The organism is Rhizobium leguminosarum (assembly GCF_002953715.1).
Classification (GTDB): Bacteria; Pseudomonadota; Alphaproteobacteria; order Rhizobiales; family Rhizobiaceae; genus Rhizobium; species Rhizobium leguminosarum_V.
Genome location: NZ_CP025012.1, coordinates 3,897,443 through 4,012,785 on the forward strand (window position 1 = coordinate 3,897,443; position 115,343 = coordinate 4,012,785).

104 protein-coding genes, 1 pseudogene and 1 riboswitch (2 of these 106 running past the window's edge) are annotated in these 115,343 nt (G+C 61.3%); of the genes and pseudogenes, 45 read left to right on the forward strand and 60 right to left on the reverse strand.

All coding sequences use genetic code 11. The features are described from left to right. The 4 genes from CUJ84_RS19425 to CUJ84_RS19440 all read right to left on the reverse strand — a co-directional run. On the reverse strand, positions 1-693 hold the 5' portion of the coding sequence (locus CUJ84_RS19425) for a sugar phosphate isomerase/epimerase family protein (protein WP_012759029.1). The gene continues 360 nt to the left of window position 1, outside the view; only the first 693 of its 1,053 coding nucleotides appear in the window; the start codon lies at positions 691-693; its stop codon lies off the left edge, out of view. Between the two features lie 251 nt (positions 694-944). After that, the gene (locus tag CUJ84_RS19430; protein WP_018072728.1) at positions 945-1,892 is read right to left on the reverse strand and encodes a substrate-binding domain-containing protein; all 948 of its coding nucleotides are present in this window, start codon (positions 1,890-1,892) and stop codon (positions 945-947) included. Positions 1,893-1,993: 101 nt separating this feature from the next. After that, a complete protein-coding gene (locus CUJ84_RS19435; protein WP_003552935.1) occupies positions 1,994-2,998 on the reverse strand; it encodes an ABC transporter permease in 1,005 nt (334 codons plus the stop codon). A 78-nt stretch (positions 2,999-3,076) separates the two neighbouring features. Further along, positions 3,077-4,603 (reverse strand): sugar ABC transporter ATP-binding protein, encoded by a 1,527-nt coding sequence (locus CUJ84_RS19440; protein WP_105007408.1) that lies wholly within the window; start codon positions 4,601-4,603, stop codon positions 3,077-3,079. A 170-nt stretch (positions 4,604-4,773) separates the two neighbouring features. On the opposite strand from CUJ84_RS19440, the gene CUJ84_RS19445 reads away from it, so the two are divergent. Continuing rightward, positions 4,774-5,805 (forward strand): LacI family DNA-binding transcriptional regulator, encoded by a 1,032-nt coding sequence (locus CUJ84_RS19445; RefSeq protein ID WP_003543025.1) that lies wholly within the window; start codon positions 4,774-4,776, stop codon positions 5,803-5,805. A 77-nt stretch (positions 5,806-5,882) separates the two neighbouring features. Here CUJ84_RS19445 and xylA read toward each other — a convergent pair whose 3' ends face one another. The 5 genes from xylA to CUJ84_RS19470 form a co-directional block, all read right to left on the reverse strand. Next, the gene (gene xylA / locus CUJ84_RS19450) at positions 5,883-7,193 is read right to left on the reverse strand and encodes a xylose isomerase (RefSeq protein WP_105007409.1); all 1,311 of its coding nucleotides are present in this window, start codon (positions 7,191-7,193) and stop codon (positions 5,883-5,885) included. 89 nt (positions 7,194-7,282) lie between these two features. Continuing rightward, entirely contained in the window at positions 7,283-8,737 is a 1,455-nt protein-coding gene (gene xylB, locus CUJ84_RS19455) for a xylulokinase (RefSeq protein WP_105007410.1), read from the reverse strand. A 21-nt stretch (positions 8,738-8,758) separates the two neighbouring features. After that, positions 8,759-9,781: a LacI family DNA-binding transcriptional regulator gene (locus CUJ84_RS19460; protein WP_105007411.1), complete on the reverse strand. Its 1,023-nt coding sequence runs from the start codon at positions 9,779-9,781 to the stop codon at positions 8,759-8,761. Between the two features lie 285 nt (positions 9,782-10,066). Then, positions 10,067-11,665 (reverse strand): DHA2 family efflux MFS transporter permease subunit, encoded by a 1,599-nt coding sequence (locus CUJ84_RS19465; RefSeq protein WP_105007412.1) that lies wholly within the window; start codon positions 11,663-11,665, stop codon positions 10,067-10,069. A 129-nt stretch (positions 11,666-11,794) separates the two neighbouring features. Next, the gene (locus tag CUJ84_RS19470; protein ID WP_105007413.1) at positions 11,795-13,009 is read right to left on the reverse strand and encodes an HlyD family secretion protein; all 1,215 of its coding nucleotides are present in this window, start codon (positions 13,007-13,009) and stop codon (positions 11,795-11,797) included. A gap of 151 nt (positions 13,010-13,160) precedes the next feature. Here CUJ84_RS19470 and CUJ84_RS19475 point away from each other — a divergent pair, with 151 nt between their 5' ends. The 5 genes from CUJ84_RS19475 to lysS all read left to right on the forward strand — a co-directional run bounded on the left by CUJ84_RS19475 (position 13,161) and on the right by lysS (position 18,982). After that, entirely contained in the window at positions 13,161-13,841 is a 681-nt protein-coding gene (locus CUJ84_RS19475; protein ID WP_012759037.1) for a TetR/AcrR family transcriptional regulator, read from the forward strand. A gap of 104 nt (positions 13,842-13,945) precedes the next feature. Next, complete coding sequence (locus CUJ84_RS19480) at positions 13,946-14,785, forward strand: AraC family transcriptional regulator (RefSeq protein WP_105007414.1); 840 nt, start codon at positions 13,946-13,948, stop codon at positions 14,783-14,785. 216 nt (positions 14,786-15,001) lie between these two features. Next, complete coding sequence (locus CUJ84_RS19485; RefSeq protein ID WP_018072717.1) at positions 15,002-15,751, forward strand: TerC family protein; 750 nt, start codon at positions 15,002-15,004, stop codon at positions 15,749-15,751. Between the two features lie 245 nt (positions 15,752-15,996). Then, complete coding sequence (gene gltX, locus CUJ84_RS19490) at positions 15,997-17,463, forward strand: glutamate--tRNA ligase (RefSeq protein WP_105007415.1); 1,467 nt, start codon at positions 15,997-15,999, stop codon at positions 17,461-17,463. A 22-nt stretch (positions 17,464-17,485) separates the two neighbouring features. Beyond that, positions 17,486-18,982, forward strand: coding sequence for a lysine--tRNA ligase (gene lysS / locus CUJ84_RS19495; protein ID WP_105007416.1), 1,497 nt, complete (start codon positions 17,486-17,488; stop codon positions 18,980-18,982). Positions 18,983-19,150: 168 nt separating this feature from the next. On the opposite strand, the gene CUJ84_RS19500 is transcribed toward lysS, so the two are convergent. Beyond that, positions 19,151-19,903: an SDR family NAD(P)-dependent oxidoreductase gene (locus CUJ84_RS19500; protein WP_105007417.1), complete on the reverse strand. Its 753-nt coding sequence runs from the start codon at positions 19,901-19,903 to the stop codon at positions 19,151-19,153. 132 nt (positions 19,904-20,035) lie between these two features. Here CUJ84_RS19500 and CUJ84_RS19505 point away from each other — a divergent pair, with 132 nt between their 5' ends. Then, entirely contained in the window at positions 20,036-20,926 is an 891-nt protein-coding gene (locus CUJ84_RS19505; RefSeq protein ID WP_105007418.1) for an AraC family transcriptional regulator, read from the forward strand. Between the two features lie 12 nt (positions 20,927-20,938). Here the strand turns inward: CUJ84_RS19505 and CUJ84_RS19510 are convergent, their stop codons facing one another. Next, positions 20,939-21,652: a hypothetical protein gene (locus CUJ84_RS19510; RefSeq protein ID WP_027682822.1), complete on the reverse strand. Its 714-nt coding sequence runs from the start codon at positions 21,650-21,652 to the stop codon at positions 20,939-20,941. Between the two features lie 178 nt (positions 21,653-21,830). Between CUJ84_RS19510 and CUJ84_RS19515 the strand changes: the two genes are divergently transcribed. The 7 genes from CUJ84_RS19515 (at position 21,831) to CUJ84_RS19545 (ending at position 28,761) form a co-directional block, all read left to right on the forward strand. Continuing rightward, the gene (locus CUJ84_RS19515; RefSeq protein ID WP_105007419.1) at positions 21,831-22,739 is read left to right on the forward strand and encodes a LysR family transcriptional regulator; all 909 of its coding nucleotides are present in this window, start codon (positions 21,831-21,833) and stop codon (positions 22,737-22,739) included. A 116-nt stretch (positions 22,740-22,855) separates the two neighbouring features. Next, the gene (locus tag CUJ84_RS19520; RefSeq protein WP_105008250.1) at positions 22,856-24,016 is read left to right on the forward strand and encodes an ABC transporter substrate-binding protein; all 1,161 of its coding nucleotides are present in this window, start codon (positions 22,856-22,858) and stop codon (positions 24,014-24,016) included. A 232-nt stretch (positions 24,017-24,248) separates the two neighbouring features. Beyond that, the gene (locus tag CUJ84_RS19525; RefSeq protein WP_105007420.1) at positions 24,249-25,235 is read left to right on the forward strand and encodes an ABC transporter ATP-binding protein; all 987 of its coding nucleotides are present in this window, start codon (positions 24,249-24,251) and stop codon (positions 25,233-25,235) included. Beyond that, the gene (locus tag CUJ84_RS19530; protein ID WP_105007421.1) at positions 25,232-26,194 is read left to right on the forward strand and encodes an ABC transporter permease; all 963 of its coding nucleotides are present in this window, start codon (positions 25,232-25,234) and stop codon (positions 26,192-26,194) included. The genes CUJ84_RS19525 and CUJ84_RS19530 overlap by 4 nt, the downstream gene beginning before the upstream one ends. Next, a complete protein-coding gene (locus tag CUJ84_RS19535) occupies positions 26,184-26,996 on the forward strand; it encodes an ABC transporter permease (protein WP_105007422.1) in 813 nt (270 codons plus the stop codon). Before CUJ84_RS19530 ends, CUJ84_RS19535 begins: the two co-directional genes overlap by 11 nt. A 13-nt stretch (positions 26,997-27,009) precedes the next feature. Continuing rightward, on the forward strand, positions 27,010-28,437 hold the full coding sequence (locus tag CUJ84_RS19540) for a gamma-aminobutyraldehyde dehydrogenase (RefSeq protein WP_105008251.1): 1,428 nt from the start codon (positions 27,010-27,012) through the stop codon (positions 28,435-28,437). Between the two features lie 150 nt (positions 28,438-28,587). Next, on the forward strand, positions 28,588-28,761 hold the full coding sequence (locus CUJ84_RS19545) for a DUF1328 domain-containing protein (RefSeq protein WP_003552965.1): 174 nt from the start codon (positions 28,588-28,590) through the stop codon (positions 28,759-28,761). Between the two features lie 79 nt (positions 28,762-28,840). Here CUJ84_RS19545 and CUJ84_RS19550 read toward each other — a convergent pair whose 3' ends face one another. The 8 genes from CUJ84_RS19550 to tal form a co-directional block, all read right to left on the reverse strand. Further along, complete coding sequence (locus CUJ84_RS19550) at positions 28,841-29,500, reverse strand: DUF3313 domain-containing protein (RefSeq protein ID WP_199788733.1); 660 nt, start codon at positions 29,498-29,500, stop codon at positions 28,841-28,843. 172 nt (positions 29,501-29,672) lie between these two features. Further along, the gene (locus CUJ84_RS19555; RefSeq protein ID WP_105007424.1) at positions 29,673-31,049 is read right to left on the reverse strand and encodes a HAMP domain-containing sensor histidine kinase; all 1,377 of its coding nucleotides are present in this window, start codon (positions 31,047-31,049) and stop codon (positions 29,673-29,675) included. After that, positions 31,046-31,768, reverse strand: a complete 723-nt coding sequence (locus tag CUJ84_RS19560) for a response regulator (protein WP_105007425.1) — start codon at positions 31,766-31,768, stop codon at positions 31,046-31,048. Before CUJ84_RS19560 ends, CUJ84_RS19555 begins: the two co-directional genes overlap by 4 nt. A gap of 249 nt (positions 31,769-32,017) precedes the next feature. Beyond that, positions 32,018-32,296, reverse strand: a complete 279-nt coding sequence (locus CUJ84_RS19565; RefSeq protein WP_105007426.1) for a hypothetical protein — start codon at positions 32,294-32,296, stop codon at positions 32,018-32,020. A gap of 194 nt (positions 32,297-32,490) precedes the next feature. Beyond that, the gene (locus tag CUJ84_RS19570) at positions 32,491-32,982 is read right to left on the reverse strand and encodes a hypothetical protein (RefSeq protein ID WP_105007427.1); all 492 of its coding nucleotides are present in this window, start codon (positions 32,980-32,982) and stop codon (positions 32,491-32,493) included. Between the two features lie 121 nt (positions 32,983-33,103). Further along, positions 33,104-33,550, reverse strand: a complete 447-nt coding sequence (locus CUJ84_RS19575; RefSeq protein WP_105007428.1) for a DoxX family protein — start codon at positions 33,548-33,550, stop codon at positions 33,104-33,106. 84 nt (positions 33,551-33,634) lie between these two features. Beyond that, entirely contained in the window at positions 33,635-34,303 is a 669-nt protein-coding gene (locus CUJ84_RS19580; protein ID WP_105007429.1) for a DUF1345 domain-containing protein, read from the reverse strand. 93 nt (positions 34,304-34,396) lie between these two features. Beyond that, positions 34,397-35,362 (reverse strand): transaldolase, encoded by a 966-nt coding sequence (gene tal / locus CUJ84_RS19585; RefSeq protein WP_105007430.1) that lies wholly within the window; start codon positions 35,360-35,362, stop codon positions 34,397-34,399. Positions 35,363-35,788: 426 nt separating this feature from the next. Between tal and CUJ84_RS19590 the strand changes: the two genes are divergently transcribed. Next, a complete protein-coding gene (locus CUJ84_RS19590; RefSeq protein ID WP_105007431.1) occupies positions 35,789-36,814 on the forward strand; it encodes a sugar-binding transcriptional regulator in 1,026 nt (341 codons plus the stop codon). A gap of 37 nt (positions 36,815-36,851) precedes the next feature. On the opposite strand, the gene CUJ84_RS19595 is transcribed toward CUJ84_RS19590, so the two are convergent. Continuing rightward, positions 36,852-37,724, reverse strand: coding sequence for a methylated-DNA--[protein]-cysteine S-methyltransferase (locus CUJ84_RS19595; RefSeq protein WP_105007432.1), 873 nt, complete (start codon positions 37,722-37,724; stop codon positions 36,852-36,854). Between the two features lie 79 nt (positions 37,725-37,803). Then, positions 37,804-38,301: a DUF2244 domain-containing protein gene (locus CUJ84_RS19600; RefSeq protein WP_105007433.1), complete on the reverse strand. Its 498-nt coding sequence runs from the start codon at positions 38,299-38,301 to the stop codon at positions 37,804-37,806. On the opposite strand from CUJ84_RS19600, the gene nth reads away from it, so the two are divergent. Further along, positions 38,300-39,106, forward strand: a complete 807-nt coding sequence (gene nth, locus CUJ84_RS19605; protein ID WP_199788734.1) for an endonuclease III — start codon at positions 38,300-38,302, stop codon at positions 39,104-39,106. The genes CUJ84_RS19600 and nth overlap by 2 nt on opposite strands. Here nth and CUJ84_RS19610 read toward each other — a convergent pair. Further along, a complete protein-coding gene (locus CUJ84_RS19610; protein WP_105007435.1) occupies positions 39,071-39,649 on the reverse strand; it encodes a TetR/AcrR family transcriptional regulator in 579 nt (192 codons plus the stop codon). The two genes, nth and CUJ84_RS19610, sit on opposite strands and share 36 nt — an antisense overlap. Positions 39,650-39,729: 80 nt before the next feature. Here CUJ84_RS19610 and CUJ84_RS19615 point away from each other — a divergent pair, with 80 nt between their 5' ends. Continuing rightward, positions 39,730-40,155 carry a VOC family protein gene (locus CUJ84_RS19615; protein WP_105007436.1) on the forward strand — a complete coding sequence of 142 codons (426 nt, stop codon included), beginning with the start codon at positions 39,730-39,732 and terminating at the stop codon, positions 40,153-40,155. 3 nt (positions 40,156-40,158) lie between these two features. Here CUJ84_RS19615 and CUJ84_RS19620 read toward each other — a convergent pair whose 3' ends face one another. Continuing rightward, the gene (locus CUJ84_RS19620) at positions 40,159-40,872 is read right to left on the reverse strand and encodes a sulfate transporter family protein (protein ID WP_105007437.1); all 714 of its coding nucleotides are present in this window, start codon (positions 40,870-40,872) and stop codon (positions 40,159-40,161) included. Positions 40,873-41,107: 235 nt separating this feature from the next. On the opposite strand from CUJ84_RS19620, the gene CUJ84_RS19625 reads away from it, so the two are divergent. Continuing rightward, positions 41,108-41,962 (forward strand): MurR/RpiR family transcriptional regulator, encoded by an 855-nt coding sequence (locus CUJ84_RS19625; protein WP_018072687.1) that lies wholly within the window; start codon positions 41,108-41,110, stop codon positions 41,960-41,962. A gap of 85 nt (positions 41,963-42,047) precedes the next feature. Here CUJ84_RS19625 and CUJ84_RS19630 read toward each other — a convergent pair whose 3' ends face one another. The 9 genes from CUJ84_RS19630 to CUJ84_RS19670 form a co-directional block, all read right to left on the reverse strand. Next, positions 42,048-43,631, reverse strand: coding sequence for an FGGY-family carbohydrate kinase (locus CUJ84_RS19630; RefSeq protein ID WP_105007438.1), 1,584 nt, complete (start codon positions 43,629-43,631; stop codon positions 42,048-42,050). Then, positions 43,631-44,320, reverse strand: a complete 690-nt coding sequence (locus CUJ84_RS19635; protein ID WP_017967984.1) for an HAD family hydrolase — start codon at positions 44,318-44,320, stop codon at positions 43,631-43,633. The genes CUJ84_RS19630 and CUJ84_RS19635 overlap by 1 nt, the downstream gene beginning before the upstream one ends. A gap of 97 nt (positions 44,321-44,417) precedes the next feature. Further along, complete coding sequence (locus CUJ84_RS19640) at positions 44,418-45,899, reverse strand: mannitol dehydrogenase family protein (protein ID WP_105007439.1); 1,482 nt, start codon at positions 45,897-45,899, stop codon at positions 44,418-44,420. A gap of 84 nt (positions 45,900-45,983) precedes the next feature. Then, a complete protein-coding gene (locus CUJ84_RS19645) occupies positions 45,984-46,982 on the reverse strand; it encodes an ABC transporter ATP-binding protein (protein WP_018243660.1) in 999 nt (332 codons plus the stop codon). A gap of 18 nt (positions 46,983-47,000) precedes the next feature. Then, the gene (locus CUJ84_RS19650) at positions 47,001-47,831 is read right to left on the reverse strand and encodes a carbohydrate ABC transporter permease (protein ID WP_018072683.1); all 831 of its coding nucleotides are present in this window, start codon (positions 47,829-47,831) and stop codon (positions 47,001-47,003) included. A 1-nt stretch (position 47,832) separates the two neighbouring features. Further along, positions 47,833-48,705 (reverse strand): carbohydrate ABC transporter permease, encoded by an 873-nt coding sequence (locus CUJ84_RS19655; RefSeq protein WP_018497491.1) that lies wholly within the window; start codon positions 48,703-48,705, stop codon positions 47,833-47,835. 138 nt (positions 48,706-48,843) lie between these two features. Beyond that, a complete protein-coding gene (locus CUJ84_RS19660; protein WP_105007440.1) occupies positions 48,844-50,154 on the reverse strand; it encodes an ABC transporter substrate-binding protein in 1,311 nt (436 codons plus the stop codon). 146 nt (positions 50,155-50,300) lie between these two features. Continuing rightward, a complete protein-coding gene (locus tag CUJ84_RS19665) occupies positions 50,301-51,254 on the reverse strand; it encodes a sugar-binding transcriptional regulator (RefSeq protein ID WP_018072680.1) in 954 nt (317 codons plus the stop codon). Positions 51,255-51,403: 149 nt separating this feature from the next. Further along, positions 51,404-51,973 carry an exopolysaccharide biosynthesis protein gene (locus CUJ84_RS19670; RefSeq protein ID WP_233941643.1) on the reverse strand — a complete coding sequence of 190 codons (570 nt, stop codon included), beginning with the start codon at positions 51,971-51,973 and terminating at the stop codon, positions 51,404-51,406. A gap of 410 nt (positions 51,974-52,383) precedes the next feature. Here CUJ84_RS19670 and CUJ84_RS19675 point away from each other — a divergent pair, with 410 nt between their 5' ends. Next, positions 52,384-53,295, forward strand: coding sequence for an ROK family protein (locus CUJ84_RS19675; protein WP_105007441.1), 912 nt, complete (start codon positions 52,384-52,386; stop codon positions 53,293-53,295). A gap of 51 nt (positions 53,296-53,346) precedes the next feature. On the opposite strand, the gene CUJ84_RS19680 is transcribed toward CUJ84_RS19675, so the two are convergent. The 10 genes from CUJ84_RS19680 to CUJ84_RS19725 form a co-directional block, all read right to left on the reverse strand. After that, a complete protein-coding gene (locus CUJ84_RS19680; protein WP_105007442.1) occupies positions 53,347-55,257 on the reverse strand; it encodes a beta-N-acetylhexosaminidase in 1,911 nt (636 codons plus the stop codon). Positions 55,258-55,405: 148 nt separating this feature from the next. Then, positions 55,406-58,549 (reverse strand): efflux RND transporter permease subunit, encoded by a 3,144-nt coding sequence (locus CUJ84_RS19685; protein ID WP_105007443.1) that lies wholly within the window; start codon positions 58,547-58,549, stop codon positions 55,406-55,408. A 29-nt stretch (positions 58,550-58,578) separates the two neighbouring features. Then, positions 58,579-59,718 carry an efflux RND transporter periplasmic adaptor subunit gene (locus tag CUJ84_RS19690; RefSeq protein WP_105007444.1) on the reverse strand — a complete coding sequence of 380 codons (1,140 nt, stop codon included), beginning with the start codon at positions 59,716-59,718 and terminating at the stop codon, positions 58,579-58,581. A gap of 50 nt (positions 59,719-59,768) precedes the next feature. Further along, a complete protein-coding gene (locus CUJ84_RS19695; RefSeq protein WP_105007445.1) occupies positions 59,769-60,377 on the reverse strand; it encodes a TetR family transcriptional regulator in 609 nt (202 codons plus the stop codon). 285 nt (positions 60,378-60,662) lie between these two features. After that, positions 60,663-61,094, reverse strand: coding sequence for an OsmC family protein (locus CUJ84_RS19700; RefSeq protein ID WP_017967997.1), 432 nt, complete (start codon positions 61,092-61,094; stop codon positions 60,663-60,665). A gap of 147 nt (positions 61,095-61,241) precedes the next feature. Next, entirely contained in the window at positions 61,242-62,021 is a 780-nt protein-coding gene (locus CUJ84_RS19705; protein ID WP_105007446.1) for an SDR family oxidoreductase, read from the reverse strand. Next, positions 62,022-62,912 (reverse strand): aldose 1-epimerase, encoded by an 891-nt coding sequence (locus CUJ84_RS19710; RefSeq protein WP_105007447.1) that lies wholly within the window; start codon positions 62,910-62,912, stop codon positions 62,022-62,024. Then, entirely contained in the window at positions 62,909-63,859 is a 951-nt protein-coding gene (gene araH / locus CUJ84_RS19715; protein ID WP_105007448.1) for an L-arabinose ABC transporter permease AraH, read from the reverse strand. Before araH ends, CUJ84_RS19710 begins: the two co-directional genes overlap by 4 nt. 17 nt (positions 63,860-63,876) lie before the next feature. Then, positions 63,877-65,382: an L-arabinose ABC transporter ATP-binding protein AraG gene (gene araG / locus CUJ84_RS19720; RefSeq protein ID WP_105008252.1), complete on the reverse strand. Its 1,506-nt coding sequence runs from the start codon at positions 65,380-65,382 to the stop codon at positions 63,877-63,879. A gap of 70 nt (positions 65,383-65,452) precedes the next feature. Further along, positions 65,453-66,436: an arabinose ABC transporter substrate-binding protein gene (locus tag CUJ84_RS19725; RefSeq protein ID WP_105007449.1), complete on the reverse strand. Its 984-nt coding sequence runs from the start codon at positions 66,434-66,436 to the stop codon at positions 65,453-65,455. A 213-nt stretch (positions 66,437-66,649) separates the two neighbouring features. Between CUJ84_RS19725 and CUJ84_RS19730 the strand changes: the two genes are divergently transcribed. The 4 genes and pseudogenes from CUJ84_RS19730 to CUJ84_RS19745 all read left to right on the forward strand — a co-directional run. Continuing rightward, positions 66,650-67,405, forward strand: a complete 756-nt coding sequence (locus CUJ84_RS19730; RefSeq protein ID WP_105007450.1) for a FadR/GntR family transcriptional regulator — start codon at positions 66,650-66,652, stop codon at positions 67,403-67,405. A 66-nt stretch (positions 67,406-67,471) separates the two neighbouring features. Continuing rightward, the gene (dgoD, locus tag CUJ84_RS19735) at positions 67,472-68,620 is read left to right on the forward strand and encodes a galactonate dehydratase (protein WP_064249342.1); all 1,149 of its coding nucleotides are present in this window, start codon (positions 67,472-67,474) and stop codon (positions 68,618-68,620) included. Between the two features lie 153 nt (positions 68,621-68,773). Next, entirely contained in the window at positions 68,774-69,175 is a 402-nt protein-coding gene (locus CUJ84_RS19740; RefSeq protein ID WP_105007451.1) for a DoxX family protein, read from the forward strand. Between the two features lie 86 nt (positions 69,176-69,261). Further along, positions 69,262-69,606, forward strand: a pseudogene (locus CUJ84_RS19745) (SDR family oxidoreductase); the annotation flags it as partial. Between the two features lie 17 nt (positions 69,607-69,623). Here CUJ84_RS19745 and CUJ84_RS19750 read toward each other — a convergent pair. Both CUJ84_RS19750 and CUJ84_RS19755 read right to left on the reverse strand, forming a co-directional pair. Next, positions 69,624-70,841: an adenylate/guanylate cyclase domain-containing protein gene (locus CUJ84_RS19750; RefSeq protein WP_105007452.1), complete on the reverse strand. Its 1,218-nt coding sequence runs from the start codon at positions 70,839-70,841 to the stop codon at positions 69,624-69,626. A 64-nt stretch (positions 70,842-70,905) separates the two neighbouring features. Beyond that, the gene (locus CUJ84_RS19755; RefSeq protein ID WP_105007453.1) at positions 70,906-71,931 is read right to left on the reverse strand and encodes a LacI family DNA-binding transcriptional regulator; all 1,026 of its coding nucleotides are present in this window, start codon (positions 71,929-71,931) and stop codon (positions 70,906-70,908) included. A 95-nt stretch (positions 71,932-72,026) separates the two neighbouring features. On the opposite strand from CUJ84_RS19755, the gene CUJ84_RS19760 reads away from it, so the two are divergent. The 3 genes from CUJ84_RS19760 (at position 72,027) to CUJ84_RS19770 (ending at position 75,136) form a co-directional block, all read left to right on the forward strand. Next, positions 72,027-73,214 carry a phytanoyl-CoA dioxygenase family protein gene (locus CUJ84_RS19760; RefSeq protein ID WP_012759089.1) on the forward strand — a complete coding sequence of 396 codons (1,188 nt, stop codon included), beginning with the start codon at positions 72,027-72,029 and terminating at the stop codon, positions 73,212-73,214. Between the two features lie 93 nt (positions 73,215-73,307). Then, on the forward strand, positions 73,308-74,129 hold the full coding sequence (locus tag CUJ84_RS19765) for an SDR family oxidoreductase (RefSeq protein ID WP_017995258.1): 822 nt from the start codon (positions 73,308-73,310) through the stop codon (positions 74,127-74,129). 95 nt (positions 74,130-74,224) lie between these two features. Further along, positions 74,225-75,136, forward strand: coding sequence for an SMP-30/gluconolactonase/LRE family protein (locus CUJ84_RS19770; RefSeq protein ID WP_105007454.1), 912 nt, complete (start codon positions 74,225-74,227; stop codon positions 75,134-75,136). Position 75,137: 1 nt separating this feature from the next. Here CUJ84_RS19770 and CUJ84_RS19775 read toward each other — a convergent pair whose 3' ends face one another. The 5 genes from CUJ84_RS19775 to CUJ84_RS19795 form a co-directional block, all read right to left on the reverse strand. Beyond that, positions 75,138-75,887, reverse strand: coding sequence for a ThuA domain-containing protein (locus CUJ84_RS19775; protein ID WP_105007455.1), 750 nt, complete (start codon positions 75,885-75,887; stop codon positions 75,138-75,140). An 18-nt stretch (positions 75,888-75,905) separates the two neighbouring features. Further along, positions 75,906-76,988 carry an ABC transporter ATP-binding protein gene (locus CUJ84_RS19780; protein ID WP_012759093.1) on the reverse strand — a complete coding sequence of 361 codons (1,083 nt, stop codon included), beginning with the start codon at positions 76,986-76,988 and terminating at the stop codon, positions 75,906-75,908. Positions 76,989-77,007: 19 nt separating this feature from the next. Further along, a complete protein-coding gene (locus CUJ84_RS19785; protein WP_105007456.1) occupies positions 77,008-77,919 on the reverse strand; it encodes a carbohydrate ABC transporter permease in 912 nt (303 codons plus the stop codon). A gap of 1 nt (position 77,920) precedes the next feature. Next, positions 77,921-78,808, reverse strand: a complete 888-nt coding sequence (locus tag CUJ84_RS19790; RefSeq protein ID WP_003543165.1) for a carbohydrate ABC transporter permease — start codon at positions 78,806-78,808, stop codon at positions 77,921-77,923. A gap of 106 nt (positions 78,809-78,914) precedes the next feature. Further along, the gene (locus tag CUJ84_RS19795; protein ID WP_105007457.1) at positions 78,915-80,207 is read right to left on the reverse strand and encodes an ABC transporter substrate-binding protein; all 1,293 of its coding nucleotides are present in this window, start codon (positions 80,205-80,207) and stop codon (positions 78,915-78,917) included. A gap of 202 nt (positions 80,208-80,409) precedes the next feature. Between CUJ84_RS19795 and CUJ84_RS19800 the strand changes: the two genes are divergently transcribed. From CUJ84_RS19800 to CUJ84_RS19810, 3 genes are all read left to right on the forward strand, one after another. Then, the gene (locus CUJ84_RS19800) at positions 80,410-81,417 is read left to right on the forward strand and encodes a Gfo/Idh/MocA family protein (RefSeq protein ID WP_105007458.1); all 1,008 of its coding nucleotides are present in this window, start codon (positions 80,410-80,412) and stop codon (positions 81,415-81,417) included. 9 nt (positions 81,418-81,426) lie between these two features. Continuing rightward, a complete protein-coding gene (locus CUJ84_RS19805; RefSeq protein WP_105007459.1) occupies positions 81,427-82,425 on the forward strand; it encodes a LacI family DNA-binding transcriptional regulator in 999 nt (332 codons plus the stop codon). 203 nt (positions 82,426-82,628) lie between these two features. Then, the gene (locus CUJ84_RS19810; protein ID WP_105007460.1) at positions 82,629-84,872 is read left to right on the forward strand and encodes a glycoside hydrolase family 2 protein; all 2,244 of its coding nucleotides are present in this window, start codon (positions 82,629-82,631) and stop codon (positions 84,870-84,872) included. A gap of 108 nt (positions 84,873-84,980) precedes the next feature. Here the strand turns inward: CUJ84_RS19810 and CUJ84_RS19815 are convergent, their stop codons facing one another. The 4 genes from CUJ84_RS19815 to CUJ84_RS19830 all read right to left on the reverse strand — a co-directional run bounded on the left by CUJ84_RS19815 (position 84,981) and on the right by CUJ84_RS19830 (position 89,382). Next, positions 84,981-86,096, reverse strand: a complete 1,116-nt coding sequence (locus CUJ84_RS19815; RefSeq protein ID WP_105007461.1) for an ABC transporter ATP-binding protein — start codon at positions 86,094-86,096, stop codon at positions 84,981-84,983. Positions 86,097-86,099: 3 nt separating this feature from the next. Next, positions 86,100-87,044, reverse strand: a complete 945-nt coding sequence (locus tag CUJ84_RS19820; protein WP_105005731.1) for a carbohydrate ABC transporter permease — start codon at positions 87,042-87,044, stop codon at positions 86,100-86,102. Continuing rightward, positions 87,041-87,994 (reverse strand): carbohydrate ABC transporter permease, encoded by a 954-nt coding sequence (locus tag CUJ84_RS19825; protein ID WP_105005730.1) that lies wholly within the window; start codon positions 87,992-87,994, stop codon positions 87,041-87,043. Before CUJ84_RS19825 ends, CUJ84_RS19820 begins: the two co-directional genes overlap by 4 nt. Before the next feature lie 128 nt (positions 87,995-88,122). Further along, positions 88,123-89,382: an ABC transporter substrate-binding protein gene (locus CUJ84_RS19830; protein ID WP_105007462.1), complete on the reverse strand. Its 1,260-nt coding sequence runs from the start codon at positions 89,380-89,382 to the stop codon at positions 88,123-88,125. A 308-nt stretch (positions 89,383-89,690) separates the two neighbouring features. Here CUJ84_RS19830 and CUJ84_RS19835 point away from each other — a divergent pair, with 308 nt between their 5' ends. From CUJ84_RS19835 to queE, 4 genes are all read left to right on the forward strand, one after another. Further along, positions 89,691-90,743 carry a LacI family DNA-binding transcriptional regulator gene (locus CUJ84_RS19835; RefSeq protein WP_105007463.1) on the forward strand — a complete coding sequence of 351 codons (1,053 nt, stop codon included), beginning with the start codon at positions 89,691-89,693 and terminating at the stop codon, positions 90,741-90,743. 186 nt (positions 90,744-90,929) lie between these two features. Beyond that, positions 90,930-91,640 carry a 7-cyano-7-deazaguanine synthase QueC gene (gene queC / locus CUJ84_RS19840; protein ID WP_105007464.1) on the forward strand — a complete coding sequence of 237 codons (711 nt, stop codon included), beginning with the start codon at positions 90,930-90,932 and terminating at the stop codon, positions 91,638-91,640. Beyond that, on the forward strand, positions 91,640-91,996 hold the full coding sequence (gene queD, locus CUJ84_RS19845) for a 6-carboxytetrahydropterin synthase QueD (RefSeq protein ID WP_018446446.1): 357 nt from the start codon (positions 91,640-91,642) through the stop codon (positions 91,994-91,996). The genes queC and queD overlap by 1 nt, the downstream gene beginning before the upstream one ends. Further along, a complete protein-coding gene (gene queE / locus CUJ84_RS19850; protein WP_105007465.1) occupies positions 91,993-92,721 on the forward strand; it encodes a 7-carboxy-7-deazaguanine synthase QueE in 729 nt (242 codons plus the stop codon). Before queD ends, queE begins: the two co-directional genes overlap by 4 nt. Before the next feature lie 4 nt (positions 92,722-92,725). Here the strand turns inward: queE and CUJ84_RS19855 are convergent, their stop codons facing one another. From CUJ84_RS19855 to CUJ84_RS19880, 6 genes are all read right to left on the reverse strand, one after another. Then, entirely contained in the window at positions 92,726-93,949 is a 1,224-nt protein-coding gene (locus CUJ84_RS19855; protein ID WP_105007466.1) for an adenylate/guanylate cyclase domain-containing protein, read from the reverse strand. Positions 93,950-94,052: 103 nt separating this feature from the next. After that, a complete protein-coding gene (gene nrdF, locus CUJ84_RS19860) occupies positions 94,053-95,027 on the reverse strand; it encodes a class 1b ribonucleoside-diphosphate reductase subunit beta (RefSeq protein ID WP_105008253.1) in 975 nt (324 codons plus the stop codon). An 88-nt stretch (positions 95,028-95,115) separates the two neighbouring features. Next, positions 95,116-97,320 (reverse strand): class 1b ribonucleoside-diphosphate reductase subunit alpha, encoded by a 2,205-nt coding sequence (nrdE, locus tag CUJ84_RS19865; RefSeq protein WP_105007467.1) that lies wholly within the window; start codon positions 97,318-97,320, stop codon positions 95,116-95,118. Next, on the reverse strand, positions 97,299-97,703 hold the full coding sequence (gene nrdI / locus CUJ84_RS19870) for a class Ib ribonucleoside-diphosphate reductase assembly flavoprotein NrdI (protein ID WP_105007468.1): 405 nt from the start codon (positions 97,701-97,703) through the stop codon (positions 97,299-97,301). The genes nrdE and nrdI overlap by 22 nt, the downstream gene beginning before the upstream one ends. Before the next feature lie 14 nt (positions 97,704-97,717). Then, complete coding sequence (gene nrdH / locus CUJ84_RS19875; RefSeq protein ID WP_018243700.1) at positions 97,718-97,939, reverse strand: glutaredoxin-like protein NrdH; 222 nt, start codon at positions 97,937-97,939, stop codon at positions 97,718-97,720. Between the two features lie 280 nt (positions 97,940-98,219). Beyond that, positions 98,220-98,443: riboswitch (cobalamin riboswitch) on the reverse strand. A 163-nt stretch (positions 98,444-98,606) separates the two neighbouring features. Beyond that, positions 98,607-100,910 (reverse strand): heavy metal translocating P-type ATPase, encoded by a 2,304-nt coding sequence (locus CUJ84_RS19880; RefSeq protein ID WP_105007469.1) that lies wholly within the window; start codon positions 100,908-100,910, stop codon positions 98,607-98,609. 71 nt (positions 100,911-100,981) lie between these two features. Here CUJ84_RS19880 and CUJ84_RS19885 point away from each other — a divergent pair, with 71 nt between their 5' ends. Then, positions 100,982-101,404 carry a MerR family transcriptional regulator gene (locus tag CUJ84_RS19885; protein ID WP_027689385.1) on the forward strand — a complete coding sequence of 141 codons (423 nt, stop codon included), beginning with the start codon at positions 100,982-100,984 and terminating at the stop codon, positions 101,402-101,404. 69 nt (positions 101,405-101,473) lie between these two features. Further along, a complete protein-coding gene (locus CUJ84_RS19890; protein ID WP_105007470.1) occupies positions 101,474-102,682 on the forward strand; it encodes a TIGR03862 family flavoprotein in 1,209 nt (402 codons plus the stop codon). Between the two features lie 100 nt (positions 102,683-102,782). Here CUJ84_RS19890 and msrB read toward each other — a convergent pair whose 3' ends face one another. Next, positions 102,783-103,268 (reverse strand): peptide-methionine (R)-S-oxide reductase MsrB, encoded by a 486-nt coding sequence (msrB, locus tag CUJ84_RS19895; RefSeq protein WP_105007471.1) that lies wholly within the window; start codon positions 103,266-103,268, stop codon positions 102,783-102,785. Between the two features lie 210 nt (positions 103,269-103,478). Here msrB and CUJ84_RS19900 point away from each other — a divergent pair, with 210 nt between their 5' ends. The 10 genes from CUJ84_RS19900 to CUJ84_RS19945 all read left to right on the forward strand — a co-directional run. After that, positions 103,479-104,438: a helix-turn-helix domain-containing protein gene (locus tag CUJ84_RS19900; RefSeq protein WP_105007472.1), complete on the forward strand. Its 960-nt coding sequence runs from the start codon at positions 103,479-103,481 to the stop codon at positions 104,436-104,438. A gap of 138 nt (positions 104,439-104,576) precedes the next feature. Continuing rightward, positions 104,577-106,085, forward strand: coding sequence for an aldehyde dehydrogenase (adh, locus tag CUJ84_RS19905; protein ID WP_105007473.1), 1,509 nt, complete (start codon positions 104,577-104,579; stop codon positions 106,083-106,085). A gap of 216 nt (positions 106,086-106,301) precedes the next feature. Continuing rightward, on the forward strand, positions 106,302-106,694 hold the full coding sequence (locus CUJ84_RS19910) for a DUF779 domain-containing protein (protein WP_105007474.1): 393 nt from the start codon (positions 106,302-106,304) through the stop codon (positions 106,692-106,694). Between the two features lie 106 nt (positions 106,695-106,800). After that, entirely contained in the window at positions 106,801-107,397 is a 597-nt protein-coding gene (locus CUJ84_RS19915; RefSeq protein ID WP_028759016.1) for a DJ-1/PfpI family protein, read from the forward strand. A gap of 24 nt (positions 107,398-107,421) precedes the next feature. Then, positions 107,422-107,772 carry a ribbon-helix-helix domain-containing protein gene (locus CUJ84_RS19920; RefSeq protein WP_105007475.1) on the forward strand — a complete coding sequence of 117 codons (351 nt, stop codon included), beginning with the start codon at positions 107,422-107,424 and terminating at the stop codon, positions 107,770-107,772. 177 nt (positions 107,773-107,949) lie between these two features. Next, positions 107,950-108,657 (forward strand): SDR family NAD(P)-dependent oxidoreductase, encoded by a 708-nt coding sequence (locus tag CUJ84_RS19925; protein WP_105007476.1) that lies wholly within the window; start codon positions 107,950-107,952, stop codon positions 108,655-108,657. A gap of 235 nt (positions 108,658-108,892) precedes the next feature. Continuing rightward, on the forward strand, positions 108,893-110,026 hold the full coding sequence (locus tag CUJ84_RS19930; protein WP_105007477.1) for a calcium:proton antiporter: 1,134 nt from the start codon (positions 108,893-108,895) through the stop codon (positions 110,024-110,026). 137 nt (positions 110,027-110,163) lie between these two features. Continuing rightward, positions 110,164-110,928, forward strand: a complete 765-nt coding sequence (locus tag CUJ84_RS19935; RefSeq protein ID WP_105007478.1) for a DUF4239 domain-containing protein — start codon at positions 110,164-110,166, stop codon at positions 110,926-110,928. A 178-nt stretch (positions 110,929-111,106) separates the two neighbouring features. Continuing rightward, entirely contained in the window at positions 111,107-112,303 is a 1,197-nt protein-coding gene (locus CUJ84_RS19940) for an efflux RND transporter periplasmic adaptor subunit (protein WP_105007479.1), read from the forward strand. 41 nt (positions 112,304-112,344) lie between these two features. Continuing rightward, on the forward strand, positions 112,345-115,343 hold the 5' portion of the coding sequence (locus CUJ84_RS19945) for an efflux RND transporter permease subunit (RefSeq protein WP_105007480.1). The gene runs 172 nt beyond the window's last position; only the first 2,999 of its 3,171 coding nucleotides appear in the window; the start codon lies at positions 112,345-112,347; its stop codon lies off the right edge, out of view.

The following is a 115,343-nucleotide window of genomic DNA, read 5'->3' on the forward strand; positions in this document are numbered from 1 at the left end:
ATTGTCGAGATAATCGAGGCACTGCAGGACGTAGTGCGAGGGATCGTAGAGCATGTTGGCGCGCGGATGGTTCTTCACCCGCTCCAGGAACATCTCGAAGGTGATGCCGTCATGCAGGTCCTCGCCCGGATGGATCTCGTAGCAGACGTCGATACCGTTCTCGTCCGCATGGTTGAGGATCGGCGTCCAGCGGCGGGCGAGTTCGTCGAAGGCAGTCTCGACCAGACCGGCAGGACGCTGCGGCCAGGGATAGATGAAGGGCCAGGCAAGCGCGCCGGAAAAGGTCGCATGCGCCTTGAGACCGAGGTTTTTGGATGCCGTCAGTGCCATCTTGACCTGCTCGACCGCCCATTCCTGACGCGCCTTCGGATTGCCGCGCACCTCCGGTGCAGCAAACCCGTCGAAGGCTTCGTCATAGGCCGGGTGAACGGCGACGAGCTGTCCTTGCAGATGAGTGGAGAGTTCGGTGATCTCGATGCCGTTTTCACGCGCCTTGCCGGCGAATTCGTCGCAATAATCCTTGGACGTGGCAGCCTTCTTCAGATCGATCAGCTGGCTGGCCCAGGTCGGCACCTGGACGCCCTTGTAACCGATGTCGGCCGCCCATTTGGTAATCGCGTCCCACGAGTTGAAAGGAGCAGTATCGCCCGCGAACTGGCCAAGGAAAAGGCCGGGGCCCTTGATCGTCTTCATGTCAGATTCCTCCCTGAATATCGACCGTAAACGTTTCTGAAGTGTTGTAGCACGCAATTTGGCGGGAGCAAGGCGCCTCCTCGCCCTTGGCTCGTGATTTGGCGCGAAGCCAGATGCGATATGGCGGCGAGCTAATCATGATGGGCTTTGGCGGGCAAGAGGTACGTGCAGCATTTTCGGCCACCCGCTCTATTGGAAGCATAAAAAATGCGCCCATCCTTACGAATGGGCGCATGTCTCCAGTCAATGGATCAGAACGGAGAATCCGGGAAGTAGAAGTCCTTGGCATTGTCCTTGGTGACGAGCGTCGCGTCGAGGATGTAGCTGCCGTGAACCGGAACCTGATCATAAAGTGCCGCCGCCGTCAGTTCCATCGCTGTGCCGACCATTGCCGGCGGATAGAGGACGTCGACCGGGATCAGCTTATCGCCGTCCATGACCTTCTTGACCATGTCCTTGGAGCCGGCGCCGGCGACGACATACTTGATGTCGGTGCGCTTGGCCTGCTCGATCGCCTGCAGAACGCCGACGGCCATGTCGTCGTCCTGGCACCATACGACGTCGATCTTCTGATACTTGGTCAGGTAGTCCTGCATGACCTTGAAGGCATCGTCGCGGTTCCAGTTGCCGTACTGGCGGTCGAGAACCTTGACGTTCGAGCCGGCAATGCCCTTGTCGAAGCCGTCCTGGCGCTGCTGGTCGATCGGGATCGGCAGACCGCGGATGATGACCACTTCGGCGTCCGGCGTGGTGTCCTTGATGTACTTGCCGGCGACTTCGCCGAGAGCCGGGTTGTTGCCGGCGACATAGAGATCGCGCACGGAATTGTCGTTGTTGCTCGGCGCACGGTCGACGAGGGCGACGAACTTGCCCTTGCCCTTGACTTCCTTGATGGCGTTGACGAGCGGATCCGGATCCGACGGCAGGATGACGAGGGCGTCGATGCCCTGCGTATCGAGATCCTGCACGGCATTGGCCTGGCTTGCGGCGTCCGGCGAGGTCTTGACGATGACGTTGAGACCGGGATGTTCGGCCATCAGCAGCTTGGCGACGCGTTCGGCATGGAACACCACGCCCGACGTCCAACCGTGGTCGGCGGCCGGAATGGACACGCCGATCGTGAATTTCTTGTCCTGGGCGTGAGCGGCGCCGGCGAACGTCACCGCCGCAACCGCCAGGCCCAACATCAATTTACGCATGCTATTTCCTCCCAATAACTTCAGGGACTTTTCCATATCGGGACCGGACGCCCTGTAAGCCCGATCAATTGTAAGCCTGGCCAGTTTCAAGCCCGGTCAATTCATGATTTGCGCACAAGCGAGCGCTGGACGAACATGGCGATGATGATGATCGCACCCTGGATGGCGCCGATCAGATACTCGCTGATGAAATTCGAAAGCAGCATGATGTTGCCGACCAGTTCGAGAATGAAGGCGCCGCAGATCGTGCCCCAGACCCTGCCCGCGCCACCCTTGAGCGCCGTGCCGCCGACGACGACGGCCGTGATCGCCTGCAGCTCCCACAGGATGCCCGTCGTCGCCGACGTCGAGCCGAGCCGGGGAACATAGAGCAGCACGGCGATGGCGACGCACAATCCCTGGATGACGAAGGCGATCGTCCGCACACGGTTGACCGCGATACCGGAATAGCGGGCGACATCGCTGTTTGATCCCACAGCGACGACGTGGCGCCCGTAGCGGGTGCGATAGAGGATGAAGGCTGCAACCGCGGTCACGGCCAGGATCACCACGATCGGTACCGGTATGCCGGCGACATTGCCGAAATAAGCAGGGCGATAGAGCGTCTGGATATCGGCAGAGCGAAGCGTGATCGCGCCGCCCTGCGATAGCCATGTCGTCAGGCCGCGATAGATGCCCATCGTGCCGAGCGTGGCGATGAAGGGCTCGATCCGGCCCACCGTCGTGATCAGGCCGTTTGCCAGACCGCAGAGCGCGCCGGCGACGATCGTGAAGACAGCGGCGACCGTCAGCATCAAAGCCGGGTTTTCGATGGCACCCGAATTCATCAGCAGGATCATCAGGCTGGCGACGAAGGCCACCATGGAGCCGACGGATAGATCGAGATCCCCTGCTGATATCACGAAGGTCGCACCGACCGCGATGATGGCGATGAAAGCGCTGCGCGTCGCGACATTGGCAAGGTTGGTAATGCCGATGAAATTGGGATTGACCAGGGCTCCGACGATCAGCAGCAGCGCCAGGGCGACGAAGGGCGCGACCGCACGCAGGTCGACATCCCGCCAGGATCGGCGCCGGATTTCCCTGGTCTCCTCGTTGACACTCATTTCCAAAATCAACCTCCCGTCCCATATTTTCTGGGCATCTTATGTGTCGTCCTGATCGGCAAAGCCCTGCTTCAGCCTTCAGGCGGCCGCCTTTTTCTTGAGCCCGGCGGCGTAACGCATGATCTCCTGCTCGGAAATCTCGTCTCCTTCGAGCACGCCGACGATACGCCCTTCGCGCATCACCGCCACTCTCGTGCAGAGGCCGATGACCTCCGGCATCTCCGAGGACACGACGATGATCGACCGGCCGTCCCGGGCGAGCGCCGAGATGAAATGATAGATCTGCTGCTTGGTGCCGACATCGATGCCGCGCGTCGGCTCGTCGATGATGATGATATCAGGATCGGTCTCCATGACCTTGGCCAGCAGCAGCTTCTGCTGGTTTCCCCCCGACATCCGGCCGGCGACGATATTGCCATCACGAACCCTGATATCGAAGCGGCGCTTGGCCTTTGCCATCGCGGCCGCTTCGCTGCCCGGGCTCAGATAGCCGTGACGCGCGTGCCTTCCGAGCGATTGCAGTGTCAGATTGGTCACCATGCCGGAGCGCAGCAGCAGGCCTTTCGACTTGCGGTCCTTGGTCATGTAGGCGAGCCCGCAGCGATTGGCGGCATGCACGTCGCCGGAGGGAACCGTTTCCCCCTTGATGACCACCTCGCCCTCGAGACGGGTCCGCAACCCGGCGATCGCTTCCATCAGTTCGGTGCGGCCGGAGCCGATCATGCCTGAAAAACCGATGATCTCGCCCTTGCGCACCTCGAAGCTCGCATCCTTCACATAACCCGTCGACACCGAGGCGACGCTGAGGACGACCTCCTCGTCGACATCAGGCTCGACCTTGGCGGGATAGAGGCTGGAGAGTTCGCGGCCAACCATCAGCTGCGCGATCGATTCCCCGTCCAGAATGGACGTCGCCGAAGTCTTGATCCATTGGCCGTCGCGCAGCACCGTGACGCGGTCGGTCAATTCCATCACCTCGTCGAGCTTGTGGGACACGAAGACGAAGCTGGTACCCTGGTCGCGAAGCTTGCGAACCTGCTTGAACAGCATATTGGTCTCTTCCCGCGACAGCACCGCGGTCGGTTCGTCCATGAACACCACCCGCGCATCGCGGCTGATCGCCTTGGCGATTTCGACCATCTGCTTGTCGGCGATGGAAAGCGTGCTGATCAGCGCATTCTCATCGACATGCGAACCGAGCACGTCGAGAACCTTGCGTGTCTCCGACCGCATATATTTGCGATCGAGCATGCCGAAACGGGTGACTTCGCGCCCGAGAAAGAGGCTCTCCGTCACGGTCAGATGTTCGGCGAGGTTGAATTCCTGGTGAATGATGACGATGCCGAGCGCCTCGGCGGCGCCGTTGGGCGGCAGCACGACGGGCTTGCCGTCGAGCAGGATTTCGCCGGAACTCGGCTGTTCGAAACCGGACAAAACCTTGACAAGCGTGGATTTGCCGGCGCCATTTTCACCCATGAGCGCATGGATTTCGCCGGCGCGGAGATCGAAGTTCACGCTGAAGAGGACCTGCACTCCACTGAAGGATTTGCATATGCGCCTGGCGGACAGCACCACGGGTGCGGTGTCGGCGATCTCCACGGTCATCTGGCCCTCCCCAAAGCGGCTCCCCGTCCGCTCTGAAGCCTTATGTAAACCTTTACATACATCGTGTAAAGGTTTACATCGTTGATTTACACAAATCAGTTGAAGCCTGCCTTTGACCTCTCGACAAGTCTGTGTAGTGTCGCGGCGAAGACAGCCCAAGGCAGAGCTCAGTGTCGAATTCCACGCCCGCAACCATCGAAGACGTCGCCCGGATCGCCGAGGTCTCCATCGCGACGGTTTCCCGGGCAATCCACATGCCGGAGAAGGTCGCCAACTCCACGCGCCTCAAGGTCAACCAGGCAATCGCCATCACCGGCTACACGACCAACGCCATGGCGCGCAGCCTGAGGCTCGGCCGCTCCAACATGATCCTTGTCGTGGCGCCCGATATCGGCGATCCCAATTTCTCCAACATTCTCGTCGGGCTGGAGAACGAAGCGCGCGCGCACGGTTACGGCATCCTGATCGGCCACACGCAGAACGATGCCCAGCGCGGCCTGGAATATCTGAAATTCTTCAATTCCAACCAGGCGGCCGGATTGATCCTCTTCACCGGTATCCTGCCCTTCGGGCATCAGACGATGACCGCGCGGCTGCCGCCGAGCGTCGGTGTTTTCGAGCCCGTCTTCAACGGCGGCATTCCCTATGTCGGCGTCGACGATACCGAGGGCGCTCGCAAAGCGGTGGACCTGCTGCTGGCCGAAGGGCATCGCAAGATCGCTTTCATCGGCGATTCGCGCACCCGACTTGCCTATACCAGGCGCCGCATGGGTTACGATGCCGGTCTCGATGCCGCCGGCATCCCGCCCGACACCAGGATCGTGCTCGAAGGTGACGGCACCATCGAAAGCGGGCGGCATGCCGTCGAACAGCTTTTCATGCGTGACACGCTTCCGACCGCCTTCATGTGCGTCAACGACCAGACGGCGATCGGCGTCATGGTCGGGCTTGGCGCGCGAGGTTACGATATTCCGCGGGATTTCTCGGTGACCGGTTTCGACGACGTGCCGCAGGCGGTCTTCATATCCCCGCCGCTGACCACGATCCGCCAGCCGAGAACGGCGATCGGCAAGCAGGCGATGGCGCTGCTGCTGGAACTCCTGTCCGATGGCCGGCCGACCGAGACGGAAATCCTGCTGCGGCCGGATCTGGTGGTCCGAAACTCCGTCTCGGCACCGTCGCGCAACTGGTCGAAGCGTTGAACCAGTATCACTGAGCGCTTAAGGCGCATTTAGCCGGCAAAATTGCGCCGGCGACCAATGGCCGCCGGCGCGCTTTATCAAACGTAACGATTGACGACGTTCTCAAGCAATTCCTGCTTGCCCGACCTTGGCTGCGGGTTCACGTCGTGGCTCTCGACATAGTGGCTGATCTCATCCAGCGAATACTCGCCGCGGAAGAGCTTCTGCGCCTCGGCGGATTCCCAGCCGGCATAACGATCGGCGAGCGGCTGCGACAGAGCCTTGTCCTCGATCATCTTGGCGGCGGCCTTCAGGCCGCGGGCACAGCAATCCATGCCGCCGATATGGCCGATCAGCAGGTCCGCCGGGTCGAGAGACTGACGGCGCAGCTTCGAGTCGAAGTTGGTGCCGCCGGTCTTGAAGCCGCCGCCTGCCAGAACATGGTAGTAGGCGAGCGCCATTTCGGGAACATTGTTCGGGAACTGGTCGGTATCCCAGCCGGACTGGTAGTCGTTGCGGTTCATGTCGATCGAGCCGAAGATGCCGAGCGCATTGGCAAGCGCCAACTCGTGCTCGAAGGAGTGGCCGGCAAGGATCGCGTGGCCCTGCTCGATATTGAGCTTCACCTCGTTTTCAAGGCCGTGCTTCTTGAGGAAGCCGTAGACGGTCGCGACGTCGTAATCATACTGATGCTTGGTCGGCTCCTGCGGCTTCGGCTCGATCAGGATCGTGCCCTTGTAGCCGATCTTGTGCTTGTATTCGACGACGAGGTTGAGGAAGCGGCCGAGCTGGTCGAGCTCGCGGCCGATATCGGTGTTGAGCAGCGTCTCGTAACCTTCGCGGCCGCCCCACAGCACGTAGTTTTCGCCGCCGAGCTTCTGCGTGGCATCGATGCAGGTCTTTACCGTCGCGGCTGCGAAAGCAAAGACATCGGGATCCGGATTGGTCGCAGCGCCCGACATATAGCGGCGGTGGGAGAAGAGGTTCGCCGTGCCCCAGAGCAGCTTGGTGCCGGTTGCGGCCTGCTTCTCGGCGAAATAATCGACGATCTCGTTGAGGTTTTTGGTGTTCTCGGCGAAAGTCTTGCCTTCGGGACGCACGTCGGCGTCATGGAAGCAGTAGTAGGGCGAGCCGAGCAGCGAGAAGAATTCGAAGGCAACGTCGGCCTTGAGCTTGGCGGCCTTCATCGTGTCCTCGAACCAGGGACGCAGGAAGGTCTGGCCGCCAAAGGGATCGCCGCCCGGCCAGGTGAAGGTGTGCCAATAGGCCACCGCAAAGCGCAGATGGTCTTCCATGCGCTTGCCCATGACGATCTCGTCCGGCTGGTAATGGCGGAAGGCCAGCGGATTGGTGCTGTCGGGGCCTTCGTATTTTACTTTCTGGATATCGCCGAAAAATCCGGTGCTCATGTTGGTTCTCCTTGGGTTCGTATCTTTTCGAAGTTCTGAATTGTCGGTCTACGCCAGAGGCTCCCTCATCCGCCTGCCGGCACCAGTTCTCAATGCGCCAGCGACTTGATCGCCGGGTAGAGCGCACGGTAGCGCTTGTAAGCATCCTCATAAGCGCCGCTCAGTGCCGACACCGGCTCGATCGTGCCGGCCGTCACCGGCGGCGTGCAGACGGCAATCGGATCCGCGCCCGTTGCCGCGATCAGCCCGAGGCGGGCGGCGCCGAAGGCCGCGCCGAAATCGCCGTCAGCCGGCAGGTCGACAGGAACGCCGAGCGCGGTCGCGATCGACGCCAGCCAGTAACGCGAGCGCGAACCACCACCGATCGCCGTGACCCGGGATATGCCGGTGCCGGCCGAACGCAGCGCTTCGAGATTGTCGCGAATGGCGAAGGCGACACCTTCGAGCACCGCCTGGGTGAGAACGGCACGGCTGCTTTCATGCTCAAGGCCGATGAAGGCGCCGCGGATGACGGCATCATTGTGCGGCGTGCGCTCGCCGGAGAGATAGGGCAGGAAGGTAACGCCGGTGGGAGCCCTCAGCGTCTCGCCGAGTTCGCCGGTGAGATCGGCAGCCGACTTCCCGGTCACACCGGAATGCCAGTTCAGCGCATCGGTGGCCGACAGGATGACACCCATCTGATGCCACGTGTTCGGCAGCGCGTGGCAGAAGGCATGCACGGCGCTTTCCGGCTTCGGCAAATAGGAAGCGTTGGCAGCAAAAAGCACGCCCGAGGTGCCGAGGGAGACGAAGGCAGCACCATCGCTGACCGTACCCATGCCGCAGGCCGATGCCGCATTGTCGCCGGCGCCGCCGGCAACGACGACATCACCTGATATGCCCCATTGCGTCGCCAGTTCGGACCGCAGCTTGCCGGCCTGCTCGGTGCCTTCGACAAGCGCCGGCATCTGCTCCTCGGACAGGTTGGTGACGGCGAGCAGTTCGGAGGACCAGACGCGCTTGCCGGTGTCGAGCCAGGAGGTGCCGGCCGAATCCGACATTTCCGAAATATATTCGCCGGTCAGCCAAAGACGCAGATAATCCTTCGGCAAGAGCACCTTGGCGATCTTGCCGAAGACATCGGGCTCATGTTTTGCGACCCAGGCGAGCTTCGGTGCCGTGAAACCGGGAAAGACGATATTGCCGGTGAGCGCGCGAAAGCGCGGATCGGCATCGAGTGCCGCAGCCTCGACGTAGCTGCGGGTGTCGTTCCAGAGGATGCACGGGCGCAGGACCTTGTCGGTGGCATCGATGAGCGTTGCGCCGTGCATCTGGCCGGAAAGGCCGATGCCCTTGACCGCCGCCAACTCCTTCGGATGTTTTGCCTTGAGGCCGGCGACGGCCTCTTCCGTGGCGCGCACCCAGTGAGCCGGCTCCTGCTCCGACCAGCCGGAATGCGGACGCGAGACGTCGAGCGAACCATTGGCCGAGCCGACGATCTTCTGATCACCGTCGATCAGCATCGCCTTGACGCCGGAGGTTCCGAGATCGAGACCCAGATACATGTGGTATTTCTCCCTTTGCCGTTACGGCAGATTGTCTTTCAGGAATATGTCGAGGCGGATGCGCTCCTGCGCTTCGATGACGGCAAGCCCGTCCGCCTTGGCCTTCAGCACGCGGATCGCGCTGCGCACCTCATGGCCGGCGTCCTGGTTGAGGATCGCGTCGATCGTATTGTCGATGAGTGCTGCGCGCGTATGGACGGTCAGCTCGTGGGCAATCACGGTCAGCACGCGGTCGACGGCCTTCTCCTTCAACGCCCGGATCAGACCGCGATTGCCGGCGCCGAGGCTGTAGACGCCGATAATGCCGGCATTCCCGAGCGCGTCGGCAACGAGCCTATGGGCGACCTCGGGGTCATCGCGGCCTTCGAGAACCGGCAGGATCGCAAGATCGGGAAACTCCTCGGCCATGACAGCGGTGAATCCCTCAAGCCGCTCGCGATGGTCGCGCACGAGCATGGAACCGGCGAGCACGGCGATTTCGCCCTTTCGCGGCCCAAGGAATCGTCCGAGCAGGCGGGCGGCTGTGCGGCCGGCGGCGATATTGTCGACGCCGGCATAGTGATGGCGCAGCGACCCCGTGAGATCGGAAACCAGGGTGACGATGGGAAAACGCTCGCGCACCAGCCTGTCGACGGCGGCGCGTACTTCGGGCGCATCGGTCGCAACCAGCGCAATGCCGCAGGGCTTTTCCCGGGAAAGCCCTTCCAGCACGGCAACAAGGGCGGCCGGATCGAAGGCCGGCACCTCGATGGTGCGGATATCGGTGCGCTCGGCCGACGAACGGACGATCGCCTGCCGGATCTCGGCATTGAGCCCGTGCATGAAGGAATTGTCGCTGGCCGGAAGGATGAAGACCAGCGGATAGGTGCGCCCCTTGGCAAGATTGGCGGCGGCGACGTCTCTGACATAACCGAGCTCGCGGATCGCAGTCTCGACCTTTTCCCGCGTGACTTGGCGCACACCGGGCCGCTGGTTGAGAACCCGGTCGACAGTCGCGAGACTGACACCGGCGGCAGCGGCGATATCGTGAACGGTTGGCCTCATCATTCCTCCTGACGAGACCATTAGCGCCAATTTTGATGTACGTAAATCAAAAAATCCAACAGGCCGGTTTCCACGTCGTTTTTCCGATCCGACCGGCAACCATCCGACGGATGGCGTAGCGCATAACCCCGAAAATCGGAATCCATTTTCGGGGTTATGCGCAGATTTAAAGTGTTAGGGCCTCCTTAGCGCGTCTGAGAAGACGCGCGGCGCTCTAGAGGCCGAAAAACGGCAAACAAAAAGGCCCTCCGGAGAGGGCCTTTTCAAGGGGCGGCAGGCCGGAGGTCAGTGGCCGCCACCGCCTCCCCCGCCTTGCGGCGCGGGTTTCTTGATCATGGCGACACCGAGGATCATCGCGAGGAAAAGCGCGGTCAGGATCAGGAACACGTCGCTGAAGGAAAGGATGATCGCCTGCTTGGTGGCAAGCCCGACCATCTGCTTGATCGCGACCGAGGCGCCATCCATCCCATAGGTGTTGAAATTGGCGGCCATGTTGTTCATCTGGTCGATCGCCGCCGGATTGCCCCAGTCCATATTCTCCCGCAGCCGCTCGTAGTGCACGTCCTGCCGGTTGGTGAGCACGGTGTTGATGACGGCAAGGCCGACGGCGCCGCCGAGGTTTCTGGTCAGATTGAACAGGCCGGAAGCGCCGCGAATGCGCGAGGGCGGCATCGTGCCGAGCGCGATGTTGTTGATCGGCACCATGCACATCATCAGCCCGAAGCCGCGCAGGATCTGCGGGATGAACAGCTCGTAGAAATCCCAATCCGCCGTCAGATGCATCATGATGAAGGTGCCGGCGGCGAAGCTGACGAAGCCGATCACCATCATCAGGCGCAGGTCCATCTTGGTCGACAAACGGCCGGCGATCGGCGCGGTGAAGAACATCGCAAGCCCGGAGACGAACATCGTCTCGCCGATCATCAATGAGTCATAGCCACGGATGCGCCCGAGATAGACCGGGTAGATATAGGTGAGGCCATAGAGGCCGATGCCCATGACGAAAGAAAACACCGAGCCGAAGGAGAAATTCCGGTTCGCGAAAGCCTTCAGGTCGACGACGGGGAAATCCACCGTGAAGGCGCGATAGAAGAAGATGATGGCTGCAACGCCTGAGGCAACCGCTGCGATGGTGATGGAACTGTCGTTGAACCAGTCGTTCGAATTGCCCTCTTCGAGCACATATTCCAGCGCGCCGAGGAAGACGCCCATCGAGATCAGCCCCCACCAGTCGAATTTCTTGAAGAGCGACAGTTCCGGCTTGTCGAAATCGATGAAGTTCCAGGTGACGATCGTGACGATGATGCCGGGAACGATGTTGACGAGGAACAGCCAGTGCCAGGAAAAGGCGTGGCTGAGATAACCGCCGACGGTCGGGCCGATGGTCGGTGCCAGCGTCGCGATCAGGCCGATGATCGGCGAGACGATGCTGCGCTTCGAGGGCGGGAAGATGGTGAAGGCGGCCGCAAAGACCGACGGGATCATGCCGCCGCCGATGAAGCCCTGGATGACCCGGTAGACGATCATCTGGTCGATATTCGTCGCCGTCGCCGCAAGCGCGCTCGCCATGGTGAAGCCGGCGGCCGAGATCGCGAAGAGATAACGCGTCGAGATGATGCGCGCCAACGTGCCGGAAAGCGGGATCATGATCACTTCCGCGATCAGATAGGACGTCTGCACCCAGCCGATCTCGTCGCTGCCGGCCGAAAGGCCGGCCTGGATCTCCGCAAGCGAGGCCGAGACGATCTGGATGTCGAGGATCGACATGAACATGCCGAGCACCATCGCGAAGAAGGCGATGAGCTTCTTCGGATCCATGCGCTCGTCGGCATGGGCGGGTGCCGCCGGAATCGTCCCCGCCGTTGCTGTCGCGCTGCCGGCCATCAGATCACCTCTGCCTTTCCCAGAGCAATTCCGTTTTTCTTCGAATCACGGAATTGCTCTATCTCTTTGTTTTCACGCAATTCCGGACGCAAAACCGCTGCACACTTTTGCTGGAATTGCTCTGAAGGCTTACTTGCTCGGCGCCGTACGGGTGTCGACGTCGACGACGACGCTCAGGCCGGCGCGCAGACGGCCGCTGTCGAGCGCATCCTGCGGCAGCGCGATGCGCACCGGCACGCGCTGGATCACCTTGGTGAAGTTGCCGGTGGCGTTCTCCGGCGGCAGCATCGAAAAGACCGAGCCGGAAGCCGGTGAGATCGATTCGACGGTGCCGACGATCGGATGATCGCTATAGGCATCGACCTGGACGTTGACCTTCGAGCCCGGCACCAGATGCTGGATCTGCGTTTCCTTGAAATTGGCGTCGATGTAGAGCTGGCGCACCGGAACGAGTGCCATCAGGCGCTGGCCGGGAGAGACGAGGTCGCCTTCCTGGACGGAGCGGTTGCCGACAATGCCGTCATAAGGCGCCTTGAGCACGGTGAAGGAAAGGTCACGGAGGGCCTTGTCGCGCGAGATCTCAAGCGAACGGACCGAGCCTTCTGCTTCCTTGCGCTGTGCCCGGAGGATGGTGATGTTGGCTTGTGCAGCGGTGATGTTGGCGTCGCCGCCGGCAAGATTGGCCTTGGCCTGGTCGAGGGCGATATTGGCGTTGTCGAGATCGGCGGCGGTCCCGACCGACTTCGCCTGAAGGTCGCTCTGGCGCTTCTGAGTGATCTCGGCACCGCGAACGGCCGCTTCGAGTGCCACCTTCTGCGCCTGCGCCTGCACGAGGCTCGCATTCGCGCCTTCGATCTGCGCGTCGATACGCTGCAGCGAAAGCTGTTCGGTGACGATCTGGGCCTGGGCCAAGTCGAGGGCGTTCTGATAGTCGCCGTTATCAAGCGTGGCAAGCACGTCGCCCGCTTTGACTTCCTGGTTGGCGACAACGTTCACCTTCGCGACGTAGCCCGTGACCTTCGGCGAAATCGTTGCGATATCGCCTTCGATATAGGCGTCGTCGGTCGACACCATGAAGCGGCCGTTCGTCCACCATTCGTAACCATACCAGCCGCCGCCTGCGAGAAGGGCGAGCACGACGATCGGCAGCACCGGGCTGCGGCGCTTCTTAGCAGCCGCAGGTGCGGCGGCGACCGAAGCCGGCGCCGACTGCGCGGGAGCAGAGGGAACTTCGCGGGCTTCCGCCGTCGGAGCTTCTACGGCCGCGACCTCGGCCTTTACCTCTTCGGTCCCGGCGTTTTCGCTGACGATACGCGCGACGTTGCTCTTCTGGTTGCTCGACATAGCCACTTTACCGATCTGGAGTAAATAATCGAACTGAACGGTTCGGTTCAGTTGACTTAAACCTGTTTTATCGTCATATCAAGATGTATAGAACCAATCGGTTCGATTTCTTTTAAAGACCATACGAAACCGTCAACACGGTTAAGAGGACATGACGCTGAAACCCGACCACGCCGCCGTATTCAGTCCTCCCGCTGCCGGAGGCCGATTTGCCGCAGGCGAAGATCCGGCCAAGCGCCAGCAGATCCTCGCCGGCGCCAAGCGCGTTTTCATGAAGATGGGTTTCGACGCCGCCAGCATGAACGACGTGACGCGCGAGGCCGGTGTCTCCAAGGGAACGCTCTATGTCTATTTCACCAACAAGGAAGAACTTTTTTCGGCGATGATCGAGACCGAGCGCGCTGCCTTCGTGGCCGCCGTGCGCACGGCGCTTGCCGAACATGACGATCCCGAAGCCGGCCTGTATGAATTCGGGATAAGCTTCGTCACCCATATGACCGATGAAAAGGTCATCAGCGCGATGCGCACCGTTCTCGGCGTTCGCGACCGCATGCCGGTGCTCTGTCAACGCTTCTTCAAGGGTCCGGAAAACCTGCGCACCATCATGCGCGACTTCCTGGAACGCCACATCGCCGAAGGCAGGTTTGAGATCGACGACATCGATCTGGCCGCCGGCCAGTTCCTCGATCTCGCCAGCGGTAGTTTTTTCAAACTCCGCCTGTTCGGAAGCATGGAAGAGCCGCCGTCGCGTGACGAAATCGAGCGCGTCATCCGCGGCGCGATCCGGGTCTTCATGGCCGCCTACGGCGCGCGCCGACACGAGACCGCCTGACCGCATCCTTGACTGCCGCGCTCCATCGGCCAAAATCCCGCAATAGCGATCAAATCCGGCTGCCGGCTTTTCTTTAAGGAAGAGTCGCAACCAGGAGAATAAGGATGAGCGCCGTCGGACGGGCGATCTGGTTCATCGAGAGCCATTTCGAAAGCGATATATCGCTGGAAGAGATATCGGAAGCAGCCGGATTGTCGCGCTACCATCTGTCGCGCGTCTTCGGGCTCGTCACCGGCTACTCGATCAGCGGCTATATAAGAGGGCGGCGCCTCAGCCGCGCCGTGCCCACACTGGTCGGCGGTTCATCCACCATTCTCGAGGTTGCGCTTTGCGCGGGCTACGGCTCGCACGAGGCCTTCACCCGTGCCTTCCGCGACCAGTTCGGCATGACGCCGGATGCGGTGCGCAGACAGGGGCACGCCCGTAACCTTGTCTTGCTGGAGCCGATCAGAATGGACCCCGCCCACCTCAACGACCTCGAACCGCCCCGCTTCGAAACCCTTCAACCGATGCTGTTTGCCGGCTTGCAGGAGATCTACCCCTATGGCGGCAATGCCGCCATTCCCTCTCTCTGGCAGAAGTTCAATGCCCATTTCGGACATATCTCCGGCCAGAAAGGCAGCGTCGCCTACGGCATCTGCACGCATATCGACGGCGAAGCGGAGAAATTCCGCTATATGGCCGCGGTCGAAATTTCCGATGCCGGCGATCTGCCGGGAGATTTTGCAACGCTCAAGCTTCCAGGTCAGCGCTACGTCGTCTTTGCCCATCGCGGCCACGTCTCCGGCATTCCGGCGACGATGAACCGGATTTTTGGCGCATGGTGGCCGACCTCGGGCCTGGAGCACGGCGAGACACCCGACATGTTCGAACGCTACGACGAGCGCTTCGACCCCTACACCGGCATGGGCGTCACCGAAATCTGGTTGCCGATCAGAGCATGATGCCGAAAAGTGCGAGCGGTTTTCGGACGACATCATGCCCTAACTCTTTAATGTAGAACAGGATTCAAATTTAAGGCCGACCCGGCCTTAAATTCTGTTCTAGGGAATAAAAGTCACATCGGTTTCGTATACCCCGTTGCGGCGCTTGCTTGGCAGGCCGGCAACATTACATTGCGAGCGTCATTCACGCATGTGACGCGAAAGGGATATACGCTGATGCAGGAAATCATGACGCTCATTCAGGATCCGGCCGCCTGGGTGGCGCTCATCACGCTGGTGGTGATGGAAGTCGTTCTCGGGATCGACAACCTGATCTTCATTTCCATTCTCACCAACAAACTGCCGCCTGAGCACCGGGAGAAGGCCCGCAAGATCGGCATAGGTCTTGCGCTCGTCATGCGTCTCGCCCTGCTCGGCACCATCGCCTGGATCGTGCAGCTGACCGAACCGCTGTTTGAAGCCTTCGGCCACGGTTTCTCCTGGAAGGATCTGATCCTGATTGCCGGCGGTCTGTTCCTCGTCTGGAAGGCCACCAAGGAAATCCACCACAGCGTCGATCCGGAAGATCACGGCGAGGACTTCATCGCAAGTTCGGCCACGACAGGCTTTGCATCGGCCATCGGCCAGATCCTGCTGCTCGACCTCGTCTTCTCCGTCGACAGCATCATCACCGCCGTCGGTATGACGCCGCATCTGCCGATCATGGTGGTCGCCGTCGTTGCCGCCGTCACCGTCATGCTTGTTGCCGCGACGCCGCTTGCCAACTTCATCGAGAGGAACCCGACGATCGTCATGCTGGCGCTCGCCTTCCTGCTGATGATCGGCACGACGCTAATCGCCGAAGGCATGGGCTTCCATGTGCCGAAGGGCTACGTCTACGCCGCCATGGCCTTCTCGGCGCTGGTGGAGGTGCTGAACATGTTCGCGCGCAATGCCCGCAAACGCAAACGCGACGCCGCCCATTGAGACTTGGGCAGGAGGGCGCGGCGGAACCGCCGCGCCCTCACGCGCTGCCATCAGGCCTTTGCAGGCGTGGTTTTTCTTGACGCGCCCGGTTGAATATGGCCTAAGGCCAGCCGAACGGACGATCGGCGGATAGTGCGGGCGCATGCCCTTTTCCGGCCGGTTTGCCGATGAAGATATCTGCATCCTTCGGCCGAACGTCGCTTTCCCCATGAAAGCCGTCCGGCATTCATTGACGGGCACACACAATGACAGTTTCCGGGACAGCCACCGGCGTCCGCGTCCGCATCGCTCCCTCGCCGACCGGCGAGCCGCATGTCGGCACCGCTTACATCGCTCTCTTCAACTACCTTTTCGCCAAGAAGCATGGCGGCGAGTTCATCCTGCGCATCGAGGATACCGATGCGACGCGCTCGACCCCGGAATTCGAAACGAAGGTGTTGGACGCACTGAAATGGTGTGGGCTGGAATGGAAGGAAGGCCCTGATATCGGCGGCCCCTACGGCCCCTATCGCCAGTCCGACCGCAAGGAAATGTACCAGCCTTACGGGCAGGAATTGCTGGACAAGGGCCATGCCTTCCGCTGTTTCTGCACACCCGCGCGGCTGGAGCAGATGCGCGAAACCCAGCGCGCCGCCGGCAAGCCGCCGAAGTACGATGGTCTCTGCCTCAACCTCACGGCCGAGGAAGTCACCTCGCGCATGGCCGCCGGCGAGACGACCGTCATCCGCATGAAGATCCCGGCCGAAGGCTCCTGCGACTTCACGGACGGCGTTTACGGCGATGTCTCCATTCCGTGGGATTCGGTCGACATGCAGGTCCTCATCAAGGCCGACGGCATGCCGACCTATCATATGGCCAACGTCATCGACGACCATCTGATGAAGATCACACACGTCGCGCGCGGCGAAGAATGGCTGGCGTCCGTGCCGAAGCACATCCTTCTCTATCGCTATTTCGACTGGGACCAGCCGGTCTTCATGCATCTGTCGCTGATGCGCAATGCCGACAAGTCGAAGCTGTCGAAGCGCAAGAATCCGACCTCGATCTCCTATTATTCCGCGCTTGGCTACATTCCCGAAGCGTTGATGAACTTCCTCGGTCTGTTCTTCGTCCAGATCGCCGAGGGCGAAGAACTCCTGACGATGGACGAGCTCTCCGAGAAGTTTGACCCGGAAAACCTCTCCAAGGCCGGTGCGATCTTTGACATTCAGAAGCTCGATTGGCTGAACGGCCGCTGGATCCGCGAGAAGCTGTCCGAAGAGGAGTTCCAAGCGCGTGTGCTGAGCTGGGCGATGGAAAACGACCGTCTGAAGGAAGGTCTGCGCCTGTCGCAGACGCGCATTTCCAAGCTCGGCGAGCTGCCCGATCTCGCCGGCTTCCTGCTGAAGTCCGATCTCGGCCTGCAGCCTTCCGACTTCGCCAAGATCAAGTCACCGCCGGAGGAGATCCTCGAGATCCTCAACACCGTTCAGCCGGATCTCGAAAAGATCCTGGAATGGAACGTCGAGACGATCGAGGCGGAGCTGCGCGCGATCGCCGACCGCATGGGCAAGAAGCTGAAAGTCGTGGTCTCGCCGCTCTTCGTCGCCGTATCCGGCTCATCGCGTTCCCTGCCGCTCTTCGATTCCATGGCGATCCTCGGCCGGTCCGTCGTGCGCCAGCGCCTGAAGCTCGCCTCGCAGGCGGTCGCCGCCCTCGTCGGCTCGAAGTAAGAACAGTCAGAGGATTTCGACAGTGGCTGACAACAAGACCGAAAACACCCTTTCCTCCGACGCGACGGAAGTGCGCGCCCAGAAGCTGAAGCTGCTGCGCGAGCAGATCGGCGAGGTCTATCCGGCGCATTTCCACCGCACGATGACCAATGCCGAGCTCATCGCGAAATATGAGAACCTGGAACCTGACGTCGAGACGCAGGATGTCGTCACCGTCGCCGGCCGCGTCTACTCGTCGCGCAACTCCGGCATGTTCATGGACATCCACGATGCCGGCGGCAAGATCCAGATTTTCAGTCACAAGGACACGACCCCGGAAGAAGCCCGCGCGCTGCTGCCGATGATCGACATCGGCGACATCATCGGCGTCACCGGTATCGTCCGCCGCACCAAGCGTGGCGAGCTGACGATCAACGCGCAGACGATCACCATGCTGACGAAGTCGCTGCTGCCGATGCCCGAGAAGTGGCACGGTCTCTCCGACATCGAGCTGCGTTATCGCAAGCGCCATCTCGACATCATGACCAACGAGGATTCGAAGCTGCGCTTCCAGCAGCGCTCGAAGATCCTCTCCGGCATCCGCCGCTTCATGGAAAATGACGGCTTCATGGAAGTCGAGACGCCGATGCTGCATTCGGTCTATGGCGGCGCCACCGCCGAGCCGTTCAAGACCCATCACAACACGCTGAAGCTCGACATGTACCTGCGCATCGCGCCGGAACTGTTCCTCAAGCGCACGCTGGTCTCGGGGCTGACCGACAAGGTCTTCGAGATCAACCGGAACTTCCGCAACGAAGGCGTCTCCACCCGGCACAATCCCGAATTCACCATGATGGAGTGTTACTGGGCCTATGCCGACTACGAGGACATCATGGACCTCGTCGAGCGGCTGTTCGAGAGCTTGGCGTTCTCCATTCACGGCGCGACGGAATTCCCCTTCGGCGACAAGACCATGTCCTTCAAGGGTCCGTTCAAGCGCGTGCCGATGCCCGATGCCGTCAAGGAAGCGACCGGCATCGACTTCCTCGCCATCAAGACCGATGAAGAGGCGCGCACTGCCGCCAAGGCTGCCGGTTTCGCGGTCGAGAAGGATTGGACCTGGGGCGAATGCCTTGCCTTCATCTTCGAGGAAAGGGTCGAATCCACCCTGATCCAGCCGTCGCATGTCACGCATTTCCCGAAGGACATTTCGCCCTTCGCCAAGGAAGTGCCGGGCGAGCCGCGCCTCGTCGAGCGCTTCGAGACCTATTGCAACGCCTGGGAACTCGGCAACGCCTTCTCGGAGCTGAACGATCCCGAAGAGCAGCGCCGCCGCATGGTCGAGCAGCTCGAACAGGCGCATGCCCGCGGCGAAAAGGAAAAGCAGCTGGACGAGGAATTCCTTGACGCGATCGACCAGGGCATGCCGCCGGCAGGTGGCCTCGGCATCGGCGTCGACCGTCTCATCATGCTTCTGACCAATGCGCCGTCGATCCGCGACGTCATCCTCTTCCCGGCCCGCCGCAACAAAGCCGACTGAGAACCACATTCCTTAAAATGAAAAAACGGGGCGCCCGAAAGGACGCTCCGTTTTGTTTTAAGCAGACTGGTGAAAAACCGAGCCGATGAACCAAGACACCGTGGTTTGGTCGATCACGGAGTGACGTTATTTCGTTGGTTCTTGTTATGACCGAGTTCGTCGTCACACTCAGATCATGTAGCCGCCGGCGACCTCGATTGTCTGCGCATTGATCCATGCGCTGTCGTCGGACGCGAGTATGGCGATGACGCGGCCGACATCCTCGGCTTCGCCGATACGACCGAGAGCCGTCTGTGAGGCAAGCAACGCGGCGAACTCCGGGTTCTTGTCCAGCGCAGCGTCGGCAAGATTGGTGCGGATAGGACCGGGCGAGATAGCATTGGCGCGGATCCTGCGATCGCCGAACTCCTTCGCCTGATAGCGGGTCAACGTCTCAAGTCCGGACTTGAGGGCTGCATAGGGCGCAACACCTGCTGTTGCGACGCGAACGGAAGCGCTCGTTACATTGAGGATCACGCCGCCATCGACCATCAGCGGCAGCAAGGCCTGCGTCAGGAAGAACGGCCCTTTCAGGTGGACATTCATCAAAGCGTCGAACTGGTCCGTCGTCACCGTCTCCATGAGATTGAACATGCCGAAACCGGCATTGTTGACGAGGCAGTCAAACGTATTCCGGCCCCAATAAGTGGAAAGCAGCCGTTTCACCTCCGCCACGAAGGCCGGAAAGCTGTCGGCATCACCGACATCGAGGGCAAGCGCAACGGCTTGACCACCGTCTGCCTTGATCGCGGCGATGACTTCATCCGCACCTGGCTTGTGGCTGTTATAGGTGAGGATGACACCCATGCCGCGCCTTGCGCATTCCTGCGCTGCCGATTGACCAATGCCACGGCTGCCGCCGGTAATGATTGCGATTTTCATCTCTGTCTCCTTCGCTTCGATGGCCGGAAGCTATGGGAAACAGTCGGCCTGCACTCCGCCGGAAACTGCCTCGTTCTTGCCTATTCCTGCTTTTGCCTTGCGCCGTGTCACTTGCTGGGTCAGGATTTCGCCATGCAAACAATGCTCGAAGAGATGCGCCGCTTGACGGCCCACGCTGAAAACCACCCGACGGAAACCAGCATACCCGGCATACTGATGGTCAAGGGGGAGATCCCCGAACACAAGCTCGGCGCCGTTTATGAGCCGATGGTCAACCTGATCCTTGATGGCAGCAAGACGCTGACGATCGCCGGGCAGGATTATTATTACGATCCAGCGAGCTACTTCGTGATATCGATCGATGTGCCGGCGACGGGCATGGTGCAGCAGGCAGGTTCCGACCGGCCCTATATCGGCGTCAGCCTATCGCTTGATCCGGCAAAGGTCGCAGCGCTTCTCCTGGATCTTCCGCCGCAATCCTATCAGGAGGGACAAAGCGGTGGCTATTCCGTCTGTCGCATGACGCCGGAACTTCTGGGTGCCTGGCTGAGGATGCTGCAACTCATGGAGCGCCCGCAGGATATCCCTGCCCTTGCCCCGGCCTACGAACGCGAAATCCTCTATCGCGTGCTGCAGGGACCGCAGGGCTGGATGCTGCGGGATATCGCAGCACCCGATAGCGCCCTGTCGCGGATACGGCTCGCCATTCGCTGGGTTCGCGAGCACTATGCCGAAGCGGTCGAGGTCGAAAAACTCGCCGCCCTCACCGCCATGAGCGTCTCGGCCTTTCATCGCCATTTCAAAGCTGTGACGGCGATGAGCCCGATCCAGTTCCAGAAGCGTATCCGCCTGCTGCAGGCCCGCCAGCTTCTGATTTCCCAATCCGGAAACGCCTCCTCGGTCGCCTATTCGGTGGGCTACGAAAGCGTCTCGCAATTCACCAGGGAATATGCACGTTTCTTCGGCCAGCCGCCGGCGCGCGACGCCTCGCTGATAAGGGAAAATATCAGGCCTGCCGCCTGATGCTTTTTGGGTTTAGTGCCCGCTCTTGGCCGGCGGTTCTTCTGCGGGAGCGTCTGCATCCTTGGGAGCCTGCTCCTTAGCAGACGGTTCCTTGGTCTCCGGTGCTGCGCCGTGTCCACCGGCTGCTGCCTTGCCCTCACCCTTTGTGGAAGCAACCGCGACCGGGTCGACGCAATCCTCGGGATCCTTGAAAGCGGCGCTGATCATGGCGATCTCGTCGAACGGCATCTCTATCCGCTCGCCGAAGAATAGCCCGTTTTCGCTGGCCTTGCCGTCGTAGTAGCGCGCTGTATAAGACTTGTCGTCGAGGCCGGGAACGGTCTTGTCGGGATGCGGGATATAGACGACATCGGCGCCGATCGCCCGGCCGCGAATGTCGGCGCGCAACGTCGGTCCGTTCTCGTCGAGAACCACCACCTGGACCAGGTCCGGCTTCTGCGCGGCATAAACGGCCTGGGCGACACGAAGCGCGGTCTTGACGCGCGTCATCCCGTCGGTCGGTTCAGTCTTGATGTATTTGCGCACCCAGACGTGATCCTGCTTCCTGATCGTCACCAGGTTGACGTCGCTGCATTCGAGTCCGTAGCCACCACCAGCGGCACCGATCAGCCTGTCCTTGCCGACATAGACCGCCGCACCGCCGGAAACGCCCGCCAGAAGAGCGACTCCACCGATGATGATTGCCAATTTCCGGGAAGGCCGGAAGATGCGCAGTAAGGCCTTCACGCCAACTGCTCCGCCATCTGAAACTCCAACGCAGGACAAGTGCTAAGAACGCTAAAGAAATGACGTTTCCGAAAGTTTAAGTGGGCGTGTGAAGCCTGCGCCATTTTGAGAAAACACCAAAAAAGGTCCGCTTTCCGGGCCGCTTGCCACGGCCTATTCCGCCATGCTCTAAACGCCCATGGCCTTCACGCTTCGCCAGGTTCAATATTTCATCGCCGTCGCCGAACAGGGTTCGGTGACGCGAGCCGCACAGAACCTTTCGATCTCGCAATCCTCGGTGACGGAAGCACTAAAGGAGCTCGAAACCGACCTCGGCGTCGAACTCTTCGAGCGCCATCCGCGCGGCCTGACGATCACCCATAACGGCCACCAGTTCCTGCGTCACGCGACGAAGATCCTGGCCTCTGTCTCCGATGCACGGACCAGTTTTTCCGGCCAGCAAGGCGCCCTCTCCGGCACGCTGAACATCGGCGTCACCTCGCTTGTCGCCGGCTACGTCCTCTCCGACCTGCTGGCGCGATATCGGCGCGCCTGTCCGGGCATCGAGGTCAGCGCCATCGAGGACAATGGTGGTTACCTCGAACATCTCCTGGTCGGCGGCGAACTTGATGTCGCCGTCATGGTGATTTCCAACCTGCGCGACCGGATGGCGCTGCAGGCGGAGATCTTGGAAACCTCGCCCTATCGACTATGGCTGCCGATGGGCCATCCGCTGGTTTCGGCCGACATCATCTCGGTCGCCGACATCGCCCGCGAACCGCTGATCATGCTGACGGTCGACGAAATCGAGGAGAACACCGGCAAGCTGCTCTCAGCCCTCGGCGCCCGCCCGCATGTCGCCTTCCGCACCCGCTCGGTGGAGGCGGTGCGCAGCCTGGTTGCAACAGGAGCCGGCGTGGCCCTGCTTCCCGATCTCGTCTACCGACCATGGTCGCTGGAAGGCGACCGCATCGAGAGCCGCGACGTCTCCGGTTCGCTGCCGGTCGTCCAGGTCGGCATGGTCTGGCGCAAGGGCTCCAGCCTGCCGCAGGCGGCGCGCGACTTCGTCGGTATCGCCGAAACCTTAAGATCCGGCCGCATTCGCTGATATCGGAATTTCCGATACCGTCTTTCTGATAAATGAATTTGCGAAAGCGGCCTTTTCGCGTCACCTTTTCATCCGGGAACAAACCGCCACAGAAGTGGCAAACCGGGAGACGGATGATGACGAATCTGTTGAAATCCTGCACGGCAGCGCTCGCCTGCCTGAGCTTCGCGACGCAGGTGATCGCCGCCGAACCGCTGAAGGCGCTCGGCAAGGGCGAAGGTGCGGTCAGCATTGTCGCCTGGGCCGGCTATATCGAACGCGGCGAAACCGACAAGAACTACGACTGGGTCACCGATTTCGAAAAGGAGACCAGCTGCAAGGTTTCCGTCAAGACCGCCGCCACTTCGGATGAAATGGTTTCGCTGATGAACGAAGGGGGCTTCGATCTCGTCACGGCATCGGGCGACGCCTCGCTCCGTCTCATCGCCGGCAAGCGTGTCCAGCCGATCAACACCGATCTGATCCCGAGCTTCAAGACTGTCGACGAGCGTCTGCAGAACGGTCCGTGGTATACGGTCGGCGGCGTGCATTACGGCGTCCCTTATCTCTGGGGGCCGAATGTGCTGATGTACAATACCGATGCCTTCAAGGACAAGGCGCCAACCAGCTGGAACGTCGTCTTCGAGGAGCAGACGCTGCCCGACGGCAAGTCGAACAAGGGCCGCGTCCAGGCCTATGACGGCGCGATCTACATCGCCGATGCCGCCATGTACCTAATGGCCCACAAGCCGGATCTCGGCATCAAGGATCCCTACGAATTGAACGAGGATCAGTACAAGGCCGCCCTCGACCTGTTGCGCGGCCAGCGCAAGCTCGTCTCCCGCTACTGGCACGATGCAATGATCCAGATCGACGACTTCAAGAACGAAGGCGTCGTCGCCTCCGGCTCCTGGCCTTTCCAGGTGAACCTGCTGCAAGCCGACAAGCAGAAGATCGCCTCCACCTTTCCGGATGAAGGCGTCACCGGCTGGGCCGACACCACCATGCTGCACGCCGACAGCGAACATCCGAACTGCGCCTATATGTGGATGGAACATTCGCTGAAGGCCAAGGTCCAGGGCGACGCCGCCGCCTGGTTCGGCGCCGTGCCCTCCGTTCCCGCGGCCTGCAAGGGCAATGAACTGATGGGTGATAGCGGCTGCGCCACCAACGGCTTCGATCACTTCGACAAGATCAAGTTCTGGAAAACCCCGGTCGCCAAATGCACGACGCAGGGCGAATGCGTGCCCTATCACCGCTGGGTGTCGGATTATATCGGCGTGATCGGCGGACGGTAACTTGCGTTCTCACTGAGGGGACTGTTGTAGCGTAGGACCCCTTCCCAACCCCTCCCCATACGGGGGAGGGGCTTCAGCGGCGCCGCCTCGTCCCTGCTGTATGCAGCAGTAAGGTTGTATCCGGAGGGTGCCGCAGGTTAAGTCCCTCCCCCTTCCGGGGAGGGGTTGGGGAGGAGTTTTTGCGTCTGCAAGAATCTCACCCGTTCAGTGCATCCCAAGAACCGGAGCCCCCATGACGTCAGCCGTCCGTTTCCAGCAGGTATCGCGCCATTTCGGCCAGGTTCGCGCCGTCGACGGCGTCGATCTCGAGATCGCGCCCGGCGAATTCTTTGCCATGCTCGGGCCATCCGGCTCCGGCAAGACGACGTGCCTGAGATTGATCGCCGGCTTCGAGCAGCCAACCGCGGGCCATATCCAGATCTTCGGCGAAACGGCCGACGGCATTCCGCCCTATCGCCGCAACGTCAACACCGTGTTTCAGGACTACGCACTCTTTCCGCATCTCAATATCCTCGACAATGTTGCCTATGGGCTGATGGTCAAGGGCGTCGGCAAGGCGGAGCGGATGAAGGCGGCAGGCGATGCCCTCGAACTCGTCAAGCTGCCGGGCTACGGCGCCCGCCGCCCCGGCCAGCTGTCCGGCGGCCAGCGGCAGCGCGTGGCGCTCGCCCGCGCGCTCGTCAACAAGCCGAAGGTGCTGCTGCTCGACGAGCCGCTCGGCGCGCTGGACCTGAAGCTGCGCGAGCAGATGCAGGAGGAATTGAAGAGCCTGCAGCGCGCGCTCGGCATCACCTTCGTCTTCGTCACCCACGATCAGGGCGAGGCGCTGTCCATGGCCGACCGCGTCGCCGTCTTCAACGATGGCAACATCGTCCAGCAAGGCACGCCGCAGGATATCTACCGCTGCCCGAAGACCCGCTTCGTCGCCGATTTCGTCGGCTCGTCGAACGTCATCGCGCCTGATCTGATGGCCCTGCTCGGCGGCGAGAAACGCTGGGCGAGCCTCCGTCCCGAGGCGATCCGGCTGGCAAGCGACGGCGTCGAGGCGAAAGTCGAAAATGCAAGCTTCCTCGGCGCGGCCACACGTCTCAGCGTCGATCTCAAGGGCAGCCGGCTGCATGTCATGCTGCCGGCGGGCGCGCCGGTGCCGGATGTCGGCGCCGGTATCCGCCTCGCCTGGCAACCGGCCGATATCCACTACATGGATGATGCGGCATGACGGCGCTCACCATCACAGGCGGCAAGACATCGATCCTTCCGGGACGCGGCGGGTTCTTCGGCCAGCTGTCGGATGCCTTCTGGCGGCACCCGAAGCTCTTGCTCTTCCTGATGCTGACGCCGCCGCTGCTCTGGCTCGGCATCATCTATATCGGCTCACTGATCGCCCTGCTTCTGCAGAGCTTCTTCTCGATCGACGATTTCTCCGGGCTGGTGAATACCGAATTCACCCTCTCGACCTATGCCCAACTGCTGAATCCTGCGAATTTCGACATCATCATCCGCACCCTGGTCATGTCGGCGCTGGTCACCGTCGCTGCCGCCCTGATCGGCTTCCCCATCGCCTATTATGCGGCGCGTTATGCGCAAGGCAAATGGAAGGCGCTCTTCTATCTCGGCGTCATGCTGCCGCTCTGGTCGAGCTATCTCGTCAAGATCTACGCCTGGAAGCTGATCCTCGCCAAGGAGGGCATCCTCACCTGGATCTTCGAGAAGCTCCATCTCTCCTGGCTGCTCGATGCCATCCTGAACCTGCCCGTCATCGGCGGAAACTCGCTGTCGGTCAGCTATCTCGGCACCTTCATCGTCTTCGTCTATATCTGGCTCCCCTATATGATCCTGCCGACGCAGGCGGCCCTCGAGCGGGTGCCCGGCAACCTGATCGAGGCCTCGGCGGATCTCGGCGCCACGCCGCGTCAGACCTTCCGCACCGTGCTCCTGCCCTTGGCGCTGCCCGGCATCGTCGCCGGTTCGATCTTCACCTTCTCGCTGACATTGGGTGATTACATCATCCCGCAGATCATCGGCTCGTCCAGGCTCTTCATCGGCCAGGCGGTCTATGCCCAGCAGGGAACGGCCGGTAATGTGCCGCTCGCCGCCGCCTTCTCCGTCGTGCCGATCGTCATCATGGCGCTTTATCTGTCGCTCGCCAGGAAATTGGGGGCGTTCGATGCGCTCTGACCTCAAGAGATCGCCACTGCCCCTGAAGATCGCCGCAGCCGGCGGGCTGCTCTTCCTGCACCTGCCGATCCTGCTGATCTTCGTCTATGCCTTCACGACGGAGGAAAAGAGCTATCAATGGCCGCCGCCCGGGCTGACGCTGCGGTGGTTTGCCGTCGCCTGGAACCGGCCGGACGTCTGGTCGGCGCTTGGCCTTTCCGTGCAGGTCGCCGTCATCGCCACGGCGATCGCGCTGGTCCTCGGCACGCTCTGTGCAGCAGCCGTCAGCCAGACGAAATTCTTCGGCCGCGAGGCGATCTCGCTGCTGGTCATCCTGCCGATCGCCCTTCCCGGCATCATCACCGGCATTGCCCTGCGCTCCGCCTTCAGTCTGTTCGACATCCCGTTTTCGGTCTGGACCATCGTGCTCGGCCACGCTACCTTCTGCGTGGTCGTCGTCTACAACAATGCGGTTGCCCGCTTCCGCCGCACCTCAGGCTCGCTGATCGAGGCCTCGATGGATCTCGGCGCCGACGGCTTCCAGACCTTCCGTCATGTCATCCTGCCGAATATCGGCACCGCCCTTCTTGCTGGCGGCATGCTTGCCTTCGCCCTGTCTTTCGACGAGGTCATCGTCACCACCTTCACCGGCGGCCAGCAATCGACCTTGCCGATCTGGATGCTCGAAGAACTCATCCGCCCGCGCCAGCGCCCTGTCACCAATGTGGTCGCCATGGTCGTGGTGCTCGTCACCTTCCTGCCGATCCTGGCAGCCTATTACCTCACCCGCGATGGCGACCAGATCGCCGGCGCCGGCAAATGAAAGGGAGAACATCATGGATATCCAAATGCTGATCGGTTCCCGCTTCGAAAGAGGCACGGAGACGGAAGAGCACATCCTGAACCCGAAGACGGGCGAGACGGTGATCGACCTTCCGGAAGCCTCGCTCTCCCAGGTCGATGCTGCCGTCGATGCCGCCGAAAAAGCCTTCACCAGCTGGTCGCAGACGACGCCTGGCGAGCGTTCCGGCTACCTGCTGAAGATCGCCGACGCCATCGAGAAGGATGCCGTCGGCTTCGCCACACTGGAGGCGCTGAACTGCGGCAAGCCGATCAATGCCGTGCTGAACGACGAAATCCCGGCGATCGTCGATTGTTATCGCTTCTTCGCCGGCGCCGTGCGCAACCTGCACGCACCGGCGGCCGGTGAATATCTGCCTGGCCACACCTCGATGATCCGCCGCGATCCTATCGGCATCGTCGGCTCGATCGCGCCGTGGAACTATCCGCTGATGATGATGGCCTGGAAGCTGGCGCCGGCCATTGCCGGCGGCAATACCGTCGTCTTCAAGCCTTCGGAGCAGACGCCGCTGACGGCGCTGAAAATGGCCAAGCTGCTCTCCGAAATCCTTCCCGAAGGCGTTGTCAACGTTATCCTCGGCCGTGGCGAAAGTGTCGGCAACGCCCTGATCAATCATGCCAAGATCGGCATGGTCTCGATCACCGGCGATGTCGCAACCGGCAAGAAGGTGCTGCAGGCCGCCGCTAAGACGGTCAAGCGGACCCATCTGGAACTCGGCGGCAAGGCCCCGGTCATCGTCTTCGACGATGCCGATATCGATGCCGTTGTCGCAGGCATCCGCACCTTCGGCTATTACAATGCCGGCCAGGATTGCACGGCCGCCTGTCGCATCTATGCCGATGCCAAGGTCTACGACAATTTCGTCGCCGACCTCTCCTCAGCCGTCTCGAGCATCCGCTTCAACCAGGCCGACGATACCGAAAACGAGATCGGCCCCCTGATCTCCAGGCGCCAGCGCGACCGCGTCGAGAGCTTCGTCGCCCGTGCTTCCGAGCACAAGCACATGGAGATCACCGCAGGCGGCAAGGTCTCCGGTGACAAGGGCTTCTTCTTCACGCCGACGGTCATTGCAGGCGCCCTGCAGGACGACGAGATCGTCCGCCGCGAGGTCTTCGGCCCGGTCGTCTCGGTCACCCGCTTCTCCGATGCCGATGATGCCGTTGCCTGGGCAAACGATAGCGATTACGGCCTGGCCTCCTCCGTCTGGACCAAGGATATCGGCCGCGGCATGAAGACCGCCGCCCGCCTGCAATATGGCTGCACCTGGATCAACACGCATTTCATGCTGGTCAACGAGATGCCGCATGGCGGCCTCAAACAGTCGGGCTACGGCAAGGACATGTCGGTCTACGCACTGGAGGACTACACCGCCGTACGCCACGTGATGATCAATCACGGCTGACCGGCGGGAAAGGCAAGGGTACGAAATTCGACGCAATGCCCATCGGTAGCACCGGGAGGGTGCTCCCCAGAGATCGCCATTCCATTCAAGCGATCTGGAACATTTTCCCGGTTGCCGCGTCTTTCCCAAGCAAACGCAAAGGATGATGTCATGCTGAAATGGGCTCTGATATTTTTTGTCATTTCGATCATCGCCGGCTTCTTCGGTTTTTCCGGCGTTTCTGCAGCGACCGCGACGATCGCACGCGTTCTCTTCGGCATTGCGCTGGTGATCTTCCTGATCTTCCTTGTCCTTGCGCTGATGGCCGGCCAGGCGATCCTGTGAGCGGTCGCGGGGGCCGCTGCGCATTGCGCTTGCGGCCCCCGCCGGCTGTTGTCGCCACAGCCCCTTTAAGCCCCGCGGCCTATTTCAACTCGGCAAGCAGGGCATCGGCACCTTTGCGGACGCCCACCATGGAGGCGTCCATCGCCGTGAAGCTTGCGCCGATATTCATCGCATTGGGATATTGCTTGGTGACATAGGAAGACACGAGCCGGTTGCTCGCAGCATCATAGATCTCCACGGCATAATTCACCGAACCGGTCATCGAACCTTCTCGGCCGCGAGCGGCCTGGACGGTGTTGTACAATCCGCCTGCGACGTCGATGCGCGTGACCGTTCCGAGTACCGCAGTCGTCGCCTTCGCACCCGTCAACGTCAGATGCAATCTGAGAGTTGCCGGAGCGACTGCACTGACGACCGCAAAGCGCGTCTTCAATTTTTCGGTGAATTGAGTCTGCATGTAATTGGCCAGGAAGCTCCTGTCCTTTTCCGGAAGCTTGCCAAACTGACTGTCAGGTCCGTTATAGACGGTAACGGGATCGACAATGATCCGGTTGTACTGGCTCCAGTTGACTTTCGTCTGATAGCGATACGGCACGCGGCCGGTTTTATCCTCAATGTTCGGCTGGAGCTGTGATGCCGAAGCAAGTCCGGAATAAACCGTGGGGTCAGGGGTCGTGCATGCGGCAACGCTCGAACAGGCGAGCATGAGTGCAACGCCGATTTTCAGATTTATTATCAATGACTTGGCTCCAGCTTTGGAAATGCCGAATGGCATGGGATCTGCTGGAACCGGTTTTATGGAATTCGAATGTTGCTGTGTTTGCTATGATATGCGGAAATGTTCGCGAGCCGTCTTTTGCTGCGAATGCAGCGCGATGCGTGACGACGCCACGACCACGACGGGCAGTAAGTCAATGTGATGAAGGGATCGACGGCGAGCCTCCGGGCTGGATCCCCTGAGGGGCGGGAAGATCGATCACGACGACCAGGCCGGTTGGCTTCCTGTCCAACAACGTCAATTGTCCATTGTGCGCTTTGGTGACGATTCCTTTGGCGATCGGAAGGCCGAGTCCAAGCCCGGAGCCGCCTTTGGCACCGATCTGGCGGGATTTATCCACTTTGAAGAACGGCTCCAGAACTTTCGCCTTGGCCTCATCGGTCAAACCTGGGCCGTTGTCGCCCACCGATATTTTGATCCCGCCATCGTCGCTCTCTTGCAGATCGATTTCGACTTGCTTTGCATAACGAGACGCATTGTCGACCAGATTGGTAATTGCCCGAGTAAGGGCCTGAGGTTTGCAGATAAACGCCAGCCGCCGCGGACCGGTGAAGCTCACATCGATGCCCATGTCGGAGAAGTCTGTCGCAATCGTCTGCAGCAGGCTTGAGATATCGACCTTTCGATCAGCCTCCGCAGTGGATGCGTCTTTAAAAAAGGCCAGGCACTCGTCGATCATGAAACTCAAGGTGGCGATATCGGCCAGCATCAGGCTGCGAAGCTCGGGCTCGCCGGAACGCTCGGCACGCATCCGCAATCTCGTCAGGGGTGTCCTGAGATCATGACCCACGCCACTCAGCATTCTTGTTCGATCCTCTGCCATGCTCTGGATTCGATCGCTCATGACGTTCAGCGATTCCGCCAGACTTCGAATCTCGGATGCGCCGTCCGGCTCGAAAGGCTTTTCCCAGCTGCCCTCCATGCTCGCTCGCTTTGCAGCGGCGGCAAAGTGCCTCAGAGGTTCGGTGATGAGCCAGCTGCTGAAATATGCGAGCAGCACCAGTGGGATGACGATTTTCAAAAATCCGCTCGCCGCGGCTGGAACAAACCAGACGTAGCTGGGAAAAACCGGCAGTTGAAAGACAAGCGCGCGCTTGTCGTCGATTCCGACAGTCAGTACATCAGGGTGTGATTGACCGATGGCGAAGCGATGAAATGCCGCGAAAATATTGTCGGCGAGCATTGTGTTGATGCGCGCCACCAGCTCGCTTGGAGATACCATCTGCTGTTTGCCGGCAAGCGGCCGGTCCAGCGACAATTTTTCGACCTCAACGCCGAGCGCTGCTGCTCTCTTGAGAACGGCGACTTCGTCTTGCGCTGAACTTGCCTGGGCAAATTGCTCCGCGACCATCGCCGCTTTGGCAGCAAACAGGCCGTTTTGAAACCCGCGATCATGACGGCCGTAGATATAGGGCTCCATGGCGGTCGCCACGACGGAAACGAGCACGACAAGGAAGGTCGCCAATATGAGGATCTGGCTTTGGATCGAAGCTCGCCGGAAATTTCTCAAGAGAGACGCTCTACCTTGGATGCGAAGAGATAACCGCCCAGCCGCACCGTCTTGATGAACGTCGGATCTTTCAGATTTGGTTCGATCTTTTGCCTGACCCGGCTGATGTGGGCGTCGATGCTGCGCTCGACCGGCCCCGCTGATCCGGCATGTGTCATCGACAAGAGCTGTTCACGCGTCAAAACCTTGTTGGGATTGCAGCAGAAGGCCAGAAGGATATCGAACTCCGCGGTTGTCATGGAAACCTGCGCTCCGTCCGCGTCGTGGAGTTGACGGCTTTTTGGATCGATGCGCCATCCCGAGAACATCATCGGTCCAAGTGCTTCCTCCTGATGATGAGCATATGACGCTCTGCGGAGAATACTCTTGATCCGGGCCAGCAGCTCGCGGGAGTTGAATGGTTTCGTGACATAGTCATCGGCTCCGAGCTCCAGGCCGAGAATGCGGTCGATATCCTCCTGGAGCGCCGTCAGCATCAGGATTGGCACCGAACACGACGCACGAAGCCGCCTGCAGATGCTGAAGCCGTCCTCGCCCGGCAACATCGCATCGAGGACGACGAGATCGAATTGCTGTCGCGCCATCATTCGATCCATAGCCGCGCCGCTGTCCACCGACGAGGCCTCGAAGCCGCTGGTTCGAACAAGGTCCACCAGCATATCTGCGATTGCCGGATCGTCTTCGACGATGAGGATATGAACCTGATTGGGAACTGCCATTTCTTACGCCATCGTCATTCGTTCTCTTGCCGGGAGATGTCTCTCGGCGCGAAATTACCACGTTTCACCGTGCCTCGGTCAGGCGGCCTCGGCCACTGTCAACCGCAGTGGTTAATCTCGCGGACATCAGACACCACACGATCTGTCGCCGCGCCGACACGGCTCCGCCTTTAGGATATCAAGTATCGTGCAATGCTATATTCGATAATGTTGAGATATGTTGCGGGATTTCCGACACGGAGCCCGCCGTCAAAACTGCCTTTCGGGGTCACCGCTGACTTCCACATGGTCACCTCGGATTGCGCTATCGATGATGACGGTGGCGATGAAACACATCCGAACGACCAGCAGGCAAAAGAACACCAGAGAGACGATCGCCGTCGTGTAATGCTTCAACGCTGAGCGCTTCGGCAGCCATGCGGTGAGCTTGTGGAGAACATTTCTGGCGAGACGACCGAGCGCCACGAGCACGAACAATGCCGTGATGATATATCCACTCGCTGACGCTGCCCCGAGCAACTGAAACATGAGAAGACACCCGCACCAAGTAAGAAGTTCTGGTTTCGGAATGACGCTTTCAAGCCGACGAAACCCGGTAGAAAGATGCCCATAGGATCCGTCGGGAACGTGGCGCAGCGTGGACAGCCGGAGAGACAGGGCACGGTCATCGGGATCTGAACCGGGTGAAGACCGGTCCGTCGGGGATGAGAATGCGCCCACGTCTAATCGGCCCGTTCTGCGCTGGGCGCGGCGCGGCGACTTAACAGAAGAGATGTGGCGGCCCGCCACCGGGATGCCTTCGCCGTGCTTGCAATCACTGTCCCGTTTGCGGCCGGATCTCTTCGGACTGCACTAACCCTGCCTGTCCTTGACTCCGTGAGGGCCGCGATCCTTCTTAGAAATGCATCGCTGTCGAACTCCTTCGACGAGCGGACGGACTTCGTGGCCGACTGGACAGTATGGAAAAACACCTCCAGATTGATGACCGGTATCGGCTTGATATTTCGGACCATGTCGATATCCGATCGCATCGTTACGGCCAGAAAATATCGGTCCGAACGCAAGGCGTCGAAGAGTTCCGGCACCGAGGACACAGCCGCCGCGACATATCCGTTCTCATTCAATTTCGAGACGATGTCGCAGGCAGCGTCTTTTGCGAGAAAGACGAGAATTGGCTGTTGCTGATTGTTTTGCGCGGAAGGCATCACTGGCACACTCCTGACCTGTCGCCAAAAGTGTAGCCCGCATCGACGCTTCTGTTTGTTCGGTTTTATTCGGTTTTATTGCGCCTGCGAGCGCTCGCGAAATTCAGCCCCGTGATCGGACCTCGGGCATTCACGACAACGCCGCCCTGAGCCAGGGAGGCATCCCGGCCCGCCTTCGCAGCAGATTGTCGATCGATATCGATCCCGCACCCGAAGCCACCAGGACGAACATGCCGCCCGCAATCGCCAGGTCCTTCTCGAAATGCAGCAGCTCGTTCTGGCTCTCAAAATTCGTGTGAAAGAGCAAGGCGGTCGCCAGGCAGAAGAGCGCCAGCGCCAGTGCGCCAAGCCGGCTGAGGAGCCCTGTCGCAACGGAAAGGCCGGCGCCGATCTGAAGGGCAATGGTGGCAAGCGCGACCGGTGCCGAAAGACCCAGTTTCGCGAAAGTGTCGATGGTCGCAGTGATATCTGCCGCGAGTGACCAACCTTCGTGCAGGAAGATCAGCGACAGCAGAAGCCTGCCGAGGAGAAGAATGAGATCGGCCAGTCGGGGCCGGCTTGACGCGTTTTCCATCATACCCTCCGGTTTTGAAGAGCGGGTGGTTCGGCCCGCTCATGCGTTCAGCTCCTCAGAGCCTCGCAGCCGCTTTGGCAAGATGCATTATAGCAGGCTCGCTCCGACATTGATCGCCAGCGCCAGGATCGTCGTATTGAACAGAAACGATAGCACGGCATGCAACAGCGTCAGCTTGCGCATGCTGGTCGAACTGACCGCAACATCCGCCGTTTGTGCGGCAACGCCGATGGTGAAGGAGAAATAGAGGAAATCCCAGTAGCCGGGCTCTTCGATCCCGTCCGGAAACTTGAGCCCGCCCTCCTCGTCCGCGCCGCCGTAGAAATAATGGGCATAGTGGATGGTGAAGAGCGTATGCAGGAAGATCCAGGAGATCAGGATCGTCAGAACCGCGGCACCTGCCCGCGCCAGCGCAACATCAGGTGCCGCCTCCTTGATCGAATGAAGCTCCAGGCCGATCCCGGCAATGCTGGCAAGTGCCGCACCGATCGAAAGAGCCAGCAGGACGGTGTCGGAGAAGTCGAGATCCGCGGAACGTTTCCGGATGCTTTTGACCGTCGCCCGCAGCATCTTGCGCCAGCTGAGAGCCACAAAAACGCCGGCGCTGACATTCCAGCCGAACAAGATGTTGCCGGCGCTGACTTCGCGCGAGGTCAGAAGCAGGAAGACCACCAGCCCGGCAAGGGCGGCGATGATGAAGCTCGCATGTTTGTAGGCAAAGGCCGCCAGCGAATTTGCTCGTTCTTCATCCGCCATATCGGTCTCCGACAGCATAAGCCCTTGATAACAGCACGAAAAAGGCGCGCCTGCCAGCCGGCAGCCGCGCCTCCGATTTTATGCCGTGCCTTATCAGGCGGCGGCGAGCTGCAGTTCCTTCTGCACCATGGTGCGCAACGTTCCCAGATCCTTGGCGAAGGCGCGGATGCCTTCGGCGAGTTTTTCCGTCGCCATCGCATCTTCGTTCATCATCCAGCGGAAGGTCTTCTCGTCAACGGAGACCTTCGGATCCGGCTTGCGGCTCTCCGGCGAGAGCTTGCGCTCCAGCTTGCCCTCATCCTTGGCGAGCTCGTCGAGCAGGTTCGGGCTGATAGTCAGGCGGTCGCAGCCGGCAAGGGCTTCGATTTCGCCGGCGCTGCGGAAGGAGGCGCCCATGACGATCGTCTTGATGTCGTTCACCTTGTAGTAGTTGTAGATTTCACGGACGGAGATGACGCCCGGATCTTCCTCGGCAGTGTAATCCTTGCCGGTCGACTTCTTGTACCAGTCGAGGATGCGGCCGACGAAGGGCGAGATCAGGAATACCTTTGCGTCGGCGCAGGCAATCGCCTGGGCCTTGCTGAAGAGAAGCGTCAGGTTGCAGTCGATGCCTTCCTTCTGCAGCACTTCCGCAGCGCGGATGCCTTCCCAGGTGGAGGCGAGCTTGATGAGGATGCGGTCCTGGCCGATGCCGCGATCCTTGTAGGCGGCGATGATTGCGCGCGCCTTGGCAAGCGAAGCCTCGGTATCGAAGGAAAGATCAGCGTCGACTTCGGTCGAGACGCGGCCCGGGACGAGCTTCACCAGGGCTGCGCCGACGGAGATGGCGAGACGATCGGCGACGGCTGATGAAACGGCTTCGGGATTGCCGCCCTGTTTCTTGCCCCAGGCGACGGCTTCCTTGATGGCGTCAGCAAACATCGGCGTGCCGAGAGCCTTGAGCACGATGCTCGGGTTCGTCGTGCAATCCACAGGCTTCAGGCGGGCGACGGCTTCGATGTCGCCGGTATCGGCGACCACGGTGGTAATCTCGCGGAGTTGGTCAAGCTTGGATGTCATGGTCAATAATCCTTGTTGAACTTGGGCTGCGACCGGCGCGAGTTCCGCCGGGCAAAGGTGATCTACCGACAGGTTGTTTGCATGCTGCAGGCGAAAATGCGCGCATCCGTCACGGATGATTCATAAACGTGAAGGACAGTGGCCGTGTTCCGGCCGCGAACGAACGGCTGCTCAAACGCAAGCGATGCCGCTTGCGGCTGGAAGGCCGGTCGTGACTTTCGGCATGCCCGCACTATGTCCTCCTCGGACGGACAAGAACGACGTGTGTCACCCGGACTATCGCCATTCGCCTTACGAAAAGTCAAGGACATTTGTGCATTTCAATTGACATAAGTGTCACACCCGTCATTATCCCCGGCAACAAAAGCGTCGCTAAGGCCTTTCATCCCATGAGGGATCTAGGGCAGGAAATCGTGCGGAGGAGATGTGGTCAAGCTCAAACGCGGCACGCACACGGCCTATTCGGAGGCATCCTCGCTGCGGCTAAGGGCGGCATGGCTCTATTACAACGAGGGTCTGACCCAGAAGGACGTCGCCGAACAGCTCGGCATCAGCCGCACGACGGTGATCCGTCTGCTCGACGAGGCGATGAAGCGCAGCGAAGTCCAGATCTGGATCAACGATTCGATCGGCGACTGCGTCGAACTTTCGGTGAAGCTGGAGCGTGCCTATGGCCTAGACGAGGCGATCGTCGTCCCTGCGCCGGTCAATGGCGACGTCAATTCGCTGGCTAAAAATGTCGGTCTGGCGCTTGGCCAATTCCTCTCCGAAGCCATCCCCGACGACTATACCATCGGCGTCGGCTGGGGCCGCACCATGACCGCCTCGCTGTCGAGCTTCCGGCCGCCGCGCCGCGCCAATTGCAAGGTCGTTTCGCTGCTCGGCGGCATCGTTGCCGTGCACCAGACCAACCCGATCGATTACACATGGCGGCTGGCAAACCAGCTCGGCGCGGAATGCTACATGTTCCTGGCGCCGCTTCTCGTCGATTCCATTGAAACCAAGCGCAATCTGATCGAGAAATGCGGGCTGGACACGATCTACCGTCTCGCCGAGAACCTCGATCTGGCGATCGTCAGCTGCGGCGATATCGGCCCGCATTCGACCTCGCTGTCGGAGGGCTGGATATCGAAGGCAGAGTTGCAAGAGTTGATCGATGCCGGCTGCGTCTGCGACACGATGTTCAACTTCCTCGACAGGGACGGCAATTCGGTCGACCACTCGATCAACCGGCGCGTCATGTCCGTCGATCTCGACACGCTGAAAGAGGCCAAGCACATCGTGCTCTCCTCCGGCGGCGCCCATCGGGCCGTGGCGATCCGTGCGACGATCAAGCGCATCGGCTGCAACACGCTGATCACCGATGAAAGTGCTGCCCGGGCGTTGCTGGAACTGGCCGAGACGTCACCATCTGCCATTTCTCCGCAGCAGGTAGATGTGGCAGAGCGATAAGCGGCGAACGACCCGCCGCTCCGCCCAGGAAACCCATTCAGGCGTGCGCCGATTCCCAGCCGAGCATCGCCCGTTTGCGGGTGAGGCCCCAATGGTAGCCCGTCAGCGCGCCATTCTTGCCGAGCGCCCGATGGCAGGGCACCACGAAGGAGATCGGGTTTGCCCCCACCGCCGCACCCACGGCGCGCTGCGCCGTCGGACGGCCGATATCGTTGGCGATATCGGAATAGGTGACGGCCTTGCCGAACGGGATTTTCAACAGGCTCTGCCAGACGCGCACCTGGAAGTCCGTGCCGATCAACACGACACGCAGCGGCTGGTCGGAGGACCATTTGCCGGGCTCGAAGATGCGGGCGGCATAGGGAACCGTCGCCTGCAGGTCTTCGACATATTCAGCGTTTGGCCAGCGGCAGGTCATATCCTCGAGGCAAGCCCTCTCATCGCCGGAATCGCTGAAGGCAAGGCCGGCAAGGCCGCGGTCGGTCACCATGATCAGCGCCACGCCGAAGGGGCAGATGTGGAAGCCGTAGCGGATGATGAGACCACCGCCCTTGGCTTTCCATTCGCCGGGCGACATCGCCTCATGCGTGACGAAAAGGTCATGCAGGCGGCTCGGCCCGGAGAGGCCGACCTCGATCGAGGTCTCGAGCAGCGGCATGTCTTCCCCACGCAGCAGCCGCTTGGCGTGATCGAGCGTCACGGCCTGCAGGAAGCCCTTTGGTGACAGACCGGCCCAACGGGTGAAGGTCTTCTGCAACTGGGTCGGCGACTGGTTGAGCCGCGCCGCGATCGCCTCCAGCGAGGGCTGGTCGCGATAGTCCTCGGTGATGAGTTCGATCACCCGACGGACGATATCGTAATCAGGGCCGTCAGGCGTGATGTCTGTCTGCAGGTTGGCAATCATATTCATCGTCTTTCTCCTTGTCACAAGGAGATAGTCAATAGGGGGTGAGCAAACCACCCGATTCTTGCGTAGCAGCCGGATAGGTTCAGATCCGCTGCTTGACCGTGGCGAGCGCCCCCTTGAAGGCCTTGGCGAAGCTTTCACGATCGTCGGGATTGAGGAAAGAGCCGACATCCGTGCGCCGGCCCTCACCGAAGATGTGCATGGAGAGGATGCCGACCTCCTGGTGCCGGCGAACCAGGAAACGCGTCCAGAACGGATTGAAATGATGCTCCACCATCCGCCCTGATGGCGCAAACTTGCGCACCGAAACATCCGTGCGCGATACCGTCACCTCCTCGCGCACCCTCCCGGAGCGGTAACTCAGCCAGAAGGCGCCGTAGAGAAGCACGAAATCCAGGCCGAAGAAGAAGCCGATCGGCCAGGCGCCCGTGACGATGAAGAACATGCCGTAAAGCAAGCAGACGGCACCGGACAGGGCAAGCAGCACCTTGAAGCCCCGGCGGCCGAGCGACCGGTGGGGAAAGAGTTCGGCGGCGAAAACAGGCTGCTCGTTGAAGCTGTCGGCGTTGCTTTCCATCATGGCCGTTGAGTATAGAGTCTCCATGGCGAATCCGAAACTCAAATCCGTTACCAAGACGCCGCAGGGCTCGAATCTGACTGCCCGCCGCAAACCGGCGACGGCGGTGAACACGGCCTATTCCCTGGCCGAGCGCGAAGAGATCTTCCGCCGCTTCGCGGTGCAGCGGCCGGAACCGAGGGGCGAGCTCGAGCATACCAACCCCTTCACGCTCGTCGTCGCCGTGGCACTTTCGGCGCAGGCGACCGATGTCGGCGTCAACAAGGCGACGCGCGCCCTCTTCAGGATCGCCGATACGCCGGAAAAGATGCTTGATCTCGGCGAGGAGCGGCTGCGCGACTACATCAAGACGATCGGCCTCTACCGCAACAAGGCGAAGAACGTCATCGCGCTCTCGCAGATGCTGATCGAGCAATTCGGCGGCAAGGTGCCGGAGACACGCGACGAGTTGGTGAAATTGCCGGGCGTCGGGCGCAAGACCGCCAATGTCGTGCTTTCCATGGCCTTCGGCCAGGCGACGATGGCCGTCGACACGCACATCTTCCGCATCGCCAACCGCATCAGGCTTGCCCCCGGTAAGACGCCAGACGAGGTCGAGGCGCGGCTGATGAAGGTGATCCCGAAACATTACCTCTATCACGCCCATCACTGGCTGATCCTGCATGGCCGCTACACCTGCAAGGCGCGCCGGCCCGAATGCGAGCGCTGTATCATCGCCGATCTCTGCAAATCGGCGGAGAAGAGTTGGGATGTGCCGGCGCCGCTGATTGAGCTACCGCCGCAGGTGATCGGCGAGGCCGTCGAGTAGAACAGCGATCGCCTGTTCGTAAGGCCGCCTCTCAGCGCCTGCCTCGATCGCGATCGCCGCCCGGTCGAAGGCCGCCGATAGCAGCGACGTCAGCGATTCAAGCATAGTGCCGGCCTCCGGAAGCATGGCTGCAAGCCCTGCCCGCAGCGTCGCTTCCGTATTCTCTGCATCGATCGCCGCGGTCGCCGACAAGCCGAGAACGGCAGGTGCCTCGATCAGCAGCAGCCGCGTACGCCCTTCTGCCCTCATCGCATCGAAATAGGCCGAGGCACCGGCAATCAGCGTGGCACGCGGCGCGTCGTACGACGCCGAATGCGCCTCGATCGCCTCGGCCACCGCTTTCGCCTCGCATTCGACAACCGCGCGAAAAAGCGCCCTCTTGTCTTCAAAATGATGGTAGAGCGCGCCCCGCGTCACACCCGCTGCCGCCACGATCTCCGGCGTCGCGGTTTCGGCATAACCCTTCTCGACGAATAGACGCCGACCGGCGTCGATCAGCGCCTGTCTCGTCTGTTCCGTTCTCTCGCGATTGCTGCGGCTCATACGCTCTATTTACATACAAACAGAATGTATGTTAATAGTTAAAAACATACAGGCTGCATGTAAATCGAAGGGAGGAAGAGATGAAGTCGACGAGCTATTATCCTGTCATCATGACCGACGACGTCGCTGGCACCGCCAGCTTCTATTGCATGCATTTCGGCTTTAAAGCTCTGTTCGAGAGTGACTGGTATGTTCACCTGCAATCGGCAGAGGAGGAGCATATCGCGCTTGCCATCCTTGACGGCAGCCACGAAACCATACCGGCCATAGCCCGCGGCAGGGTGTCCGGCCTGCTCCTCAATTTCGAGGTCGCCGATGTCGATGCGATCTACGCAGCCTGCCGGAGCGCCGGCCTGCCAATTCTGAGAGAAATCCGCGACGAGGATTTCGGCCAGCGGCACTTTATCACCGCCGATCCGAACGGCGTGCTGATCGACATCATCCAGCCCATCCCGCCGAGCGCTGAATTCTCGGCGATGTACGACGTCTCCGCTCTGCCTGGCTGAGCCTCAGGCGCGCAAACCGGGGTCCTTAGCGGAAACCAGCTTGTGCAGATGCACCATCATGCCGGCGGCAAAAAGCGGCGTCAGAAGATTGACGATCGGGATCGCCAGAAAGAGGGCAATCACCAGCCCGCCGAGAAAGACAGTGGAGGCATGCTTGGCGCGGAAGAGCCGTGCCTCATCAGGCGAACGGGAGCGCATAGCCGCGAATTCGAAGAATTCCCGTCCGAGCAGATAGCCGTTCACCAGAAAGAACGCGACCAGATTGACGCCGGGGATGAACAGCAACAACAATGCCACGATATTGCCGAGGATCACCACGCCGAGGAACTTGATCGAGCTTGCCATCGCCGGACCGAGCGGCATGGCGGTACCCGGCGCGTCCTTGGGATAGTCGCGCTTTTCGATGACATCGGCGACATCGTCGAGAAACAGGCCGGCGATCAGCGCCGTGACCGGCGACAGCAGCAGCGCCAGCAGCAGCGCAAGGCCGATACCGGCCAGGATCGCGAAGAGGAAAGCGAGCCACCCTGCCCAATCCGGCATATCGGGAAAGAAACCCGTGAGCCAGGGAAAGAGGAAGGCCATGAAGGCCCCGCGCAGCGCGAACCAGAGGCCAACGAGCACGAGAATCGTCAGGCCGAGCACTTTCCAGAAGACAGAACGTGTTTCCGATGCGAACAAATTGGCGAGCGAAAGGCGAGCGGCGTCAAGAATCATGTCTCAGGCGTCTCCGGTTGCGCCGAAGATGTAGGAAAGATGGAGGCCACCGACAAGAGAGAATAAAATTGCATGCAGTAATAGAAAACTTGTCGAAAACTAAATACTAATATAATATTGTGACGCATATAAAATACACACGGGCCTGAGAAGCAGCTTCCGAAATAGTTGCAAAGACAAGGGGTCGCAACAGCGCATCCACGGAACGCCTCTGAGGGAAGACGGGGAGGCTGACGTGGAAGACTTTGTGCAAAAACTCAGGCAATACGCAAAAACCGGCACACCGGCCGAACGCCGTATCGCGAAATATTTCACCGAACACCTGAACGACCTGCCATTCGAGACGGCTGCGTCCGTTGCCGACAGGCTGGATCTCTCGCCGATGACCGTCGGGCGCTTCCTGCGCTCGCTCGGTTATCAGGGATTGGACAGCGTCAAGGTGGAGATTCGCGAGACCGTGACGACATCGCCGGCGCAATTGCAGAGCGCCATGAGCGAGCTGCATGCGGACGCCGCGGAGGGCAAACCGCTCGCCGTGCTGGTTGCCGAGCAGATCCAGGCCCTCCATCATATCTACCATCTGACGGCGCAGCCGCACTGGTCGGAAGCCGTCGGCTTGATCAGCACTGCCCGCGAAGTGTCGATCGCCACGCATGCGCGGCTCTCAAGCCTGGCCAATCATTTCTGTCAGCGGCTGACGCAAGCCCGCGACGGCGTGCGCACCCTCGACGCCGCCGACAATCGTTTTGCGGAACTCTTCGCCCGGCTGGCGGTCGACGACGCGCTGCTTGTCATCATCGATTGCCGCCGCTTCGCCAAGGCGCGGCTGCTTGCCAGAACGGCGCGGCGTTACGGCTATAAGGTCGTGCTCATTTCGCCGCAGCAAGCGGACTGGATGGCGGACCAGTCGAACGTCATGCTGCCCTTGCCGCCCGCTCGCGCCCCCGATCTCGACAATCTTCCGCCGCTGATCGCGCTGCTCGATTGCCTGTCTGAATCCGTCATCCTCCAAGTCGGAGAGGAGGCGGCGCTTCGCCGCCGCCGCATGATGGAATTCGCAACCGTCCTCGGCGAGACGGCAAACCATTAATTTAAAAGGCCAGCGCATAACCCCGAAAATCGGAATCGATTGTCGGAAAGGGTTATGCGCAGATTCAAAGTGATAGAGCGGCGCTCTATTGCATCGTTTCCAATTCGGCGCGGTGCCGGTGCATGGCGAGAAGACGGCGGTAGTCCCGGTCGTAAAGCGCCTGCTTGGCCTTGTCGGGAAGCCGTTCGTCGCCGCCCGGATACATCGCCTCGCCGGCCGCCGCCAGATCCTTGTACAAGCCGCAGGCGACGGATGCTGCGATTGCCGTGCCGAGCAGCACCGCCTCGTTCATCTTCGGCACCACGACCTTGCAGCCGGTCGCATCGCTATAAAGCTCCATCAGCACCGGGTTCTTCACATGCCCGCCAGCAATATGCAGCGTATCGGGCATGTAGCCGTATTCCTTCATCATTTCCAGGATATGGCGGATGCCGAGCGCAATCCCCACAGCAGAGCGCCAATAGAGCGCGCAGAGCCCGTCGAAGGACGTATCGAGTGTCAGCCCGCTGACGACGCCGACGGCATGCGGATCGGCGAGCGGCGAACGGTTGCCGTGGAAATCCGGCAGCACGAAGATCCGCGCACCGAAGTCATCGCCCTCCTCGGCCCGCAATTCGGCGATGCGCGCGACGATCTTCTGATGCAGCGCTGCCATCGGCTCGCCACCGGCCGCATGCATGCGCACGATGTGGTCGAGCAACGCGCCGGTCGCCGATTGCCCGGCCTCCACCAGCCAGGACTGCGGGAAGACAGCCTCGTAATAGGGACCCCACATGCCATGGCTCGGCTTGCGTTCCCGCGAGAAGGTAACGATGCAGCTCGACGTGCCGGCAATCAGCGCCAGCTGGTGCTCGCGTTTGACAGGATCGGCAGCGTAGCCGCCGAGCGCGCCAAGTGCGCCGGCATAGGCGTCGATCATCCCGGCAGCGACATGGCAGTCCGTCGTCAGCCCCAGCGCTTCTGCCGCTTCCTGCGTCAGCCGGCCGACGCTGTCTCCGACTGGCGTGGTCTCGTCCGGCAGGTGGCCGCGCGCATGAAGGTCCTCGAGACCGATCCGCTCGAGGAAATCCTGCTGCCAGCCCTTTTCGAGATGGGCGAGATAGTTCCATTTCGCCGTCAGCGTGCAGCGCGAACGAGCGGGCGATCCGGTCGATTTCCACGTCATGAAATCGGCGAGATCGAAGAAGTAGCCGGCCTTTTCCCATGTGGCCGGCAGCTTCTTCTTCAGCCACATCAGCTTCGGCATCTCCATTTCCGGCGACATCACGTGGCCGGAATGTTCGAGCACCCTGTGCTCCGTCGCCGTGCAAAAATCGGCTTCCTTCAGCGCCCGGTGATCGAGCCAGACGATCGTGTCGAAACGCCTCTCCCCGCCTGTGGAAACGCTGAGCTGCCGGCCCTCGACGTCACGGACGACGAGCGAACAGGTGGCGTCGAAGCCGATCGCTCCGACCGAGGCGGCGGCGATGCCGGATTGCTCCATCGCCCTGCGCACTGCCGTGCAGGCGGCCGACCAGATGTCTTCGGAATCGTGCTCGGCATGGTTTTCGCGCGGCCGGTTCATCACGATCGGATGCTCGGCCTTGGCGAGCAGGCGACCGTGTGCATCGAAGACGCCGGCGCGCGCACTGCCCGTGCCGATATCAACCGCAACCACATGATCACGCATCAAGTCTTGGTCCCGTCCAGCTTATGGTTGCGGACAAGGTGTATCAAATCCGGCATGGCGTCAAACACCACTTCCGGCGAAAGGCGGTCGAGTTCGGCACGGTATCCGGCGAAGTTGGCGTGTGATCCGCCGGTGAAGGCGAAGACCGTCATGCCTGCCGCCTTGGCGGCGGCAACGCCGGCTGGGCTGTCTTCGACGACAAGGCAATGAGCCGGCTCGACCTGCATTTCACGCGCCGCATGCAGGAAGAGATCGGGCGCCGGTTTGCCGCGCTTGACCATCGTCGCACTGAAGATGTCGGGCAGCTTGTCGAGAAGTCCGGTCACCGACAGCGACAGTCGGATTCGCTCCATCTGGCTGGACGAGGCAACGCAACAGGGAACGCCAAGCCCGTCGATCGCCGCGGCGATACCCTCGATCGGCTTCAGTTCTGTGCGAAAGCGGGCGTAGAGATCGGTGCGGATACGCTCGAGGAATTCCTCTCCGGCATGAACGTTGAATTCGGTTTCCAGCGTATCGATGAGAGTAGACAGGCTGCGGCCGAGAAAACGCTCATAGGCCTGGTCCTCGGTGATTGAGACGCCGAGATCGTTCATCGCCCCGACGAGCACGCTGATCGAGATGGGCTCGCTGTCAACGAGTACGCCATCGCAATCGAAGATGACCAGCCGTGTTTCAGCATCAGCCATGGAAGACCCAACCTGAGTTCAATTCGGACGTGGTACCGTCCCGCGTCGCTCGCAAGGCCGGCTGAATGGCGGCAGCAGATACCGCCATCCGGATTCCTTACACTGCGAGCTTGCCGTCGAGATAGAGCTGCAGCGTCTCCCGCGTGCCCTTTTCCCACAGGGTTTTGAGAGCATAAGCGAAACGCTTGCGGAAAAGTTCGGATTTCGCCACTTCGCCGAAAATATCGTTGAAGACGAGGAAGGCCGACGGGTCGTCCTTGGCTTTCAGCGCCGCCGCATGCAGGCGTTCTGCGCTCGCGTCGTTGAAGACGATATCCTTGCCGCTGTCGGTCTTGCCGGCGAAATAACGGCACCAGAGTGCTGAAACCAGCGCCAGGCCGACGACGTCCCTGCCCTGACGCAGATTGTCGAGCGTCGACGGCAGGATGAATTTCGGCTGGCGGTTGGAGCCGTCTTGCGCCAGACGCGGAATGGTATCGGCAATCTTCGGATTGAGCAGGCGATGTTCGATCAGGGCGAAATAATCCGTCAGCGACGTGTTCGGCACCGGCGGCACGATCGGTATGATCTCGTCTTTCTCGAGCTTGGCAAGGAAGGCGCGGATCAGCGGGTCTTCCATGGAATCATGAACGAAATGAATATCCATCAGCGCCGCCGGATAGGCGATCGCGGCATGCCCGCCGTTGAGAATACGGATCTTCATGTGCTCGTAGGGCGTGACATCGGGGACGAAGGTGACGCCGACCTTTTCCAGAGCCGGCCGGCCGGCGGTGAACTTATCCTCCAGCACCCATTGCTTGAATTCCTCGCAATAGACCGGCCAACTGTCCTCGATCTGGAAATTGTCCCGGAGGAAATCGACCTCGCGCTGGCTGGTCGCCGGCGTGATGCGGTCGACCATGCCGTTCGGGAATGCGACATTCCCCCGGATCCAGTCGGCAAAGGCAGGGTCCGAAAGTGCGGCCGTACCGACGACGGCATTGGCGGTGACGACGCCATTATGGGGAATGTTGTCGCAGGACATGACGGTGAAGGGACCGATGCCCTTGTCCTTGCGCGCTTTCAGGCCGGCGACGATCAGGCCGAACACTGTCTTCGGCACGTTGGGATTTTGTCCGTCGGCAGCGATCGCCGGATGGGTCGGATTGAATGTGCCTGATGCGTCGATGAAATAGCCGCCCTCGGTGATCGTCATCGAGACGATGCGGATCTCGGGATCGGCAAGCTTGGCGATGATGGCAGTGGCATCGCCGACCGGCAGGATGTCGATCATCGGTGCCGAAACGCGCGCCGCCGTCTTGTTGTTGTCCTGCTCGACCACCGTCGTCAGGAAATCCTGCGCCGAAAGCTTTTCGCGCATGGCGGCATCCGACGGCAACACACCGGCGCCGACGATTGCCCAGTCGTGATCCGTGCCGGCGTTGAAGAGATCGTCGAGATAGATCGCCTGGTGGGCACGGTGGAAATTGCCGACGCCGAAGTGCACGATGCCGGCTTTCAGCGATGCCCTGTCATATCCAGGGATGGCGGCAGTGCGCGCCACATCCGAAAGCGTTGCCAGCGATAATTTGCACGTCATGTTTCAGTCCTCTTGAAGGTCTTGCCGAGACGGCCAGGCGCCATCGTCCGGCTCGCATGCCTGCCCCCAGCCCGGCGGCCCGCTTCAGATGGCAAGGCCGCCCTCGTTGAATTTGTGAATACGCGAACGGTCCGGGGTCAGGAAGACCGTGTCGCCTGCTTTCGCTGGGAAGTCGCCGCTGCCCCGCGCCGTCACCATGCCGATACCATCGGCGTCGATATGCAGGAAGGTGTCGGAGCCGAGATGTTCGGCGACCACGACCCTGCCCTTCCAGTCGCCGCTCTCCATCGACAACAGCACATGTTCGGGCCGGACGCCGATAGTATGTGCGTTGAGCGCGGCGGCGTGCTGGCCTGTGATGAAGTTCATCTTGGGCGATCCGATGAAGCCGGCGACGAAGAGGTTGCGGGGACGGCTGTAGAGTTCGAGCGGCGAGCCGACCTGCTCGATATTGCCCCTGTTCAAGACGACGATCTTGTCGGCCATAGTCATCGCCTCAACCTGGTCGTGGGTGACGTAGACCATCGTCGTCTTCAACTGCTGATGCAGCTCGCTGATTTCGAGGCGCATGTTGACGCGGAGTGCCGCATCGAGGTTCGACAGCGGTTCGTCGAACAGGAAGGCCGAAGGCTGGCGCACGATGGCGCGGCCGATCGCCACGCGCTGGCGCTGGCCGCCGGAAAGCTGGCGCGGCTTGCGTTCGAGATAGTCGGTGAGGTTCAGCACCCGGGCCGCATCCGTCACCTTGCGGTCGATCTCCGCCTTGTCGACGCCCGCCATCTTCAGCGGGAAGGCGATATTGTTGCGCACGCTCATATGCGGATAGAGCGCATAGGACTGGAACACCATGGCAAGGCCGCGCTCCGAGGGTGCCTTTTCGGTGGCGTCCCTGCCGTCGATGACGATCTTGCCGCCGGAGACATCCTCAAGCCCGGCGATCAGCCGCAGCAGCGTGGACTTGCCGCAGCCCGACGGGCCGACGAAGACGACGAACTCGCCGTCCTTGATGTCGAGATCGATCGAAGGGATGACCTTGGCTTCGCCGAAGACCTTGGAAACCTTCTGAAGGGTAATGCTGCCCATGTTTCTCTCCCTTTTATGTTATTTCACAGCGCCGAAGGTCAGGCCGCGGACGAGTTGTTTCTGGCTGAACCAGCCAAGGATCAGGATCGGTGCGATCGCCATCGTCGATGCCGCCGAGAGCTTGGCGTAAAACAGGCCCTCGGGGCTGGAATAGGAAGCGATGAAGGCCGTCAGCGGCGCCGCCTTCGAGGCGGTGAGGTTGAGCGTCCAGAACGCCTCGTTCCAGGCAAGGATGATGTTCAAAAGCAGCGTCGAGGCAATGCCGGGCACCGCCATCGGCGTCAGCACGTAGACGATCTCCTTCATCAGCGACGCCCCATCCATGCGCGCCGCTTCGAGGATCTCGCCGGGGATTTCCTTGAAGTAGGTATAGAGCATCCAGACGATGATCGGCAGGTTGATCAGCGTCAGCACGATCACCAGGCCGGTGCGCGTGTCGAGCAGACCCGAATTGCGAAACAGCAGGTAGATCGGTATCAGCGCGCCGACCGGTGGCATCATCTTGGTCGACAGCATCCACATCAGCACGTCCTTGGTCCGCTTGGTCGGCGAAAACGCCATCGCCCAGGCGGCCGGAATGGCGATGATCAGGCCGATCAGTGTCGAGCCGAAGGAGATGATCACCGAGTTCATGAAGTGGCTGAGATAGTTCGACCGGCTTTGCACCTCGGCGTAGTTTTCCGTCGTCCAGTGGAAGAACAGGAACTGCGGCGGCGAGGCGATGGCGTCGGCTTCCGACTTGAAGCTGGTCAGGAACGTCCAGAGAATCGGGAAGAAGATCAGGATGCCGAGCGTCCAGGCGATCGCGGTGACGATGAGCTTGCGCTGCGTTGTGACTTTTCTGGCCATCTCAAGCCTCCAGATTCTTGCCGACGAGGCGCACGAGGAAGATCGCGACGATATTGGCGAGGATAACAGCCACGATACCACCGGCCGATGCCCCGCCGATATCGAACTGCAGCAGTGCCTGGGCATAGACGAGATAGGTAAGGTTGGTGCTGTCGGTGCCCGGCCCGCCATTGGTGGTGACGAGGATTTCGGCAAAGACCGAAAGCAGGAAGATCGTCTGGATCAGGATCACCACGGTGATGGCACGCGCCATGTGCGGCAGGATGATGTAGATGAATTTCGAGATCGGCCCGGCGCCGTCCATTTCGGAGGCTTCCTTCTGCTCCTCGTCGAGCGACTGCAGCGCGGTCAGCATGATGAGGGTGGCAAAGGGCAGCCACTGCCAGGCGACGATCAGAATGACGGAAAACAGCGGCGCGTTCGCCAGCCAGTCGATCGGCTGCAGGCCGAGCGCCTTGGCGAGATGGGCAAAGAGCCCGTTGACTGGGTTCATGAACATATTCTTCCAGACCAGTGCTGCCACCGTCGGCATGACGAAGAACGGCGCAATCACCAGGATACGCACGATGCCCTGGCCGTACATCGGCTGGTCGAGCAGCAGCGCAAAGGCGATGCCGCCGATGACGGTGATCAGCAACACGCCGGCGACGAGCAGCAGCGTATTGATCAGCGCCGCAAAAAAGGCCGGATCCGTCAGGAAGTATTCGTAGTTCAGAAAACCGACGAAGCTCTCCATGCCGGGGCTGAGCAGATTGTAGTTCAGCAGCGAGAAATAGATCGTCATCACTAGCGGGACGATCATCCATGCAAAGAGCAGCAGCACGGAGGGCGCGATCATCAGGCGCGCGGCGGAGCGGGTATGTAAGGTTGCCATGGCAATCACCGATCTGGACTGAAGCGGGGAGCGGCCGCAAGGCAGCTTTGTCTGAAAAAAGAGGCCGCCGATGCAGTTCGGGCAATCGGCGGCCCAGAGGGGCGGATTGTCAAGGATCCGCCTCTTGCTCAGGAGGTTTTATTTGATGTAGCCGGCCTTGGTCATTTCGCGGGTTGCCAGCTGCTGTGCGGCCTTCAGGGCCTGATCGACCGAAAGCTGGCCGGCAAGAGCTGCGGAGAACTGCTGGCCCACTGCCGTGCCGATGCCCTGGAATTCCGGGATCGCCACGAACTGGACGCCGACATAGGGGACCGGCTTGACGGTCGGCTTGCTCGGATCGGCCGAGTTGATCGAGTCGATCGTCGTCTTGGCGAAGGGAGCCGCCTTCTGGTACTCCGCATTCGCATAGAGCGAGCTGCGGGTGCCTGGAGGTGCATTCAGCCAGCCTTCCTTCTCGGCAACGAGGTTGGTGTAATCCTTGCTCGTGGCCCAGGCGACGAACTTCTCGGCGGCTTCGGCCTTCTGCGAACCTGCCGGGATGGCAAGGCTCCAGGCCCACAGCCAGTTGCCGCGCTTGCCGAGGCCCTTGTCGGGAGCCAGCGCAAAGCCGACCTTGTCGGCGACGGTCGATTCCTTCGGGTTGCTGACGAAGGATGCAGCAACGGTCGCATCGATCCACATGCCGCACTTGCCGGTCTGGAAGAGCGCCAGGTTCTCGTTGAAGCCGTTGGAGGAAGCGCCCGGAGGACCGGCATCCTTCATCAGCTTGACGTAGAAGTCGAGCGTGTCCTTCCATTCGGGCTGATCGAACTGCGGCTTCCAGCTTTCATCGAACCAGCGGGCGCCGAAGGAGTTGGACATGGCCGTCAGGAAGGCCATGTTCTCGCCCCAGCCGGCCTTGCCGCGCAGGCAGATGCCGTAGATTTCCTTGTCCTTGTTGGTGATCTTGCGAGCAGCGTCGGCAACGAAGTCCCAGGTCGGCGCGTCCGGCATCTTCAGGCCGGCGGCGTCGAACAGGTCCTTGCGGTACATGACCATCGAGCTTTCGCCGTAGAACGGCGCCGCATAGAGCTTGCCGTCCATGGTCAGGCCGCTGCGGATCGCCGGCAGCAGGTCATCGACGTCGTAATTGGCGCCGAGATTGTCGAGCGGCACCAGCCAGCCCTGCTTTGCCCAGATCGGCACTTCATAAGTGCCGATCGTCAGAACGTCGTACTGGCCGCCCTTGGTCGCGATGTCGGTCGTGACCTTCTGGCGCAGCACGTTTTCTTCGAGGGTTACCCATTCAAGGTCGATGCCGGGGTTCTTCGCCTTGAAATCATCCGTCAGCTTCTGCATCCGGATCATGTCGCCGTTGTTCACGGTCGCAATCGTAAGCGTTTCGGCCGAAGCCATACCGGCAAACGCCAGTGCTGAGCAGGCGCCCAGCAGAAAAGTTCTCAATGTCATAATCTTCCTCCCAGAAGATGGGGTGTGAGCATTCGCTTCGCTCATGGGCAATTACTCAACAAACGATAAAGAATGTCAATCGGCAATCGTTGCTGCAACGCCGAAGGCGGTAGTGATCCCATTGATTTAACTAGAATATTTTTTGCTCAGTTCTTGAGCAAAAACTCAGCGGTCTCTTCGTCGGTGATCAGAGCGTTGATTTGATGGCCGACAACGGCAGCCCTGATCGCCTTGAATTTGCGCTTGCCCTTGGCCAGCCCAATGACCATCGATGCGTCGCGGGACGGGATCGGCGCGGATGCGACGCGCTCGTTGATCGGGTTGTCGATCAGCCTGCCGTCGACATCGAAGATCCAGCCGCAGATCTCGCCGACAGCACCCCCGCGCATCAGCTCCATCATCTCGTCCTTCTCGAGAAAACCGTCGACGCAGAGCGGCCCATCGATGCCGAGCTCACCGATGCCGACGAAGGTGACATCGGCTTGCGCGCTCATATTAAGCGTCGAGCGCACCAGCTGTTGGCCATGCAGCAACTCGCGCTCTTCCGCCGAGGTGACGAGCACCGGCAGCGGCATCGGATAGTGTCGCGCCTTCACCGCATCGGCCATGCTGAAGATGACGTTGTAATAGGCCGCCGATCCGTCCGGGGCGATATTGCCGGTCAGCGAAACGATGCGGTGATTGGGACATTCGATCGCCGGAAGCTGGTCGACGGCCGCCTTCAGCGTGCGGCCGGTACCGATGGCGAGTACGATGGGTTCCGGCCGTTTCAGCCACCGCTCGATCTCGGCAGCGGCCGCCTCGGCGATACCGACCGTCGTCGACGACGACGCGGGATCGCTCGGCACCACCTCCACATGTTTCAGCCCGAATTTCCGGCGCAGCTGACTGCCGAGCTCCAGGCAGGCGGCGATCGGATGATCGAGCCGCACCTTGATCAGGCGCTCGGCGACCGCCAGCGACACCAGCCGCTGCGCCGATTGCCGCGAGATGCCCATCGCAGCGGCGATTTCGTCCTGCGTGCGCCCGGCGACGTAGTAAAGCCAGCCGGCACGCGCCGCATCGTCGAGCCGTGCAGGGGTCTCGGATCTTTTTACCATCTAATGCCTACCGCGCAAAGTGAGCCGGCGTGCCGTCGCCGAACAGGATTTGAGTCTGTATCGCGCCAGATCAAAACAAAATTCCGGCAAATGTCGAGCCTGTTGCAAGGAGCCCCGCCAAATAACCGCCGTCACTCGGGCAAACCCGCTCAGGCAAACCATTGCACGACGAGATAGATCGCCGCCTTCACGAGACCATAGATCACCCCGCCGGCGATGACGAGCGACACGGCCGTCATCACGAAGCCGATGAGCGCGAAGAGACCGTCACGGCCCAATATGCCGAAAGCGAAGACCGAGATCGTGATCGCCGGCAAAATGTTGCCGAGCGGGACCGGCAGCAACAGCACAATCGACAGCAGCAGGCATGCCGCCCCGGCAAGATATTCCGCCGGCGGTTCGGCGAAGATCGCCAGCCGCGGTTTCAGCATGCGTTCGGCCCAGGCGAGCCAGCGGTGGATGCGGCCGACGATGGACTCGAAATCCTCCCGGCGCATCGAACGGTTGGCAATCACCTTCGGCAGCCAGGGTTTCAGCCCGAAGGTCAGTTGCGCTGCCAGGAAGACCAATGGCGCCCCGAGCACTGCCGAGGTTCCGGGCGGAGTGGGAAAGGCGTTCGGAAGCGCGAAGATCAGCATCAACGCGCTGATCGCCCTGTCACCCATCGTGTCAAACAGATCGCCGATCGAGATCCGTTCGCGGCTCTGATCGGCAGCCATCTGCCGCAAAATGGATGAGAGGCGGCGGCCTTTGGGACGTGGTCTTCGGATGGTACTATTTTCTCTCGTATCGATCGTCGTGGGTCCGGCAGTTGATGAAAGTGTAGGGCCGGATTCTGGCGATGCAATATGCCAATTGAATGACTTGCGGGGTTAGAAATTACAGCTGTAATCGGAGCCGATGGGCGGGCTCACCCGATTTCTCCAACGTCTTGCCATGACGGAATGGAAGACGGAAACCCGTCCCGCCTATCCGATCTCCCCACCTGTGGGAGAGGTGTCCGGCAAAACAGAGGGGCTGGCAGACGGCCCGACCCTTAAGCCGGCGACATCACCGCCGAATGAGCGCTTGAAATTCCCCGCCAACAATGCAAGCAGACGCTGGGAGACCAGAAAACGGCAGAGTGGCAATGATCATTTCATTCGACATCGGTGGCACCGCCATCAAGGGTGGCATCGCTCGTTCCGAGACAGACATCGTTCCCCTCGGCCGCCGCCCGACGCCCAGGGATGATTTTGCCGCTTTCGTCGAGACCCTGCGCGGCATCATCGCCGAAACCGGCGAACAGCCGAACGGCATCGCCCTTTCCATCGCAGGAGTCGTCGACCCCGATACGCAACGCCTGATCTGCGCCAACATTCCCTGCATCCACGACCGCACGCTCGCGGCCGATCTCGAAGCCGAACTCGGCCTGCCGGTGCTGATCGCCAACGATGCCGACTGTTTCGCTATTGCCGAAGCCGGTCTCGGCGCTGGCCGCGGCCACCGCATCGTCTTCGGCGCCATCCTTGGCACCGGCGTTGGCGGCGGCCTGGTTGCCGACGGTCGCCTCGTCAACGAGGCCGGCGGCTTTGCCGGCGAATGGGGTCACGGGCCGATCATCGCATCCGCAGCCGGCAATCCGCCTGTGGCCATTCCCGCCTATGCCTGCGGCTGCGGCCAGAAAGGCTGCGTCGACACCGTCGGCGGCGCCCGCGGCCTGGAGCGCCTGCACAAGACGCTGCACGATCTCGACTTTGCCAGCGAGGAGATCATCGCTCAGTGGCGACACGGAGAGGAGAAGGCGACACGGACGATCGACGTCTATGTCGATCTCGTCGCCTCGCCCCTAGCGCTGACGATCAACATCACCGGCGCGACCATCGTGCCGGTCGGTGGCGGGCTTTCCAATGTCGAGCCGCTGCTTGCCGAGCTCGACCACGCCGTGCGCGCCCGCATCCTGCGCAAGTTCGATCGCCCGCTGGTGGTGCGCAGCGAATGCCGCATCGAACCCGGCCTGATCGGCGCAGCGCTTTTGGGGCTGAAGGCCGAGGCGGCCTGAAGCAATTCCACGAAAAGTGCGAAGCGATTTTCCATCCGGAATTGCGATTCCTTAAAGCACCGGCCACATCCGCACGATCGCTGCGAAGCGATCCCAGTCCTTGCGCGCAGAAGGCGTCCAGGCAGCCTCGGCGACCGCCGGGAGACGCGGAAAAACCAGCCGGTTGAAATAGGCGCGCGAGACGAAGTTCTCGGTCCAGATGCAGGCCTGGATGCCGCGCATCTTCTCCTGCAGCGCCTCCGGCAGCTCGCCCTCGGCCTCGTAAGCGTAGGTGTGTTCCGGCGGCGCGTAGCCCGCCCAGCTGGCGCCGGGCTCGGTCCAGGCTTCAGCCTGCGCCATGTCGAGATAATAGGCCTGCCCCGGCGTCATCACCACGTCGTAGCCTTCTTGTGCCAGCTCGATGCCGACGGCGGGCTTTTCCCAGGCCATCAGCAGCGTGCCGTCGCGGTCGACGCCGCCGCCATGCGAAACCTCGTTCCAGCCGACGAGTTTCTTGCCGCGCTCCGACAGCATGGCTTTGATACGTTTCAGGAAATAGGATTGCAGCTCGGCGGTGCCTGCCAGTTTCTCCCTCTCCATCAGTGCCTTGCAGAGCGGCGAGGAAAGCCAGGAGCCATGCGCCACTTCGTCGCCGCCGATATGGAGATATTCACTGGGGAACAGCGCCACCATCTCGTCGAACACCTTGCCGAGAAATTCATAGGTGAATTCCACCGCCGGATTAAGGGCGTTGTTCGGATAACCCTGCACCGAGCGGTAACTGTCCGGCGCCTCCTGGCCGTCGACGAGCTCGGGCAGGGAGAACAGCGTCGCCATGCTGTGGCCCGGAATATCGATTTCCGGCAGTACCTCGATATGCAGCGAGGCTGCATGCGCAACGATCCGCTTGGCATCCTCCTGCGTGTAATGACCGGAGCGCGTTTGCGCCCCGTCGCCGAGCTGCGGCACGAGCACTTCATCCGGCCCACGCCGTGCGCCGATCTCCGTCAGCGCGGGATAGGCCTTGATCTCCAGCCGCCACGCTTCGTCATCGGTCAGATGCCAGTGGAAGATGTTGAGCTTGTTCCAGGCGAGAATATCAATCAGCCGCACGACGTCTGCCACCGGATAGAACTGCCTGGACACATCGAGATGGCAGCCACGCCAGTCATAACGCGGTTGGTCGGCGATCGTGCCGAAATTGGGAAATTTGAAGCGCTCAGGATCGGCGCGGGCGCCGTGCAGCAGTTGCGCCAGGCTGATCAGCCCGTAATGCCGACCGGCGGCATCCGCACTCGAAAGCACGACCTCATGCGCCGTAAAACGCAGTTCGTAGGCGAAGGCGGCGATCGACGATTCGGTGACGAAACGAATGGCCCGCCCGCCTTCGACGGCACCGAGGGAAAACGGCATATTGTCGACCGGATAGAGGCGCTGGTAGAGTTCCATAACCAGCGACAGCGCCTTGACCGCATCAGGCCGCGTCCGCTCGGCCGGATAAAGGATAACCGGCAGCTCTCCCGCCTTCAGCCCGAGCGCCAGCGGCCAGGGCAGCAGCGAATAAGGTTCCTCGGCCCGGCCGGGCGGCAGAAGCGGCGGCGCCACGCCACCATCCCGGCCTTCGAGCATGAGATCGCCGAAACCAACAGGAACGTGGCGTCCGTCGCCAAGTGTCAGATAGGCTGATTTGACGCCGGCCGTCCTATGTTTCGGCTCCCTGGTCAGCCCCTCGACGGTGAACCGCCAGCGCCCGCCGGGCGGCACGCTCAGGTCTTCGGGCGGCAGGAATTCATGGAAATGCGCGACCTGCCGCTTGAGGCTGCCGCCGTCGCAGACATGTCTGTCGGCAACCCGCGTCTCTGACGTATAGGCGAGCGAAAAACTGGACAGCAGCTCTGCCGAAAGGTTGAAAAGCGTGAAGGCGAGGCGCCCGAAACTGCCCTCGATCGGGCTCCAGCTTGCTTCCAGATGGTAATCGGCCATGGTCGGGTCCTGCCTCGTCGCTGAGCGGCCGGGATCGCGGTTGGTATCCCGGCATGCTTTGGCAGCTTAGCTTTTTCGAGGCGGCAATGGAATCGGCGCACGAGGACCTGTAGCCAAGGAAAACGGCGCGGCTTTCGCCGCGCCGTCCTCACTCTGCTGCCAACGCCGGCGGATGTCTGTCATCCGCCTCTTCCTGGATGGCGTCGGCATGCTGGCCTGGCTCGTCCTTTGCCTTTGGCTCCCGGCCGAAGAAAAGGGCGTAACCGGCGGGCAGAACGAGAATGGTGAGCACGGTCGCAACCAGGATACCGCCCATCATCGCGTAGGCAAGCGGACCCCAGAAGACACCACGCGAGATCGGGATCAGCGCCAGCACGGCGGTCAGCGCCGTCAGCATGATCGGCCGGAAACGTCGCACGGCCGCGCCGACAATCGCCTCCTGCCGGTGCATGCCGGCCTTGATGTCCTGGTCGATCTGATCGACCAGGATGATCGAATTGCGCATGATGATACCGAGCAGCGCGATGACGCCGAGGATCGCCACGAAGCCGAAGGGCGCGCCGCTGATCAGCAATGCGGCCGCCGCACCGATGATCCCGAGCGGTCCGGTGGCGAGCACCAGCATCGCCTTGCCGAAATGCTGCAGCTGCACCATCAGCAGCACGATGATGACCGCGAGCATGATCGGCGCCTTGGCGGCGATCGACATCTGGCTTTCTGCCGCATCCTCGGCGCCGCCCTGGATCTCGACATTATAGCCGGCCGGCAGGCTGTCGCGCAGATCCTTCATGTCGGCATACATCTTCATCACCACGTCGTTCGGCTGCACATCGTCAGGCAGCGTGGCGCGCACGGTGATCGTCGGCAGCCTGTTGCGCCGCCATTCGATGCCCTGCTCCATGACGGGCACGACCTTGGCGACCTGCGAGACCGGTACGAAGCCGCCGAAATCCGTCGGGACATAGACCGAGTTGACCGCCGACAGCAGCGAGCGGCTGGCATCCGGCTCGCGGGCGACGATCGAAACCGTCTCCTCGCCGTCGCGGAAATCGTCGAGTGCAGCCCCTGACATGGCGGTCTGCAACATCTGGCGGACACGCTGCGAGGTGACGCCGAGTGCCCGGGCGCGGTCCTGGTCGATCACCAGCTTCATCGCCGGCACCTCTTCCAGCCAATCGTCATGGATGGCGCCGAGCTCCGGATTGGCCTGGAAGCGCGCCTTTACCTGATCGGCGATCTCCCTGACTTCCTGACGGTCGGGGCCCATCACGCGCATCTGCACCGGCCAGCCGGTCGGCGGACCAAGGAAGAGGCGGTCGACCTTGCCGCGAATATCGGGGAAGTCTTCCGCAAGGATCGCCCGCAGCTTGACGATCAGCCGCTCGCGCGCCGGTTCGTCATTGGCCATGACGAGCAGCTGGGCGAAGTTCGGATTGCGCAGCTGCTGGTCGAGCGGCAGGAAGAAGCGCGGCGCGCCCTCGCCGATATAGGTGGCGATAAACCGCTTGTCGGGATCATCCATCATCTTGGCTTCGAGTGCCTTTGCCTGCACCTCGACTTCCTTGATGCTGGTGCCCTCGGGCAGCCAGAGATCGACGAGGATTTCCGGCCGCGAGGATTGCGGGAAGAAATTCTGCGGAATGAACTGGAAGGCCCAGAGGCTGGTGACGAAGGTGCCGAGCGTCAGCAGCAGCACGATGACGCGGTGGCGCACCGCCCAGCCGACCGTGCCGCGCAGCCTGCGGTAGAAGCCGGTGTCGAAGGCGTCGTGATGCTCGCCGGCGTGATGGCGCTGCTTGAGGATCATATAGCCGAGCCACGGCGTGAAGTAGACCGCGACGAACCACGAGGTGACAAGCGCGATGCCGACGACGTAGAACAGCGACCGCACATATTCGCCGGCCGTCGAGGCGGCGAAGCCGACCGGAATGAAGCCGGCCGTGGTTATCAGCGTGCCCGTCAACATCGGGAAGGCAGTCGAGGAATAGGCGAAGCTTGCCGCGTCGATCTTGACGAGCCCCTCCTCCAGCTTTCGCTCCATCATCTCGACGACGATCATCGCATCGTCGACAAGCAGGCCGAGCGCGATGATCAGCGCGCCGAGTGAGATGCGCTGCAGATCGATGCCGAGTTCGTACATCAGCGCAAAGGTGGCAGCCAGCACCAGCGGAATGGCGATGGCGATGACGAGGCCCGATCGCCAGCCGATCGACACGAACGAGACGACGAGCACGATGATGAGAGCTTCGCCGAGCGCATGCATGAATTCGCTGACCGCATCCGTCACCACGTCGGGCTGGTTGGCGATCTGATCGACGGCGACGCCATAGGGCAGCGCCGCCTCGAAACGTTGATAGGTCGCCTCCACGCCCTTGCCGACATCGGTCACGTTGAAGCCCTTGGCCATCACGACGCCGACCTGAACGCTGTCGTGGCCGTTGAAACGGTACTTGCGCTGGTAGGGATCTTCGAGCCCGGAACTGACGGTGGCGATATCGCCGAGGCGCGTTACCTGGCCGCCGGCGCGAAGGCGCAGCTCGCGGATATCGGCCGCCTTCTTCACGTCGCCTTCGACCGATATGCGCACCGAGCGCAGGCCGGTATCGACCGAGCCTGCCGGATCGACATTGTTTTGGCCCTTGATGGCGTTTTGCAGATCGAGGATCGTCAGGCCGCGCTCGGAGAGCGCCTTGGACGAGACGTCGATATAGATCTTCTCAGGCTGGTCGCCGATGATGACGGCCTTTTCGACGCCCGGCGTCGTCAACAGCATGTCACGCGCCTGGATCGCGAATTTCTTCAGTTCCGGATAGGAATAGCCGTCGCCGCTGATCGAATGCAGCGTGATGAAGGTGTCGCCGAACTCGTCGTTGAAATAAGGGCCGAGCAGGCCTTGCGGCAGCTCGCTGGAGATGTCGCCGACCTTCTTGCGTACCTGGTAGAAGGCATCCGCCACTTCCTGCGAATTCGTGTCGCCCTTGACCTGCAGGGTGATGATCGCACTGCCCGCCCGCGTATAGGACTTGACCCAGTCGATATGCGGCGTTTCCTGCAGCTTGCGCTCGATCTTGTTGACGACCTGATCTTCCATTTCCTGAATGGAAGCACCTGGCCAGATCGCCTGAACGACCATGACGCGGAAGGTGAATTCAGGATCCTCGCGCTGGCCCATGCGCATCAGGCCGAGCACGCCGGTGATGATGATCAGCCCGAAAAGGAAGCGGGCGATGCTTGGATGTCCGATCGCCCAGCGCGATAGATTGAAGGGCCGCTTCTCGGTGGTGGCGTCCATGGTCTTGTTCCCTATATCCTGTGGCGCGATCAGCGGACGGTCTGGTCCGTGGCGGCCAGGGCCGACTGCTGGTCCGGCACCTTCACCTTCAGGTTCTCGCTCATGAACTGCGTGCCGGCCGAAACGACGAGATCGCCGGTATCGAGACCCTCGGTCACATGCACGCCGTCGCCGGTGAAGTCGGCGACCTTGATGTCGCGGCTATGCACGGTCGCCGTGTCGCGGTCGACGGTCCAGACCATCTGCTTGCCGTCTTTCTCAGCCAGGGCGCTGAGTGGGATCGAGACATAGCTGTTGCCGTTGCTGACATCGGCCTCGATCGTCGCCGTCATGCCGAGCAACACCTGCGGATCGTTCGGCAGGCTCACCCGGACCGCAAAGGTGCGCGACTGCTGGTCGGCGCTGCCGGAAACCTCGCGCACCTTGCCGTCGAGCACCAGCCTGTCGTCAGCCCAGAAGCTGGCCTTGACTGTCTTGCCCGGCTTGAATTCGGCAATGTCGTTTTCCGGAACCGCAATCTGCACTTCCTTTTCGCCGTCGACGGCAACGGCGACGACGGGAGTGCCGGACGCAACGACCTGGCCGACATCGGCATTGATCGTCGTGACAATCCCGTTGTGGTCGGCCTTCAGCTCCGCATAACTCACCTGGTTCTTCGCCTGATCGAGCGCCGAGACGGCGGCATCGCGGCTTGAAACGGCCTGATCGTAGCTGAGCGACGCTTGCTCGAGCTGGGATTTCGGCGAAACATTCTTGTCGAACAGCTGCTGATTGCGCTTGTTCACGAGATCGGCGGTTTCGACGCCTTTTTCAGCGGCTGCGAGATTGGCTTCCGCCGTCTTGACCGCCAGCTGGTAATCGGTGGAGTCCATCCGAGCGAGCACGTCGCCCGGCTTCACCTTATCGCCGATATCGACGAGGCGTTCGGTGATCTTGCCGGCGACGCGAAATCCGAGGTTCATCTCGGTGCGCGCCTTGACCGAGCCCGAATAGTCGAGCTTGCGGGTGTCGCCGGCCTTGGCGATCTCGACGACCTTCACCGGCCGGATGACTTGCTTGACCTCAGCCTTCTCTTCCGAGCAGGCAGAAACGCCGATGCCGATGGCGCCGATGAGCGCGAGACTGGCGACGGACGGCATGCGATGGCTGAGGGTCTTGAGCGAAAACATCTTCCGCACTCCTGGATCGTTTCGGGGGTCCCGACGGCGGCTGCCGTCCATTATTTCTTCAGCGCCCTGATCACGTAGTCGATCAGTTCGTCGACGCTTGCGCGGTTGGTTTTGGCAAGACATTGCGCCACCATCTGCGGATGGCAGAGCGTGTTCGTCGCGGCACCGAAGCAGCGCGAGGCAACGACCGGGTCCTGCTCGGCGAACTCGCCGGCCGCAATGCCTTCGGCGATGATTTCGGCAATGAGATCATGGACGCGGTCGATATGTTTTTCGATGACGTGCCAGTCGCGTTCGATCGCGACGATGATCATCTCGTGCACCTTCATCTCGTCGAGCATCAGGTCCAGCGTCAACTGATGCTGGGTCTCCACATAGCGGCGCAGCCGCTCGCCGGCGCTGATCGGCTGATGGCGGATGTCGTAGGCGATCTGATAAGCGGTGGCGAGCATGCGCCCGCAGAGCGCCTGGTGGATTTCCACCTTGGAGGCGAAGAAACGATAGATATTGGCCGGCGACATGCCGAGATCGCGGGCAATGTCGGCCACCGTCGTCTTGCTGTAGCCATAGTGACGGAACAGCCGCTCGGCCGCATCGAGGATGCGCGTGACATTCTCCTGCCGCGTGATGTCGAGTGTATTTTCCGTGAGATCGTTCATAAGTTTCGAGGCCTGAATTACGACTGACGATTTTCGAATTTCGTCAGTCGTAAAATATCAGGCGCTACTTGTCAATATGCCGCGGCGCAGCACAAGCGTCGCGGATTGAGGACGGATCCGGCACAAGCGACGACTTGAGAAGATCGATGCACAGGGAGAAGGCCTGTACCGAACCCGTCATGCCGACAGCCAATGACTTCGGAATAATCAGACCCGAGAATGCGGGCCGCAAATGGAAAGTGCCGCGGCGAGAAGCGCGCGGCACGTCTTCAATGGAGTGACGTGTCAGACGATCTTGACGTCGAGTGTGATCGGCACAGAGGCGAGCGCCTTGGAAACCGGGCAGCCGGCCTTTGCCTTATTGGCGAGTTCGGTGAAGGTCGCCTCATCGGCACCAGGAATACGGCCGGAGAGCGAGAGATGGATGGCGGTGATGGCAAAGCCGCCCTCGACGCTTTCGAGCGTTACCTTGGCAGAGGTTTCCATATGCTCGGCGGTAAAGCCGGCTTCACCGAGGATCAACGACAGCGCCATGGTGAAGCAGCCGGCATGGGCGGCACCTATCAGTTCTTCCGGGTTGGTGCCGGCAACGCCTTCGAAGCGGCTCGCAAAGCCGTAGGGATAATCCTTCAAGGCGCCGCTCTGCGTCGAGATCAGGCCTTTTCCGTCCTTGAGGCCACCGGTCCAATGAGCCGAAGCCGTGCGATTGATCTGCATGCCGTCCTCCTGTTTTCAATTGTGTTTTCAGAAAGCGGCAGGGGCCGCTCCATGCCTGCGGGAGATCAGATAGCCTTCCCGATGGGCAATATAATGCTCTATATCGAGAAGACGACAGGCTTGTAAAAATAGCGGGGTCGAAGCCCTTCAGGCGGAATGCTGCAGCACGCTGAGGCCGCCGTCGATCGTCAGGCAGGTGGCATTGATGAACGGGCACTCGTCCGAGATCATGAACACGGCCGCCATGGCGATCTCCTCCGGCGTCGCGATGCGCCCGCCGGGATGCAGTTTCATCGTCTCGGCCTTTGCCGCCTCCGGATCAGGGAAGCCGTTCCAGTAATCGATCACCTTCTGCGTCGAGACATAGCCCGGCGCCAGCGCGTTCACGCGGATATTGCGAGCCGCATATTCGAGCCCTAAGGATTTCGTCATTCCGAGCAGAGCGTGTTTTGCCAGCGGATAGGGAAATGTGTGCGGGATGATGGTGAAAGCGTGCGTCGAGGCGATGTTGAGGATAACGCCGCCGCCCTGTTCGATCAGGCCCGGCAGCACCGCCTTGCAGCAGTTCCATGCGCCCTTCAGATTGATGTCGAAGCAGCGGTTCCATTCCTCGTCCGTCGTCTCGAGCGGTTCGGCAAAGACATTCACCCCGGCATTGTTGACGAGCGCGTTCAGCTGTCCGATCTCTTCATTCGCCTGAGCGACCAATGTCGTGATCGTCCCGGCATCGGTAATATCGGCCGGCAGATAACCAAGCCGGCCGCCACTGCTCTGGAGCTCTTTCGTTGTCTTCGCCAGCAGCGCGGCATCGCGATCGACGAGAAAGACGGCGGCATCCTCCCGCATGAAAGCCTTCGCCATCGCAAGACCGATACCCTGCGCGGCACCTGTTATCAGGATGTTCTTGCCCTGCAGGCGGCCGCCCATCTATCTCACCTCCGATTGAACCGGCAGTTCCGACATCAGGATCGTCACCGTGCCGGCAAGAGCCTCCCCCGGCGCAAGCGGCGCAAGCCCACCGAAATCACGAAGGTGATGGCCGTTCGGCAGGTGGCTCATCGGCTCGAGGCAGAAGAAGTCGCTCCGGTTGACCGGCATATACAGCATGAAGCGATCGAGCGCACCGTCGGCTTCCAGCGCCGCCTGAATTCCAAGTTCCGGCCAGGCGATTGCCGCCCGCCCATTCCAGCCCTCGAAGGCATTGTTCATCCATCTCTGCGGCAAAAGCTTTTCGGATCTGAAATCGAAATAGTCCGGCACAGGGCCAGGCATCTCGGGCAGATGGTCCGGCCGCTCGCTCCAATAGCGATCGGCCGCAATCGTCAGTCGCGTCTTTGGCGTGCGCGCGAAGAAGGGATGTTGACCGAGCCCGAAAGGAAGAGCCGCTTCGCCGCGGTTTTCCACGGAAAGCCTCAGCACCAGTGCATTGCCGGCGAGACGGATCTCCTGCCGAGTAAGATAGGCATAAGGTGAAACACTGTCGGCGCTGCGGGAAAAGCAGAACTGCGCATGCTCCGGGCTGGAGTCTTCAAGCTGCCAGAGGCTGAGCCAGCCGTCGCCGTGCCGATAGAGCGGATCGGAAGTATTCGGCTGGAAGGCATAGTCGCGTCCGGCAAAGGACATGATATTGCCTTCCACGCGATTGCCGAACGGCACCATCGCGAAATTCGCCATCATACCTTCAGGACCGCCGGCCGCCACGAGAAAGGGGATGCCTCGATACGTCGCGGCGGTGACGGCGGCACCCCGACGGCTGACCCGGACGGCGAGATCGCCATGCCTCAGTTCGATGTCGTTACCGGCTTGTCCCTGGCTCATCCGCGCCGTCCTGCAGCCGAAGATCTCAAATTGTCGAGCAACACTGCGATCAGCAGGATCAGCCCGCGGACCACATACTGATAGAACGCCTGGATATTCAAGAGGTTCATGACGTTTTCGGCAATGCCCATGATCAGCACGCCGACGATGACGCCGCTCATCGCCGCCCGGCCGCCGGCCAGCGAAACGCCACCGAGAACGCAGGCCGAAATCACCGAAAGCTCAAGCCCTGTCGCCGCATTCGGCTGGCCGGAGGTGATGCGGGAGGCAAGCAGGATGCCGGCAATGCCGCAGACAAGTCCCTGCAGCGCAAAGATCCAGATGCGCATGTTGACGACATTGACGCCGGCAAGCCGCGAGGCCTCGGGATTGCCGCCGATCGCCAGGGTGTTCTTGCCGAAGACGGTGCGATTGAGCACGAAACCGAAGAGGATGAAAAGGATCAGCATGATCCAGATCGGCGTCGGCACGGTCAGAAATCGCGACAAGGCAAGCTGGTAGAAGGCGGGATCATTGATGCCGACGGCGCGGCCATCGGAGGCGATCAGCGCCAGCCCGCGCACGATCTGCATGGTCGCAAGCGTGGTGATCAGCGCATTGATGCGAAAGCGCGCAATGACGATGCCGTTAACGAAACCAACGACGGCGCCGCAAAGCAGGGCAGCGAGCAGCCCGACGGGAATGGAGCCCGTCGCATTCGAGACCATTACCGCGATCATGCCGGAGAAGGCGACGATCGATCCGACCGAAAGGTCGAAATCGCGCGACGCCAGGCAGAACATCATCGTGCAGGCAACGATGCCGATCGTGACGACCGACTGTAGCAGCCCCAGCATGTTTCGCTCGGTCAGGAAGTTCGGAACGAAGAGCGAGACGATCACGAAGGCAGCAGTGAAGATCACCACCAGCCCCTGTTCGCCGAGAAGGATTTTTTTCAACGAATTCATTGTCTGTATTCCCAATCCTAAATGGTGCCTGCGGCATTCTTGTCGGGAAGCGCTGCCGTCAGGATGTTGCGCTCGTCGAAATCCTGGCGGATGACATTGGCCGCCACCCTGCCCTGGCACATCACCATGATGCGATCGGAAATGCCCATGACTTCGGGCAACTCGCTTGATATCACCACGATCGCCATGCCGCCGGCCGCAAGTTCGTAGAGGATTTCGTAGATTTCCGATTTCGCCCCGACATCGATGCCGCGCGTCGGCTCGTCGATGACCAGGACCTTGATGCCCTGCTCGGACAGCCAGCGGCCGAGAATGACCTTCTGCTGATTGCCGCCCGAGAGGTTGATGATGTCCTGCTTGCGCGACGGCGTCCGCACCCGAAGCTTGGCGATGAACCGATCCGCCAGCGCCGCCTCTTGTCTTGGGCTCAGAATGCCGAAGGGCGAAAAATGCCGGCGTGACGAGATCGCGATATTCTCTTCGATCGATCGCCCTTGGACGATGCCGTCGAACTTGCGGTCCTCGGGGCAGAGTACCATGCCGGCATTGATCGCCGCCTTCGGATTGTTCGGCGAAACGGCAATGCCGTCGATCGTGACCCGGCCCTGATGCCTGGTGTCGGCGCCGTAAAGCAGCCGAGCCATCTCGCTGCGGCCGGCGCCGATCAACCCGAAGAAACCGAGAATTTCGCCCTGGCGGACGGAAAAGCTGATCGGATGACGCAGCCTTGACCCCGACAGGCCCTTGACCTCCAGCCGTACGTCGCCGAGCGCGCGTTCGCGCCAGCCCCAGACATTGCTGATCTCGCGTCCGACCATTTCCGAAATGATCTGTTCGCGCGTGGTTTCGGCGATCTGAGGATGGTGGGCGGCAAGTTTGCCGTCGCGCAGCACTGTCAGGCTGTCGCAAAGACGGAAGATCTCGTCGAGACGATGCGAGACGTAGAGGATGACCGTTCCCTTCGCCTTCAGCCTGTCGATGAGTGAAAACAGGATTTCGCTTTCGCGCGAGGAAAGCGAGGAGGTCGGCTCGTCGAGCGCAATCACCCGCGCATCGAGCATGACGGCCTTGGCGATCTCGACCATCTGCCGCGCACCGATCGAAAGCGAGGCGACCTTGGCCGACGGATCGACATCGATGCCGATCTCCTGGAGCTTCGACCGCACCGTCTCGATCAGTATCTTCGAATGGATGACGCCGCCCTTGGCCGGAAAGCGCCCGAGCCATAGATTTTCGGCGACCGTCAACTCCGGAACGAGCTGCAGTTCCTGATGGATGACGATGACGCCGGCATGGAAGGCGTCGCGGACGGACCCGTATCTCTGCACCTCGCCGTCGATGAGGATGTTGCCGCCATCGGCGGCCTGATCGCCTGACAGGACCCGGATCAGCGTCGATTTACCGGCACCGTTTTCGCCCATCAGTCCGTGGACGGCGCCCTTCTCGACCGTGAAGGAAACATTCGCCAGCGCCTGCACGCCGGGGTAACCCTTGGAGATATTGCTGAATTCGAGGAAAGCCATCATCGCTCCGTCGAGAAAGACCCGGCGGCACGCTGTGCGGCCGCCGGACGATATCATCTTGGAAGGACGATCACTCGATGCCAAGATCCTTGCGGACCTTCTCATAATCGTCGCGCAGCGCTAGGGAACCGGAGGTCAGCGTCAGCTTTGCCGGCTCCTTGTCGTTGGCAATCCAGTCGTACATGTTGAGCGCCGTTTCGTAGCCGTGGCGCTTCGGCGAGATGATGACGGTGCCGAAGAAGCCCGTCGCCGCCGGCTTCTTGAATTCATTGATCGCCGATTCCGCGCCGCCAATGCCGACACCGATGACGTTGGCGGCCGGAATACCGACCGATTCGGAGGCACGGACGGCGCCGAGGACAGCTTCGTCGTTGAGGCCGAAGGCGACCCAGTATTTCACGTCGGCATGCTTGTTGAGAACGGTGGTTGCCGCGTTGAGCGCCGCTTCCGTATCCGTCTTCGCCTGTGGCGCATCATAGATGTTTTCGGCCGGGAAACCGGCGGACTTCAGCACCGACATCGCACCTTCGACGCGGTCGACGGCCGTCGGCAGCTGGTCATAGGAGACCCGCACGGCGCCGACATTCTTCATGTCCCAGCCACGCTTCTTGATTTCGTCGACGATCGCCTGGCCGACGGTCTCGCCGATCTTGGTGGCTGAAATGCCCATATGCGGCACGTCTTCCAGCGGCTTGCCGTCGGCGCTGACGAGGCGGTCGTCGACGGTCATCAGCTTCAGCTGGTTGGCTTCAGCCTTGGCGACGATGCCGGGACCGAGCTTGACGTCGGGCGTGCAGATGATGAAGCCCTGCGCACCCTGAGCGCCGAGATTATCGATCGCCGACTGGACCTTCTCGCCGTCTTCGGCGCCGATCTTGACGACGGTGAAGCCTTTTTCCTTGGCGGCCTGGTCGGCGAATTTCCATTCGTCCTGGAACCACGGCTCCTCAGGCTGCTTGACGATAAACCCTATCTTGACGTCCGCGGAAAATGCCGAGCCGGCTGCCAGAATGGCAAAAGTGCCAGCCAGAATGGCTGCTTTGAACAAGCGCATGTCTCTCTCCCTAAACTCTCAAAAACCGAGCAGCTGCCTCCCAGGCAACGTCCAATGAATTATGATAAATCATCATACCAGTCAATTGCCAATGTATGATGATTGGAATAATAGGATTATTGACGAGATGCCGGGAGGAAGCGTCGCAAAGCGGATCGAATTCGGATAATCAGGTTCGATTGCCTAGCACGCGAGACAGAGCGGAGAGGTGAGTTGGAAACAATCGAGCGACAGAGCGGGGCCGAAAGCCGCCGCATCGAGCGCCGACCGCGCGTACGCCGCAACGTCACGGCGGCGATCGCTCAGGATATCTGTGCGGACCGCTATCCCTCGGGCTCGCCGCTGCCCCGCGAGAACGATCTCTGCGAACTCTACGGCGTCAGCCGCACCGTCATTCGCGAATCGTTGAAAGTGCTGGAATCCAAAGGCCTTGTTCGTGGCAAGCCGCGCATCGGAACCACCGTCTGCGACAAGGACGACTGGAATATCCTCGACGCTGACGTGCTTGAATGGATGGGTCCCTATATCAAGGATTTCGACCTGCTCGGCTGCATTCTCGAAGCCCGCCGCACCATCGAGCCGGCAGCCGCCGAATATGCCGCCGAGCGCGCCAGCGCCCAGGAGATCGCCGATCTCGACAATGCCTGGCGGCAGATGCGCGACAGCGCCCGCGACCCGGAAAGCTTCACCGATGCCGACGTCATGTTCCACACGGTGCTGCTCACCGCCAGCCACAATCAGGTCTTCCGCCGCCTGTCGAGCGCCATTCACGCGGCGCTGAAATATGCGCTGCATGCCTCCAATATCGGTGTCGAGAATCGCGAGGATGCGGTGCTCGTTCACGGCCAGCTGGTCGAGGCCCTGCGCATGCGCGACAAAACAGGCGCCCGTGAATGCGCCAACCGCATGCTCGATCTTGCGGTGCGCGATCTAGCCGCCGCCGAAAAAGCGATCGGCAGAACGAAATGACCGATCACGACAAATCTGCGGACGTGCCGCCGATCGCAAACCCGGGAAGAGACTGAAAGAACAGCGATGAAGATCACCAAACTCACCACCTATATCGTTCCCCCGCGCTGGCTGTTTTTGAAGGTCGAGACCGATGAAGGCATCGTCGGCTGGGGCGAGCCGGTCGTCGAAGGCCGTGCGCTCACCGTTCAGGCCGCCGTCCATGAGCTGGAAGACTACCTGATCGGCAAGGATCCTTTCCTGATCGAAGACCACTGGACCGTGATGTATCGCGGCGGCTTCTATCGCGGCGGCGCCGTCCACATGAGCGCGATCTCGGGCATCGACCAGGCGCTGTGGGACATCAAGGGCAAAGCGCTCGGCCAGCCGATCCATTCCCTGCTCGGCGGCCAGCTCCGTGATCGCATCAAGGTCTATTCCTGGATCGGCGGCGATCGTCCCTCGGATGTCGCCAACAATGCCAAGGAAGTGGTTGCCCGCGGCTTCAAGGCGATCAAGCTCAATGGCTGCGAGGAAATGCAGATCGTTGACACCAACGAAAAGGTAGAGAAAGCAGTCGAGACCATCGCCGCCATCCGCGAGGCGATCGGCCCGCATATCGGCATCGGCGTCGATTTCCACGGCCGCGTCCACAAGCCGATGGCGAAGGTTCTCGCCAAGGAGCTGGATCCCTACAAGCTGATGTTCATCGAAGAGCCGGTGCTTTCCGAAAACAAGGAAGCGCTGCGCGATATCGTCAACCATACGTCGACGCCGATCGCGCTCGGTGAACGGCTCTTTTCGCGCTGGGACTTCAAGCAGGTTCTCTCCGACGGTTATGTCGACATCATCCAGCCGGATCTCTCCCATGCCGGCGGCATCACCGAATGCCGCAAGATCGCGGCGATGGCCGAAGCCTACGACGTGGCGCTAGCGCCGCATTGCCCGCTGGGCCCGATCGCGCTCGCCGCCTGCCTGCAGGTCGATGCCGTCAGCTACAATGCCTTCATCCAGGAACAGAGCCTCGGCATCCACTACAACAAGGGCAACGACATCCTCGACTATATCTCCAACAAGGAGGTGTTCCACTATGCCGATGGTTTCGTCTCGATCCCGCAGGGTCCGGGTCTCGGCATCGAGGTCGACGAAGCCTATGTCATCGAGCGCGCCAAGGAAGGTCACCGCTGGCGCAACCCGATCTGGCGGCACGCCGACGGCAGCTTCGCCGAGTGGTGACAGCGCATAACCCCGAAAATCGGAACCGATTTTCGGAAAGGATTATGCGCAACTCAAAGTGATAGGGTCGCGCAAGCGGCCCTTTTTCATTCCCCGTGTAGGATATCGCGTGTTCCGTCCGTCATAGTCGAAGCTCAAAGAGGAGATTTCAAAATGGCCAGAGCAATCGCAATCATCGTCGGCCGCATCATCTTCAGCTTCGTCTTCTTCATGGCCGCCGGCTTCAAGTTCGCCGATATCGGTGCGACGGCCGGCTATATCACCGCTGCCGGCTTTCCGATGGCGACATTCCTTGCCTGGGTCGCCGCCTTCTTCGAGATCGCGCTGGCGCTCGCTTTCATATCAGGAGCTTTCTTCACCGAGGCCAGCCTGCTCGCAGCCATCTATGTGATCTTCCTCGCTTTCGCCTTCCACGGTCCGTCCCATTGGCAGCAGAACCAGGCCGAGTTCGGCTTCTTCGTCGATCACTTTACCTTCCTCGCCGGTCTGCTCTTTGCCGCGGTCCACGGGCCGGAGAAATGGGCGTTGAGCCACAGCCTCCTCAGGAAGCTCTAGCATCGGCCCGAAAATCGGAATCGATTTTCGGAAAGCACGATACGAGGATTGAAAGAGTTAGAGCGTCCTTTGTGCGTCCGAAAGGACGCACGGCGCTCGAGCCGGGTGCCACCGCCTACACCGCAACCAAGGCCGGCCAGGTCGCCATGGTCCAGCAGCTCGCCCTCGAACTCGGCCGGCACGGCATCCGCGTCAATGCCGTCTGCCCCGGCGAGATCGAGACCAATATCAGCGCCAATACCGACAGCCGCCACCGCGAGGAAACGGAGGTTCCGGTCATCTGGCCTGAGGGCGATATCCCGATTGCCGGCGGCAAGGCAGGCAAGAGCGAGGATGTCGCCGAAACCATCCTTTTCCTCGCATCCGAGCGCGCCCGACACATTACCGGTACGCCAATCTGGATTGACGGCGGTCAGGGCCTGTTGCGATAGCCCTTGCAGTCAGGAACTCAGCCGTTCAGCCGGGCGCTGTCGAGAGTATAAAGTTCCTGCGCGCGCTGCACGCCACGCAACGCATAGCGTCCGACGCAGGCGAGTGCGGTACGCTGCTGCTCCGGTATCGCCGCGGCGAAATCGGAGGAGATCAGCAGGTTGAGATCGACGGAACGACACATCGAGGCGATCCGGCTGACCTCGTTGACGGCAGGTCCGATGACGGTGAAGTCCAACCGGTCCTGGCTGCCGATATTGCCGTAGAAGACATCGCCGATATGCAGGCCGATATAGACGTCGGTCGTCGCCCGGCCGTCGGCCGCACGCGCGGCATTCAGCGTGGTCAGCTTTTCCCGCAGCAACGATTCGGCACTTAGCGCCGCACGACACGTCTCCGCCGGCACCTCGCCCTTAAAGATGGCGAGCACACCGTCGCCGATCAGCTTCAGCACGTTGCCGCCGGATTCGTGGACCGCCGTAATCACCGCCTCGCTATAGTCGTTGAGCAGCGGGATGATCTCCTCCGGCGGCACGCTGTCGGAGATCTTGGTGTAGTTCAGCAGGTCCGAAAACCAGAGTGCCGCGGAAATTCGCTCCGATTTGCCGCGGCTGATCTTGCCTTCCATCACCTGGCGCGCGGCGTCCTCGCCGAGATAGACCTCGGCGATGGTGCGGGCGATACGCCCGAGCGCGATACATTTGATCGCCAGCCCCAGCACCGGCACCAGCTTGCGCAGAATGGCGAGGTCGTGATCGGAAAAGCCCTCAGGATGTTTCGTCGCGAAATGCGAGAAGAAGCAATCCATCTCGCCGATCGTGCCGGCCTCGGAAAAACGATGCATCATCGCCACAAAGTCGGTGTGACCGGCTTCAGCGATCGTATCGAGCATGGAAAAATCGATCGGATCGCCGAAGCCGAGACGCCGGCGTATCTCCCGCTCGTCGCGAGACCAAAGATGATAGAAGGCCGAACGTTGCCAGTTCGACGCCGCCTCCCCCGAGATCGTCGGACCATATTCGAATTCGGTCTGGACTTCCTCGACGCTGTCCCAGCGGAAGGCGCGGCCCTCATGCACCGGATGCAGCGTATCCATCAGCGCCAGACCACGGTCGAGCGGCAGGCCGGCATCCCGGCAAGCCGAGCAGAAACCGGTCATGAGCTCGGCTTCCGAAGCGCCCTTCAGTCCCTGCTCCGTGATCCACGCTGCAATCGTGCTGACGTCGCTGTAATCCATGTTCTCACCTTCACTCGTACTAAAGTTGTAGCTCGAATTCGGCATCGAAGGAAAGCCAATTGGCTCAATCGCCCGCGGGCATATTGTAGGGCGTGACGATTTCGACTGTTGAAAGCGAGGGCGAAACCGCTCGCGGCAAGGCAGTCGCCCGGCTCATGATCGCTCGGAAGGCCGTACGCGCATCGGTTCTGAGATCATGATGCAGCACGAAGCCGATCCGACGCGCCGCAAGCAGGGCGCGATTATCCGCATCGAGATCATGGGCGACGAAAACGCGGACGGGACGTTTGGCCGCGTCGAAGGCCGCAAGCACCGCCCGGTTGCCGCCGCCGATCGAATAGACGGCGTTGATGGCGGGATCGGCCGCAAGGGCTGCCGCGGCAAGCGTTCCTGTCGCGGCATCGGTGCCGTGCCCCTCGCTGATTTCGGTAATGCCGATGTCGGGATAGCGGGCGCGGATGACGCGGCGAAAGCCGATTTCGCGCTCCTCCTCGCCGCGGAACCGTCCGCTCGACAGCGTTACCAGCACCTTGCCGCCATCACTCCCGAGGAATTCGCCGATCAGATAGGCGGCGGTCTCTCCCGCTGCCCGGTTGTCGGCGCCGGCATAGGCGATGCGGGCCGAATTCGGCAGGTCGGTCACCAGCGTCACGACCGGAATGCCGGTCGCATCCGCCCGCGCGACGGCGGCAGCCACCTCGGTGACGTCAGGCGCCTTGAGTACGATGCCGTGCGTGCCACGCAGCCGGATGCGATCGAGAAGCTGCGCCAGCTCGGCCGGCTTCATCACCTCGGCAAAATGGAAGCGACAGCGGAAGACGCCCGGCAGAAAGGTCGCCATCTCCGCCTCGAAGGCGGCGCGCACCGCATCGCTGAAACGCTGCGGTGTCTCCATGACGATATCGATCGCCAGCACCCGCCCGCTGCCCATCGCCCCGGCCTGCTGCTTCTCCAGCTCCGCGATCGCCGCCTTCACCCGCATCTCGGTCTGCCGGCGCACGCCCGGCCTGCCGTTCAGCACCCGGTCGACGGTCGCAGTGCTGAGCCCTGCCTGGAAGGCAATATCCTTGACGAGAAAGAGGTGTGCCATGCGATCGGTCTGATGGTTTTTTGATGGAATTCTGATCTATATCACCTGGCATCGCGGCGTATAGTGCCTCCATTGGAAAGACGGAGGAGCCCACCATGAAAACCGACAACCAGCAGAAACTGCGCGCCGACCGCGTCTGGCTGAGCGAAGACGCATGCGATCTCGATGAGTTTCGCGCCCTTGCGGAAAAGACGACGGCACTTGCCGATTACCCCTCGGCGTCTGCGGTCGAAAAAAACGTGCTGATCTATGATAGCCGCAAGGTGATGACGACGGCCGCAACGCCAGAAGGCCGACGCGCCGTGCTGGCGGAAATCTGCGATGCCTTCGGCGAAGGTCCTGGTGTCGTCGTGTTCAAGCGCGCTTACGAAGACACCGGCATCATCGACCGCGCCAGCACGATCTTCGATGCGATCATCGAGGAACAGCACCGCACTTCGACCGGCGGCGGCGATCACTTCGCCAAGCCTGGTGCCAACGACCGTATCTGGAACTCGCTGGAAAAACATTGCCTCGCCGATCCGGCAAATTTCGCCGAATATTACGGCAACGCCATCATCGCGCTGGCAAGCGAAGCCTGGCTCGGCCCAAGCTACCAGATGACGGCGCAGGTCAACCGCGTCAATCCGGGCGGTTCGGCGCAGTCGGCGCATCGCGACTATCATCTCGGCTTTCAGTCCTCAAAGGTGATCGAACAATTCCCGGCGCATGTGCACCGGCTCTCGCCGGTGCTGACATTGCAGGGTGCGGTCGCCCATTGCGACATGCCTCTCGAAAGCGGCCCGACACTCTTCCTGCCGCACAGCCAGACCTATGTGCCGGGTTACCTCGCGCTGAAGCGGCAGGAGTTCCTGGATTATTTCGAGACCAACCATGTCCAGCTGCCGCTCGAAAAAGGCGACCTCGTCTTCTTCAATCCCGCCCTTTTCCATGCCGCCGGCACCAACCGCTCGGCCGACATCAAGCGCGTCGCCAACCTCCTGCAGGTCTCCTCCGCCTTCGGCCGGGCGATGGAAACCGTCAACCGCGAGAAGATGAGCGCCAGGCTGTTTCCCGCTTTGAAGGCCTTGCTGGGCAGGCTCTCGCCTGACGAAATCGCCAACGCCGTCGCCGCCTGCGCCGAGGGCTACTCCTTCCCGACCAACCTCGACCGCGACCCGCCGCTTGGCGGACTGGCGCCGAAGACACAAGCGCAACTGATGCATGAGGCGCTGAAAGAAGGCTGGAGCGATGAACTCTTTACGGCAGCACTTGCCGAGCAGGCGCAGAAGAAGCTGAGCTGATTTGGAAGCTTGAGCCTCTTGCATCCGCACTGACATAAAAGCCTCCCGCACCCGCGGGAGGCCATTCGCACATCATCGCAATGGAGGAACCACATGAGCACAGACCACGGCCGCCTTGACGGCAAGATCGCCATCGTCACCGGCGGCACGCAAGGATTGGGCGCGACAATCGCCCGCCTCTTCGCCGAACGCGGTGCAAAAGGCATCGTCATCTGCGGCCGCAACGAAGCCAAGGGCAAGGCGAAGGCGGCGGAGATTTCGGCTGCGACCGGCGCCAGGATCGTCTACGTCAAGTCCGACCTCGGCAAGGTCGAGGATGCACAGAATGTCGTGCGCGCCTGCGACGAGACCTTCGGTCGTGTCGATGCGCTGGTCAATGCCGCCGCCATCACCGATCGCGGCACCATCCTCGACACCAGCCCGGAACTCTTCGACGCAATGTTCGCCGTCAATGTTCGCGCGCCGTTTTTCCTGATGCAGGAAGCGGTGAAGGTCATGCGCCGCGAAAACATCGAGGGTACGATCGTCAACATCGGCTCGATGTCGGCCAAAGCCGGCCAGCCCTTCATCGCCGCATATTGCGCCTCCAAGGGCGCGCTGGAAACGCTGACGAAGAACACCGCCTATGCGCTCCTGCGCAACCGCATCCGCGTCAATGGTCTGAACATCGGTTGGATGGCCTCTGAAGGCGAGGACCGCATTCAGCGCGAATATCACGGCGCACCGGCCGACTGGCTGGAGAAGGCGGCGGCAAGCCAGCCCTTCGGCCGTCTCGTCGATCCGCACGAGGTGGCGCGCGCCTGCGCTTACCTGTCGTCTTCCGAATCCGGCCTGATGACCGGCTCGGTCATCTGCTTCGACCAATCGGTCTGGGGAGCCTACGACGGCTCGCCGCATCCGGTCGCGGCCCTCTGACGAAACCGGAGCCTGGCATTTCCATCGCCGGGCTCTGGCACCTCCAGCTTTTTGCCGCTAGGAAAAGAACGGCAGCATTCAGGGAGGAAACTGGCATGGGCGACAATCCGATTTATGAGATCCGCGACGAACGCTTCGGTGCAATGGTCATCGGCAGCGCCGGCCTCGAGGAGCTTTATTCCGGCTGCCGCTGGACGGAAGGCCCGGTCTGGTTTTCCGACCTGAACTGCCTTCTCTGGAGCGATATCCCGAATGAACGCATGATGCGCTGGACACCGGATGGGACGGTCTCCGTCTTCCGCTCACCCTCCAACTACGTCAATGGCAATACCCGCGACCGGCAGGGCCGGCTGGTCTCCTGCGAACATGGCGGCCGCCGTGTCACCCGCACCGAGACGGACGGCACCATCACCGTTCTCGCCGACAGCTATCAGGGCAAACGGCTGAACTCGCCGAACGACGTCGTCGTGCACTCCGACGGCGGGGTCTGGTTCACCGATCCGACCTACGGCATCCTGTCGGATTACGAGGGCCACAAGGCCGAACCCGAGCAGTCGACGCGCAATGTCTACCGGATCGACCCGGCAAGCGGCGGGATCGACGCCGTCGTCGAGGATTTCATCCAGCCGAACGGCCTTGCCTTCTCGCCCGATGAGACGAAGCTTTATATTGCCGATTCCGGCTCCGCAAAACATGAAGTGCCGCGCCATATCCGCGTTTTCGACGTCACCGACGGCAAGGCGCTTGCCAACAGCCGCTACTTCTGTAGCCTCGATGTCGGCCATCCCGACGGTTTTCGTTTCGATGTCGCCGGCAATCTCTGGACGAGTGCCTCCGACGGCGTGCACTGCTTTTCGCCCGACGGAACCCTGCTCGGCAAGATCAGGGTGCCACAGACGGTGTCCAACCTCACCTTCGGCGGCCCCAAGAAAAACCGGCTCTTCATCACCGCGACACGTTCGGTCTATTCGATCTATATCAAAACGACCGGCGCACAATATCCATAGATCAGGCCTTCACCTTGTCGGGACGCCCGTGCAGCGGCTCGGCCCGGTGCCAGTTTTCCAGAATGCGGCCATCGGTGTGTTTCTGCCGCGCCCAGCGGATGCCGTTCGAGATCACCTTATGCACGGTCTTGTCGTGATAGATCGGGTAGGTCTCGTGGCCGGGGCTGAAGAAGAAGATGCGCCCACGCCCGCGCTGGAAGGTGCAGCCGCTGCGGAACACCTCGCCGCCGGAATACCAGGAGATGAACACCAGCTCGTCCGGCTGCGGAATGTCGAAGGGTTCGCCGTACATTTCCGAGGCATTGACCTCGAAATAGGGCGGCAGCCCCTCGGCGATAGGATGCGAGGGATTGACCACCCAGACGCGCTCCAGGTCGCCATCAGGCGTCTCGCGCCAGGAAAGGTTGGCATTGGTCCCCATCAGCCGGCGGAAGAGCTTGGAATGATGGCCGGAATGCAGGACCAGCAGGCCCATGCCCTTCAGCACGCGCTGCTGCACGCGGTCGATCAGCCCGTCGCTGACCTCCTCATGCGCCATATGCCCCCACCAGAGCAGCACGTCGGTATCATTGAGCACGGAATCCGGCAGCCCTTCATCCGGATCGTCTAGCGTACCGCGGCGGACCTCGAAATCGGGGTGGGCGATACCGGCAGCGATCGCTCCGTCGATACGATCAGGATAGATATCCTGAACTTCCTTGTGGACCTGCTCGTGGCGCCCTTCGTTCCAGATCGTGACCTTGATTGTCATGTCATTCCTCGATGTGTTTCAAGCGGTTGCCGAACGGATTACCCGGCCGGCGGAATCAAACAGATGGCAACCGGCGCGCTCGGCAGTCAGCGACACACGATCGCCCGGCCGCACCGCGATATCGCCTTCGGCGCGTACGACGATCGGCTGCTGCTGCGAACCGACTGTCAGATAGGTCTCCACGCCCAAACGCTCGACGATGACGACCTCGGCCGAAAAATCACCCTGCCCTTGGGGTGCGAGCTTCAGATGTTCCGGCCGAATGCCGAGCTTCGCCTCGCCCTGCTGCACGGCGCCATTGCCGTCTGAAAGGTCGATGGAAAGGCCGAGCGGGCTTTCCAGATGCACCTTGCCGCCATCCCGGCGCGTCGCCGTCATCGGCAGCACGTTCATCTTTGGCGAGCCGATGAAAGTTGCGACAAATTCGTTGTCCGGCTGATGGTAGAGATCCATCGGCGCGCCCTGTTGAGCGACGACGCCCTTGTTCAGCACGACGATGCGGTCCGCCATCGTCATCGCCTCCACCTGGTCGTGCGTGACGTAGACGACCGTCGCCTTCAGCTCGCGGTGCAGGCGTTGCAGCTCGGCGCGCATCTGCACGCGCAGCGCCGAATCGAGGTTCGACAGCGGTTCGTCGAACAGGATCAGCGCCGGTTTCTTGATGATGGCGCGGCCGATCGCCACGCGCTGGCGCTGGCCGCCGGAAAGGGCGGCCGGGCGGCGGTCGAGGTAGTCGGTGAGCTGCAGGATTTCGGCGACACCTTCCACCTGCCGGCGGATTTCCGCCTCCGGCACCTTCTTCAGGCTGAGCGAGAAGCCAATGTTTTCGGCAACGCTCATATGCGGATAGAGCGCATAGGACTGGAACACCATGGCAATGCCGCGCTTGTCGGGCGGCACGTCGTTGATGCGTTTGCCGTTGAGGATAAGGTCGCCGTCATCGATGCCTTCGAGGCCGGCGATCATCCGCAGCAGCGTGGACTTGCCGCAGCCGGAGGGGCCGACGAAAACCGCGAATTCTCCGTCTTCCACGGTAATGTCGACGCCCTTGATGACCTCGAGCGCGCCGTAGAATTTGCGAACGTTTCTGAGATTGATCATCTGTTTCTCTTTCTTGATCTCAGCCCTTCACGCCGCCCGAAAACGTCTGGACGAGGAAGCGCCGCGCAAAACCGAAGGCGACGACGGCGGGCAGCAGATAGATGAATGCCAGCGCGGTCAGCAGGCCGTAATCGATCTCGTTGATGCGCAGGAAGGCGCGGAAGAGACCGAGCGGCAGCGTCTGCAGCTCCGGCGACGACAGGAGGATCAGCGGCAGCAGGAAATCGCCCCAGGCCGACATGAAGGCGAACAGCCCAGCAGCGGCAAGCCCCGGCAGCGCCAGCGGGATCAACACCCGGCGGATGCGCTGGATGAGTGTCGCCCCATCCATCAGCGCCGCCTCCTCATAGTCCCTCGGCAGCCCGTCGAAGAAGGTCTTCATGATCCAGAGCGCCAACGGCAATTGCATCGTCGCCAGCACCAGGATCAACCCGAGATAACCGTCGATGAAGCCGGTCCAGCGCATGATGTCGCGGGCATAGCTGCCGAAGATCGGTCTGAGCACCGCCGCTTCCGCATTGTTCAGCGTCAGCAGGAATTTGTAGAGCGGCACGACGAGCGCCGTCGGCGGCAGCACACGGATGAGCAGGATCGCGTAGAGGAAGGGCAGCTTCCACCAGGCCCGGGTGCGCGACAGTGCATAACCGCCGAGCCCCGAAAGCACCATGACGAGCAGCGTCGCGCTAGCGACCACGAAGAGCGAATTGAACAGCCACTTCGCCCCGTCCTCCTTGGTGAAGACCCTGATATAATTGGCGAAAGTCCACTGCTCCGGCCAATGCAGGAAGAGCTGGGCATTGCCGTCGAGCGAGGCGAGCAGCACCCAGAAGAAAGGCACCGCGCAGAAGATCGAGATCAGCGACAGCGTCGCATAGGCGATGAGGTCGGAGCGACCCTTGTTTGCAGTTTCACTTGGGGAAACGACGGCCATGTCAGACCTCCACCTTCATGGCCCGGACATAGGCGATACCTAATATCAGCGAGATGACGAGCGCGACGACGGCGACCGCGGCACCATAACCCAGCTGGAACGACGTAAAGGACTGGTTGTAGATATAGATGCTGACCACCTCGGTCGCCCCGCCCGGTCCGCCGCGCGTCAGCGCATAGACGAGGCCGAAGACGGCGATGGTGGAGACGGCGGAGATCAACATATAGAGCAGGATCGTCGGCATCATCAGCGGCAGGGTGATGCGGCGGAACATCTGCGATGGGGTGGCGCCGTCCATGCGCGCTGCCTCATAGATCTCCGCCGGAATGGTACTGAGGCCGGCCGTTAGCAGGATCATCGCCGTGGCGATGCCGCGCCAGGTGTTGACGACGATGATCATCGACAGCGGGAAGACCTGCAGCCAGTCGGCCGGCGTGATGCCGAAAAAACTGACGATGCGGCTGAGTGTGGCATTGTCGCCGCCCGCCAGCATCGAGATCCACATGAAACCGGCGACGACTTCAGGGGCTGCATTCGGCAACAGGATGATCGACGAAAACACCCGCCGAAAGCGGATCGGCCGGCGCAACGCAATTGCCGAGATCAGGCCGAGCACGAACTGGCCGATCACCGCCGAACCGATGACGAAGACGAAGGTGACGAACAGCGAATTCCAGAACTTCGCGTCGTTGAAGAGCCGCGTGTAATTCCTGAAACCAACGAAACGGGGCCGAAGGGCCGCGGCCCCGGTCAGCGCCTCATTGGTGAAGCTCAGATAGATCGAATAGAGGGCCGGATAGATGACGAAGGCCAGAAGCAGCACCAGCGAGGGCAGCAGGATCAGCAGCCATTGCCGCTCGGCGCGCTTTTCATGAGAGTTTCGGGCCATGGAAGCTCACAAACCTTATCGATGGAACCGGCTTATCGAATGAAAGCGGGAAGACGCGGGCGTTGGCGCCGCGTCCCCGTCGTGGCGGAAGAGAGGGTGCCGGAGCTTACTTGACCATGTCGTCGCCGAGCGTTTCCTTGACGTAGTCGACAAGGATCTTCTGGGCGCCGGCGGCATCGGTTTCCTTGCGGAGCAGCGCTTCGGTGGCCCGCGCGACCCCTTCCGAGACCGTACCAAATCCGGAGGCCTGCTTCAGGAACACGCCGTTCCCGGCCGCGGCATGGATCGGAACCAGTTCCGTCAGCTTCTGGAACTCGGCATTGCCAGCCGCATCCTTGCTGGCCGGGATGTTGCCGATGCGGGCGGCGTAGGAAACCTGAGTCTCAATCGAGCCGATCTCCATCAGCGCCTTGATCGCCAGCTCGGTATTGGCCGACTTGGAATTGACGGCCCACGGCGCAGCGAGATTGGCCAGCACATACTGGCCGCTGCTCTGGCCGGGAACCGTCCAGGTGCCGACCACCTTCGTCACGTCAGGGATCGGGTTCTTGCTTTCGCGACCCCAGTCGAAAATATAGCACCAGGAGCCGCAGGTGGTCGCGGCGAGCTTGCCTTCCGGGAACATCTGGTACTTCGGCACGACCCAGGGCTCGGGTCCGAGCAACGGCTGCGTCGGCATCAGATCCTTGTCGATCAGTTCCTTGTAGACGTTGAAGACATCCTTGATGCCTTCGCCATTCAGATCGAGCTTGCCGTCGGCATCGACGAGCTGCGGCGTCTTGGAACCGACGAGCAGATGCTGGAAACCTTCGTCGAAGGCGCCGCTTCCCCAGGAAACGCCGGCCGGAAAGAGCAGGCCGTAGGCGCCGGTCTTCTGCTTGATCTCGGCCGCGCGGTCGAGAAGTTCCTGCCAGGTCTTCGGCTGTTCGGTCGAGATGGCGGCTTTTTCGAGAACGTCCTTGCGGTAATAGATTTCCTGAATGCCGAGCATGAACGGCATCACATAGGTTTCTCCATCCGGGCTGACGGCAAGCTCCTTGGCGACGTCATAGAGGTTGGCGTAGCCGTCCCAGGCCTTGAACTCCTTGGTAACAGGCGCGAGGTAACCGGCTTCCACCATGTCGGCGACCGCAGCCGTCGTCGGGATGGAGAACAGGTCGGGCGCGTTGCCGGCGCCGAGCTCGGTCAGGAGTTTCGTCAGGTAGTCCTTGTCGGGCGCCGGATATTCGATGACCTCGACGGTGACGCCATATTTCTTTTCGATCCGCTCGACCGTCGACTTCATCGCGTCGATGCCGGCCTGACCATGATTTGCAATTCGGATTGTTTCTGCCTGTGCCAGCGTCGAAACCGCGCTCAGCAGAATGGCGCATAGGCCGCCAAGAACCATTTTCTTCAACGGAAGTCCTCCCTTTTGTAGAGACACGGCGCCCTCCAGCACCGGTCGTGAAAATGTACACGCATTCCGAATGCTGACAAGACGGTTTTTGAAAAGATTCGATAGTGAGCTTTAATATACTGATATTACTTATTTATTTAGATATTGCCATCGCCATACCGTTTGTGTAATCGTGTGCACAATGTATTCAGGGAGGAATTTCATGTCTGAGAAATTGCGCCTCGGCGTCATCGGCGCTGGCTTGAAGGCGGCGGAATATGCCGAGAGCTGGGTCAAGATGCCGGAGATCGAATTCGCTGCTCTCGCCGACACCACGGCGGCGTCGCGCCAGCGCCTGATCGACGTCTGCCTCGCCGCCGGCGCACCAGAACCGAGGAGCTTCGAGGATTATCGCCAGATGCTCGCGGAATGCCGGGGCGAACTCGACATCGTCTACGTCTCCACCCCGCATGCCTTCCATGCCGAGCAGGCAACCGCCGTGGCCGAGGCCGGCCTCGACCTCTTCCTGGAAAAGCCGATGGTGACGACAGTCACTGAAGCCGAGAGGCTGATCGCCGCGCAGAAAAAGAGCGGCGTCACCATCGTCACCGCCTTCCAGGGCGGCCTGTCGCCGCTGGTGCTCGACACACGCCGGCGGGCCCTCGCCGGCGAATTCGGCGAGCTGATCGCCATATCGGGCATGATCTGGGAAAGCTGGTCGTCCAATTATGACGGCCACTGGAAGCAGCAGCCTGATATCTCCGGCGGCGGCTTCATGTTCGATACCGGCGCCCACATGATGAACACCGTCTGCCTGCTCGCCAATTCGGATTTCGACAGTGTGTCGGCCTACATGAACAACCACGGCAGACAGGTCGATATCGCCACCGCCGTCTCCGCCCGGCTGAAAAACGGCGCGCTGGCGACATTGACGGCCGCCGGCGAAGGCCCTCCGGGCTGCGCCTCCCACATCACCTTCTTCTATTCAAAGGCGATCGTGCGCATCGACGCCTGGGGCGGCTGGCGCGAGATCAGTGTCGGGCGCACTGCCGAGCCGCGCGAGGAAGCCGAGATTCTCGGCAATCCGATGAAGAATTTCCTCGCCATTCGCGAGGGAAAGATGGAAAACTCCGGCTCCGTTGAAATGGGCATCAGATTCGCTAGGCTATGGGATGCAATCAAGGAATCGGCAGCGGCCGACGGCGCTTCCGTCAGGATCGTCGCCCGATAGGCGCTGAAGATGAGCGGTATGAGTAGACGGCGGATCACCTCGAAGGAACTGGCGAAACTCGCCGGCGTCTCCTCCGCCACCATTTCCCGCGCCTTCTCGCCGGATTCACGCATCGGCAGCGCGACGCGCGACCGCATCCTTGCCGTCGCCCGTGAACATGGCTACCAGCCGAACGCGATCGCCCGCTCACTGAACAACCAGCGCTCGCGCCTCGTCGCCCTGGTCGTCAACGCGATCGGCAACCCTTGCGAGGCTGAGGAACAACAGCTTCTCGTCCACCGCCTACAAGCGAGACAATTGCTGCCGATCATCCTCTGCTGCGCCGATCATTCCGACCGGCTGCAATTGATGCGCCTTGCCTCCACCTATCAGGTCGATCACGTCGTCGTCTTCTCCGACATGGTGTCGATGCAAGATGCCGTTGATATCTTCCACACGACGAAACCGATCATCGTCTCCTTCGAGCCGCTCGACAACGAAAACGTCTCCAGCATCCGCATCGACGGCGCTGAGGCCGCCGACGAGATCATCGGCAAGATCGTTCGCGACGGCAAAAAGCGTTTCGCCTACCTCTCCGGCACCAATTCCAGCTGGATCGACAAGCTCAGGCGCAAATGGTTCGCCGATGCGCTGACCAAGCGCGGCCTCGCCTTCGAGGCGCAGGCCTTCGGCGACTACTCCTATGATTCCGGCTTCAAGGAAGCCGTGCTCCTGCTGCACCGTGACAAGGTCGACGCCATCATCTGTGGCAACGATGTCATGGCGATCGGCGCACGCGATGCAGCCCGCCGGGTGCTCGGCAAGAACACGCCGGATGATATCGCCATCGTCGGCCAGGACGGCATTGCCATGGCCGCCTGGGATTGCAACGACCTCACCACGCTGAGCCTCGACCACGTCGCCTTCATCGATGCCGTCGTCGAATTGATCGAACGGCATGACGCCGAGATCGAAGGCCCGCACAGCATCACGCTCACCTGCACCGCCCGCTGGGGCTCGACCGCCTGATGCATGTCGCCTGGAAGTGTACAGCGGTTCCGGGGTGACGACATGCATGAAAAAAGCTAAAGCGCGTCGCATGAATCAAGTTCGCTGTGACGTGCTTTAGCGGCTCGCTCATCCATTGCATCGAGGAGGAATACCGATGATCAGATTTTCACGCGCCGAGAGGTGCCGCAATGTCCCTGATGCCGTAATCTGGAGAGCCTGAAATGCGTTCCGTCGTTTCCTTCAATGAAGGCTGGAGTTTCCACGAGGGCTTCGGCCAGCGCTTGCTCGAAACTTTCGATGCCGCCAAGTCGGTCAGCCTGCCGCATACCGCTGTCGAACTGCCCTTCAGCTATTTCGACGAGACCAGCTATCAGCGCGCCTTCACCTATCAGAAGGTGCTGCGCTGGCTGCCGGAATTCGAGGGCCGCGAAGTTTCGCTCGTCTTCGACGCCGCCATGGCCGACAGCGTCGTCTATCTGAACGGCGAGGAAATCATTGCCCATAAGGACGGCTACACCCCATTTGAGGCCCGCCTCACCGGCAAGCTGGTCAAGGGCGAGAACCTCGTCACCGTCAAGATCGACGGCAGCGAAAACCCCGACATTCCGCCTTTCGGCGGCCGTATCGACTATCTGACCTATGCTGGCATCTACCGCGATGTCTGGCTGAAGGTCACCGACCCGGTCTCGATCCGCAATCTCAAGATCGAAACCACAGACGTTCTCGGCCCGGAGAAATCGGCGACCATACGCGTCGATATCGCCAATCCCGAGGGCCGCAGCTTCTCGGCGACGGTCACCGCAACGCTGAAACAGGCCGACGGTACGGTGGTCGCCACCGCCGCCACTGAAACGATCGGCAGCCGCACCACGCTCTCCTTTGGCGGCCTCACCGGCATCGCCCTCTGGGACATCACCGATCCCACGCTCTATGACGTCACCGTCGAAATCAGGACCGAACACGGCTCCGACCGTGTCTCGACCAGGTTCGGCTTCCGCACCGCCGAATTCACGCCGGAAGGTTTCCTCCTCAACGGCAAGCCATTGAAGCTGCGCGGCCTCAACCGCCACCAGGCCTTCCCCTATGTCGGTTATGCCGCCGGCCGCTCCGCCCAGGAGCGTGACGCCGACATCATGAAGACGGTGCTGAAGTGCAATATCGTCCGCACCTCGCATTATCCGCAGTCGAAATGGTTCCTCGACCGATGCGACACGATCGGTCTGCTGGTCTTCGAAGAGATCCCGGGCTGGCAGCATATCGGCGATGCCGACTGGCAGCAGGAATCGATCGAGAACGTCCGCCGCATGATCGAGCGCGACTGGAACCACCCCTCGATCATCATCTGGGGCGTGCGCATCAACGAATCGCAGGATAATCACGATTTCTACGCCGAGACCAATCGCCTCGCCCGTGAACTCGACAGCACCCGCCAGACCGGCGGCGTGCGTTATCTCACCGAGAGCGAGCTGCTCGAAGACGTCTACACGATGAACGACTTCATCCTCGGCAATGAGGAACTGCCGGGCGCCAACCGCCCGCGCACCGCGCTGCGCGCCCAGCAGGAAAATACCGGACTGTCGCACAAGGTGCCGTACCTCATCACCGAGTTCAACGGCCACATGCACCCGACGAAGATTTATGACCAGGAGCAGCGCCAGGCCGAGCATGTGCGCCGTCACCTGGAAGTGCTGAATGCCGCCTATGGCGATCCTGATATCTCCGGCGCCATCGGCTGGTGCATGTTCGATTACAACACCCACAAGGATTTCGGCTCCGGCGACCGCATCTGCTATCACGGCGTCATGGACATGTTCCGCGAGCCGAAATTCGCGGCCTATGCCTATATCAGCCAGTGCGACCCTTCCGAGGAGATCGTCATGAAGCCGGCGACCTTCTGGGCGCGCGGCGAACGCAATATCGGCGGCGTGCTGCCGCTGATCATCCTGACCAACTGCGACGAGGTGGAGCTGCGATATGGCGCGCTCAGCAAGCGCATCGGTCCAGACCGCGAGAACTACCCGCATCTGCCGCATCCCCCCGTCGTTCTTGACCATCGGCACTTCACTGCCGATGAGCTCGGCACCTGGGGTCTCGAATGGATCGACGGCACCTTCACCGGTTATATCGGCGGCGAGCCGGTGGCCAGCCTGACGCTGGCGGCCGATCCGCTGCCGACAACGCTGGAAGTGGTTGCCGATAGCCCCACGCTGAAAGCTCGCGAACGTGACAGCACGCGCGTCATCATCCGCGCCCTCGACCAGCGCGGCCAGCGCCTGCCTTTCATGAACGACAGCATTTCGCTGAAGGTGCACGGCCCGGCAAGGATCGTCGGCCCGAGCAATGTGCCGCTGCAGGGCGGCACCGCCGGCTTCTGGCTGGAGGCGACGGGGTTCACTGGCGAAATCACCGTCGAAGCGGTTTCGACGCGTTTCGCGCCGGTGTCGCTCAGCGTGACAGCTGCCTAGCGCATAACCCCGAAAATCGAAATCGATTTTCGGAAAGGATTATGTGCAAATTCAAAGTGTTAGAGCGCCCCTAGCGCGTCTTATAGACGCGCGGCACTCTAATGACTGTTACGAAATCCTGAGCTGGCTCTCGGGATCGAAGAAGACGGCCTTGTCGAGATTGAATGCGAGGCGGGTGTTTTGTCCTGGCGCGATGCCGGTATCGGCGCGCAGGCGGGCGACGACGGATTTGCCGCCGAGCTTGGTGACGGCGAAGGTATCGGATCCGGCCGGTTCGACCACCTCGATCAGGCAATCGCCCTCGGTCAGCGAGCGCGCCTTGCGGTCGGCGCCATCGGGATCGGTCAGCGCCTCCGGGCGGATGCCGAAGATCACCTGTTTGCCGGTATAGGCGGTCAGGCCGTCATTGCCTGATATGACCGGCAATCTCAGCGGGGCGGCATTCGGCCGTTCCAGCGAGACTTCCAGCCCGCCGGCGCCGTTTTCGACGGTGGCGGTCAAGAGGTTCATCGCCGGCGAGCCCATGAAGTCGGCGACGAAGATATTGGACGGGCTGTTATAGATCTCGGCCGGCGTGCCGAACTGCTGCAGCACGCCATCCTTCAGCACGGCGATCTTGGTCGCCAACGTCATCGCCTCGATCTGGTCATGGGTGACATAGACGAAGGTGGTGCCCATGCGCTGATGCAGCCGCTTGATCTCGGTGCGCATGTCGACGCGCAGCTTGGCATCGAGATTGGAGAGCGGCTCGTCGAACAGGAAGACCTGCGGATTGCGCACCAGCGCCCGCCCCATGGCGACACGCTGGCGCTGGCCGCCGGAGAGCTGGCTCGGCTTGCGGTCGAGCAGATGGCCGATCTGCAGCATGTCGGAGACTTGGCCGATCGCCTTGACACGCTCCTCCTTCGGCACGCCGCGGATCTCCATGCCGAAGGCGATGTTGCCCGCCACCGTCATGTTCGGATAGAGCGCGTAGGACTGGAACACCATGGCGATATCGCGCTTGGAAGGATGCAGGCCGCTGATGTCGCGCCCGTCGATCTTGATATCGCCAGACGTGATCGTCTCCAGCCCGGCAATGGTGTTGAGCAGCGTCGACTTGCCGCAGCCGGACGGGCCGACCAGCACGAGAAAGCCGCCCTTTTCGAGTTCGAGGTCGATCCCCTTGAGAATGTCGACGGCGCCGAAGCGTTTTCTGAGACCGGAGATTTCGAGGAAGGCCATGGATTACCCTTTGACAGCGCCCGCCATCAGACCGCGCACGAAGTAGCGGCCGGCGAGGATATAGACGATGAGCGTCGGCACGGCTGCGATCATCGCCGCCGCCATGTTGACATTGTATTCGACCACCCCGGTCGAGGTGTTGACGACATTGTTCAGCGCCACCGTCATCGGCATGGATTCACCGGTGCCGGCATAGGCAGATGCAAACAGGAAGTCGTTCCAGATATTGGTGAACTGGTAGATGACGGTGACGACGATGATCGGCAGCGAGTTCGGCAGCATGATGCGCCGGAAGATCTGGAAGAAGCTGGCGCCATCGACCTGGGCGGCGCGCACCAGTTCGGTCGGAAAGGCCTCGTAGAAATTGCGGAAGAACAGCGTCGTGAAGCCGAGGCCATAGACGACATGGACGAAGACCAGATTGACCGTCGGATTGCCGAAGCCGAAGTTCCAGCCCGTGGCGTTCTGCAGCGTCATGCCGAAGCGGCCGAGACTGCCGAGGATCGTCGCCATCGGCAACAGCACCGACTGGAACGGGATGAAGCAGGCAAACAGCATCAGCCCGAACACCAGCGTGTGGCCGGGAAAGCGCCATTTGGTCAGGACATAACCGTTCAACGCCCCCATGATGGTGGAGATCGCGACAGCCGGCACGACCATCTTGATCGAGTTCCAGAAGTAACCCTTGATGCCGGCGCAGGTGAGCCCGACGCAGGTCTCGCCCCAGGCCTTGATCCAGGGATCGAAGGTCGGCGATTGCGGCAGCGCCAGCATGTTGCCGTTCTGGATCTCGTCCATGGTCTTGAACGAGGTCGTCAGCATGACGAAGAGCGGCATCAGATAGAGGACGGCGAAGACCAGCAGCAGGCCGTAGATGACGGTGCGGCCGATCCAGCGGGTGTTGTTGCTGTTCTGCGAGGTTGCTATCGGAGAGGTCACGCTGCTCATCGCGCCTTCTCCTTCAGTTCGGAATAGAGATAGGGAACGATGATCGCCGAGATCGTCATCAGCATGATGATGGCGCTGGCCGAGCCGACGGCCATCTCGTTGCGCTTGAAGGTGTATTCATACATGAAGTTCGACGGCAGCCAGGCCGAGCCGCCGGGGCCGCCCGAGGTCAGCGCCACCACCAGGTCATAGGACTTGATCGCCATATGGGCGAGCACGATGAAGGCGGAGAGAAAGATCGGCCGCAGCAGCGGAATGACGATGCGCCGATAGAGCTGGAATGGCGAGGCGCCGTCGATCTGGGCCGCCTTCATGATCTCGCCGTCGATACCGCGTAAGCCCGCCAGGAACATCGCCATGACGAAGCCCGACGCCTGCCAGACGCCGGCGATGACGACGGTGTAGATGACGAAGTCCTTGTTCTTGATCCAGTCGAAGTGGAAGCTTGTCCAGCCAAAATGGTGCAGCGTCTGTTCCAGCCCGAGGCCGGGATCGAGGAACCATTTCCAGGCAACGCCTGTCACAATGAAGGAGAGCGCCATCGGATAGAGGAAGATCGGCCGGAGCAGACCCTCGCCGCGGATCTTCTGGTCGAGCAGGATGGCGAGGAACAGGCCGAGCGCCAGGCAGATGCCGATATAGAGGAAGCCGAAGATCGCCATGTTGGTGATCGAGGTGTACCAGGAAGACGGTGGATCGCTCTCGAAGGTCCAGCGCCACAGCCGCTGATAGGCGCGTGCGCCGGTCAGCGCATAGGAGGGGAATGTCTTGGAATTGGTGAACGACAGATAGGCCGTCCAGACGATGAAGCCATAGACGAAGATGATGGTGATGACGAAGCTGGGCGCCAGCACGATCTTCGGCAGCGCATCCTGCAGCCGGCCTCTCAACGAAATCCCCGTCGATTGCCTCGGCGTCAGAACCGGATCGGTGGTCGCAACGGTGCTCATGGAATGTCATCTCCTGCCTGCATGATCGTCCGGGCAATCGGCCCCGCATGATCATCCCTGCATGATCGGCGCGGAGCCTGAAGCTTCCCCGCCAGCAGGCGGGGAAGCATTTGTCATCACACGTGATCTCAGCGGGCGTCGTCGATCGCCTGAACGAGCTGCTTGACGGCTTCGTCGGAGGTCTTGATCTGGCCGTGGACGAACTTCGAGACGACATCCTTATAGGCATTGGCGATCGCCGGCGGTGCGCCATAGCCTTGCGCCAGCGAGCCGAACAGCGTGCCGCCTTCATTGGCTGCCTTCAGGTCGGCGATGCCCTTCTTGCCGCAAGCGTCGAAGTCGGTATCGGGAACGTCGGTACGCGCCGGCACCGATCCCTTGACGACGTTGAAGGCAGACTGGAAGCTCTTCGACAGCGTTGCCGTTGCCAGCGCCACCTGGGCCGCCTTGCGGTCGTCTGGGACGTTGAACATGCCGAACATGTCGGAGTTGTAGACCACGCTGCCGTCGGTGCCGGGGAAGCGGTAGCACAGGAAGTCGGTATCCGGCGTCTTCTTGGCGGCGACGAATTCGCCCTTGGCCCAGTCGCCCATCACCTGCACCAGCGCGTCACCCTTGATGACCATGGCGGTCGCCAGGTTCCAGTCGCGGCCCGAGAAGTTCGGGTCGACATATTTGATGATCGTGGCGAGGTTATCGAACGACTTCTTCATCGTGTCGGACTTCAGCGATTCCTCGTCGAGGTCGTTGAAGGCCTTCTTGTAGAACTCCGGACCGCCGGTCGACAGCACGATGGAATCGAACATCGTCGCTTCCTGCCAGTTCTGGCCGCCAAGGGCGAGCGGGATCACGCCGGCGGCCTTGGCCTTGTCGAGCAGCGCGATCAGCTCGTCGAAGGTCTTCGGCTGGGTGCCGCCGATCTTGTCCATCACAGCCTTGTTGATCCACAGCCAGTTGACCGAGTGAACGTTGACGGGGGCTGCGACCCACTTGCCGTCATAGACCGAGAACTTCTGCAGCGCTGCCGGAACCGACTTGTCCCAGCCTTCCTTCTTCGCCGTCTCCGTCAAATCGCCCATGACGCCAGCCTGGGCATAATCGAGCACGGTATAGCCCAACATCTGCGAAGCCGTCGGATAGGTGCCGGCCGCAACCATCGCCTTCAGCGCCGTCATCGCCGCATCGCCGCCACCGCCGGCAACCGGAACGTCCTTCCAGGCAAACCCCTCCTTCGAAAGATCCTGCTTCAGAACGTTCAGCGCCGCGGCCTCCCCACCAGACGTCCACCAGTGCAGCATCTGCACTTCCTTCACGTCGGCGGCGTGGGCAGCACTGAGGCCAGCCATCATCACGACAGCAATAGCTGCCGAGCTCAAAAACTTGCTCATGAATTTCCTCCCGTTTGCAAATCGGCGGCGGGACCCTCCCTGCCGCCCGATGCTTCCCGCCATTGCAGCGGTCAGCATACGGCCGCACTCCTCCGCGCGGTTGACAATTTAAAACGTTATAACCCTCCCGTCGTCAAGCCCTTTCTCGACTCCCGAGAAAAATATGGTTATTTCCCTAAGTTACTGAATATAATTCATATTTAATTCGTGACTAACAGAACGTTAAAATTTAAAACGTTTTCATTCGTCGATTGCGCGCCGGATTCATCGTGTTATGGTATCGGCAATTCCAGCATGGAAAGCCAAGGGTGACCGAACCGTCCGGGCCGCAGCGCGGCGAAAATCTCGATATCACGCATAAGCGCGGCAAGCCGACCTTGCGAACGATCGCCACGATCGCCGGCCTTGCGGTGACGACGGTGTCACGGGCGCTTTCCGATGCGCCGCAGATTTCGCTCGAGACCCGTCAACGCGTGCACCGCATCGCCCGCGAGATCGGCTATCTCCCGGACCGGGCCGCGCAGCGCCTGAAGACAGGCCGCACCAATGTCATCGCCATCCTGCTCGATTCGCACGAGGAAGTGGTCGGTTTCAGCACCTCGATCATGTACGGCATCGCCAAAGCGCTGAAAGAGACCTCCTACCATCTTGTCGTCGCCCCGAACTTCCTGTCGACGACCGATGTCGAGGCCGCCGAATACATCATCCGCAATCACCTCGCCGACGGGCTGATCTTCACGCGCACCGAACCGCTCGATGCCCGCGTCCGCCTGTTGCTCGAGACCGGCTTTCCCTTCATCTGTCATGGCCGCACCGAATTTTCGACGCAGCACCCCTATGTCGACTACGACAATTTCACCTTTGCCTATGAGGCGACGCGCCGGCTGATCGCCAAGGGCCGCAAAAAGGTGGCGGTGATCCTGCCGCCGAAACGGCTGACCTTCTGCCAGCATATCCTGCATGGCTTCATGACAGCGGTGCGGGAGGCAGGCATCACCTATGAGATCCCCGAGGCGGTCGATCTCGATACCCCGGCCGGCGTGCTGCGCGGCTTCATTAGCAGCCGCGCCGATGCCCCGGATGCTCCTGATGGCTTCATCTGCCCCGGCGAAGTTTCGGCGCTTGCCGTCATCAGCGGCATGAGCGATGCCGGCCGCATACTGGCCGTCGATTACGATATCGTTGCCAAGGAGACGTCCCGCCTTCTCAGCCAGTTACAGCCGAAGGTCGACACGATCCACGAGGATCTGACGGCGGCCGGCGAGGATCTGGGACGCATGCTGCTGCAGCGCATCAGCGATCCGGATGCCGAGGATCTGCAACTCCTGCTGCCACCGCAGATCAACTTTCCGATCGGTTAGGGGCTATCCCGCTGTGGGGAGCGTTGGCATCAGACCCCGAAGCCATGAAAACCGCCGTGAAATCAACGTCATCTCATCCCTCAATCACACTCACGCTTCAAAACTGTTTCCATGGCGCGTGATTTGTCCTAGAAGCACCGCCTAATCCGGTCGCAGCCCACCCGGTCAAAACAAGGGATCCAAAATATGAAAACCATCGTCGTCTGCTCCGGCGGACTGGACTCCGTTTCGCTTGCCCACAAGGTAGCGACGGAAAAGCAGCTTATCGGCCTGGTCTCCTTCGACTACGGCCAACGGCATCGCAAGGAACTCGACTTCGCCGCCAGATGTGCCTCACGGCTCTCCGTTCCACATCATATTATCGACATCGCCAGCATCGGCGGTCATCTCAGCGGATCGGCCCTGACCGACAATGTCGAGGTTCCCGATGGCCACTACGCCGAGGAGACCATGAAGGCCACCGTCGTGCCGAACCGCAACGCCATCATGCTGGCAATCGCGTTCGGTCTGGCTGCCGCGCAAAAAGCCGATGCCGTCGCCGTCGCCGTGCATGGCGGCGACCACTTCATCTACCCGGACTGCCGACCGGGCTTCATCGATGCTTTCCAGCGCATGCAGAACGAAGCGCTGGAAGGTTATGCCAGCGTGAAACTGCTTGCCCCATACGTCGATGTTTCTAAAGCGGCGATCGTGGTTGACGGCGCGAAACACGGCACTCCGTTTTCAGAGACCTGGTCCTGCTACAAAGGTGGCGAACTCCACTGTGGGCGCTGCGGAACCTGCGTGGAACGCCGCGAAGCTTTCCATCTTGCCGGTGTTCCCGATCCCACGGCGTACGAAGATCGGGATTTCTGGAGAGCAGCCGTGTCGCGATACTCGGCCACGGAGGTGCGTTGATGTACCGCATCACCAAGGAGTTTCATCTCTCCGCCTCCCATCAATTGGATCACCTGCCTGCCGACCATCAATGCGCTCGGCTTCACGGTCACAACTACATCGTCATCGTCGAGCTGGCAGCGGAAAGCCTGAATGATGATGGCTTCGTTCGTGACTATCACGACCTCTCGCCGCTCAAGCGCTATATCGACGAAACTTTCGACCATCGTCACCTGAACGACGTCTTCGGCCATTCGAAAGTCACCTCCGAGTTCCTGGCAAGGCACTTTTACGACTGGTGCAAGCAGCGCTTCCCGGAGACATCGTCCGTTCGCGTCAGCGAGACGCCGAAAACCTGGGCGGAGTACAGGCCGTGAGCGTGGGGAGCATTCGCGTCAGCGAGATCTTTGGCCCGACCATACAGGGTGAAGGTGCCTTGATCGGGCTGCCGACGGTGTTCGTGAGGACAGGTGGCTGTGACTATCGGTGTTCCTGGTGTGACAGTCTTCACGCGGTCGACAGCGCGTTCCGGGATCAATGGATTCCCATGTCCACTGAGGCGGTCTGGCATAAGGTCACGGAACTCTCTGGAGGCAAGCCACTGACGGTTTCCCTTTCCGGAGGCAATCCGGCGATACAACCCTTGAGGCCACTGATCGAGCTCGGCCATTCCCAAGGATACCGCTTTGCACTGGAAACACAGGGAAGCGTGGCCCAGGCCTGGTTTCGCGATCTCGATATCCTGGTCATCAGCCCCAAACCGCCATCAAGCGGAATGCTGACGGACTGGGGCCAGGTGGATCACTGTCTTCAACTGGCCTCCGGCGAACCGGAGGTCGCATTGAAGATTGTCGTCTTCGACGATACCGACTACGAATTCGCCCAACGGGCGGGTCAGCGCTATCCCCAAATTCCCTTGTTCCTTCAGCCCGGCAATCATACACCGCCGCCGCCCGATGACGATGACGCCCGCATTGATATCGACGGCGTGATGGATCGGATGCACTGGCTTGTCGCAAAAGTAACAGCCGACCAATGGTTTACAGCCCGCGTGCTACCACAACTGCATGTGCTGCTTTGGGGAAACAAGCGAGGAGTATAAGTTTCTAGCGCTCCGGAAAGGCGAAAACATCGACGGGCTCTCCAAGCCCGCGCAGCGGGAATGTGCCGAGGCTGTCCATGTCCTTCGCGCAGTCCGCCATTTCGACAAAGGCCCGCGACAAGAGCACCGGCCGCTTGACCTCCTTGGTCAGGGTTTCCAGCCGCGAGGCGACATTGACCGCCGGACCGATGACGGTGAAATCCAGCCGCCGGCGCGAGCCGATATTGCCGTACATGACGTCGCCGACATGCACCCCGACGCCGTAGCGCAGCGGTTCGCGTCCGTTGCCCGCATATTGCTGGTTCAATTGCGCCATCAACGCCTGCCCTTCGCGGATCGCCTGCAGCAGATCGTGACAGGCCGTGTCCTTGCTCAGCGGGAAGATCGCCAGCAATCCGTCGCCCATGAACTTCAGGATCTCTCCGCCATGCCGTTCGATCGGGTCCGACATGGCGTCGAAGTAATCGTTGAGCAGATGGATGACATCGTCACGCGGCCAGAGATCGGAGATCGCCGTAAAGTCGCGCAGGTCGCAGATCATGATTGCCGCACCGACGGTCGCGCCGCTGCCGCGCGTCGTGACGCCCGCCAGGATCTGTTCGCTCGCATGCGGTCCCACATAGGTCTGCAGCAGCGTGCGCGCCATGATGTTCTTCAGCCGGATTTCGCTGACGAGCGTTAGGGCCGGCAGCAGGTCGCGCAGGAAATCGACATGCTCGCTCGTAAAGCCGCCCGGCCGGCTGGTAGAAAATGTCGCGACGTGCCGTTTGCCGAAAGTATGCTCGACTGGCCAGGCGATATACTCCGTGAGGCCATCGTCGCGCAGTTCCTGATAGAATGAATCCTCGTCGCCGTCGGCTGTGTCTTCCAGCTGTTTGCGTACCTCCTCCGCACCCTGATGGATCGCATTGACGGGACTCTTCAGGAACTCTGGCGTAATTTCGATACCATAGGCGAAAGTGTTGATCGTTGCCTCTGCCAGGCCTTCCTTCCAGAGGATGCGGGCGCCTATCCATTGCGGATGGTTCGTCCTGAAATGCAATGTCGCCCGCGCCACCGGCACCCCTGCCGCCAGCAGCTTCTCGCACATGTCCACCAGGATATTGTCGATGAACCGCTCACCGCGCGTCTCGTTCACCAGCCAGTCGAGAATCCGTCTTCTGCGGATCGGCCAGACGCCTTCGCCCGCCTCGACGGCAGTCCCGGCCTTGTTTGAAATGGATTGCATCAAAAACTCCCGCTACGCCACATCATTGGCGAGGACCGAATTTATTTCCGCTGAATGTGGGCGATGAGAGAGCAAATGATAAGAGGCAGACTGCAATCAACCCTCAGAAATCCCAGTCATCGTCCTCGGTCGCCACAGCCTTGCCGATGACATAGGAGGAGCCGGAGCCGGAGAAGAAGTCGTGGTTCTCGTCGGCATTCGGCGAAAGCGCTGACAGGATCGCCGGATTGACCTTGCAGGCCTCCGCCGGAAACAGCGCCTCATAGCCAAGGTTCATCAGCGCCTTGTTGGCATTGTAATGCAGGAATTTCTTGACGTCCTCGGTCAACCCGACGCCGTCATAGAGCGCCTCCGTATATTTCGCCTCGTTGTCATAGAGCTCGAGCAGCAGCTCAAAGGCGAAATCCTTGATCTCCTGCCTTCTCTCCTCGCCGAGGCGTTCCAGCCCACGTTGGAACTTGTAGCCGATATAATAGCCGTGCACCGCCTCGTCGCGGATGATCAGCCGGATCATGTCGGCCGTGTTGGTGAGCTTCGCCCGGCTCGACCAGTACATCGGCAGGTAAAAGCCGGAATAGAACAGGAAGCTTTCGAGGAAGACGCTCGCAACCTTCTTCTTCAACGGATCGCCGGAGCGATATTGCTCCATGATCAGCGCTGATTTCCGCTGCAGGAATTCGTTTTCCTCCGACCAGCGATAGGCATCATCGACATCGGGCGTCGAGCACAGCGTCGAGAAGATCGAGGAATAGGAGCGCGCATGCACCGCCTCCATGAAGGAGATGTTGGAAAGCACCGCCTCCTCATGCTGCGTCGCCGCATCCTCCATCAGCCGGATGGAACCGACGCCGTTCTGGATCGTGTCGAGCAGCGTCAATCCGGTAAAGACGCGGATGGTGAGCTGCTGCTCGACCGGCGTCAGCGTCGCCCAGGAAGGAATGTCGTTGGAAAGCGGCACCTTTTCCGGCAGCCAGAAATTGCCGGTGAGCCGGTTCCAGACTTCGAGATCCTTGTCGTCCTCGATGCGGTTCCAGTTGATGGCACGCACGCGGGAAGTAGGTTTGATTTGCATGTTCATAAGGTTGGTCCTTTCGGGCGTCAGCGTCTGCATGGCGAAGGGAACTGCGGAACCCCTCCCGCTTCTTGCAGCGCCAGCGGCAATCAAATCACAAGGTACAGGATACGCAGCCCTGCACCTCGGTGCCGGACAGCGCCATCTGGCGAAGGCGGATGTAGTAGATCGTCTTGATGCCCTTCTTCCAGGCATGGATCTGCGCCTTGTTGATGTCGCGCGTCGTTGCCGTGTCGCGGAAGAACAAGGTCAGCGACAGGCCCTGGTCGACATGCTGGGTCGCCGCAGCATAGGTGTCGATGATCTTCTCCGGCCCGATCTCGTAGGCATCCTGATAATAGTCGAGATTGTCGTTGGTCATGAACGGCGCCGGATAATAGACACGGCCGATCTTGCCTTCCTTGCGGATCTCGATCTTCGAGACGATCGGATGGATCGAGGAGGTCGAGTGGTTGATATAGGAGATCGAGCCCGTCGGCGGCACCGCCTGCAGGTTCTGGTTATAGAGGCCGGAGGCCATCACCGCCTTCTTCAACGCGGCCCAATCTTCCTGCGTCGGAATATGAATGTCCGACGTCTCGAACAGCGCCCTCACCGTCTCCGTCGCCGGCTCCCAGAGCCGGTCGGTATATTTGTCGAAATAGTCGCCGGAGGCATATTTCGAGTTCTCGAAGCCCTTGAAGCTCGCGCCGCGTTCGACCGCCAAAAGGTTCGAGGCGCGGATCGCGTGATAGGTCACCGTATAGAAATAGATATTGGTGAAATCGACGCCTTCCTCAGAGCCGTAGAAAATCCGTTCACGGGCGAGGTAACCGTGCAGGTTCATCTGGCCGAGGCCGATCGCATGGCTCTCGTCATTGCCCTTCTCGATCGAGGGAACCGAGGAGATGTGGCTCATGTCGGAAACGACCGTCAGCGCCCGGATCGAGGTCTCGATCGTCTTGCCGAAATCGGCCGAATCCATTGCCGCCGCGATATTCAGCGAGCCGAGATTGCAGGAAATATCCTTGCCGAGATGTTTGTAGGAAAGGTCGTCATGATACTCGCTCGCCTCGCTCACCTGCAGGATTTCCGAGCAGAGATTGCTCATCGAAATACGCCCGGCGATCGGGTTCGCCCGGTTCACCGTGTCCTCGAACATGATGTAGGGGTAGCCGCTCTCGAACTGGATTTCGGCAAGCACCTGGAAGAATTCCCGCGCCTTGATCTTCTTCTTGGAGATGCGGGCATCATCAGCCATCTCGCGGTACTTTTCCGTCACCGAAATCTCGGTGAAGGGCACGCCATAGACGCGCTCCACGTCATAGGGCGAGAACAGATACATATCCTCGTTGTTCTTGGCGAGCTCGAAGGTGATATCGGGCACAACGACGCCGAGCGACAGCGTCTTGATGCGGATCTTCTCGTCGGCATTTTCGCGCTTGGTGTCGAGGAAGCGCATGATATCGGGATGATGGGCATTGAGATAGACGGCACCCGCCCCCTGGCGCGCGCCGAGCTGGTTGGCGTAGGAGAAGCTGTCTTCGAGCAGCTTCATGACAGGGATGATGCCCGAGGACTGGTTCTCGATATGCTTGATCGGCGCGCCTGCCTCGCGGATATTCGTCAGCGACAGCGCCACGCCGCCGCCGCGCTTCGACAATTGCAGCGCCGAATTGATCGACCGGCCGATCGATTCCATATTGTCCTCGACGCGCAGCAGGAAGCAGGAAACCAGTTCGCCGCGCTGCTTCTTGCCGGCGTTGAGGAAGGTCGGCGTTGCCGGCTGGAAGCGGCCGGAAATGATCTCGTCGACCATGTCGCGGGCAAGGGCCTCGTCGCCGCGCGCCAAGGCTAGTGCCACCATGCAGATGCGGTCTTCGTAGCGCTCGAGATAGCGCTTTCCGTCGAAGGTCTTCAGCGTATAGCTGGTGTAATATTTGAAGGCGCCGAGGAAGGTCGGGAAACGGAATTTCTTGGCATAGGCGTGGTCGAACAGATCCCGCACGAAATTGAAGGAATACTGGTCGAGAACCTCCTGCTCGTAATAACCCTCGGTCACGAGGTAATCGAGCTTTTCCCTCAGATTGTGGAAGAACACCGTGTTCTGGTTCACATGCTGCAGGAAATATTGCTTGGCAGCCATTCGATCCTTGTCGAGCTGGATCCGCCCCTCATCGTCATAGAGGTTCAGCATCGCGTTCAGCGCGTGATAGTCGAGCGTTTCCGCTGCCTTCGGCGGCCTTTCCCCCGCGGGCTGAGCAAAAGTGTGATGCGGTTTTGCGCCCGCATCCCGCGTCAAGTTTGTTGCCGTGTCCAAAATCGTTCCATTCCGAGTTTGACCTTGGCGACGTCGTCCTCGGTGCCCATGAGCTCGAACCGGTATAGGTACGGCACCTGGCATTTCTGCGAGACCACGTCGCCGGCGAGCCCGTATGTCTCGCCGAAATTGCTGTTGCCCGCGGCGATCACGCCGCGGATGTGTCCTCGGTTTTCCGCATCGTTGAGGAAACGGATCACCTGCTTGGGAACGGCGCCCTTGCCGCCGTCGCCGCTATAGGTCGGCACGATCAGCACGAAGGGTTCGCGGATATGGAACGCGTCTGCGCCACCTGGCGGAATGCGCGCCGCGCGCAGGCCGAGCTTGGCGACGAACCGATGGGTGTTCTCGGATCGGCTGGAATAATAGACGATCAGGCCCATCGCTTGTCCTCAGGTCAGGAGAGCGCACTGATCATGTCGGGGCGGAAGCCCGCCCAGTGCTGCTCGCCGGCGATGACCACAGGCGCCTGCATGTAGCCGAGGCTGCGGACGCGATCGAGCGCTTCGGCATCCTGCGAGATATCGACGATGTCATAATCGACACCCAGGCGGTCGAGAGCGCGGTAGGTCGCAGTGCACTGGACGCAGGCAGGCTTGCTGTAGACGGTAATGGTCATGATATTCCTCGTGACGACGCGATTGGACGCAGGACATCGATCGGAAATCTGTCGATATCCGTCGAAAAATTCTCTGATGATGTGAGCGATGCGGCTGTTTAGCCGCTGGGCGTACTCCGCCCTCTACCTCGAGCGGGTGGCGGCCTGAACTGAGATACTGACATGACTTCACCCCGAAGTGGCTCAATGCGAAGGTTTCGGGGGCGGAGGTTCGGGCCTGCGAAACGCGATGCGGAGATTCCCCGCAGCCATGCAACGCGACCTTCCGGACACCCCGCCCGTGGACGTTTCGTTCGAGGCAGGTCTCCTGGCTCACGGGTCAAAGCGCCTGCCCAGCCTTCCCGGAGCATCATGCTCCAGTGACCTGAAATCGGACAGTTGCTCGCCGCTTACAGTTGCGGGGGCAGCTCCGGCATTGCCGCACCATGATGGCGAAGCGCACCGAATTCCCGTCTTAGCCGCCGATCCTCACGAATCGACGGAACCTCGAACACTAGATATGGTATCCGAATCGCCGATGACGTCAACAAGTTGTTGCGGCGGCGCAGCATGGCGATAACGAATCGCCGCGCCTGTGTATGATGTGGATAATGAAACGTTAACGCAAAAGCGCTGTGGAGAACCCATCATAGAAAGAGCCGGCAGAAGCCGGCTCCCCAAACGATATTCATATTTTTATTCGAAGCAGCCGCAGTGCGTTGATCGTCACCAGCACGGTGGCGCCGGTATCGGCGAGGATCGCCGGCCAGAGCCCGGTAATGCCGGCGATCGTCGTCACCAGAAACACCGCCTTCAGTCCGAGTGCGATGGTGATATTCTGCAGGATGTTGCGCATCGTGCGTTTGGAAAGTTCGATCATCCGCGCCACGTCGCCGACTCGTCCGTGCAACACGGCCGCATCCGCCGTCTCCAGCGCCACATCGGTGCCGCCACCCATGGCGATGCCGATATCGGCAGCGGCCAGCGCCGGAGCATCGTTGATGCCGTCGCCGACCTTGGCGACGATGAAACCCTGGCGCTTCAATTCGCCGACGACCCGCTGCTTGTCCTCCGGCATCATCTCGCCGCGCCAGTCGATGCCGAGCATGCCGGCAACAGCTGCTGCCGTCCGCTTGTTGTCGCCCGTCAACATCATCGCCTTGACGCCTGCTGATTTGAGGGCAGCGAGCCCGGCCTCGGCATCCTCACGCGGCTCGTCGCGCATCGCGATCAGGCCGGCCGCAACACCATTGACTAGCAGCACCGACACGCTCTTGCCCTCGTCGTTCAGCGCCGTGATGCGTGCATCCTGTTCCGCGCCGAGCGTCCCGCGCTCGCGGGCGGCGGGCGGCGACAGCAGGTCCAGCGTCTCGCCGCCGACTTTGCCGCTGACACCCTTGCCCGGCAGCGCTTCCAGCTCGAAGGCCGGCGGCACGGGAACACCATCGGCCTTGGCACGGTTGAGGATCGCCAGCGCCAGCGGATGGCTGGAACCCTGCTCCAGCACCGCCGCGCGCGACAGCACCTGCGCCTCGCTCAGGCCAAAGGAAATGATGTCGGTTACCTGAGGCTTGCCTTCCGTCAGCGTGCCTGTCTTGTCGAAGGCGACCATCGTCACCTTACCGAGCGTTTCCAGCACCGCGCCACCCTTCATCAGCAGCCCGCGCCGCGCACCGGATGAAAGCGAGGCGGCGATTGCCGCCGGCGTCGAGATAACGAGCGCGCAGGGGCAGCCGATCAAAAGGATCGCAAGGCCCTTATAGACCCATTCGCCCCACGGCCCGGCGAACAGCAGCGGCGGAACGACCGCGACCAGCGCTGCGACCACGACCACGCCGGGCGTGTAATAGCGCGAGAACCGATCGATGAAGCGCTCCGTCGGCGCCTTCGATTCCTGCGCCTCCTCCACCAGCTTGACGACGCGGGCGATGGTATTGTCGGCGGCAGCCGCCGTGACGCGAACCCTGAGTACCGCGTCGCCATTGACCGTGCCGGCAAAAACGACGGCATCGACGCCCTTGCGTACCGGCGTGCTCTCGCCCGTCACCGGCGCCTCGTCGATCGCGCTTTCGCCTGAGAGGATAATGCCGTCCGCCGAGATCCGATCGCCAGGACGAACCATGATGATAGCGCCGACCGAAAGGCTTTCCGCCGGCACCTCGCGCGTCTGCCCGTTGTCTTCGAGCAGCGCGGTCTTCGGCACCAGCGCCGTCAGCGACTGGATGCTTTCGCGCGCCTTGCCCGCTGCCACCCCTTCCAGAAGCTCGCCAACGAGGAACAGGAACACAACGGTTGCCGCCTCTTCGCCGGCATTGATGATGACGGCGCCGACGGCGGCGATCGTCATCAGCATCTCGATCGAAAACGGTGTGCCTGAGAGGGCGGCCATGATAGCGCGCCGGGCGATCGGCACCAGCCCGATCAGCATGGCAACGATAAAGGCATAGGATGCAATCGCCGGCACGAGATGGCCGACGGCATAGGCGGCGACGAGTGCCGCACCCGAAAGGATGGTCAGCCGGCCCTTCCTACTCTGCCACCAGGGACCGGCCATCGGCGCATGGTCGTGCCCGTGCAACCCCTCGATTTCCTTCTCGCCATGATCGTGAGAATGGTCGTCGTCATGACTTGTATGGTCATGGCTATGGCCTGCGTGATCGTGCCCTTCATGATCATGCACCGCATGATCGTGGTCGTGGTCCGCGTGATCGCGGTGATCATGTCCATGGTCGTGACGATGCTGCGAGCTGTGGGCATGCGCAGGCGCAACGTTTCCGGCAAGCGGCGCGACGGAATAGCCGAGCCCGGTCACCTTCTTCTCGATCGCCTTGAGATCACTGCTGCCATCGTGCCGGACGGTCATCGTGCCCGCCATCACCGAAACGGAAACATCGGCGACACCCGCCAAGCGTCTGACCGCCGTATCGATCTTGGTTGCGCAGGAGGCGCAATCCATGCCGCCTACCCGGTATCGTGTCTCGCTCTCAGCCATGATCCGCTTCCTTGTCAAATAGAAGCATCCCCCCTACATCCTCTAGCGACTAGAGGTGCAAGAGGAAAATCATGAAAAAGATCACAATCGGCGAAGCCGCCCGCCAGAGCGGCGTCAAGGTGCCGACGGTGCGTTATTATGAAAGCATCGGCCTGCTCGCGGCCCCGAGCCGTAGCGAGGGCAACCAGCGCTCCTTCGAACCCGCCGATATCAGCCGCCTCGCCTTCATCCGCCACGCCCGCGAACTCGGCTTCGAGATCGAGGCGATCCGCACGCTGCTCACCCTGCAGGACGATCCGCACCAGTCCTGCGCCTCGGCCGACGCCATCGCCAAGGCCCGCCTCATCGAGGTCGAGCAGCGCATCCGCAGTCTGATGGCGCTGAAGGCCGAGCTGGAAACCATGGTGGAAGGCTGCGGCCACGGCCGCGTCGACCAATGCCGCGTCATCGAAGTGCTCGCCGACCACGGCCAGTGCACGCATCCGCACCACTGATCTCCGCCCTTGCAGGCGATCCGCGCCCGCGCCAAAACTGCATACAGAGAGAATCGGGCGAAGACATCAATGAACCAGAAGCGGATTGCAATCATCGGCGGCGGCCCGGCGGGTCTCGCGGCTGCCGAGCTGCTTTCCCGTTCCGGTCATGCCGTGACGGTCTACGACGCCATGCCGACCTTTGCCCGCAAGTTCCTGCTGGCCGGCAAATCGGGTCTCAACATCACCCATTCCGAGGATTATGCCCATTTCACCACGCGCTTCGCCGCGGCCTCCGCCCGTCTGCGCCCCGCTCTTGATGCGTTTACCCCTGATGATATCAGGAATTGGGCAGCAGAGTTCGGGACCGAGACCTTCGTCGGCTCGTCCGGCCGGGTTTTCCCGAAGGTGATGAAGGCCTCGCCTTTGCTGCGCGCCTGGCTCAGGCGGCTGGAGGCACAGGGCGCCACGCTGCGCACCCGCCACCGCTGGACCGGTTTTGCCGAAGACGGCTATGTTTTCGAAACGCCCGAAGGGCGCGGCATCGTCCATTGTGACGCAGCCCTGCTGGCGCTCGGCGGCGCAAGCTGGCCGCGCCTCGGCTCCGACGCTGCCTGGGTGCCTTGGCTGGCCGGCAGGGGTGTGGAAATTGACACTTTTCAACCCGCCAATTGCGGCTTCGTCGTCGGCTGGAGCAGGAATTTCAGCGAGCGTTTCGCCGGCGAGCCGGTGAAGTCGGTCACCGCCACGTCCGAGGCCGGCACTTTTCCCGGCGAATTCGTCATCACCGGCAGCGGCATCGAAGGCAGCCTCGTCTATACCCATACGGCCGCGTTGCGCGACCGGTTGCTGAACCATGGCAGCGCCGTCCTGACGCTCGACCTCACACCCGGCCGCACCATCGACAGGCTGAGCCGCGACCTTGCGCGGCAGGACGCCAAATCGAGCTTTTCAAACCGCCTGCGCAAGGGCGCCGGCCTCGACGGCGTCAAGGCGGCGCTGCTGCGCGAACTCGCTCCCGAGCGCGACCGAACCGATCCGGAGCGTCTCGCCGGCATGATCAAGGCCCTGCCGGTGCCGGTGATCGAAACCCGGCCGATCGGCGAGGCGATCTCCTCAGCCGGCGGCATCCGCTGGAGCGGCATCGACGAAAACTTCATGTTGAAGGCACTGCCGGGCACTTTCGTCGCTGGTGAGATGCTCGACTGGGAGGCGCCGACTGGTGGCTATCTCCTCACCGCCTGCCTGGCGACCGGCCGGGCGGCAGCCCGTGGCATCGAAGCCTGGCTGCAGCGCTAGAGCGCCGTGCGTCCTTTCGGACGCACAGAGGACGCTCTAACTCTTTCAATCCGCGCTGGCGGCCATCAGCCCTGAGGCAAAACAACAAGATCATCCTCGATCAGGCCGAGGCCGGATGGAAGCTCATAGCGAGACCATTCATGCAGTAGCGAAGCCCGGTTGGCTTCGGGCCGTCATCAAAGACATGGCCGAGGTGACCGCCGCAACGGCTGCAGTGCACGGCGGTACGTGCCATGCTGAAGGTCGTGTCGCCCATCGTGCCGACGGCATTTTCAAGCGGCGCCCAGAAGCTCGGCCAGCCAGTGCCGCTGTCGAATTTGGTGGTCGAGGAAAAGAGGTCCTGGTCGCAGCCGGCGCAGGCGAAATTGCCCTTTCGCTCCTCATGCAGCAAGGCACTGGTGAAGGGATGTTCCGTCCCCGCCTGGCGCAGGATGACATATTGATCCGGCGTCAGCAGCTTGCGCCATTCCTCCTCGGTGTGGGTCACCGCAAACGTCTCGCCGGCGATCGCCTTACCGGCCAGGCCTAAGCGAACCGCAAGCGCCCCAAAAGCAGCGCCCATCAGCAACAATCGTCTGTTCAGCATGGTCGGATCTCCTTGTCTGGCAAACCTTGCTTCTGCAAAGAACTACGAGAGAGGGTGGTCATTTGTTACGCGATGCCCGCCAAAACACCGAAATGTGATTTCCGCCACTTTCGTCAGGAAAGCGCCGCACGCTGACGACCGCCAGCGCCGGCAGATTGCAAACCAACCACTTTTCCATCAGAATGTGCTGAAATTCGGTGGGAGGAGCCGATGCACGAACACTCAGCGCACGCCGAGCACGTCTACACATCTGCCCAGCGCGATTCTGCGGCGGCGAGTTCTCCTGTTGTCGCCTCATGGCGGCGGTGCATGACCATGCACCTGCTCGCCCCCGAGGACCAGCGGGCTCCACTGCGCCTCACCGACCAGGAATTCCGCCGTGCGCGCGAGCAGTCCGAACAGTTGATTGCCAGCGCGACGGAAGAGCTCGATCGTCTCTTTACCACCGTTGGCAGGGCCGGCTGCTGCCTGCTTCTGACCGACAAGAGCGGCATCGCGCTGGAGCGCCGGGGCGCTGCCGGCGACGACAAGGAATTCCGCGAACTCGGCCTCTGGACCGGCTCGGTCTGGACCGAGGCCAGCATCGGCACCAACGGCATCGGCACCGCACTTGCCGACGAGCGTGCCGTCGCCATCTTCCGCGATCAGCATTTTTTCAGCTCGAATACCAGCCTCAGCTGCACGACGGCGCCGATCCGCGATCATCATGGCCGGGTGGCAGCAGCCCTCGACATTTCCACATGCCGCGAAGACGTCAACGAGATGACGCTGGCGATCCTGACGCAGACCGTGCGCGATGCGGCGATGCGCATCGAGCTCAACCTTTTTCGCTCGGCCTTTGCCGGCGCCCGTTTCCTGATGGTCCCGGCCGGCGCCAATTCCGCCGCCGCCCTGCTTGCCGTCGACAGGCACGATCTGGTGCTCGGCGCGACGCGCGCCGCCCGCATCGCGTTGCATCTGGACGACAAACGCATCGCCGCTGGCATTCCGGCGGCCGATGCCCTGCACGAGGCTGGCGTCTCCCAGCAGGATGAAATCGTCGAGGCGGAGAAGGCGGCACTGCTGCGGGCGCTGTCGCGCGCCGGCGGCAATGTCTCGCAGGCAGCGATCGCACTCGGCATCGGCCGCGCCACGCTGCACAGGAAGATGAAGAAGCTCGATCTCCACTGATCAACCTCCCGATGCTGTCGCAGGTCTGCGACACTGTGCACTGCGGTATGGAAGACCCGCCCTGTTCACTCCGCCAAAACATGCTCATTTTCCTCCCACTGGTTCGTTTGGGAACCTGGATCATCAAGGGAGGATGACATGCTTCATCAGAAAATCGTCGAGTCGCCGTTCAAGCTGAAATACGGCAACTATATCGGCGGCGAATGGCGCGAGCCGGTCGAGGGAAAATACTTCGAAAACCTCACGCCCGTCACTGGCGGCAAGCTCTGCGACATTCCCCGCTCTAATGAAAAGGACGTCAAGCTCGCACTCGACGCCGCTCATGCGGCAAAGGAAAAATGGGGTCGCACCTCGGTTGCAGAACGCTCCAATATCCTCATGAAGATCGCCCAGCGCATGGAAGACAAGCTGGAATTGCTCGCCCAGGCCGAGACCTGGGACAATGGCAAGCCGATCCGCGAAACCATGGCGGCCGACATTCCGCTGGCAATCGACCACTTCCGCTACTTCGCCTCCTGCATCCGCGCCCAGGAAGGTTCGATCGGCGAGATCGACCACGATACCGTCGCCTATCACTTCCATGAGCCGCTCGGCGTCGTCGGTCAGATCATCCCGTGGAACTTCCCGATCCTGATGGCCACCTGGAAGCTGGCGCCTGCGCTTGCCGCCGGCAATTGCGTCGTACTGAAGCCGGCCGAGCAGACCCCGGCCTCGATCCTGCTCTGGGCCGAGATCGTCGGCGATCTCCTGCCGCCCGGCGTGCTTAACATCGTCAACGGTTTCGGCCTCGAAGCCGGCAAGCCGCTGGCGACCAGCCCGCGCGTCGCCAAGATCGCCTTCACCGGCGAGACGACGACCGGCCGGTTGATCATGCAATATGCCAGCCAGAACCTCATTCCGGTGACCCTGGAACTCGGCGGCAAATCGCCGAACATCTTCTTCGCCGATGTGATGGCCGAGGATGACGATTTCCTCGACAAGGCGCTCGAAGGCTTTGCGATGTTTGCCCTCAACCAAGGCGAAGTCTGCACCTGCCCGAGCCGCGCCCTCGTCCAGGAATCGATCTACGACCGCTTCATGGAAAAGGCCGTCAAACGCGTCGAGGCGATCAAGCAGGGCAACCCGCTCGACACCGCAACGATGATCGGCGCCCAGGCTTCGACGGAGCAGCTGGAAAAGATCCTCGCCTATCTCGACATCGGCAAGCAGGAAGGCGCGGAAGTGCTGACCGGCGGCTCGCGCAACGATCTCGGCGGCGAGCTGGCAAACGGCTACTATGTCAAGCCGACGATCTTCAAGGGCCACAACAAGATGCGTGTGTTCCAGGAGGAGATCTTCGGACCGGTGGTTTCGGTCACGACCTTCAAGAACGAGAAGGAGGCGCTCGAAATCGCCAACGACACGCTCTACGGCCTCGGCGCCGGTGTCTGGAGCCGCGACGCCAATCGCTGCTACCGCTTCGGCCGCGAGATCCAGGCCGGCCGCGTCTGGACCAACTGCTACCACGCCTACCCGGCCCATGCCGCCTTCGGCGGCTACAAGCAGTCGGGCATCGGTCGTGAAACCCACAAGATGATGCTCGACCACTACCAGCAGACCAAGAACATGCTGGTGAGCTACAGCCCGAAAGCGCTTGGCTTCTTCTGAGATACGCAGCATGGCGGGAGGGCCTCAAACCCCTCCCCAACCCCTCCCCACAAGGGGGAGGGGCTTAACATGCGGCCCTCGCCGTATTCACTCTTGAGGCGCAGCATATGCAGCCGACTTGTTGTTTTGCGAGCCGGTGCCACAGCTTAGTCCCTCCCCCATGTGGGGAGGGGTTGGGGAGGGGAATTCTCCTCCCAAAACTTTGGAGGAAGAACAATGGAAACCACCGTCAACGGCGAAGCGCGTGTTCTGGCAACCGACACAGCTCTCGATTTGATCGCGGAAATCAAGCGGGATCATCCCGCGATCCTCTTCCACCAGTCCGGCGGCTGCTGCGACGGCTCCTCGCCGATGTGTTATCCGGCTAATGAATTCATGATCGGCGACAGCGACGTCAAGCTCGGCGAGATCGGCGGCGTACCGGTCTATATCAGCGCCAGCCAGTTCGAGGCGTGGAAGCATACGCAGCTGATCATCGACGTCGTACCGGGCCGCGGCGGCATGTTCTCGCTCGACAACGGTCGCGAGAAGCGTTTCCTCACCCGTTCCCGCCTCTTCGGCGGCGGCGAGGCTTGCGCAGTGCCTGACGTGAAGGTCAGGGCGGTTTAATGCCGTCGCCTTATCAGGTGCGAATTTTGCCTGTAGTATTCCCATAGTACCTGCTCTCCACAGCTCTTTGCTACTCTCCGCCTGTTGGTTTCAAAGGGAGGAAACGATGCCAGCTTCAAAGATCCTGATGATCACCGGTGATTTCACCGAAGATTACGAAACGATGGTGCCGTTCCAGACGCTGCTCGCCTGCGGCTACACGGTCGACGCCGTCTGCCCCGGCAAGAAGGCAGGCGAGACCGTCGCCACCGCCATCCACGATTTCGAGGGCGACCAGACCTATTCCGAAAAACGCGGCCATAATTTCGCGCTGAACGCCACCTTCGACAGCGTGCGCGCCGAAGATTACGATGCGCTCGTCATCCCCGGCGGCCGCGCCCCCGAATATCTGCGCCTCAATGCCGACGTCATCAAATCCGTGCGGCACTTCTTCGACGCCGGAAAACCCGTCGCCGCTATATGCCACGGCGCGCAGCTGCTTGCCGCTGCCGGGGTTTTGAAGGGCCGCACCTGCTCGGCCTATCCCGCCTGCCGGCCGGAAGTCGAACTTGCCGGCGGCATTTATGCCGATATCGCCATCAGCGATGCAGTCTCCGACGGCAATCTGGTCACGGCGCCCGCCTGGCCGGCGCATCCGTCGTGGCTGCGCCAGTTCATGGCCGTGCTCGATGCCGCAGCCCTGCTGGAAACCAACGCCGCCTGAGAAGGGCGGCACGGGGAGGACGACATGTGTGAACTGTTCATCAAGGCGGATGCGCGGCTCTGGGAAAGCGCCACCCGATCGCTGCGCATCGACGGTATGGTCACCAGCGTCAGACTGGAGAACTTCTTCTGGTCGAAGCTGGAGGAGATCGCCCGGCGCGACGGCATGAATGTCGTCCAGCTGATCACCCGGCTGCATCATGAATCGATCGATGCCGGCCATGATCTCGGCAACTTCACGTCCTTCCTGCGGGTCTGCTGTGCCCGCTATCTCGACCTGCAGCTCACCGGCGACATCCCGGCCGACGTCAGCCGTCCGATCTCCGGCCTCGACGCACCTGTCATCCTCGGCCGCGAACGGGCGAAGTATCACTGAAAGCCAGGCCCGACAGGACTATCGGGCAATGAGAACGGAACTGCCCGCGGATAGCTTCGCCGGCAGTTCCGCAAGGCGTCTCGACATTACCCCTACGGTGGCCTTGCACTGCGGCGCAGGCTGGATCAACAATGCGTGGCATCGTCCAGCACCGGCACCATCAGGAGATCGATTGCCATGAATAGCCAGAAAGTGGTGATCGTCACCGGAGCCGGCGGCAACCTCGGCAGCGCCGTTGTCCGCGAGCTTGCCAACGCCGGCGCGAAACTCGTCTGCATGAACCGTTCAAGCAATGAGCTGGAAGCCTTGGCCGGCGATCTTCCTGCTTCCACCGAGTTTCTGTCGATCGCGGGAACGGATCTCACCGATTATGCTTCCTGCGCCGCCGCTGTCGCCCGGGCCGTCAAGCGCTTCGGCGGTGTTGGCGCATTGGTCAACACCGTCGGTGGTTTCCAGATGGGGCCGGTCGGGCCGGAGGCCCCCGCGCAGTGGGAGACGATGATGACCGCAAACGCCCGCACCGCCCTGACGATCAGCGCCGCGGTTCTCCCGACCATGAAAGCCGCCGGCTACGGCCGCATCGTTCATATCGCTGCCGCACCCGGGCTGAAGGCCGGCGCCAAGCAGGCCGCTTACGCCGCCTCGAAAGCCGCTGTCATCCGGCTGACCGAGGCGATCGCTGCCGAATGCCGCGACGACCGCATCACCGCCAACTGCATCCTGCCCGGGACAATCGACACGCCCGAGAATCGCGCGGCCATGCCCGATGCGAAGACGGACGGCTGGGTATCGCCGCAATCGATCGCCCGCCTCATCGCCTTCCTGATTTCGCCGGCCGCAGCCGTCGTCACTGGCGCAGCAATCCCGGCGACCGGCCGCGAATAACGCAAGGCGCGGCGTGATCGACCGTCGGCGACTGCTCCTTTGTCGAGATCGTGGGTGATGAACGACAGAACCCTGGAAGTTTTAATCAGTGATTTACGATCTGGCTTGAGCTTCGGTTCGCCTTGAGGCAGCCTCGTCTGCGCCTGCTCATGGGACGGGCAGGAGAACAGCGGGCGGACACCATGGTGTTGATGATCGCATTGCGGCGGCATTTGCCAGAAGGCGGGTGGTTTCGATGACGGACGGTCCGGCATTGCGCGCGGTCGGCGCAAGCAGCCTGATACGCGAGGAATGGTTCCTGGGCGTCAGCGTCGCGACGAGCTTGGCGTTTCTTGTTTTCCAGGAGCAGCTCTTCGGGCAGCTTTCCGATCCGCTTTGGTTCACTGTCGTTTTCGCGTGGCTGTTCGCTGCCGTCCTTGGCTCCGCTCTGTCGGTTGTCCGGCACGCGGATCATTTGGCTGAGCGGCTGAAGGAACCCTACGGCACGCTCATTCTGACGCTTGCCATCACCTCGATCGAGGTGATGGCAATATCAGCCGTCATGCTTCACGGCGAGAACAACCCCACGCTTGCGCGCGACACGCTGTTCGCAGTCGTCATGATCATCCTGAACGGCATGGTCGGCCTGTCCTTGCTTCTGGGCGCATGGCGGCGACCGGAACAACAGCATAACCTGCAGGGCGCCAACGCCTATCTCGGGGTCATCGTACCGCTGGCGACCCTGAGCCTGGTGATGCCGACATTTCTTGCAGGCCCGGACGGACAGCATCCATCCGCACCGAGACAACTGATACTGGGTATAATATCGGTCGGCCTTTACGCTACGTTTCTGTTTCTTCAGGCCGGCCGCCATCGGGACTATTTCGCTGACGACAGCAACCGTCACGAGCCCATCAGCGAACGTGTCCCTCGCCATGGACCGGTCTGGCCTCATGCCATTCTGCTTTTCGCCTATATGGCTCCCGTCGTCTTTCTCGTCGAACAGCTTGCCCGGCCGATCGATTACATTATCGAAACCCTGCATGCTCCAACCGCATTTGGCGGTGTTGTCATGGCCATCCTTGTCGCAACGCCTGAGGCAATCAGCGCCGTGCGTGCGTCCATCGCCAATAATCTTCAGCGCTCCGTCAACATCTTCCTTGGTTCGGTGCTGTCGACGATCGGGCTGACGGTGCCGGCGATGCTTGTTGTCAGTCAGCTTTACGGACACCCCGTGACACTCGGCCTGGAGCATGGGGATCTGGTGATGCTCCTGCTCACTCTTGCCGTCAGCATCATCACCTTTGCCAGCGGCCGCACGCATCTCATGCAAGGCGCTGTCCATCTGGTGCTTTTCCTGGCTTATGTGTTGCTGATTTTCCAGCAATGAGACCCGCCCGATGGCGGCCGCGCGAGATCCGGAAAGTAAAGAGTCCCGCGCTTGGTCTGTCTTCCGCTATGATGACGGGAGCTATTGCACAGCTGCAAGGTGGCTGCAGGACCTACGTGGCGATACGGAGACCGGACTTGGGCTCACTATTGGTTGGCGGGCTGGTATTTCTATTTCTGTCGATGGCGACGTCGATAGGATTGATCGTGCGTGCCCGCTTGCCCGATCACCATCTCAATGCGGAATCCAAGGACGTCATCAGGCTGGCAACCGCAGTGGTGGGAACGCTGTCGGCCCTGGCGCTCGGCCTCCTGATCGCATCCGCCAAGTCGACCTACGACAACGCCGAAGTGGAGATGAGAACGGCCGCCGCACGGGTACTGCTGCTTGACCGCGTCATGGCGCAATACGGGCCGGAAACCGACAGGGCGCGGCACTTGCTGCGTGAACTCATCGCGAAACGACTGAGCCGCGGCTGGTCTGCGGAGACCACCGACGAGCCATCCGCCAAGGCGTTGGGAGAATATCAGGATATAGAGGCGGTTCAGGCCGACCTTCGATCCCTGACGCCGAAGGATGCGGGGCAGCGCTCTCTCCAGACGCGTGCTCTGGAGGTGAGCGGCATGGTGGCCGAGACCCACTGGCTGCTGGTCGAATCCGGTAAAGAGGGTTTGCCCTGGGCCTTCCTTACCGTTCTCGTCTGTTGGCTCGCGCTGCTTTTTGCCACCTTCGGGCTGCAGGCGCCGACCAATCCGACGGTGCTGTCAATTCTGCTTGTTTGCGCCCTGTCCGTCGCGGGCGCGATCTTCCTGATTTCGGATATGGCCAATCCCTATGTCGGGCTGGTCCATGTTTCGGATGCACCTTTGCAGTCCGCCATCGAACGCCTCGGGAGGCCCTAGCCATGTCGGGGCGTCCGTCGAGGATGAGCTTCGACACAGTTTAATTGTGCACCAGCAGCTATTGCAATTTTTAGCAATGCCGCGACATAATATCGCATGCCCGGAACTTTTCGGAGAGGGGTCGTCTCCGCCGAGGCACGCATGAAGACTGGGGCTCGCAAACATCGGGGCGGCGGCAATGCGTGTGAGATTGTATCAGGGTCTGCACCTGTCTGTGGTGCTTGCCGGCATGGCAATTCTCGCTGGCTGCGAAGAAAGCGGCAACACTTACGTTGCCCCTCCTCCACCTCCGGTTCGCGTCGCCCAGCCGGTCCAGCAACCCGTAACGCTCTATTTTGAACTCACCGGCAATACGGCGCCGCTTAATTCCGTCGATATCGAGGCGCGCGTCCAAGGCTACATCAAATCCATCGACTATCAGGACGGCATGACGGTCACGAAGGGTACCAAGCTCTTCGGAATCGAGCGCGACACCTACCAGGCCCAACTGGATCAAGCGAAGGCATCGCTCGCCTCGCAACAGGCGTCTCAGGTCGGCGCGCAGCAGGAATATGACCGACAGCTCAATCTGTCGAAGCAACAGGTCACCACGCAGACCGCAGTCGATAGCGCCAAGGCAACGCTCGACGAGGCGAATGCATCCATCCTCAACGCTCAGGCCAATCTCGATCTGGCGACGATCAACCTCGGATATACGGAGGTGCTTGCCCCCTTCGACGGTACCGTCACCGATCACCTCGTCGATATCGGTGCGCTTGTCGGCGTATCCGGTCCCACCAAACTCGCCAGCATCGTTCAGACGGATCCGCTTTATGCCTATTTCAACGTCAGCGAAACCCAGGTTCTGATGATCAAGGAGACCCTGGCAAGGCAGGGACACACCTTCAAGCAGACGGACCTTCCAAGCATTCCTGCGGAGCTCGGCCTGCAGACGGAAGAAGGTTATCCCCACAAGGGACATCTCGATTACGTATCGCCACAGCTCGATGCCTCCACGGGCACGCTTCAGGTGCGCGCTCTGTTCGACAATAAGGACCACGCCATGCTGCCCGGTCTCTTCGTGCGGGTTCGTGTGCCAGTCGGCCATAACGACAAGGCTCTGCTGGTGCGCGACGATGCCATCGGAACGAACCAGCTGGGCAGCTACCTGCTCGTTCTCGGCAAGGACGACGTCGTCGAGCAGAAGCAGGTCAAAACGGGCCAGCGTGAAGGTGCGCTCCGTGTCATCGACTCCGGTCTCGATCCGGCCGACTGGGTCGTGACCCAAGGTATCCAGCAGGCCATCCCCGGCAGCAAGGTCACGCCCGAGAAAATAGAAATGAACCCGCCGGCAGCTGCCGCCGGCGATGCCAAGGCCAAGACCACCACGCAATGAATTCGCCACCATGGTTCATCTGAACGTCTAAGGACAGCAGCATGATCTCGCGCTTCTTCATCGAGCGACCGATACTCGCCAATGTTCTGGCGTTGGTTTTCGTGCTCATCGGCGCGGTGGCCCTGTTCCAACTGCCTGTGGCGCAATATCCGAATGTCGTCCCGCCGACGGTACAGGTGACGACACGCTTTCCGGGTGCCAGCGCCCAGACCCTCGTTGACACCGTCGCTCTGCCGATCGAGCAGCAGGTCAACGGCGTGCAGGACATGCTCTACATGCAGTCGACGAGCGCCAGCGACGGCACTTATTCGCTGACCGTGACCTTTGCCATCGGAACGGATCCGGACCAGGCCCAGGTTCTGGTGCAAAACCGCGTTGCCATAGCGATGTCATCGCTTCCCGAAGCGGTGCAGCTTCAGGGCGTGACGACGCAAAAGAAATCGACGGCGATCCTCGGCTTCGTCAGCCTGACCTCGCCCGACAGCCGCTATGACAGCCTGTTCCTGTCGAACTATGCCGTCATCAATCTGCAGAATGAACTTGCCCGCCTGCCGGGTGTCGGCAACGTTACCGTGTTCGGCGCCGGCCAGTATGCCATGCGCATCTGGATGGATCCGAACCTGCTGCAGGCGCGCGGTCTGACGCCACAGGATGTCGTCAGCGTCGTGCAGCAGCAGAGCCAGGAGGTTGCCGCCGGCCAGATCGGCATTCCGCCGGTGCCGAAAGGGCAGGTCTTCCAATACACGCTGAACGTCAATGGCCGGCTGAACGAGGCGGCCGACTACGAAAACATCGTCGTCAAGGTCGAAAGCGGACAGGGCGGCCGCGTTACCCGCATCCGCGATATCGGCCGGGTCGAACTCGGCGCCCAGACCTACAGCCAGTCCTTCATGCAGAACGGCCGACCGGCCGCCGGTATCGGCATTTTTCAGCTGCCGGAGGCAAACGCCATTGCCGTGGCGCAGGCGGTAAGCGCGAAAATGGAAGAGCTCTCTAAGAGCTTCCCGCAGGGCCTCGAATATCACGTGCCGTTCGACACGACGAAATTCGTCGAGGCCTCCATCGACGAGGTTTACGTCACCTTGATCGAGGCCGGCATTCTCGTTCTCATCGTCATTCTTGTCTTCCTGCAGGATTGGCGGGCGATGCTCGTGCCGGCGACCACCGTTCCGGTCACCATCATCGGCGCCTTCGCGGCCATGGCGGCATTGGGCTTCACCGTCAACCTGTCGACGCTGTTTGCCATCGTTCTCGCCATCGGCATCGTCGTCGATGATGCCATCGTCATCGTCGAAGGGGTTGCCCGGCACATCGAGGCGGGCATGTCCGGACGGCAGGCGGCCGAGAAGGCAATGGAAGAACTGCTCGGCCCGGTCATCGGCATAACGCTGGTGCTGATGGCCGTTTTCATTCCGGCCGCCTTCCTGCCCGGCCTGACCGGGCAGCTCTATCGGCAGTTCGCCCTCGTCATCGCCGCAACGGCGCTGATCAGCGCGATCAATGCCGTCACGCTGAAACCGACGCAATGCGCCCTTTGGCTGCGTCCGCCGGTGCCGCCGGAGAGACGCAACGTCCTCTATCGCGGCTTCAACAGGGTCTACGATAGGGGTGAACGCAGCTATGCCGGGCTGATCGGATCGATGACCCGCCACAGCGGTATAATGGTCGTAGCAGCATTTGCGCTGATCGGTGTTGCCGTCTGGGGACTTGCCCGCCTGCCGACTGCGTTTCTGCCCATCGAAGATCAAGGCTATGTGCTGATCAGCGCGCAGTTGCCCGACGGCGCTTCAAAGGAGCGCACCGACGCGGTGATGGAAGAGGTCGGCAGGATCGCCGAAGCCACACCCGGCGTCGATCAGGTGCTGACGATCAGCGGCATTTCCGTTCTCGACAACAATGCCAGCCTGCAGAATGCCGGCGTTGCCTATGTCGTGCTGAAAGATTGGGATGAACGCGGCAAGGAAAAGGGACAGGATCTGCTATCGATCTACCAGCATCTGAATGGCGCGCTGCAAAGTGTGCTGGCCGCCAAGACGCTGGTGGTCGTGCCGCCTCCGATCCAGGGCGTCGGCAATGCCAGCGGCTTTACCATGCAGGTCGAAATCAGGAACGGCGTTTCCGACTACCCGCTGCTGCAATCGCTTGCCGATACGATCGTCAAGAACGGCAGTGCCCAATCGTCGCTGCAAAGGCTGAGCACGCCTTTTCGCTCGAACGTGCCGCAACTGGCCGTTTCCGTCGATCGCATCAAGGCGGAGACACTGGGGATTACGGTGGGGCAGGTCTTCTCCGCTCTCTCCGGCTATGTCGGATCGAGCTATGTCACCCAGTTCAACAAATTTGGCCGCACCTTCCAGGTCTATGCGCAAGCCGCTTCCGACTTCCGGGTCAGCGCCGAAGACATCCGCAACCTGAAGGTCAAAGCCGGTGACGGGACGATGGTGCCGCTCGGCACGGTCGTCGATGTCACGACGACACAAGGCCCCTCTCTGATCAGCCTCTACAATCTCTACCCCACAGCAACCATCGTTGGCGGGCCCGCCGCCGGCTTCAGTTCCGGCCAGTCGCTCGACGTCATGGAGCAGATTGCCGATCGCACACTGCCGCCGGGCACAGGTTTCGAGTGGACGGCGCTGTCCTATCAGGAGAAGGCCGTGGGCGGGCAGATCTATTTCATCTTCGCGCTCGCCATGCTCCTCGTCTATTTCGTGCTCGCGGGACAGTATGAAAGCTGGATCTTGCCTTTGGCGGTCATTCTTGCCGTGCCGCTCGCCCTCCTCGGCACGGTGGCAGCACTGACAGCAGCCGGTGTTGCCAACAATCTCTATACGCAGATCGGCCTTATCCTGCTGATCGCACTTGCATCGAAGAATGCCATCCTGATCGTCGAATATGCGCGGGAAAAGCGGGCGGAAGGCATGGAAATCCTGGACGCGGCCGTCGAGGCCGCCCGCCTGCGCTTCCGGCCAATTCTGATGACGTCCTTCGCCTTTATCCTCGGCGTCCTGCCGCTGGTGCTGGCGACCGGCGCCGGCGCTTC

Excerpts from the sequence above, each read along its gene's own strand:
- CUJ84_RS19575 (WP_105007428.1), bottom strand. The coding sequence starts at position 33,550 with ATGATGGAAAACGCGTCAAGCCGGCCCCGACTGGCCGATCTCATTCTT.
- araG (WP_105008252.1), bottom strand. The coding sequence starts at position 65,382 with ATGGCTTTCCTCGAATTCAGCAATATCTCCAAGGGTTACCCCGGCGTG.
- CUJ84_RS19650 (WP_018072683.1), bottom strand. The coding sequence starts at position 47,831 with ATGGCCAGAAAAGTCACAACGCAGCGCAAGCTCATCGTCACCGCGATC.
- CUJ84_RS19915 (WP_028759016.1), top strand. The coding sequence starts at position 106,801 with ATGCCAGCTTCAAAGATCCTGATGATCACCGGTGATTTCACCGAAGAT.
- CUJ84_RS19705 (WP_105007446.1), bottom strand. The coding sequence starts at position 62,021 with ATGGGCGGCCGCCTGCAGGGCAAGAACATCCTGATAACAGGTGCCGCG.
- CUJ84_RS19480 (WP_105007414.1), top strand. The coding sequence starts at position 13,946 with ATGAGCGCCGTCGGACGGGCGATCTGGTTCATCGAGAGCCATTTCGAA.
- CUJ84_RS19610 (WP_105007435.1), bottom strand. The coding sequence starts at position 39,649 with ATGAGCCGCAGCAATCGCGAGAGAACGGAACAGACGAGACAGGCGCTG.
- CUJ84_RS19925 (WP_105007476.1), top strand. The coding sequence starts at position 107,950 with ATGAATAGCCAGAAAGTGGTGATCGTCACCGGAGCCGGCGGCAACCTC.
- CUJ84_RS19500 (WP_105007417.1), bottom strand. The coding sequence starts at position 19,903 with ATGAAAATCGCAATCATTACCGGCGGCAGCCGTGGCATTGGTCAATCG.
- adh (WP_105007473.1), top strand. The coding sequence starts at position 104,577 with ATGCTTCATCAGAAAATCGTCGAGTCGCCGTTCAAGCTGAAATACGGC.
- tal (WP_105007430.1), bottom strand. The coding sequence starts at position 35,362 with ATGACATCCAAGCTTGACCAACTCCGCGAGATTACCACCGTGGTCGCC.
- CUJ84_RS19695 (WP_105007445.1), bottom strand. The coding sequence starts at position 60,377 with ATGAACGATCTCACGGAAAATACACTCGACATCACGCGGCAGGAGAAT.
- CUJ84_RS19890 (WP_105007470.1), top strand. The coding sequence starts at position 101,474 with ATGAACCAGAAGCGGATTGCAATCATCGGCGGCGGCCCGGCGGGTCTC.
- CUJ84_RS19805 (WP_105007459.1), top strand. The coding sequence starts at position 81,427 with ATGAGCGGTATGAGTAGACGGCGGATCACCTCGAAGGAACTGGCGAAA.
- CUJ84_RS19725 (WP_105007449.1), bottom strand. The coding sequence starts at position 66,436 with ATGCGCTTGTTCAAAGCAGCCATTCTGGCTGGCACTTTTGCCATTCTG.
- CUJ84_RS19685 (WP_105007443.1), bottom strand. The coding sequence starts at position 58,549 with ATGGACGCCACCACCGAGAAGCGGCCCTTCAATCTATCGCGCTGGGCG.
- CUJ84_RS19600 (WP_105007433.1), bottom strand. The coding sequence starts at position 38,301 with ATGATGGAAAGCAACGCCGACAGCTTCAACGAGCAGCCTGTTTTCGCC.
- queD (WP_018446446.1), top strand. The coding sequence starts at position 91,640 with ATGTACCGCATCACCAAGGAGTTTCATCTCTCCGCCTCCCATCAATTG.
- CUJ84_RS19520 (WP_105008250.1), top strand. The coding sequence starts at position 22,856 with ATGACGAATCTGTTGAAATCCTGCACGGCAGCGCTCGCCTGCCTGAGC.
- CUJ84_RS19505 (WP_105007418.1), top strand. The coding sequence starts at position 20,036 with ATGCAAACAATGCTCGAAGAGATGCGCCGCTTGACGGCCCACGCTGAA.
- CUJ84_RS19545 (WP_003552965.1), top strand. The coding sequence starts at position 28,588 with ATGCTGAAATGGGCTCTGATATTTTTTGTCATTTCGATCATCGCCGGC.
- nrdF (WP_105008253.1), bottom strand. The coding sequence starts at position 95,027 with ATGAACATGCAAATCAAACCTACTTCCCGCGTGCGTGCCATCAACTGG.
- CUJ84_RS19675 (WP_105007441.1), top strand. The coding sequence starts at position 52,384 with ATGATCATTTCATTCGACATCGGTGGCACCGCCATCAAGGGTGGCATC.
- CUJ84_RS19615 (WP_105007436.1), top strand. The coding sequence starts at position 39,730 with ATGAAGTCGACGAGCTATTATCCTGTCATCATGACCGACGACGTCGCT.
- CUJ84_RS19900 (WP_105007472.1), top strand. The coding sequence starts at position 103,479 with ATGCACGAACACTCAGCGCACGCCGAGCACGTCTACACATCTGCCCAG.
- CUJ84_RS19515 (WP_105007419.1), top strand. The coding sequence starts at position 21,831 with ATGGCCTTCACGCTTCGCCAGGTTCAATATTTCATCGCCGTCGCCGAA.
- queC (WP_105007464.1), top strand. The coding sequence starts at position 90,930 with ATGAAAACCATCGTCGTCTGCTCCGGCGGACTGGACTCCGTTTCGCTT.
- CUJ84_RS19460 (WP_105007411.1), bottom strand. The coding sequence starts at position 9,781 with ATGAGGCCAACCGTTCACGATATCGCCGCTGCCGCCGGTGTCAGTCTC.
- CUJ84_RS19940 (WP_105007479.1), top strand. The coding sequence starts at position 111,107 with ATGCGTGTGAGATTGTATCAGGGTCTGCACCTGTCTGTGGTGCTTGCC.
- CUJ84_RS19820 (WP_105005731.1), bottom strand. The coding sequence starts at position 87,044 with ATGAGCAGCGTGACCTCTCCGATAGCAACCTCGCAGAACAGCAACAAC.
- CUJ84_RS19485 (WP_018072717.1), top strand. The coding sequence starts at position 15,002 with ATGCAGGAAATCATGACGCTCATTCAGGATCCGGCCGCCTGGGTGGCG.
- CUJ84_RS19930 (WP_105007477.1), top strand. The coding sequence starts at position 108,893 with ATGACGGACGGTCCGGCATTGCGCGCGGTCGGCGCAAGCAGCCTGATA.
- CUJ84_RS19645 (WP_018243660.1), bottom strand. The coding sequence starts at position 46,982 with ATGGGCAGCATTACCCTTCAGAAGGTTTCCAAGGTCTTCGGCGAAGCC.
- nrdH (WP_018243700.1), bottom strand. The coding sequence starts at position 97,939 with ATGACCATTACCGTCTACAGCAAGCCTGCCTGCGTCCAGTGCACTGCG.
- nth (WP_199788734.1), top strand. The coding sequence starts at position 38,300 with ATGGCCGTTGAGTATAGAGTCTCCATGGCGAATCCGAAACTCAAATCC.
- CUJ84_RS19580 (WP_105007429.1), bottom strand. The coding sequence starts at position 34,303 with ATGGCGGATGAAGAACGAGCAAATTCGCTGGCGGCCTTTGCCTACAAA.
- CUJ84_RS19640 (WP_105007439.1), bottom strand. The coding sequence starts at position 45,899 with ATGACGTGCAAATTATCGCTGGCAACGCTTTCGGATGTGGCGCGCACT.
- gltX (WP_105007415.1), top strand. The coding sequence starts at position 15,997 with ATGACAGTTTCCGGGACAGCCACCGGCGTCCGCGTCCGCATCGCTCCC.
- CUJ84_RS19790 (WP_003543165.1), bottom strand. The coding sequence starts at position 78,808 with ATGGCCCGAAACTCTCATGAAAAGCGCGCCGAGCGGCAATGGCTGCTG.
- CUJ84_RS19920 (WP_105007475.1), top strand. The coding sequence starts at position 107,422 with ATGTGTGAACTGTTCATCAAGGCGGATGCGCGGCTCTGGGAAAGCGCC.
- CUJ84_RS19760 (WP_012759089.1), top strand. The coding sequence starts at position 72,027 with ATGAAAACCGACAACCAGCAGAAACTGCGCGCCGACCGCGTCTGGCTG.
- nrdI (WP_105007468.1), bottom strand. The coding sequence starts at position 97,703 with ATGGGCCTGATCGTCTATTATTCCAGCCGATCCGAGAACACCCATCGG.
- CUJ84_RS19465 (WP_105007412.1), bottom strand. The coding sequence starts at position 11,665 with ATGGCCGGCAGCGCGACAGCAACGGCGGGGACGATTCCGGCGGCACCC.
- CUJ84_RS19655 (WP_018497491.1), bottom strand. The coding sequence starts at position 48,705 with ATGGCAACCTTACATACCCGCTCCGCCGCGCGCCTGATGATCGCGCCC.
- CUJ84_RS19430 (WP_018072728.1), bottom strand. The coding sequence starts at position 1,892 with ATGCGTAAATTGATGTTGGGCCTGGCGGTTGCGGCGGTGACGTTCGCC.
- CUJ84_RS19810 (WP_105007460.1), top strand. The coding sequence starts at position 82,629 with ATGCGTTCCGTCGTTTCCTTCAATGAAGGCTGGAGTTTCCACGAGGGC.
- CUJ84_RS19595 (WP_105007432.1), bottom strand. The coding sequence starts at position 37,724 with ATGAATATGATTGCCAACCTGCAGACAGACATCACGCCTGACGGCCCT.
- CUJ84_RS19530 (WP_105007421.1), top strand. The coding sequence starts at position 25,232 with ATGACGGCGCTCACCATCACAGGCGGCAAGACATCGATCCTTCCGGGA.
- CUJ84_RS19800 (WP_105007458.1), top strand. The coding sequence starts at position 80,410 with ATGTCTGAGAAATTGCGCCTCGGCGTCATCGGCGCTGGCTTGAAGGCG.
- CUJ84_RS19475 (WP_012759037.1), top strand. The coding sequence starts at position 13,161 with ATGACGCTGAAACCCGACCACGCCGCCGTATTCAGTCCTCCCGCTGCC.
- CUJ84_RS19700 (WP_017967997.1), bottom strand. The coding sequence starts at position 61,094 with ATGCAGATCAATCGCACGGCTTCGGCTCATTGGACCGGTGGCCTCAAG.
- araH (WP_105007448.1), bottom strand. The coding sequence starts at position 63,859 with ATGAATTCGTTGAAAAAAATCCTTCTCGGCGAACAGGGGCTGGTGGTG.
- msrB (WP_105007471.1), bottom strand. The coding sequence starts at position 103,268 with ATGCTGAACAGACGATTGTTGCTGATGGGCGCTGCTTTTGGGGCGCTT.
- CUJ84_RS19740 (WP_105007451.1), top strand. The coding sequence starts at position 68,774 with ATGGCCAGAGCAATCGCAATCATCGTCGGCCGCATCATCTTCAGCTTC.
- CUJ84_RS19750 (WP_105007452.1), bottom strand. The coding sequence starts at position 70,841 with ATGGATTACAGCGACGTCAGCACGATTGCAGCGTGGATCACGGAGCAG.
- CUJ84_RS19635 (WP_017967984.1), bottom strand. The coding sequence starts at position 44,320 with ATGGCTGATGCTGAAACACGGCTGGTCATCTTCGATTGCGATGGCGTA.
- CUJ84_RS19665 (WP_018072680.1), bottom strand. The coding sequence starts at position 51,254 with ATGGTAAAAAGATCCGAGACCCCTGCACGGCTCGACGATGCGGCGCGT.
- CUJ84_RS19535 (WP_105007422.1), top strand. The coding sequence starts at position 26,184 with ATGCGCTCTGACCTCAAGAGATCGCCACTGCCCCTGAAGATCGCCGCA.
- CUJ84_RS19780 (WP_012759093.1), bottom strand. The coding sequence starts at position 76,988 with ATGATCAATCTCAGAAACGTTCGCAAATTCTACGGCGCGCTCGAGGTC.
- CUJ84_RS19765 (WP_017995258.1), top strand. The coding sequence starts at position 73,308 with ATGAGCACAGACCACGGCCGCCTTGACGGCAAGATCGCCATCGTCACC.
- CUJ84_RS19690 (WP_105007444.1), bottom strand. The coding sequence starts at position 59,718 with ATGTTTTCGCTCAAGACCCTCAGCCATCGCATGCCGTCCGTCGCCAGT.
- xylB (WP_105007410.1), bottom strand. The coding sequence starts at position 8,737 with ATGTATCTGGGTCTCGATCTCGGAACCTCCGGCGTCAAGGCGATGCTG.
- CUJ84_RS19540 (WP_105008251.1), top strand. The coding sequence starts at position 27,010 with ATGGATATCCAAATGCTGATCGGTTCCCGCTTCGAAAGAGGCACGGAG.
- CUJ84_RS19440 (WP_105007408.1), bottom strand. The coding sequence starts at position 4,603 with ATGACCGTGGAGATCGCCGACACCGCACCCGTGGTGCTGTCCGCCAGG.
- CUJ84_RS19525 (WP_105007420.1), top strand. The coding sequence starts at position 24,249 with ATGACGTCAGCCGTCCGTTTCCAGCAGGTATCGCGCCATTTCGGCCAG.
- CUJ84_RS19470 (WP_105007413.1), bottom strand. The coding sequence starts at position 13,009 with ATGTCGAGCAACCAGAAGAGCAACGTCGCGCGTATCGTCAGCGAAAAC.
- xylA (WP_105007409.1), bottom strand. The coding sequence starts at position 7,193 with ATGAGCACCGGATTTTTCGGCGATATCCAGAAAGTAAAATACGAAGGC.
- CUJ84_RS19620 (WP_105007437.1), bottom strand. The coding sequence starts at position 40,872 with ATGATTCTTGACGCCGCTCGCCTTTCGCTCGCCAATTTGTTCGCATCG.
- CUJ84_RS19825 (WP_105005730.1), bottom strand. The coding sequence starts at position 87,994 with ATGAGCACCGTTGCGACCACCGATCCGGTTCTGACGCCGAGGCAATCG.
- CUJ84_RS19855 (WP_105007466.1), bottom strand. The coding sequence starts at position 93,949 with ATGCAATCCATTTCAAACAAGGCCGGGACTGCCGTCGAGGCGGGCGAA.
- CUJ84_RS19680 (WP_105007442.1), bottom strand. The coding sequence starts at position 55,257 with ATGGCCGATTACCATCTGGAAGCAAGCTGGAGCCCGATCGAGGGCAGT.
- CUJ84_RS19815 (WP_105007461.1), bottom strand. The coding sequence starts at position 86,096 with ATGGCCTTCCTCGAAATCTCCGGTCTCAGAAAACGCTTCGGCGCCGTC.
- CUJ84_RS19775 (WP_105007455.1), bottom strand. The coding sequence starts at position 75,887 with ATGACAATCAAGGTCACGATCTGGAACGAAGGGCGCCACGAGCAGGTC.
- CUJ84_RS19755 (WP_105007453.1), bottom strand. The coding sequence starts at position 71,931 with ATGGCACACCTCTTTCTCGTCAAGGATATTGCCTTCCAGGCAGGGCTC.
- CUJ84_RS19770 (WP_105007454.1), top strand. The coding sequence starts at position 74,225 with ATGGGCGACAATCCGATTTATGAGATCCGCGACGAACGCTTCGGTGCA.
- CUJ84_RS19885 (WP_027689385.1), top strand. The coding sequence starts at position 100,982 with ATGAAAAAGATCACAATCGGCGAAGCCGCCCGCCAGAGCGGCGTCAAG.
- CUJ84_RS19560 (WP_105007425.1), bottom strand. The coding sequence starts at position 31,768 with ATGGCAGTTCCCAATCAGGTTCATATCCTCATCGTCGAAGACGATCCG.
- CUJ84_RS19660 (WP_105007440.1), bottom strand. The coding sequence starts at position 50,154 with ATGACATTGAGAACTTTTCTGCTGGGCGCCTGCTCAGCACTGGCGTTT.
- CUJ84_RS19630 (WP_105007438.1), bottom strand. The coding sequence starts at position 43,631 with ATGCGTGATCATGTGGTTGCGGTTGATATCGGCACGGGCAGTGCGCGC.
- CUJ84_RS19880 (WP_105007469.1), bottom strand. The coding sequence starts at position 100,910 with ATGGCTGAGAGCGAGACACGATACCGGGTAGGCGGCATGGATTGCGCC.
- CUJ84_RS19710 (WP_105007447.1), bottom strand. The coding sequence starts at position 62,912 with ATGAGCCAGGGACAAGCCGGTAACGACATCGAACTGAGGCATGGCGAT.
- CUJ84_RS19435 (WP_003552935.1), bottom strand. The coding sequence starts at position 2,998 with ATGAGTGTCAACGAGGAGACCAGGGAAATCCGGCGCCGATCCTGGCGG.
- CUJ84_RS19830 (WP_105007462.1), bottom strand. The coding sequence starts at position 89,382 with ATGAGCAAGTTTTTGAGCTCGGCAGCTATTGCTGTCGTGATGATGGCT.
- CUJ84_RS19670 (WP_233941643.1), bottom strand. The coding sequence starts at position 51,973 with ATGGCTGCCGATCAGAGCCGCGAACGGATCTCGATCGGCGATCTGTTT.
- CUJ84_RS19565 (WP_105007426.1), bottom strand. The coding sequence starts at position 32,296 with ATGTTTCAGTTGCTCGGGGCAGCGTCAGCGAGTGGATATATCATCACG.
- dgoD (WP_064249342.1), top strand. The coding sequence starts at position 67,472 with ATGAAGATCACCAAACTCACCACCTATATCGTTCCCCCGCGCTGGCTG.
- CUJ84_RS19785 (WP_105007456.1), bottom strand. The coding sequence starts at position 77,919 with ATGGCCGTCGTTTCCCCAAGTGAAACTGCAAACAAGGGTCGCTCCGAC.
- CUJ84_RS19910 (WP_105007474.1), top strand. The coding sequence starts at position 106,302 with ATGGAAACCACCGTCAACGGCGAAGCGCGTGTTCTGGCAACCGACACA.